The organism is Polaribacter staleyi (assembly GCF_038024045.1).
Taxonomy (GTDB): domain Bacteria; phylum Bacteroidota; class Bacteroidia; order Flavobacteriales; family Flavobacteriaceae; genus Polaribacter; species Polaribacter butkevichii.
Genome location: NZ_CP150665.1, coordinates 865,073 through 980,415, shown reverse-complemented (window position 1 = coordinate 980,415; position 115,343 = coordinate 865,073). Strand labels below are relative to the sequence as shown.

General features: G+C 29.9%; 104 protein-coding genes, 2 tRNA genes and 3 rRNA genes (2 of these 109 running past the window's edge). 70 read left to right on the top strand and 39 right to left on the bottom strand.

The genetic code is table 11. From position 1 onward, the window contains the following. On the top strand, positions 1-476 hold the end of the coding sequence (locus WHD07_RS04140) for an alpha-L-fucosidase (protein WP_343330180.1). The gene continues 1,054 nt to the left of window position 1, outside the view; the window shows 476 of its 1,530 coding nt (coding positions 1,055-1,530); its start codon lies off the left edge, out of view; it ends in the stop codon at positions 474-476. A gap of 74 nt (positions 477-550) precedes the next feature. On the opposite strand, the gene secA is transcribed toward WHD07_RS04140, so the two are convergent. The 4 genes from secA to WHD07_RS04120 all read right to left on the bottom strand — a co-directional run bounded on the left by secA (position 551) and on the right by WHD07_RS04120 (position 5,885). Then, the gene (gene secA / locus WHD07_RS04135; RefSeq protein ID WP_343330179.1) at positions 551-3,889 is read right to left on the bottom strand and encodes a preprotein translocase subunit SecA; all 3,339 of its coding nucleotides are present in this window, start codon (positions 3,887-3,889) and stop codon (positions 551-553) included. A 143-nt stretch (positions 3,890-4,032) separates the two neighbouring features. Next, a complete protein-coding gene (locus WHD07_RS04130) occupies positions 4,033-4,254 on the bottom strand; it encodes a DUF2795 domain-containing protein (RefSeq protein WP_065318236.1) in 222 nt (73 codons plus the stop codon). A 170-nt stretch (positions 4,255-4,424) separates the two neighbouring features. Then, positions 4,425-4,997: a cob(I)yrinic acid a,c-diamide adenosyltransferase gene (locus tag WHD07_RS04125; protein WP_105049069.1), complete on the bottom strand. Its 573-nt coding sequence runs from the start codon at positions 4,995-4,997 to the stop codon at positions 4,425-4,427. A gap of 111 nt (positions 4,998-5,108) precedes the next feature. Beyond that, positions 5,109-5,885: a class I SAM-dependent methyltransferase gene (locus WHD07_RS04120; RefSeq protein WP_343330178.1), complete on the bottom strand. Its 777-nt coding sequence runs from the start codon at positions 5,883-5,885 to the stop codon at positions 5,109-5,111. A gap of 87 nt (positions 5,886-5,972) precedes the next feature. Here WHD07_RS04120 and WHD07_RS04115 point away from each other — a divergent pair, with 87 nt between their 5' ends. The 3 genes from WHD07_RS04115 to WHD07_RS04105 all read left to right on the top strand — a co-directional run bounded on the left by WHD07_RS04115 (position 5,973) and on the right by WHD07_RS04105 (position 9,809). Then, entirely contained in the window at positions 5,973-6,752 is a 780-nt protein-coding gene (locus tag WHD07_RS04115) for a polysaccharide biosynthesis/export family protein (protein ID WP_343330177.1), read from the top strand. 6 nt (positions 6,753-6,758) lie between these two features. Further along, complete coding sequence (locus WHD07_RS04110; protein ID WP_343330176.1) at positions 6,759-9,233, top strand: polysaccharide biosynthesis tyrosine autokinase; 2,475 nt, start codon at positions 6,759-6,761, stop codon at positions 9,231-9,233. Between the two features lie 63 nt (positions 9,234-9,296). Next, a complete protein-coding gene (locus WHD07_RS04105) occupies positions 9,297-9,809 on the top strand; it encodes a DinB family protein (RefSeq protein ID WP_343330175.1) in 513 nt (170 codons plus the stop codon). A 39-nt stretch (positions 9,810-9,848) separates the two neighbouring features. On the opposite strand, the gene WHD07_RS04100 is transcribed toward WHD07_RS04105, so the two are convergent. Both WHD07_RS04100 and fumC read right to left on the bottom strand, forming a co-directional pair. Then, positions 9,849-10,322, bottom strand: a complete 474-nt coding sequence (locus WHD07_RS04100) for a nucleoside deaminase (RefSeq protein WP_343330174.1) — start codon at positions 10,320-10,322, stop codon at positions 9,849-9,851. 91 nt (positions 10,323-10,413) lie between these two features. Continuing rightward, positions 10,414-11,811, bottom strand: coding sequence for a class II fumarate hydratase (fumC, locus tag WHD07_RS04095; RefSeq protein ID WP_105049065.1), 1,398 nt, complete (start codon positions 11,809-11,811; stop codon positions 10,414-10,416). 161 nt (positions 11,812-11,972) lie between these two features. Between fumC and WHD07_RS04090 the strand changes: the two genes are divergently transcribed. Next, positions 11,973-12,146, top strand: a complete 174-nt coding sequence (locus WHD07_RS04090) for a hypothetical protein (RefSeq protein WP_170062895.1) — start codon at positions 11,973-11,975, stop codon at positions 12,144-12,146. 298 nt (positions 12,147-12,444) lie between these two features. Here WHD07_RS04090 and WHD07_RS04085 read toward each other — a convergent pair whose 3' ends face one another. The 4 genes from WHD07_RS04085 to WHD07_RS04070 form a co-directional block, all read right to left on the bottom strand. Next, positions 12,445-14,904, bottom strand: coding sequence for a TonB-dependent receptor domain-containing protein (locus WHD07_RS04085; RefSeq protein WP_343330173.1), 2,460 nt, complete (start codon positions 14,902-14,904; stop codon positions 12,445-12,447). A 207-nt stretch (positions 14,905-15,111) separates the two neighbouring features. After that, on the bottom strand, positions 15,112-15,453 hold the full coding sequence (gene arsC / locus WHD07_RS04080) for an arsenate reductase (glutaredoxin) (RefSeq protein WP_343330172.1): 342 nt from the start codon (positions 15,451-15,453) through the stop codon (positions 15,112-15,114). Positions 15,454-15,583: 130 nt separating this feature from the next. Next, positions 15,584-16,678: a peptide chain release factor 2 gene (gene prfB, locus WHD07_RS04075; RefSeq protein ID WP_343330171.1), complete on the bottom strand. Its 1,095-nt coding sequence runs from the start codon at positions 16,676-16,678 to the stop codon at positions 15,584-15,586. 68 nt (positions 16,679-16,746) lie between these two features. Further along, positions 16,747-19,209: a hypothetical protein gene (locus WHD07_RS04070; RefSeq protein WP_343330170.1), complete on the bottom strand. Its 2,463-nt coding sequence runs from the start codon at positions 19,207-19,209 to the stop codon at positions 16,747-16,749. Between the two features lie 84 nt (positions 19,210-19,293). Between WHD07_RS04070 and WHD07_RS04065 the strand changes: the two genes are divergently transcribed. Then, complete coding sequence (locus tag WHD07_RS04065) at positions 19,294-20,313, top strand: GntG family PLP-dependent aldolase (protein WP_343330169.1); 1,020 nt, start codon at positions 19,294-19,296, stop codon at positions 20,311-20,313. Here the strand turns inward: WHD07_RS04065 and WHD07_RS04060 are convergent. Genes WHD07_RS04060 through WHD07_RS04050 form a run of 3 tightly spaced genes read right to left on the bottom strand, consistent with a single transcriptional unit; the run spans position 20,310 to position 21,917 of the window. After that, the gene (locus WHD07_RS04060; RefSeq protein ID WP_146105269.1) at positions 20,310-20,795 is read right to left on the bottom strand and encodes a hypothetical protein; all 486 of its coding nucleotides are present in this window, start codon (positions 20,793-20,795) and stop codon (positions 20,310-20,312) included. The two genes, WHD07_RS04065 and WHD07_RS04060, sit on opposite strands and share 4 nt — an antisense overlap. An 8-nt stretch (positions 20,796-20,803) precedes the next feature. Next, entirely contained in the window at positions 20,804-21,418 is a 615-nt protein-coding gene (locus tag WHD07_RS04055; RefSeq protein WP_343330168.1) for a hypothetical protein, read from the bottom strand. A gap of 4 nt (positions 21,419-21,422) precedes the next feature. Beyond that, entirely contained in the window at positions 21,423-21,917 is a 495-nt protein-coding gene (locus WHD07_RS04050) for an RNA polymerase sigma factor (RefSeq protein ID WP_343330167.1), read from the bottom strand. Positions 21,918-22,036: 119 nt separating this feature from the next. On the opposite strand from WHD07_RS04050, the gene WHD07_RS04045 reads away from it, so the two are divergent. The 5 genes from WHD07_RS04045 to WHD07_RS04025 all read left to right on the top strand — a co-directional run bounded on the left by WHD07_RS04045 (position 22,037) and on the right by WHD07_RS04025 (position 26,527). Beyond that, positions 22,037-22,930: a MerR family transcriptional regulator gene (locus WHD07_RS04045; RefSeq protein WP_343330166.1), complete on the top strand. Its 894-nt coding sequence runs from the start codon at positions 22,037-22,039 to the stop codon at positions 22,928-22,930. A gap of 61 nt (positions 22,931-22,991) precedes the next feature. Further along, a complete protein-coding gene (locus WHD07_RS04040) occupies positions 22,992-24,458 on the top strand; it encodes a phytoene desaturase family protein (RefSeq protein ID WP_343330165.1) in 1,467 nt (488 codons plus the stop codon). Positions 24,459-24,460: 2 nt separating this feature from the next. Further along, positions 24,461-25,303, top strand: a complete 843-nt coding sequence (locus WHD07_RS04035) for a phytoene/squalene synthase family protein (protein ID WP_343330164.1) — start codon at positions 24,461-24,463, stop codon at positions 25,301-25,303. Positions 25,304-25,397: 94 nt separating this feature from the next. Continuing rightward, entirely contained in the window at positions 25,398-25,847 is a 450-nt protein-coding gene (locus WHD07_RS04030) for a sterol desaturase family protein (protein ID WP_105049053.1), read from the top strand. Further along, positions 25,847-26,527 (top strand): lycopene cyclase domain-containing protein, encoded by a 681-nt coding sequence (locus WHD07_RS04025; protein ID WP_343330163.1) that lies wholly within the window; start codon positions 25,847-25,849, stop codon positions 26,525-26,527. The genes WHD07_RS04030 and WHD07_RS04025 overlap by 1 nt, the downstream gene beginning before the upstream one ends. Positions 26,528-26,542: 15 nt before the next feature. Here WHD07_RS04025 and WHD07_RS04020 read toward each other — a convergent pair whose 3' ends face one another. From WHD07_RS04020 to WHD07_RS04005, 4 genes are all read right to left on the bottom strand, one after another. Next, positions 26,543-27,511 carry a D-2-hydroxyacid dehydrogenase gene (locus WHD07_RS04020; protein ID WP_343330162.1) on the bottom strand — a complete coding sequence of 323 codons (969 nt, stop codon included), beginning with the start codon at positions 27,509-27,511 and terminating at the stop codon, positions 26,543-26,545. A 9-nt stretch (positions 27,512-27,520) separates the two neighbouring features. Further along, positions 27,521-28,876, bottom strand: a complete 1,356-nt coding sequence (gene mqo, locus WHD07_RS04015) for a malate dehydrogenase (quinone) (RefSeq protein WP_343330161.1) — start codon at positions 28,874-28,876, stop codon at positions 27,521-27,523. A gap of 176 nt (positions 28,877-29,052) precedes the next feature. Next, positions 29,053-29,781 (bottom strand): esterase family protein, encoded by a 729-nt coding sequence (locus WHD07_RS04010; protein WP_343330160.1) that lies wholly within the window; start codon positions 29,779-29,781, stop codon positions 29,053-29,055. A gap of 33 nt (positions 29,782-29,814) precedes the next feature. Then, positions 29,815-30,432: a GDSL-type esterase/lipase family protein gene (locus tag WHD07_RS04005; RefSeq protein ID WP_343330159.1), complete on the bottom strand. Its 618-nt coding sequence runs from the start codon at positions 30,430-30,432 to the stop codon at positions 29,815-29,817. Positions 30,433-30,780: 348 nt separating this feature from the next. On the opposite strand from WHD07_RS04005, the gene WHD07_RS04000 reads away from it, so the two are divergent. Next, entirely contained in the window at positions 30,781-31,566 is a 786-nt protein-coding gene (locus WHD07_RS04000) for a metallophosphoesterase (RefSeq protein WP_343330158.1), read from the top strand. 5 nt (positions 31,567-31,571) lie between these two features. Further along, a complete protein-coding gene (locus tag WHD07_RS03995; protein ID WP_343330157.1) occupies positions 31,572-32,168 on the top strand; it encodes a hypothetical protein in 597 nt (198 codons plus the stop codon). Between the two features lie 79 nt (positions 32,169-32,247). On the opposite strand, the gene WHD07_RS03990 is transcribed toward WHD07_RS03995, so the two are convergent. The 12 genes from WHD07_RS03990 to WHD07_RS03935 all read right to left on the bottom strand — a co-directional run bounded on the left by WHD07_RS03990 (position 32,248) and on the right by WHD07_RS03935 (position 44,781). Continuing rightward, entirely contained in the window at positions 32,248-33,192 is a 945-nt protein-coding gene (locus WHD07_RS03990; RefSeq protein ID WP_343330156.1) for an alpha/beta hydrolase, read from the bottom strand. A gap of 6 nt (positions 33,193-33,198) precedes the next feature. Beyond that, on the bottom strand, positions 33,199-34,476 hold the full coding sequence (gene argH, locus WHD07_RS03985; protein WP_343330155.1) for an argininosuccinate lyase: 1,278 nt from the start codon (positions 34,474-34,476) through the stop codon (positions 33,199-33,201). A 185-nt stretch (positions 34,477-34,661) separates the two neighbouring features. Further along, the gene (locus WHD07_RS03980; protein ID WP_343330154.1) at positions 34,662-35,729 is read right to left on the bottom strand and encodes a M20 family metallo-hydrolase; all 1,068 of its coding nucleotides are present in this window, start codon (positions 35,727-35,729) and stop codon (positions 34,662-34,664) included. Between the two features lies 1 nt (position 35,730). Further along, the gene (argB, locus tag WHD07_RS03975; protein ID WP_343330153.1) at positions 35,731-36,507 is read right to left on the bottom strand and encodes an acetylglutamate kinase; all 777 of its coding nucleotides are present in this window, start codon (positions 36,505-36,507) and stop codon (positions 35,731-35,733) included. Between the two features lie 81 nt (positions 36,508-36,588). Then, positions 36,589-37,527 (bottom strand): acetylornithine carbamoyltransferase, encoded by a 939-nt coding sequence (locus WHD07_RS03970; RefSeq protein ID WP_343330152.1) that lies wholly within the window; start codon positions 37,525-37,527, stop codon positions 36,589-36,591. A gap of 85 nt (positions 37,528-37,612) precedes the next feature. Next, on the bottom strand, positions 37,613-38,377 hold the full coding sequence (gene proB / locus WHD07_RS03965) for a glutamate 5-kinase (protein WP_105049042.1): 765 nt from the start codon (positions 38,375-38,377) through the stop codon (positions 37,613-37,615). Positions 38,378-38,469: 92 nt separating this feature from the next. After that, the gene (locus tag WHD07_RS03960; RefSeq protein WP_343330151.1) at positions 38,470-39,666 is read right to left on the bottom strand and encodes a glutamate-5-semialdehyde dehydrogenase; all 1,197 of its coding nucleotides are present in this window, start codon (positions 39,664-39,666) and stop codon (positions 38,470-38,472) included. Between the two features lie 75 nt (positions 39,667-39,741). Further along, positions 39,742-40,872 (bottom strand): aspartate aminotransferase family protein, encoded by a 1,131-nt coding sequence (locus WHD07_RS03955; protein WP_343330150.1) that lies wholly within the window; start codon positions 40,870-40,872, stop codon positions 39,742-39,744. A gap of 4 nt (positions 40,873-40,876) precedes the next feature. Beyond that, positions 40,877-41,668 (bottom strand): pyrroline-5-carboxylate reductase, encoded by a 792-nt coding sequence (gene proC / locus WHD07_RS03950; protein WP_343330149.1) that lies wholly within the window; start codon positions 41,666-41,668, stop codon positions 40,877-40,879. A gap of 241 nt (positions 41,669-41,909) precedes the next feature. Then, on the bottom strand, positions 41,910-42,893 hold the full coding sequence (argC, locus tag WHD07_RS03945) for an N-acetyl-gamma-glutamyl-phosphate reductase (protein WP_105049038.1): 984 nt from the start codon (positions 42,891-42,893) through the stop codon (positions 41,910-41,912). 98 nt (positions 42,894-42,991) lie between these two features. Beyond that, entirely contained in the window at positions 42,992-44,167 is a 1,176-nt protein-coding gene (locus WHD07_RS03940) for an argininosuccinate synthase (protein WP_343330148.1), read from the bottom strand. Beyond that, positions 44,164-44,781: a GNAT family N-acetyltransferase gene (locus WHD07_RS03935; protein ID WP_105049036.1), complete on the bottom strand. Its 618-nt coding sequence runs from the start codon at positions 44,779-44,781 to the stop codon at positions 44,164-44,166. Before WHD07_RS03935 ends, WHD07_RS03940 begins: the two co-directional genes overlap by 4 nt. A gap of 617 nt (positions 44,782-45,398) precedes the next feature. Between WHD07_RS03935 and WHD07_RS03930 the strand changes: the two genes are divergently transcribed. The 15 genes from WHD07_RS03930 (at position 45,399) to WHD07_RS03860 (ending at position 59,625) form a co-directional block, all read left to right on the top strand. After that, positions 45,399-45,812, top strand: a complete 414-nt coding sequence (locus tag WHD07_RS03930; RefSeq protein ID WP_343330147.1) for a DUF2141 domain-containing protein — start codon at positions 45,399-45,401, stop codon at positions 45,810-45,812. Positions 45,813-45,843: 31 nt separating this feature from the next. Further along, a complete protein-coding gene (locus WHD07_RS03925) occupies positions 45,844-47,205 on the top strand; it encodes a 2TM domain-containing protein (protein ID WP_343330146.1) in 1,362 nt (453 codons plus the stop codon). After that, on the top strand, positions 47,205-47,528 hold the full coding sequence (locus tag WHD07_RS03920; protein ID WP_343330145.1) for a 2TM domain-containing protein: 324 nt from the start codon (positions 47,205-47,207) through the stop codon (positions 47,526-47,528). Before WHD07_RS03925 ends, WHD07_RS03920 begins: the two co-directional genes overlap by 1 nt. Positions 47,529-47,530: 2 nt before the next feature. Beyond that, complete coding sequence (locus WHD07_RS03915; RefSeq protein WP_068449696.1) at positions 47,531-47,818, top strand: 2TM domain-containing protein; 288 nt, start codon at positions 47,531-47,533, stop codon at positions 47,816-47,818. A gap of 4 nt (positions 47,819-47,822) precedes the next feature. Continuing rightward, positions 47,823-48,134: a 2TM domain-containing protein gene (locus WHD07_RS03910; protein WP_105049031.1), complete on the top strand. Its 312-nt coding sequence runs from the start codon at positions 47,823-47,825 to the stop codon at positions 48,132-48,134. Between the two features lie 174 nt (positions 48,135-48,308). Further along, entirely contained in the window at positions 48,309-49,064 is a 756-nt protein-coding gene (locus WHD07_RS03905; RefSeq protein ID WP_343330144.1) for a LytTR family DNA-binding domain-containing protein, read from the top strand. A 154-nt stretch (positions 49,065-49,218) separates the two neighbouring features. Next, positions 49,219-49,683 (top strand): nuclear transport factor 2 family protein, encoded by a 465-nt coding sequence (locus tag WHD07_RS03900; RefSeq protein WP_343330143.1) that lies wholly within the window; start codon positions 49,219-49,221, stop codon positions 49,681-49,683. A gap of 227 nt (positions 49,684-49,910) precedes the next feature. After that, positions 49,911-50,819 (top strand): hypothetical protein, encoded by a 909-nt coding sequence (locus tag WHD07_RS03895; RefSeq protein ID WP_343330142.1) that lies wholly within the window; start codon positions 49,911-49,913, stop codon positions 50,817-50,819. Continuing rightward, positions 50,812-51,735: a leucine-rich repeat domain-containing protein gene (locus WHD07_RS03890; RefSeq protein ID WP_343330141.1), complete on the top strand. Its 924-nt coding sequence runs from the start codon at positions 50,812-50,814 to the stop codon at positions 51,733-51,735. Before WHD07_RS03895 ends, WHD07_RS03890 begins: the two co-directional genes overlap by 8 nt. A 137-nt stretch (positions 51,736-51,872) precedes the next feature. Beyond that, on the top strand, positions 51,873-52,874 hold the full coding sequence (locus WHD07_RS03885) for a bifunctional oligoribonuclease/PAP phosphatase NrnA (protein WP_343330140.1): 1,002 nt from the start codon (positions 51,873-51,875) through the stop codon (positions 52,872-52,874). Between the two features lie 145 nt (positions 52,875-53,019). Continuing rightward, positions 53,020-55,104 (top strand): hypothetical protein, encoded by a 2,085-nt coding sequence (locus WHD07_RS03880; RefSeq protein ID WP_343330139.1) that lies wholly within the window; start codon positions 53,020-53,022, stop codon positions 55,102-55,104. A 70-nt stretch (positions 55,105-55,174) separates the two neighbouring features. Continuing rightward, positions 55,175-56,746 carry a helicase HerA-like domain-containing protein gene (locus WHD07_RS03875; protein WP_343330138.1) on the top strand — a complete coding sequence of 524 codons (1,572 nt, stop codon included), beginning with the start codon at positions 55,175-55,177 and terminating at the stop codon, positions 56,744-56,746. A gap of 45 nt (positions 56,747-56,791) precedes the next feature. Then, entirely contained in the window at positions 56,792-57,358 is a 567-nt protein-coding gene (locus WHD07_RS03870) for a hypothetical protein (protein ID WP_343330137.1), read from the top strand. Positions 57,359-57,535: 177 nt separating this feature from the next. Beyond that, positions 57,536-58,978, top strand: coding sequence for a glyceraldehyde-3-phosphate dehydrogenase (locus tag WHD07_RS03865; protein ID WP_343330136.1), 1,443 nt, complete (start codon positions 57,536-57,538; stop codon positions 58,976-58,978). 299 nt (positions 58,979-59,277) lie between these two features. After that, positions 59,278-59,625, top strand: coding sequence for a hypothetical protein (locus tag WHD07_RS03860; protein WP_343330135.1), 348 nt, complete (start codon positions 59,278-59,280; stop codon positions 59,623-59,625). Between the two features lie 114 nt (positions 59,626-59,739). On the opposite strand, the gene WHD07_RS03855 is transcribed toward WHD07_RS03860, so the two are convergent. Then, the gene (locus tag WHD07_RS03855) at positions 59,740-60,402 is read right to left on the bottom strand and encodes a hypothetical protein (protein ID WP_343330134.1); all 663 of its coding nucleotides are present in this window, start codon (positions 60,400-60,402) and stop codon (positions 59,740-59,742) included. A gap of 251 nt (positions 60,403-60,653) precedes the next feature. Here WHD07_RS03855 and WHD07_RS03850 point away from each other — a divergent pair, with 251 nt between their 5' ends. The 8 genes from WHD07_RS03850 to rrf all read left to right on the top strand — a co-directional run bounded on the left by WHD07_RS03850 (position 60,654) and on the right by rrf (position 70,392). Further along, positions 60,654-61,169 (top strand): hypothetical protein, encoded by a 516-nt coding sequence (locus tag WHD07_RS03850; RefSeq protein WP_105049020.1) that lies wholly within the window; start codon positions 60,654-60,656, stop codon positions 61,167-61,169. Between the two features lie 14 nt (positions 61,170-61,183). Further along, positions 61,184-63,181: an NAD-dependent DNA ligase LigA gene (gene ligA / locus WHD07_RS03845; RefSeq protein WP_343330133.1), complete on the top strand. Its 1,998-nt coding sequence runs from the start codon at positions 61,184-61,186 to the stop codon at positions 63,179-63,181. Positions 63,182-63,269: 88 nt separating this feature from the next. Beyond that, positions 63,270-64,007: a DUF4294 domain-containing protein gene (locus WHD07_RS03840; protein ID WP_343330132.1), complete on the top strand. Its 738-nt coding sequence runs from the start codon at positions 63,270-63,272 to the stop codon at positions 64,005-64,007. A gap of 1,197 nt (positions 64,008-65,204) precedes the next feature. Then, positions 65,205-66,722: ribosomal RNA gene (locus tag WHD07_RS03835) — 16S ribosomal RNA — on the top strand. Positions 66,723-66,807: 85 nt separating this feature from the next. Next, positions 66,808-66,881 (top strand) — tRNA-Ile (locus WHD07_RS03830). A gap of 83 nt (positions 66,882-66,964) precedes the next feature. Next, positions 66,965-67,038, top strand: a tRNA-Ala gene (locus tag WHD07_RS03825). A 184-nt stretch (positions 67,039-67,222) separates the two neighbouring features. Further along, positions 67,223-70,108, top strand: a 23S ribosomal RNA gene (locus tag WHD07_RS03820). Positions 70,109-70,282: 174 nt separating this feature from the next. After that, positions 70,283-70,392 (top strand): 5S ribosomal RNA (gene rrf / locus WHD07_RS03815). Together the 16S, 23S and 5S rRNA genes with 2 tRNA genes alongside form the textbook arrangement of a ribosomal RNA operon. An 899-nt stretch (positions 70,393-71,291) precedes the next feature. On the opposite strand, the gene WHD07_RS18255 is transcribed toward rrf, so the two are convergent. From WHD07_RS18255 to WHD07_RS03780, 8 genes are all read right to left on the bottom strand, one after another. Continuing rightward, on the bottom strand, positions 71,292-71,561 hold the full coding sequence (locus WHD07_RS18255) for a transposase (RefSeq protein ID WP_422897656.1): 270 nt from the start codon (positions 71,559-71,561) through the stop codon (positions 71,292-71,294). 325 nt (positions 71,562-71,886) lie between these two features. Next, positions 71,887-72,078 (bottom strand): DUF4269 domain-containing protein, encoded by a 192-nt coding sequence (locus tag WHD07_RS03810; RefSeq protein WP_343330978.1) that lies wholly within the window; start codon positions 72,076-72,078, stop codon positions 71,887-71,889. A 35-nt stretch (positions 72,079-72,113) separates the two neighbouring features. Next, positions 72,114-73,001, bottom strand: a complete 888-nt coding sequence (locus tag WHD07_RS03805) for an IS3 family transposase (RefSeq protein WP_343330977.1) — start codon at positions 72,999-73,001, stop codon at positions 72,114-72,116. An 8-nt stretch (positions 73,002-73,009) separates the two neighbouring features. Next, entirely contained in the window at positions 73,010-73,321 is a 312-nt protein-coding gene (locus tag WHD07_RS03800) for a transposase (protein ID WP_343328339.1), read from the bottom strand. Positions 73,322-73,367: 46 nt separating this feature from the next. Continuing rightward, positions 73,368-73,739 carry a DUF4269 domain-containing protein gene (locus WHD07_RS03795; protein WP_343330131.1) on the bottom strand — a complete coding sequence of 124 codons (372 nt, stop codon included), beginning with the start codon at positions 73,737-73,739 and terminating at the stop codon, positions 73,368-73,370. A gap of 352 nt (positions 73,740-74,091) precedes the next feature. Continuing rightward, a complete protein-coding gene (locus WHD07_RS03790; protein WP_343330130.1) occupies positions 74,092-75,867 on the bottom strand; it encodes an AMP-dependent synthetase/ligase in 1,776 nt (591 codons plus the stop codon). Positions 75,868-76,462: 595 nt separating this feature from the next. Next, positions 76,463-77,257 (bottom strand): pentapeptide repeat-containing protein, encoded by a 795-nt coding sequence (locus WHD07_RS03785; protein ID WP_343330129.1) that lies wholly within the window; start codon positions 77,255-77,257, stop codon positions 76,463-76,465. Between the two features lie 251 nt (positions 77,258-77,508). Continuing rightward, positions 77,509-78,318: a helix-turn-helix domain-containing protein gene (locus WHD07_RS03780; protein ID WP_343330128.1), complete on the bottom strand. Its 810-nt coding sequence runs from the start codon at positions 78,316-78,318 to the stop codon at positions 77,509-77,511. A 271-nt stretch (positions 78,319-78,589) separates the two neighbouring features. On the opposite strand from WHD07_RS03780, the gene WHD07_RS03775 reads away from it, so the two are divergent. From WHD07_RS03775 to WHD07_RS03755, 5 genes are all read left to right on the top strand, one after another. Then, positions 78,590-79,336: a head GIN domain-containing protein gene (locus WHD07_RS03775; protein ID WP_343330127.1), complete on the top strand. Its 747-nt coding sequence runs from the start codon at positions 78,590-78,592 to the stop codon at positions 79,334-79,336. A gap of 237 nt (positions 79,337-79,573) precedes the next feature. Further along, a complete protein-coding gene (locus WHD07_RS03770) occupies positions 79,574-82,735 on the top strand; it encodes a SusC/RagA family TonB-linked outer membrane protein (RefSeq protein ID WP_343330126.1) in 3,162 nt (1,053 codons plus the stop codon). 5 nt (positions 82,736-82,740) lie between these two features. Further along, a complete protein-coding gene (locus tag WHD07_RS03765) occupies positions 82,741-84,219 on the top strand; it encodes a SusD/RagB family nutrient-binding outer membrane lipoprotein (protein ID WP_343330125.1) in 1,479 nt (492 codons plus the stop codon). A 57-nt stretch (positions 84,220-84,276) separates the two neighbouring features. Then, entirely contained in the window at positions 84,277-85,863 is a 1,587-nt protein-coding gene (locus WHD07_RS03760) for a metallophosphoesterase family protein (RefSeq protein WP_343330124.1), read from the top strand. After that, positions 85,863-86,969: an alkaline phosphatase family protein gene (locus tag WHD07_RS03755; RefSeq protein WP_343330123.1), complete on the top strand. Its 1,107-nt coding sequence runs from the start codon at positions 85,863-85,865 to the stop codon at positions 86,967-86,969. Before WHD07_RS03760 ends, WHD07_RS03755 begins: the two co-directional genes overlap by 1 nt. 60 nt (positions 86,970-87,029) lie before the next feature. Here WHD07_RS03755 and xerD read toward each other — a convergent pair whose 3' ends face one another. After that, positions 87,030-87,926 (bottom strand): site-specific tyrosine recombinase XerD, encoded by an 897-nt coding sequence (xerD, locus tag WHD07_RS03750; protein WP_343330122.1) that lies wholly within the window; start codon positions 87,924-87,926, stop codon positions 87,030-87,032. 166 nt (positions 87,927-88,092) lie between these two features. Between xerD and WHD07_RS03745 the strand changes: the two genes are divergently transcribed. The 29 genes from WHD07_RS03745 to WHD07_RS03605 all read left to right on the top strand — a co-directional run. Then, complete coding sequence (locus WHD07_RS03745) at positions 88,093-88,557, top strand: hypothetical protein (protein ID WP_343330121.1); 465 nt, start codon at positions 88,093-88,095, stop codon at positions 88,555-88,557. 171 nt (positions 88,558-88,728) lie between these two features. Further along, positions 88,729-89,232 (top strand): hypothetical protein, encoded by a 504-nt coding sequence (locus WHD07_RS03740; protein ID WP_343330120.1) that lies wholly within the window; start codon positions 88,729-88,731, stop codon positions 89,230-89,232. A 78-nt stretch (positions 89,233-89,310) separates the two neighbouring features. Next, entirely contained in the window at positions 89,311-89,724 is a 414-nt protein-coding gene (gene aroQ, locus WHD07_RS03735) for a type II 3-dehydroquinate dehydratase (protein ID WP_343330119.1), read from the top strand. A 411-nt stretch (positions 89,725-90,135) separates the two neighbouring features. Continuing rightward, complete coding sequence (locus tag WHD07_RS03730) at positions 90,136-91,008, top strand: ABC transporter permease (protein WP_343330118.1); 873 nt, start codon at positions 90,136-90,138, stop codon at positions 91,006-91,008. 169 nt (positions 91,009-91,177) lie between these two features. Further along, positions 91,178-92,464 (top strand): ABC transporter ATP-binding protein, encoded by a 1,287-nt coding sequence (locus WHD07_RS03725; RefSeq protein ID WP_343330117.1) that lies wholly within the window; start codon positions 91,178-91,180, stop codon positions 92,462-92,464. Further along, on the top strand, positions 92,461-93,252 hold the full coding sequence (locus WHD07_RS03720; protein ID WP_343330116.1) for a hypothetical protein: 792 nt from the start codon (positions 92,461-92,463) through the stop codon (positions 93,250-93,252). The genes WHD07_RS03725 and WHD07_RS03720 overlap by 4 nt, the downstream gene beginning before the upstream one ends. Positions 93,253-93,261: 9 nt before the next feature. Continuing rightward, entirely contained in the window at positions 93,262-93,906 is a 645-nt protein-coding gene (locus WHD07_RS03715; protein ID WP_343330115.1) for a CatB-related O-acetyltransferase, read from the top strand. Then, the gene (locus tag WHD07_RS03710; RefSeq protein WP_343330114.1) at positions 93,899-94,717 is read left to right on the top strand and encodes a glycosyltransferase family 2 protein; all 819 of its coding nucleotides are present in this window, start codon (positions 93,899-93,901) and stop codon (positions 94,715-94,717) included. The genes WHD07_RS03715 and WHD07_RS03710 overlap by 8 nt, the downstream gene beginning before the upstream one ends. Positions 94,718-94,755: 38 nt before the next feature. After that, positions 94,756-95,922, top strand: coding sequence for a glycosyltransferase (locus WHD07_RS03705; protein WP_343330113.1), 1,167 nt, complete (start codon positions 94,756-94,758; stop codon positions 95,920-95,922). 167 nt (positions 95,923-96,089) lie between these two features. Further along, entirely contained in the window at positions 96,090-97,064 is a 975-nt protein-coding gene (locus WHD07_RS03700) for a glycosyltransferase (RefSeq protein ID WP_343330112.1), read from the top strand. 16 nt (positions 97,065-97,080) lie between these two features. Then, positions 97,081-97,956, top strand: coding sequence for a hypothetical protein (locus WHD07_RS03695; RefSeq protein WP_343330111.1), 876 nt, complete (start codon positions 97,081-97,083; stop codon positions 97,954-97,956). After that, positions 97,956-98,879, top strand: a complete 924-nt coding sequence (locus WHD07_RS03690) for a glycosyltransferase family 2 protein (protein WP_343330110.1) — start codon at positions 97,956-97,958, stop codon at positions 98,877-98,879. The genes WHD07_RS03695 and WHD07_RS03690 overlap by 1 nt, the downstream gene beginning before the upstream one ends. Next, the gene (locus tag WHD07_RS03685) at positions 98,879-99,820 is read left to right on the top strand and encodes a glycosyltransferase family 2 protein (protein ID WP_343330109.1); all 942 of its coding nucleotides are present in this window, start codon (positions 98,879-98,881) and stop codon (positions 99,818-99,820) included. Before WHD07_RS03690 ends, WHD07_RS03685 begins: the two co-directional genes overlap by 1 nt. Further along, complete coding sequence (locus WHD07_RS03680; RefSeq protein ID WP_343330108.1) at positions 99,817-100,725, top strand: PIG-L deacetylase family protein; 909 nt, start codon at positions 99,817-99,819, stop codon at positions 100,723-100,725. The genes WHD07_RS03685 and WHD07_RS03680 overlap by 4 nt, the downstream gene beginning before the upstream one ends. A 127-nt stretch (positions 100,726-100,852) precedes the next feature. Then, positions 100,853-101,164, top strand: coding sequence for a transposase (locus WHD07_RS03675; protein WP_343328339.1), 312 nt, complete (start codon positions 100,853-100,855; stop codon positions 101,162-101,164). Positions 101,165-101,172: 8 nt separating this feature from the next. After that, a complete protein-coding gene (locus WHD07_RS03670; RefSeq protein WP_343330977.1) occupies positions 101,173-102,060 on the top strand; it encodes an IS3 family transposase in 888 nt (295 codons plus the stop codon). A 103-nt stretch (positions 102,061-102,163) separates the two neighbouring features. Continuing rightward, entirely contained in the window at positions 102,164-103,207 is a 1,044-nt protein-coding gene (locus WHD07_RS03665) for an N-acetylneuraminate synthase family protein (protein ID WP_343330107.1), read from the top strand. Then, positions 103,200-104,333 (top strand): UDP-N-acetylglucosamine 2-epimerase, encoded by a 1,134-nt coding sequence (gene neuC, locus WHD07_RS03660; protein ID WP_343330106.1) that lies wholly within the window; start codon positions 103,200-103,202, stop codon positions 104,331-104,333. Before WHD07_RS03665 ends, neuC begins: the two co-directional genes overlap by 8 nt. Beyond that, positions 104,334-104,990, top strand: coding sequence for an acylneuraminate cytidylyltransferase family protein (locus tag WHD07_RS03655; RefSeq protein ID WP_343330105.1), 657 nt, complete (start codon positions 104,334-104,336; stop codon positions 104,988-104,990). Position 104,991: 1 nt separating this feature from the next. Beyond that, the gene (locus WHD07_RS03650; RefSeq protein WP_343330104.1) at positions 104,992-106,401 is read left to right on the top strand and encodes a hypothetical protein; all 1,410 of its coding nucleotides are present in this window, start codon (positions 104,992-104,994) and stop codon (positions 106,399-106,401) included. Next, on the top strand, positions 106,383-107,522 hold the full coding sequence (locus WHD07_RS03645) for a glycosyltransferase family 4 protein (RefSeq protein ID WP_343330103.1): 1,140 nt from the start codon (positions 106,383-106,385) through the stop codon (positions 107,520-107,522). The genes WHD07_RS03650 and WHD07_RS03645 overlap by 19 nt, the downstream gene beginning before the upstream one ends. 55 nt (positions 107,523-107,577) lie before the next feature. After that, complete coding sequence (locus tag WHD07_RS03640; protein ID WP_343330102.1) at positions 107,578-108,693, top strand: glycosyltransferase; 1,116 nt, start codon at positions 107,578-107,580, stop codon at positions 108,691-108,693. Beyond that, positions 108,690-109,772: a glycosyltransferase gene (locus WHD07_RS03635; protein WP_343330101.1), complete on the top strand. Its 1,083-nt coding sequence runs from the start codon at positions 108,690-108,692 to the stop codon at positions 109,770-109,772. Before WHD07_RS03640 ends, WHD07_RS03635 begins: the two co-directional genes overlap by 4 nt. A gap of 1 nt (position 109,773) precedes the next feature. Continuing rightward, positions 109,774-111,117, top strand: a complete 1,344-nt coding sequence (locus tag WHD07_RS03630) for an O-antigen ligase family protein (protein WP_343330100.1) — start codon at positions 109,774-109,776, stop codon at positions 111,115-111,117. After that, positions 111,107-112,120, top strand: coding sequence for a glycosyltransferase family 4 protein (locus WHD07_RS03625; RefSeq protein ID WP_343330099.1), 1,014 nt, complete (start codon positions 111,107-111,109; stop codon positions 112,118-112,120). Before WHD07_RS03630 ends, WHD07_RS03625 begins: the two co-directional genes overlap by 11 nt. After that, complete coding sequence (locus WHD07_RS03620; protein ID WP_343330098.1) at positions 112,120-113,409, top strand: phenylacetate--CoA ligase family protein; 1,290 nt, start codon at positions 112,120-112,122, stop codon at positions 113,407-113,409. The genes WHD07_RS03625 and WHD07_RS03620 overlap by 1 nt, the downstream gene beginning before the upstream one ends. After that, entirely contained in the window at positions 113,406-114,155 is a 750-nt protein-coding gene (locus tag WHD07_RS03615; RefSeq protein ID WP_343330097.1) for a glycosyltransferase family 2 protein, read from the top strand. The genes WHD07_RS03620 and WHD07_RS03615 overlap by 4 nt, the downstream gene beginning before the upstream one ends. Positions 114,156-114,171: 16 nt before the next feature. Next, complete coding sequence (locus WHD07_RS03610; protein WP_343330096.1) at positions 114,172-114,414, top strand: hypothetical protein; 243 nt, start codon at positions 114,172-114,174, stop codon at positions 114,412-114,414. 216 nt (positions 114,415-114,630) lie between these two features. Continuing rightward, positions 114,631-115,343, top strand: the 5' portion of a protein-coding gene (locus WHD07_RS03605; RefSeq protein WP_343330095.1) for an exopolysaccharide biosynthesis polyprenyl glycosylphosphotransferase. The gene runs 670 nt beyond the window's last position; 713 of the gene's 1,383 nt are visible here — the first part of the coding sequence; it begins with the start codon at positions 114,631-114,633; its stop codon lies off the right edge, out of view.

Genomic DNA, 115,343 nt, shown 5'->3' with positions numbered 1-115,343 from the left:
GGGTTGTACTTTTAAACGTGTCTCCAAAAGCAGATGGTACAATACCAGATGAACAGAAAAAAGTTTTATTAGAAATGGGAGATTGGTTTTCTAAGTTTGGAGAAGCAATTTATAATACCAAACCTTATACTCTTTTTGGTTTTGGTAATGCGGTTGTTGAAGAAGGACATTTTGGAGGGCAATCTGCAAGTATAAAGTATACAGAAAATGATATTCGTTTTACGCAATCTAAAGACGAAAAACAATTATACATGTTCTTTTTAGGTGAACCAATAAAAGGAAAAACTATTTCTTATAGACTATTAGCGAAACATAGATATGGACCAGGACCTGATGTGAAAATTAAAAGTATTACACTTTTAGACTCAGGTAAAAAATTAGATTACAGTTATTCTACAGATGTTCTGAATATAACGATTCCAGAAGATGTTGAGTTAAATAGCATTGCTAATGTTATAAAATTCGATTTAGAATAAATGATCTTATAAAGTAAAAAACCGTTTAGAAAATTTCTAAACGGTTTTTTAAATACTGTGGAAGTATTGGTTTTTTAATTTACCAATACCCATTCTCCTTTAGCTATTAAAGGAATTGCCTGTTTGTATTTTACTCCTTTTTCTTCTCCACTCATTACGTTTTTAATGGTAACATGTTCGTTTCTTCCTATTTTAGGTTGATCTCGAATAATGGTTTCAACAGGTTCTGATTGTTGAGGTTTAGAGTTTTGTATGGCTTGTTCTGTAGAGTTTTGAACATCTTCTTTAGAAGTGTTTAAACGCTCTCTTTTTTGTTGACGCGCCTCTGATATTTGATTTACATTTTGCTCTGGTAATTCTCCTTTAAACAAGAAAGATAATACTTCTTTGTTAATATCATCAACGGTTGTTTTAAATAATTCAAAAGCTTCAAACTTGTAAATTAATAAAGGATCTTTTTGTTCATAAGACGCATTTTGTACAGATTGTTTTAAATCGTCCATTTTACGTAAATGATCTTTCCAATTTTCGTCAATAATTGCTAAAGTGATGTTTTTCTCGAAATCTGTAATTAAACTTTTTCCTTCAGTTTCATAAGCTTCTTTTAGGTTGGTTACAACTTGTAAAGATTTAATTCCATCTGTAAAAGGCACCACAATACGCTCGTATCTATCGCCTTCGTTTTCAAAAACATCTTTAATAACAGGATATGCTAAAACGGCATTTCTTTCAATTTTGTTTTTGTAATGTGCTGCAACTATTTCGTATAATTTATCTGCCAATTCACTTTCAGAAAGTTTTTCAAATTCTTCTTCTGTAAAAGGAGAGGTCATTGAAGAGAATTTGATCAATTCAAATTCGAAATTCTGAAAATCTTTTGCAGCTTTATTGTTGTTGATAATAGATTCGCATGTATCAAAAATCATGTTTGCAATATCTACTTGTAAACGTTTACCATCTAATGCATGACGTCTTCTTTTGTAAACAAACTCACGTTGAGCGTTCATAATATCATCATACTCTAACAAACGTTTACGAATACCAAAGTTGTTTTCTTCTACTTTCTTTTGAGCTCTTTCAATAGATTTGCTAATCATAGAATGCTGAATTACTTCACCTTCTTTTAAGCCCATTCTATCCATCATTTTTGCAATTCTGTCTGAACCAAAAAGACGCATTAAATTATCATCTAAGGCAACGTAAAATTGAGTTGACCCAACATCACCTTGTCTACCAGCACGTCCACGTAACTGTCTGTCTACACGTCTAGAATCGTGTCTTTCTGTACCAATAATAGCTAAACCACCAGCTTTTTTAACTTCGTCTGTTAATTTAATGTCTGTACCACGTCCTGCCATGTTGGTTGCAATGGTAACTACACCAGGTTTCCCTGCTTCTGCTACTACATCTGCTTCTCTTTTATGCAATTTTGCATTTAAAATATTATGAGGAATTTTACGCATTTGTAACATTCTACCTAATAATTCAGAAATTTCTACAGAAGTTGTACCTACTAAAACCGGTCTGTTTTGTTCAACTAGTTTTACAATATCTTCAATAACTGCATTGTATTTTTCACGTGCAGTTTTGTATATTAAATCTTCTTTATCATCTCTTTGAATTGGTTTGTTTGTAGGAATTTCTACAACATCTAATTTGTAGATTTCCCATAACTCACCAGCTTCTGTGATTGCTGTACCTGTCATACCAGACAGTTTTCTGTACATTCTAAAGTAGTTTTGTAATGTTACGGTAGCAAATGTTTGTGTAGCATCTTCAATTTTTACATTTTCTTTTGCTTCAATTGCTTGGTGTAATCCGTCTGAATAACGACGACCGTCCATAATACGACCTGTTTGTTCATCGACAATCATTACTTTATTGTCCATTACTACATACTCTACATCTTTTTCAAAAACAGTGTATGCTTTTAAAAGTTGATTCATGGTATGGATACGCTCACTTTTGATGCTAAAGTCTTTGTATAACTCTTCTTTTTGAGCCGCTTTTTCTTCTTTACTAAGGTCAGAATTGTCAATTTCACCAATTTTCACCCCAATATCTGGTAAAACAAAGAAACTATCGTTATCTGTTTTATTTGATAAATGTGCAATCCCTTTATCAGTTAAATCAATTTGATTATTTTTTTCTTCAACAACAAACCAAAGATCTTCATCTACTTGTGGCATTAATTTATTGTTATCTTGCATGTAGTAGTTTTCTGTTTTCTGCAAGATTTGTTTATTACCTTCTTGTGATAAAAATTTAATTAAGGCTTTGTTTTTAGGCAAACCTCTGTAAACTCTTAATAATAAGAATCCGCCATCTTTATCATTTCCTTCTGCTATTAATTTTTTGGCTTCAGCAAAAACCCCCACTAAATGTTGTTTTTGTAAAGTAACTAAATCAGATACTAAAGGTTTTAAATCGTTAAATTCATGTCTGTCTCCTTGTGGTACAGGTCCAGAGATAATTAAAGGAGTTCTAGCGTCATCAATTAAAACAGAATCTACTTCATCAATAATAGCATAATTTGGTGCACGTTGTACTAAATCATCTTTAGAACTCGCCATATTATCACGTAAATAATCGAAACCAAATTCGTTATTTGTACCATAGGTAATGTCTGCATTGTAGGCTTTTCTACGTGCATCAGAATTTGGTTGGTGATAATCGATACAATCTGTGGTAAAACCATGAAACTCAAAAAGAGGTCCCATCCACGCTTTATCACGTTTTGCTAAATAATCATTTACGGTAACTAAATGTACTCCATTACCTGTTAATGCATTTAAGTATACTGGTAAGGTAGAAACTAATGTTTTTCCTTCACCAGTCATCATTTCTGCAACTTTACCTTGGTGTAAAACAGAACCACCAATTAATTGTACATCGTAATGAACCATATCCCAAGTAACAGGTTTTCCTGCTGCGTCCCAAGAATTTGCCCATAACGCCTTGTCATTATCTAAAGTAACATTATCTCTTTCTGCAGATAATTCTCTGTCATAAGGAGTTGCTGTTACTTCTATTTCTTTATTTTCTACAAAACGTTTTGCTGTTTCTTTAACAACGGCAAAAGCTTCTGGCATTATTGTAAGTAAAGTTTCTTCAGAAACTTTGTACGCTTCATCTTTTAGAGCATCTATTTCTGTATAAATATCTTCTTGACGATCTATGTTTGCTGTTTTAGCTTCTGTTTCTAACTCAGTAATTTTATCATCAAACTGTTTAGTAGCTGTTTTTATTCTTTCTTTAAATTCTATAGTTTTTGCCCTTAAACCATCATTAGAAAGTTTAGAGAATTCTATTTCGAATTTTTTTACGTTTTCAACAACAGGTTGTAAAATTTTTAAATCTTTTTGTTGTTTATCACCAACAAAAAGTTTGATTACTGAATTTAAAATATTCATTATTATGTTATTTTTAGTTAAATTAATAACTATATTATAGTTCTGTATTAGGTTTTTTTTAAAACCCTGAAAAACAGTTTTCTAGTTTAGGAGAAAACAAAAAAAAAGCCTCCATAGAGACTTTTTAAATTTTATTATTATGTTTAGTATTCATCCTCATTCCAAAGATAATCATCTTCGGTAGGATAATCTGGCCAAATTTCAACAATTGAATCATACGCATCACCTTCATCTTCTATATCTTGTAGGTTTTCTACTACTTCTAAAGGAGATCCAGTTCTAATAGCGTAATCTATTAACTCGTCTTTGGTTGCTGGCCAAGGCGCATCTGCTAAATAAGATGCTAATTCTAATGTCCAATACATTTCTTAATGTTTAATTTTGTGCAAAAATAATTTTTTTACTGAATTATACAAGTCTTTTTTAAGAAATATATAGAGAAGTTATTTTAATATTTTGTTAATATCTTAAAACGAATGCTTTAAGCGTTAAATAAAATTTAAAATTTCTTTCTATCGATAAAAAAAAGAACGTATTATTTTTTTGTAGGAATCCACTTGATTTCCTCTACTGATAAGTCTTTAGACAACTTTCGTGCCAACGTAAAAAGGTAGTCAGAAAGTCGGTTTAAGTATTTTAGTATGTCATCATTAATGTTTTCTTGATCATTAAGTTCTACCACTAAGCGTTCTGCTCGTCTGCAAATACATCTAGCGATATGACAAAATGACACAGATTGATGACCTCCAGGAAGAATAAAATGAGTCATTTGAGGGAGCTCTAAATCCATTTTATCAATTTCTTCTTCTAAAAAAAGGATAGAAGCTTCATCTATCTTAGGTATATTAAGTCTTTCTTTTCCGTTTTTTAATGTTTCTTTATCTGGCGGAGTAGCCAACATTGCCCCTAAAGTAAATAACTCATTTTGAATTTTTAATAAAGCTTCTTTAATTGAAAGACTAATTTCTTGATCTTTTATTAAACCAATGTATGAATTTAGTTCATCTACATTACCGTAGCTCTCTATTCGTAAATTGTATTTTTTTACTCTTGTTCCTCCAAAAAGGGCAGTTGTACCTGCATCGCCAGTTTTTGTATATATTTTCATTTTAAATGAGTTGCAAATTTTTTATAATAACAAAGTTACAAAGTTACAAAGTTTGTAAGCTGTAATATTTATAATTAACACGATTTAACAGTTGCATTATTAAACTACCTTTTAAACTCTTATTTTGAAATGTTCTTTTTCTTGTTCTTTTCTAAAAAAAACAATGCCCCAGTAAAAAACATCTACCGTAACTGTTACTTTATTGTGGTTTTTAATCTCTGACCAAGCTTCTTTCATTTCATTACTCCAATAAATATCATCAAAAATCCAAACGGAATTATTATGAGCTGTATTTAAACAAGTTTCGAAATAATGTAAAGTATCTTTTTTTGTATGATTTCCGTCAAAATAGATACAATCGAATTTTTGATTTTTAATAGCTAAGGGTAACGTTTCTTTAAAATCTCCTGTAATTATCTTTATGTCGTTAAAATTATTTGTAGAAAATAAATGATTAGCAACTTTACTTGTTTCAGAGCATCCTTCTAGAGTTGTAATTGTAGATTCTTTATTTCCTATTTTAATTGCAGATGTGCCTAAACCAAGAGATGTGCCAATTTCTAAAATAGTTTTAGGTTTAACATATTGAATTACACGAATTAATAATTTTGCTTTTTTGTTAGATAATCCTGCTATTTTAGCTATTTTAGAAACTTGACGATTATTGTCTTTAAAAATTTTAGATCCTGCACCAAAATCTGTGACTTTTATAAGACTTTTGTTGTCTAATAATTGTTGCTTTGTTTTAGAAAATAATTTAATGCAATCGGAGTCTGTTTTTTTGTAAAAACATTTGGTTACTAAATCATACACAAAAGGAGAGTGAACCCCATGTTGATTGGATGATTTTAAAAGAAATTTTAGGTATTCTGTGATTAAATGTGTCATTATTTATAAAAAAAACGAAAGTAAAATAAAATTATAGTAAATCACTTTTAAAAAGTATATTTGTAGCTATTTATGATTAAAATTACAATGAAAAAACACCTTTTATTACTATTATCTATCTCTTTCTTTTTTTCGTGTGTACCAAGTAAAGATATTATCTATTTACAAGGAGAACCCGTGGCTAGAAAGGAAATTAAAAGAATAAATAATATACCTTATAAATTACAGGTAGATGATATTTTAAATATAGATATTAAATCTAATGACGAATCTTTGGTATCTGTGTTTAAAAAACAATCAAATACAAATGGAGGTGCTATTCGGGTAGGAGATGATTATTTTTCTGGCTATAGTATAGATGCTTATGGAAACATAAGGATGCCTACTTTAGGTGAGATTAATGTTTTAGGTTATACAGAACTTGAGGTTAGAAAAAAAATTGAAAATGAATTAAAAAAGTATGTTAAAACTCAAGAGGAAGTTTTTGTTTCTGTAAAACTATCAGGCCTTAGGTATACGATTATTGGTGAAATAGCTAACCCTGGACCTAAAGTTATATTTCAAAATAAAGTTTCTATTATTGATGCCATTTCTAACTCGGGCGACATTACAGCAGTAGGTAATAGAAAAAAAGTTGAAATTATTAGAAATTCGATAACAGGAACAGAAAAATTTTTAATTGACTTAACTAAAATAGATGCTTTTGATTCTGAAGTGTTTTATATAAAACCGAATGATATTATAAATATTATTCCATTGAAACAAAAAACTTGGGGTACTGGTACTACCGGCCTTGGTGCACTTACAACAATAGTTTCAATATTCACCTTAATAAGTACTACATTTATTTTAGCAAGAAACCTATAGCGCTTTATGGATAATTTAAACAAACTGAATAGTAGCAAAATTCAAGCTAATGTTGATGTTAAAGGTTATATTTTTAAAGTTTTATCTTATTGGAAACTTTTTTTTGTAACCATTATTATAGCATTAATTGTAGCTAAATTTATGAATGACTATAAGCCTAAAATTTATAGTTTAAACACAGTAATTTCTGTTAAAGAAGAGAATAATCCATTATTTTCAACAGGAACAAATATTGCTTTTAATTGGGGAGGAGCAAGTGATGCCGTAGAAACTATTAAAGTTGTTTTAACTTCTAGAACGCATAATGAAAAGGTAGTTAAAAAATTAAATTTTTTTATTGATTATCTTAAAGAAGGTAGATATCGATTGGAGGATGTATATGGGTATACGCCTTTTGTTGTAAATTTAAATACTAGTAAACCACAATTATATGGAAAGCTTTTACAGATTGAGATTACTGGTGAGAATACATATAAATTATCTTTTGATTTTAATGAATCTCATTTTAATTCATTAATTACTTATGATACAAACAAAATAAGTAAATACAACTCTTTAGAAACTTCTTTTTCTAAAGAATTTAAGGTAAATGAAGAAATAAGTACTCCTTTTCTAAATTTGTTACTTAAACAAACTAAAAAATTTAACATTGGAGAAAAATATTTTATTAGATTTAATAGTTTTGACGGTACCGTTGGAGGGAATAGATTTATAGCTGTTACTGGCATTTCAAATGGAGCTTCTATGCTTATGTTATCTAAGAATGGAACAAATAAAAATAGAATTGTAGATTATTTAAATGCTACTGTTTTAATTTTAGATAAAGATAAACAAGAACAGAAAATTCTATATGCTAAAAGAACAAAAGATTACATAGATAAATTTTTTGAAAAAGAACAAGAAAGTTTAAAAAAAATTGAGAAGGAATTAGGAGCATATAAAGAGAAGAATAATATTTATAATTTAACAACAGAAGGAGATGTTGTTTTTAATGAAACGATTGAAATAGAAAAGGAAAAAAAAGAAATTCTAGAGTTTAATCAATATTTAAGTAATTTAAGAACTTATATTACCTCTCACGATACCTTTGGAGAAAATGTACCTGTACCTGCACTTATTTCAATTCAAGATGAAAAAATATCCGGAGAGATTACTAATCTTATACAAAAATCTACTTTAAGAGAAAAATTAAGAGGTTCGGTAACAGATAATCATCCGGATGTAATAAAATTAAGTAATAGTATTAGCCTTTCTAAAAATAATTTATTAGAAAATATCTCTACCTTAAAAATTGTAAATCAGAATAAACTTAAGAAACTAAATTCTGAGTTATCTATCTCTAAAAGGAAGCTTAAAAGGTTACCAAAAACAGAACAAGGTTTATTACAGTTTCAAAAAAACTATGAGATTTCTGAAGCTAATTATAATTATTTAAAACAAAAAAGTTATGAAGCAGGTACTGCAATTGCAGCAAATGTATCTGATGTTAAAATAATAGATTCAGCTAAAGATTTAGGAAATGGTCCCATATATCCGAAACCTAGTTTTAATTATTTAGTAGGATTGATGTTAGGAATTGTTTTTCCGCTATTTTATATAATCACTAAAGAAGTTTTAGATAATAAAATTCACACTGCAGAAGAGATTCAAAATAATTATGCCATTCCCGTTTTAGGCGTTGTAGGTAAAAATCATGGTAACAATAATTTAGCTGTTTTTAACAAGCCTAAATCGTCAGTAGCAGAATCTTTTAGAGCGCTTAGATCAAATATTCAATTTTTGTTTAAAAATGCTCAAAAAGATGAATCAAAAACTTTAATATTAACTTCTTCTGTAAGTGGAGAAGGTAAAACAATGGTTTCTATAAATATGGCAACCGTTTTTGCCCTTAGTGGTAAGAAGACGGTGTTAGTGGGTTTAGATTTAAGAAAACCCAAAATTTATGATGATTTTGATTTAACAAATGATGTTGGTGTTGTAAATCATTTAATTAATCAAAAAACATTAGATGAAATAATTATTAATAGTCAAGTACCAAACCTAGATCTTATTTTATCTGGACCTATACCTCCAAATCCTTCTGAGTTGTTGTTAAATGAAACAGCAGATAAGATGATTAAAAGTCTTCAAGAAAGATACGATTATGTTATTATTGATACACCTCCTGTAGGCTTAGTTTCTGATGCTTTAGAGTTGTTTAAATATGGAGATGCGATTATTTATGTTATTCGTCAGAATTACTCAGAAAAAGGAATGATGAGAATGATAGATGATAAATATAAAAATAAAGAAGTATCTAATATTAGTTATGTATTAAACGACTTTTCTATTAAAAACAACTATGGCTATGGCTACGGTTACGGTTATGGTTACGGCTATGGTTATGGTTATGGAAAATACGGAAATGGCTATCATGAAAATGAAGAAAACAAAGGTTTCATCTCTAGAATTTCTAGTTTGTTTAAAAGAAATAATTCATAAATAAAAAAGCATCGTTAACGCGATGTTTTTTTATTTTACTATCTCTAAAAAGATTTATTTATAATGAAAATTCCACAAGAAGAATATGCACCCTATTTCTCTGGGTATATTAATTTAATAGATACAGAAAAAAAATCAATTATTGAAAGTCTCAAAGAATCACAAAATATATTTGAAAGTGTATTAAGTAATTTACCAAAAGAGAAACAAAATTTTGCGTATGCAGAGGGTAAATGGACAATTAAAGAATTGATACAGCATATTATTGATACAGAACGTGTTTTCTGCTACAGAGCCTTGTGTTTTGCAAGAAATGATAAAACTGCTTTACCTGGTTTTGACCAAGATTTATTTGTAAATAATGATTCTGCAAACGATAGAGATTATCAAGATTTGTTAGACGAAATGGCCGTTTTAAGAAAATCTACCATTCAGTTATATAAAAGTTTTTCTGATGAAGCTTTGTTAAGAATAGGCGTGGCATCAGAAAATAAAATGTCTGTTAGGGCTTTAGGATATTTATTTTCCGGACATCAAATTCATCATTTGAATGTTGTAAAAGAAAGATATTTATAATTAAAAAACCGAAGTTTTAACTTCGGTTTTTTAATAAATTTAATAATCAGTTTTATCTTGCTTTTCTGCCCACTTGTTAAAAGGTTCTAATGCAATTTCTCTTCCTATTTGCTCAAAAGGAATACTTCTTTTCTCGTAAGGTAACGGAATTTCTTTATAGATAAATTCATCATCAAAGCCAATATTTGCTGCATCTTGTTGGTTACTACCGTAAAAAACTTTGTCTGGTCTAGCCCAATAAATGGCACCTAAACACATAGGACAAGGCTCGCAAGAAGTATAAATAATACAACCATCTAACTGAAAAGAGCCTACGTTTTTACAAGCATCTCTAATTGCAGTTACTTCTGCATGTGCCGTTGGGTCGTTTGTAGAAGTTACTTTATTATTTCCTTTACCAATAATTTTTCCGTCCTTAACAACAATACAACCAAAAGGGCCGCCTTCATTATTATTCATTCCTTTTAAAGCTGCTTTTACAGCTTCACTCATAAATTCTTCGTGTGTATTCATCTTCATTATCTGTTATTATGATTTTATTTTTTTTAGCCAAAAAAAAGCTGCATAATGTATGCAGCTTTTAGAGAGTGTAAAATTAATATTTTTATTTTAAACTACCCGTCATTTCTTCTGGTTTTACCCATTCGTCATATTGTTCTGGTGTTACGTAGCCTAAACGTACCGCTTCTTCTTTTAAAGTTGTTCCGTTTGCATGCGCAGTATTTGCAATTTCTGCAGATTTATAATACCCAATTTTAGTATTTAAAGCAGTAACTAACATTAAAGAATTATTAACCAATTCATTAATTCTTTCGTGGTTAGGTTCTATACCAGCTGCACAATTTACATCAAAAGATTTACAAACATCACCAATTAATTGAGCAGATTGTAAAACGTTTGCAGCCATAACAGGTTTAAAAACATTTAATTCATAATGCCCTTGAGCACCACCAATAGTTACAGCAACATCATTACCCATAACTTGTGCAGCAACCATTGTCATAGCTTCACACTGTGTAGGATTTACTTTACCTGGCATAATAGAAGATCCTGGTTCGTTTGCAGGAATAATAATTTCTCCAATACCAGATCTTGGTCCAGATGCCATCATTCTAATATCGTTTGCAATTTTATTTAAAGAAACTGCAATTTGTTTTAAAGCACCATGAGTTTCTACTAAAGCATCGTGTGCTGCTAAAGCTTCGTATTTATTTTCTGCAGTAATAAAAGGCATTTCTGTAAAATCTGCAATATATTTTGCAACCAATACATCGTAACCTGCTGGAGTGTTCATTCCTGTACCCACTGCAGTACCTCCTAAAGCTAATTGAGATAAATGCTCTAAAGTATTATTTAAAGCTTTTAAACCAAAGTTTAATTGAGCAACATAACCAGAAAATTCCTGACCTAAAGTAAGTGGAGTAGCATCCATTAAATGCGTTCTACCAATTTTTACAACATCTTTAAAAGCTTCAGATTTTGCTTTTAAAGTATCTCTTAATTGTGTAATACCAGGTATGGTAGTTTCTACAATTTTTTTGTAAGCTGCAATGTGCATTCCTGTAGGAAACGTATCGTTAGATGATTGCGATTTGTTTACATCATCATTTGGTTGAATCACTTTTTCTCCTTCGCCAATTACTCTTCCTGCAATTTCTTGCGCTCTGTTAGCAATAACTTCGTTCACATTCATGTTAGATTGTGTACCAGAACCTGTTTGCCAAATTACTAAAGGAAATTGATCGTCTAATTTACCTTCTAAAATTTCATCACAAACTTGTGCAATTAAATCTCTTTTTTCTGTTGTTAAAACACCTAATTCTTCATTTGTGTAGGCAGCTGCTTTTTTTAAATATGCAAAACCATAAACAATTTCTAGTGGCATAGAACCAGAAACACCAATTTTAAAGTTGTTTCTAGAGCGTTCTGTTTGTGCACCCCAATATTTGTCTGCAGGAACATTTACTTGTCCCATAGTGTCTTTTTCAATTCTATATTTCATAATTATGATGTATATTTTAGATCAAACAAATTTACAAAAAAGTATGATTACATAAACTTGATAAATGTCATTTTTAGATAAGTAAAAAAAATATTTTTTTGATGAGGGTTTTTTCAAAATAAGTATTATTTTTGCAATAATAATTTTACAAACAGATACAAATGTTAGATTTTTCAGAATTTTCAGGATTGGTTTTATTCATGTTTATTTTTACAGCTGGTTTTTGGTTGTTAATATTCTTATTAACATTTGTGGTTCCTTATTGGATTGGTGGAACCATCTGGGAAAATTTGAAGTTAAAAAAAGAAGCAAGAAAGGCTGCAGAAGGAAAGTAGTCTTATAAAACATATAATTTAAAAAACTCGTTCAGTTAATTGAACGAGTTTTTTTGTGCGTTACCACGAGGGTCGGGCTTTTCGCACTCGCTTTTTTTAAGAAAAATAAAAAAGAGCTCAAACAAACGCTACAATCCCTAACGCGAGCCTATTTGTACATCATTTGTAAGTTGTTACCAAACGATTGCACATGGTTGCGTTAGGGATTGAAATGGCATCCTTTTTTATAAAAAAGATATAATATTTAGATTTCTCTCAATATAAATTCTAAGCCTGTTAAAACGTCCAAAAGATGAATTTAAAATTCTTCTCCGCCGTCATCTTCTCTGTTTCCACCAGATTTTCTATCTCTTTGATTTTTATTTTGGTTAAATCTGTACGTAAAGTTTAAAGATACTTGACGCATTCTTCGTTGAAAAGTTTGATCTGTAATATTTGTTGGGTTTTCTCTGCTTGGAGCATAACCTGTAACTTGGTACTTTCTAGTATTAAAAAGGTCGCTAACATTAAGTACCAACGTTGCTTTATCTTTTAAGATGTCTTTACTAAAAGCTAAATTGGCAGATAAAATTCCTTTAACATCACTTTGTGCATCATCTTTAGGGCCTCGGTAAAATACTCTTGTTTGCGATTGAATATCCCAAGGAAGTGTAATTTTAGCATCGAAACGTGTAAACCAAGAATTGTTTTTGGTATCGAAATTTTGTGTAACTGGAGTAACAGCATTGGTGTTTAAATCTGTTACATTATAAGTGTATTCTCCTTCTGTTTCAAACTGATAAAAGTTAAAACTACCAGAAAAACGTACTTTTTTACTTGCGTTGTAATTTGCTGTAAACTCAAAACCAGCTCTTTCTTCTGACGCTAAATTAATAGGTTGTCTTACCAAAACATTGGTTTCTTTACCATTTACAAATCTAGTTTCTTGGCTGTTAACACGTGCAATATTGTTGGTAGAGTGTTGGTAATAGATAGATGAATTTAGGGTTACTTTACCAAATTTATTTAAATATCCTAAATCAAAAGAGTTTGTATAGGTTGGGTCTAAGTTTACGTTTCCTTTAGAGAAAATTACTTCACTTTCTCTACTTTCAAAAGGGTTTAAATATCTAGAATGTGGTCTTCTAAGTCTTTTACTGTATCCTAAAGTAAAGCTTTGGTTTTCTGTTAATTCGTAACCAAAATTTACTGTTGGAAAAAAGTCGGTATACTTTTTATTGTAATTTTCATTGGTATTAAGAAGTTTAATATCAATGTTTGTAATTTCTGTACGTATACCTAATAAGTAAGAAAATTTATTTATTTTACTACCAAATTGTGTGTAAAAAGCATTTACGTTTTGTGTAAATTCTAAGTTGTTAGACGGGTTGTACACTGGGTCTAAATTGGGAGCTACCACTAAATAGTCTGATGTTAAATCTTGAAAACTACCTCGATAACCTGCTTCAAATTGAGCGTTTTTACCTATTGGTAGTACATAATCTGCTTGTACTAAATTGTCTATAGATAGCTCATTGGTAGCATTGGTTTCTGGGTTTATATCTGTAATAATTGCAGATTCGTTTTCTTTATTGGCACTGTGTTGCAAGTCTAACGTTAATTTATGTCCGTTTTCATTAAAGTTATTTACATAGTTTAAAGAGAATTGCAATGTTTCATCGGTTTCTCCTTCATCTTGTATACGTGTAGAGTTGTATAAATTTGTATTGGCATTATCAAAAGAACTAATATTATTGTAAGAAATATTTTTACCATCAGAATCTCTTACAAATATAGTACCTGTAATAGAACTTTTTTTGTTCAAATAATATTCTAAACCAAAATTAGCATTAAAGCCTTTTCTACTTCTATCGTTGTCTCTGTTTTCTATTCTAACACTATCTATAGCGCCGTTAGATAAATACGTAACATCAGAGTCATATACACCAGGGCTTCCATTATCACTATAGCCTAAATTTGTAAATAGATTTATTTTTTCTGTACGTAAATTTAAGTTTACTGCTGTTTGATAGTTTTTTGGATCACCCACAGTAACATTTACAGAACCATTAAAGCCAGAAGCTTTACCTTTTCTTAAAATAATGTTTAAAATACCTGCAGTTCCTTCAGAGTCATATCTTGCAGAAGGAGAGGTAATAACTTCTACTCTTTCTATAGCATCTGATGGTAGTTGTTTTAAAGCATCGGCACCAGATAAACCAACTAAAGCAGAGGGTTTTCCATCTATTAAAATACGTACGTTTTCGCTACCTCTTAAACTAACAACTCCTTCTGGATCTACATCTACAGAGGGTACATTGTCTAAAACATCAGATGCTGTACCACCTTTAACAGTCATGTCTTTACCAACATTGTATATTTTTTTATCTAATCGGATGTCTACAGTAGATTTTTCTGCAATTACAACTACTTCATCTAAACTACTTGCGTCTTCCTTTAGTTTAATGATTCCTAATTTTTTATTTGCTAAAATTTCTTGAACAGGAAAATTTATTGTTTTAAAAGAAATAAATTCTACACTTATTTGGTAGGTTCCTTTGGATGTTTGCACTTTAAAAAGACCTTTATCATCTGTAATTCCTCCAGTAATTTTTTGTGTTTTTGTGTTTTTTAAAACAACTGTTGCATATTCTAAAGGTTGGTTAGAATTAGCATCAACCACTTTACCTGTAATGGTAATTCCTTTTAGAGGTGGAGATTGGGCTAATAAAAATGTTGATGTGAATAAGCAAAGTAATAAGAGTGTAGTTTTTTTCATTTGGGTCTTTAAATCGTTATTTATTTAAGACGGCAAAGGTCTTTTTAAGTTTAACTAGATGTAGTTAAAAAAACGTTAAAAGCTTTTTTTGAATTCCCAATTTTTAGGCTCTTATATTTTGACTAGAGAGGTGTTAAAAAAAAACTGCAAGGTTGAAAATAAACAAGTCTTGCAGAATTTTAAAATAGATTAAATAGGATGTGAATTTTAAATAATATCTAAAATTGTTTCTGTAGGTCGTCCTATAACAGCTTTATTGCCATTGATAACAATTGGGCGTTCTATTAATTTAGGATTTTCTATCATTGCTTTAATAATATCAGTGTCAGATAATTCTTTTCCTTTAAATTCTTCTTTCCATATTTTTTCTGTTTTACGAACTAATTGAATAGGGGCAATGCCTAATAATTTAATGATTTCTGTAAGTTCTTTTTCTGATGGAATTTCTTCTAGGTATTTAACAACTTCGAATTCTTTTTTTGAGTTTTCTAGAATTTCTATACCTTGTCTAGATTTAGAGCAACGTGGGTTGTGGTATATTTTTATCATACTGAATGTTTTTAGTTTTGCTATTTGTTGGCAAATAGGTTTAGCCCTGATTGAAATGACATCCTTTTTGTTTTTACAAAAAGATATAATGGAAAGCAGGAAATAGCTTCTTATTTAATTTATAAAAAAATTACTCACTTTTTTGTCCATTTAGCATTAAATACGCTTTTAAAAATGGGTTTATATCTCCATTCATTACATTGTCTACGTTACCGGTTTCATGAGCGGTTCTTACATCTTTTACCAATTTATATGGATGCATTACGTAGTTTCTAATTTGGCTTCCCCATTCGTTTTTTAATTTTCCCGACTCAATTTCATCCCTTGCAGCTTGTTGTTTTTGCAATTCGATTTCATATAATTGAGATTTTAGCATTTTCATTGCAGTTGCTCTATTGTCGTGCTGAGAACGTGAGTTAGAACAAGAAATTTGAATTCCGGTTGGTTTGTGTGTTAACTGAACTTTTGTTTCTACTTTATTTACATTTTGTCCACCAGCACCACTAGAACGCGCAGTTACAATTTCTATATCTGCAGGGTTTACCTCAATTTCTATAGAATCATCTGCCACCGGAAAAACATAAACAGAACCAAAGGTTGTGTGGCGTTTTCCGTTAGAATCGAAAGGTGAAATACGTACCAATCTGTGTACGCCATTTTCTCCTTTTAGCCATCCAAAAGCATAATCTCCTTCAATTTCTATGGTAATGGTTTTAATACCTACAACATCGCCTGCTTGGTAGTTGAGTGTTTTTAGTTTAAAGCCTTGCTTTTCTGCCCACATGGTGTACATTCTAGACAGCATTTCTACCCAATCGCAACTTTCTGTTCCGCCGGCTCCAGCATTAATTTGTATGGTTGCAGAAAGAGCATCTCCTTCGTCTGAAAGCATATTTCTAAACTCTAGGTCTTCTAAAAAAGTACTTGTTTTTTCAAATTGATCTTCAACTTCATCTTCTGCAACTTCTCCTTCTTTATAGAATTCGTATAAGACATTTAAATCTTCATTTAAGGTGATGGTTTTATGATAATCGTCTACCCATTTTTTTTTGAAACGCAGCTCTTTCATTAAAATTTCTGCTTCTTTAGGATTGTTCCAAAAATCTGGATTTGCCGTTTTTTCTTCTTCGTTGGCAATTTCAATTAGTTTTTTATCAATCTCTAAATAAGACTTTAATTTTTCTATTCTTGTAGCAATATCTTTAAGTTGTTCTTGTGTAATCATAGGTTGAACAAAAATAAACGAAATTTTAAGACTTTTTGTTTTAAAAACTCACTGATTTTTATGATTTTTTATTCTACAATAATTTTACTTGTTCCGTAAACAGGGGTTCCGTTTTCTGTAATTCCTTCTACCTGAATTAAATAATTACTTTTGGAGTCTGATGTAAAAAACTTGATAGAAACGTCTTCGGTTGTTTTCGTTTTTATTTTTGGGACCCAATGTAAAGTTGTTCTAATATCGGCTTTGGTTTGTTCTTCAATTCCGTTGATGTGGTCTGGGGCATAAAATTCTTTAGCAGTATAAAAACCAACAGCTTTAAAATCTATAATTCCTGGTTTTCTTTTTATATTCTTACTTAAATTGAAACCATTTCCAGATTTAGAATAGATAGAAACTACTGCGCCACTACTTGTAAACATGGACGCTTCTATACCTACAAGTAAATCTATAAAAGAAATGTTGCTTGCAGGTATTGCACTTAAATCTGTAACTTCTATAGGCATTTCATCAAGCAAAATTAAAGGAATTGTAGTGTTTCCAAAGTTTCTTACGTAAACAGAGTCTTGTTGGATAGTAACTCCTTGCAGATTATATAATAATTCTAGGGCAGTAGTGCCAAAAGCATTTTCTGTAGCATCAAATCTTCTAAAAGAACCTCCGTAAGAAGTTCTAGCATCCATTTCTGCATTTCTTTTACTTTCTTCATCTTTAAGTGTTGTACTTATTACAATTTCATCTAAAACATATTGCTGTTGTTTAAAAGCATCATCTAGTTCTTTTAAATATTTTTCGTAATTTAAAAAAGAAGTAACGTCTGCACCTTTATTTAGATTTTTAGAAAGAGTATCTCTTAAAACTTTAGGGCTTTTTTTATCTTTATCTTGAATAATTAATACTTTTCTATCTCTTGTTTCTTGCGATTTAAAATCGGTTAATCTAGCTTCTAAAAGAACTGGGATACTATCAAAAAAGATATAAGGTCCGTAACTAAATTCTCCTTTTATGTTAGATTTTTGAATTGGTTCTTGTACAACTTGTTTACCGAAAAAAGTAAATCTTGTTGGTACAGATTTTATGCCATAAGGAGATTTCATAGCTAGTGTTTTTCCAGAAATTGTGATTCCTTTTTCTATTTCAAACTCAGGTTTAGTTTTTGCCTCGTATAATAACTTTTGCCATGTAAAACGTCTCCAACCATTTGTTCTCATTACTAAATCTAGTAAATAGGTACGTTCTCTATCGTTTTCTTTTTCAAAGAAATATCCTGGGTTTTTTATTTTTCCTCTTAAATCAGAATTTAATAATAGCCATGTTTTAATGTTTTCTTCTTTAGTGTTTTCTGGATAGGCGTTTAAGTCTAAAACACTCATAGATAAATTACTAACTAAATTTTGTTGGTCTTTATCTTTTACATTTAAGTTTAACGTAACTTCTTTTCGACTACCATAATAATCTTTTGGTTTAGTTATGTTAATCGTTGCATTGTTGTTAGGATTGTTAATATATACCAACCTTTCACAAACAGGTTTTTTATCAGGGTTAAAAAGGGTGATGTGTAGAACTCCGTTTTTTAGATCATCATTTTTAATCTTTAGGTTTTGATTTAGTTTTTCTGCAGTCTGAGTAGCATTATAAATTAATTTACCTCTTTGATGAATAACTAATGAAGTGCCAAAAAGGCCTTGTTTTAAGTTTGATTGTAAATTAATTAGCAAGTCTTTTCCGTTGTTTAGGGTATTTAAAGTATACCCTTTTTCTAAAGATTTAGGTAGTTGGTATTTGTATTCATTCCCTTCTATGTTTACAAGTGCATAATAGGTTTTGTCTTGTTCTGGTTGAAGATAAAAGAGGCCTAAACCGAATTTGGTACTGGTAAAATCTGTAATAAATTGATTTTTATTATCTAAGATTGAAATTCTTATAGGCACATCATCAAAAAAAGGTTCTTTTAATTTTATGCTAACTACATTTTTTAAGTTGTTAATTAAATAACCTCCTTCAGGATAAAAATTTAAAGTAGGTTTAAAAGGCTTTGTTTTATTTTCTGTTGTAAGTACTTGACTTGTTTTAACAATCGGTTTTTTAGCATCAAGCGATAAAATAGAAATTTCTTTCTGAAAAAAATATTCAGGATTTTCATTTCTCATATAATTCGTATATGCTCTAATTAGATATTTTCCTGGTGCTAAATTTTTTGATATTTTAAAATTTCCGGCAGTATTTACATCATTCATAAAAAGCTTTTCCTGAATTAGTATACTGTCTTTATCGTTTATGAATTCTGCATATAATAAATTACTTTTTTTAGATTTTGTATGCGTAACGCCATTTACTAAATATGCAGAAAACCAAATATTATCACCTAGCGTATAATAAGGTTTGTCTGTATGTACATATACTTTTTCTGGATAATTAACCAAAGCATAATTTTCTGCTTTTTCTTTCACTAATTGTGTAAAGTATTTTTCTTGTATACCAATAAAAGAAGCAAAAACAAGAAGTGCAAAAACAAGAAAAAAATATTTTTTCATCAATTTGAATTTAAAAACCTAAAATACTTCATTTTTCATTATAATTTTAAAAATTAAAGTATTTTTATACCATAGATATAAAAGATGATAATAGACTTAATTTCAGATACAGTTACCAAGCCAACAAAAGGAATGTTGGCAGCAATGATGAATGCTAACGTTGGTGATGATGTTTTTAAAATGGACCCAACAACTAATGAGTTGCAAGAAAAAATGGCAGAATTGTTTGGAATGGAAGATGCATTATTTTTTCCATCAGGAACCATGGCAAATCAGGCAGCTATAAAACTACATACACAACCCGGAGATAAGTTAATTTGTGATAAATATGCACACGTATATAATTATGAAGGAGGTGGAGCAGCATTTAACTCTGGTGTTACTTGCAAGTTAATTGATGGAAATAGAGGAATGTTTACAGCAGAACAACTACAAGAAGCTGTTTTAGAAGGATTTGGTATTCATACTCCATTTGCTAGTTTAGTCTGTATAGAAAACACTACAAATAAAGGAGGAGGAGCTTGTTGGGATTTTTCTGAATTAGAAAAGTTACAGAAAGTTTCTAAAGAAAATAATTTAGCTTTTCATTTAGACGGTGCACGTTTGTTTAATGCAATGGTGGTTAAAAATGAAAACCCGAAACAATACGGAGCATTATTTGATACCATTTCTATTTGTTTATCTAAAGGATTAGGTGCGCCAATTGGTTCTGTTTTATTGGGGTCTAAAGCACATATTGCAAAAGCTTTGCGAATTAGAAAGCTATTTGGAGGCGCAATGAGACAAGTTGGTTTTTTAGCTGCAGCAGGAATTTATGCACTAGACAATCATGTAGATAGATTAGCAGAAGATCATAAAAAGGCACAAGAAATAGGTGCTGTTTTAGAAGCAGCTTCGTATGTAACAAAAGTAGAAAACATAGAAACCAATATTGTTATCTTTTATGTTGATGAAAAAATAGGGGATGAAAATTTTATAAATACATTAAAAGAAAAAAACATACTTTTAACCCCAATGGGGCAAGGAAAAATAAGAATTGTAACGCATTTAGATTATACAGATAAAATGCATGAAGTTCTTTTAAAGGAGTTGAAAAACTTCTAAAAATAAAAACGAACAATTGGTGATACGGCAGAAGAATAAACGCTTCTGTCATCATACAAAACATCATATCTTATACCAACAGCAAACCTACCATTGTTGTAGGCAACTCCAAGATATAAAGCAGGGAAATTTGTGCTTATAGTACCTAAATTAGATGTTTGTTTGGCAAAAGAGTGTTCGTATTCTCCAGAAAGTTGAATATTTATGTTTGGTATTTGATATAAAGAAATAATACTAGCACCATAAACATTTGTTTTAGTATCATCAAACTTGCTATAAACGTAGGTTAAACCTGTACCTAAAGCAAAACCATTGTCAAAATTATAAATAGCACTTGGAGAAACACCAATGGTGGTTTGAGATCCAAAACTCATACTTAAACCACCACCAAATTGTACATGATCCCAGAAATCAACTTTTTTTTCTTGAGAAAACATGGTAAAAGAGCAGCTTAAAAATAAAATAAGGAAATACTTTTTCATAATTTAAATTAATTAGTCTCATCTAATTTAGCCAATTCTTTATAATTTCTTTTCAATTTTTTTAATAATATTCCATAAAGTAATTGATAGAACAAATATAAAGTACCTAAAAAGACTAAAATAACAACTAATGATAGAAGAATTATTTGAATTATTTGTTTGGTATTTAACTCTTCTATTTTAAAGTTTATTTCTGCTACCATTATAATCATCATCATTAAAGCGATGAAAATAAGGTTAAATAGTACATAATATCTTACAGTTTTTCTAGTTCTAATAATCTTTTTCATCAACTTTTTCGTAGAATCTGTGGTAGAAATATTCTTGTAATTTTTATAGAATAGTACTAAAAAGTAGAACAGTATTAAATAGAACAAAACTTGAGAATAATAAACAAAACCCATTAATCCGATTTTTTCGTATTCGGCGTAGGCTTCTTCTGGGTCTATAAAAAAGTATAAAGAATTTAATACAACAAACTCTAGTATACCAATTATAAAGATCCATTTTACAATAGAAGACGACTTCGATTGTGCCATTTTGTAAATCTCAACAGAAGAAAATTTATTTCCTTCTTCTGGTTGATTTTTCCAAGTATTTTTATATTTTTCTAATAAATCCATGTTATTATGGGTTTAAAATGTTTTTTAATTTTTCTTTTGCTCTGTTCATTTTCACTCTTGCATTTACAGAAGATATTCCTAGTGTTTCAGAGATTTCCTTGTAAGGTTTGTCTTCAAGGTATAAGAATATCAATGCTTTGTCAATATCATTTAATTGATGAATCGCTTTATACAAAGCCTTTAATTGTACTTCTTCTGTATCATCATAATCCGTTGCTTTAATTTTATAAGCAAAATCAGTTATATCTTGGGTTTTAACGGTTCTTGTTGATTTTCTATACAGCGAAATTGCTGTGTTTAAAGCTACTCTATACATCCAAGTACTAAACTTAGAATCTCCTCTAAACTTTGGATAATTTTTCCAAAGTTGAATTGTTATCTCTTGAAACAAATCATTATGTGCACTTTGATTTGTAGTATAAACTCTACAAATTTTATGTGCTATATTTTGATTTTTTTCAAAGACCTCTAAAAAAATCTTTTCTAAATCTTTTTGCACCTGTGTAAGCTAGTTAGTTATTTATTAGTAGTGTAAAAGTATCATTTGTTACATTTTTAATAAAATAAATTTTATTCTTTATTTTTTCTTTAAATTTGTTGAACTAAAAATCAAATGTATTGAACAATATTAAGCAAGATTTTACAATTAAAGACCTTGAGAATATTTCAGGAATTAAAGCACATACCATTCGTATTTGGGAAAAGAGGTATAATCTTTTACAGCCAAAAAGAACCGAAACCAACATTCGTTTATATTCTAATGAAAACTTACAGAAACTTTTAAATATTGTTTTATTAAACAATCATAATTTTAAGATTTCTAAGATTGCTAAAATGTCTGATGAAGAACTCATTTTGCAATCTAGAGAATTGGCTCTTACTATTTCTGTTAATGATGAGGCAATTAATGCTTTAAAGTTATCCATGTTTCAGTTTGATAAACAGTTATTTAACAATACTTATAATAAGCTATTACAAAAAAAGACCTTTAGAGAAATTTTTAAAGAGGTGTTTATACCTTTTTTAAATCAAATAGGTCTATTATGGCAAACTGATACTTTAAATCCTGCCAATGAGCATTTTATTTCTAATTTAATTTCTCAAAAAATTCTTCTTAAGATAGAAGAAATTCAATTTAATATTTCTAATACGTCTAGAACGTATGTATTGTTTTTGCCAGAAAATGAAATTCATGAATTAGGGCTTTTATATTTAAATTATGAGTTAGTTTTAAGAGGGTTTCATACTATTTATTTAGGGCAAAGTTTACCATTAAATAATTTAAACTATTTCTTAGAGAGTAAAAGTGAAATTTCTTTTATAACATCTTTAACAATAAAACCGTATGATGATAAAATTGAAGAATATTTTAAAGAAATTAATGATTTAATTACACCAACAAATCATACATTTATTGCAACAGGTAATAAAGTAGAAAAAGTAAAACACCTTACGTTAAATTCAAGAATTCAATTACATGATTCTATAATTGATTTGTTAAAAGTCTTGTAAATTTTATTCTTTTTTAATTTTGTGTTTAATAATTTTGTACTTTTGTTAAACAAAATAAAGAATGAAAAAGAAAATTTATATAATTGGTTCTGGGTTCTCTGCTTTATCAGCTTCTTGCTATTTAGCAAAAGCAGGATATGAAGTTACTGTTTTAGAAAAAAATGATACGTTAGGAGGTAGAGCTAGACAATATAAAAAAGACGGTTTTACTTTTGATTTGGGACCTTCTTGGTACTGGATGCCAGATGTTTTTGAACGTTTTTTTGGGGATTTTGATAAAAAACCTTCTGATTACTACATTCTAGATAAGTTAAACCCTGGTTATGAAGTTTATTTTGGTGAAAAATCATCCGTTAAAATTTCTAGTGAATTAAAAGAAATTTATGACCTTTTTGAAAGCGAAGAAAAAGGAAGTGCCAAACATTTAAAAACCTTTTTAGATTCTGCAAAATCTAATTATGATACTGCTATAAAAGATTTGGTGTATCAACCTGGTGTTTCTCCTTTAGAGTTGGTAAATACTACAACGATTGCAAGGGTTACTCAGTTTTTTTCAACCATAAGAAAACAGGTGCGTAAAAACATAAAGAGTACCAAACTAATTAAAATATTAGAATTTCCTGTGTTGTTTTTAGGGGCAAAACCAAGCAATACACCTGCATTTTACAATTTTATGAATTATGCCGATTTTGGACTTGGTACATGGCATCCAAGAGGTGGAATGTATAAAGTGATTGAAGGAATGGTTTCTTTAGCAGAAAGTTTAGGTGTTACATTTATTACCAATGCAAATGTTGATAAAATTATAACCGATACCTCTAAAAATGTAACCGGTTTGTTAGTTAATGGAAAAGAAATAAAAACAGATTTGGTTTTAAGTGGTGCAGATTATCATCATACAGAAACGTTGTTAGATGCATCTGTTAGGCAATATTCGGAAGGGTATTGGGACAAAAAAACATTTGCTCCGTCTTCTTTATTATTTTATGTTGGTTTTGATAAAAAAATTGAAAACGTAAGTCATCATACGTTGTTTTTTGATACAGATTTTGATGCGCATGCAAAAGAAATTTATGATGATCCGCAATGGCCATCAGATCCACTTTTTTATGCAAACTTTACATCCATTACAGATACAACTTCTGCACCAGCAGGAAAAGAAGCTGGTTTTTTCTTGATTCCTTTAGCTCCTGGCATTAAAGATACAGAGGTTTTAAGAGAAGCGTATTTTCATAAAATTATGGATCGTTTTGAGAAATTAACAAATCAAGAAGTAAAAAAGCACGTGTTGTTTAAAAGGTCATTTTGTGTAAATGATTTTAAAAGTGAATACAATTCTTATAAAGGAAATGCATACGGAATGGCAAACACTCTTTTACAAACTGCTTTTCTAAGACCAAAAATAAAAAGCAGTAAAATAAATAATTTGTATTTTACTGGTCAATTAACAGTTCCCGGACCAGGTGTACCTCCGGCTTTAATATCAGGTAAAATTGCATCAGAATTAATTTTTAAAAATCAGCAATAATTATGAAAGAGTTATTTGACAGTGTTTCTAATGATTGTAGCAAGTTGGTTACAAAAAAATACAGTACTTCTTTTTCGTTGGCAGTAAATATGTTGTCTCCAAAAATTAGAACTGATATTTATAATATTTATGGGTTTGTTCGTTTTGCTGATGAAATTGTAGATACTTTTCATGACTATGATAAGGAAGTATTAATGGCTCATTTTGAAAGAGATTATTATCTTGCAAAAGAACATGGTATAAGTTTAAATCCTATTTTAAACTCCTTTCAGCATACCGTAAATAAATATAAAATTCCGGATGAAATGGTGCAAGCTTTTTTAAAAAGTATGAAAGCCGATTTATTTAAAACAGAGTATGAAACCAAAGAAGAATACGATGCCTATATTTATGGATCTGCAGATGTTGTTGGTTTAATGTGCTTAAAAGTTTTTGTGGATGGTGATGATAAAAGGTTTGAAGAATTAAAAGATGCGGCAATGCGATTAGGTTCTGCTTTTCAAAAAGTGAACTTTTTACGTGATTTAAAAGATGATTTTGAAGTATTAAATCGTTCTTATTTTCCGAATATCAATTTAGGAGAATTAGATGCAACTTCTAAAGCACTTATTATTGATGAAATTGAAGCTGATTTTGATTTTGCTTACCAAAACGGTATTCTTAAATTGCCTGTGGAAGCAAAGTTTGGGGTATATATGGCTTATAGATATTACAAAAGGTTGTTAAAAAAACTAAAGAAAGTTCCATCAGAAAAAATTATGGATACTCGAATTAGAATTTCTGATCCAATGAAAATTAACTTATTGGCAAGGAGTTATGTAAAATATAAATTAAATATTATATAGTTAAATATCCCCTCGAGCGCAGTTGAGAGGTTATTTAGAAAAGAGGATATTATTAATTAGGTCTCGACTGCGATCGACCAGACATTAAAATATAATGATATACATATTAATAACATTGGCTGTTTTTTTACTAATGGAATGTGTAACTTGGTGTACGCATAAATTTGTAATGCATGGCTTTGGGTGGTATTTACACGAAGATCATCATCAACCAAAATACAACGGAATTTTTGAAAAAAACGATGCTTTTTTTGTTGTTTTTGCCATACCAAGTATTTTACTTTTTTATTTTGGTACCTACACAGAATACACTTTCTTATTTTTTATTGGACTAGGAATTCTGTTTTATGGTATTGCCTATTTTTTAGTGCATGATGTATTAATTCATCAGCGTTTTAAATGGTTTAAACAGACCAATAATCGGTATTTAAAAGGATTACGTAAGGCACACAAAATTCATCACAAACATTTGGGTAAAGAAGAAGGGGAGTGTTTCGGAATGTTGTTTGTTCCGTTTAAATATTTTAAAAAACCAAAAATTTAGTGTATCTATATCTGCTTTTAAATCTCGGTTCTATTAGTATTCCGCTTTTATATTCTTTCGAGAAAAAAATGCGATTTATAAAACATTGGAAAGCAGTTTTTCTTTCGTTAACACTTGTTTCAATTGTTTTTTTAATTTGGGATGCAATTTTTACAGCTAATGGAGTTTGGGGGTTTAACCCAGATTATCATTTAAATTTCTTGCTTTTTGGAATGCCTATTGATGAGTGGATGTTTTTTATATGCATTCCGTATGCAAGTATATTTATTCATTATTCTTTAGAATATTTTAAACCTAATTTGGTTATTTCAGAAAAGATTACAAAGTTGATTACAATATTTTTTATGGTGATATTGCTTCCTGTAATTTTTATGAATACAGATAAAGCCTATACTTTTGTAAATTACACTTTTCTGGTTTTAGTACTCTTAATTGGTTTTTTCTTCGGAATTAAAGACTTACAACGGTTTTATATCTCATTCCTTATTATTTTAATTCCGTTTTTTATGGTAAACGGAGTTTTAACGGGAACAGGAATTGCAGAGCCAATCGTTTGGTATAACGATGCAGAAAACTTAGGGATCCGCTTATTAACAATACCTATTGAAGATGTAGGCTATGCTTTTACGATGATTTTTGGTAATGTTTTATTGATTGAAAAATTCAAGAAAAAAGTTTAAGAAAAAAGAATTCTTCTAAGCGTTTATTACATTGATAGGATTTCCATTAATAAAAGCATCTAAATTATTAACCGCAGTTTGCATTAAGCGAGTACGCGCTTCTTTTGGAGCCCAAGCAATATGAGGTGTTATAATGCAGTTCTTTGCATTTAATAAAGGATTATTAGCTAACATAGGTTCTGTAGAAATTACGTCTACCGCTGCACTTGCTACTTTACCTGAATTCAGAGCATCTCTAAGATCTTCTTCTATAATTAATCCTCCTCTAGAAGTATTAATTATAAATACACCATCTTTCATTTTATCAATAGTTGTTTTATTGATAATTCCTGTGGTACTTTCTGTAAGCGGACAATGTAAACTGATAATATCTGCTTTTTTAAACAAAGTCTCTAAAGAGACATATTGGCAAGTTTCAGTTTCTAATTCTGGATATTTAGTTCTACTATGTACCAAAATATTTAATCCAAAGGCTGCTGCTAATTTAGCGGTTGCTTGTCCTATTTCTCCAAAACCAATAATACCAATTGTTTTTCCAACTAATTCTATTAACGGAGATTTGCTAAATGTAAAATCAAGACTAGTTAACCACTCTCCATTTTGAACAGCAGCATTATGTTTTCCAATATTATGGCACATTTCTAGCAATAAGCCTATTGTAAATTGAGCTACTGAGCGGGTGCTATACGCAGGGATATTTGTTACTGTAATTCCCTGTTCTTTTGCGTATTCAACATCAACTACATTATAACCAGTTGCTAAAACACCAATATATTTAAGAGTAGGTATTTTTTCTAGTACACTTTTTGTTAACGGAGTTTTATTAGTAAATACAACGGTTGCATTACCTATATATTTAACTATTGTTTCGGTATCAAAAGCTGTTCTATCATAAACTTTTAAATCTCCAAACTGTTTTAATCCGTCCCAACTTAAGTCGCCTGGGTTTAGTGTAAATCCATCTAAAACTACTAAATTCATCATACTTTAATTTTAAAAACACTTTTCAAAAACTTCTTTCATCACAGAATACGAGGTAGAAGCACCAGGAGACGCGCCTAAAAGAGCTGCTATGGTTTTATCTTCAGAGACAATAATTTCTGTACCGAATTCTAGTTTTCCAAACCCTTTTTTGTTACGTTTAATAATTTGAACACGCTGACCTGCAACCACTACTTTCCAATCGTCATTATCTGCTTCTGGATAGAACTCTCTTAACTCATTCATTCTATCTTTAAAAGATAAACGTACTTGTTTAATTAGATATTTTACAAGCGGTAAGTTTTGGTAACCGGCACCTAAAAGACTCATAATATTATCAAATTCTACAGATTTAGGTAAATCGAACATAGAACCATGTTTTAAGAATTTGGTAGTAAAACCAGCAAAAGGACCAAATAATAATTCTTTACGTCCGTTTATCATTCTAGAATCCATGTGAGGTACAGACATTGGTGGTGCACCACGACCAGCTTTACCATAAGCTTTAGCGTTGTGTCTTTCTATAATTTCTGGATTGGTACAGCGTAACCAAAGACCACTAATAGGGAAACCTCCATAACCTTTAGATTCCTTTATGTTTGCTTTTTCTAGTAAAGGTAATGTTCCGCCTCCTGCACCTATAAAAAGGTAATTAGAAGCCAACATCCAATGTTTACCAACATTTTGTCCTTTTATACTTACAACCCAATTGTTTCTTTTTGATTTTTGAATATTGTAAACATTGCTATGATTTAATAATGCAACATTGGTTTGTTTTTTTAAGAAACGAAATAGTTGTTCTGCTATTTCACCAAAATTTACATCATATCCTTTTTCAATATAAGTGGCAGCAACTTCTTCTTTGTTAGAACGCCCTTCCATCATTAAAGGAAGCCATTCTTTTACTTGTTCGTTATCTTTAGAAAAAAGCATGCCCTTAAAATGAGGTTCTTTACTCATTATGTTATAGCGCTTTTCTAAAAAGGCAACATCTTTTTTTCCTCTCACAAAACTAAGATGCGGTACTTCACTAATACATTTTGATAAATTTCTAATGTACCCTTTTTCTGCACAATCTTTCCAAAAGTTGTAGGTTTCTGTAAATTGTTCAGAGATACTAATTGCTTTATCAATATTTATAATTCCTTTCTTTTCAGGTGTATAGTTTAGTTCACAATTTCCAGCATGTCCTGTACCTGCATTGTTCCAAGCTTCAGAACTTTCTTCTGCCATTGTAGGTAACTTTTCTATAATGGTTATTTTTTTTCCGGGAAATTTTTCATACAACATTATGGCTAATGTAGCAGTCATTATTCCTCCTCCGATAAGCACAAATTCTGAATGTTTTACAGATACAATTTTGGGCATTTTTTTATTTTTTAAGAGCACAAAGGTAGCCGTTTATGAATTTATTTTAAACGGATTTGGTATGCTATTTTAGCAATTTTTGTATATGTAAATTAGTAAATACGCAAAGAAATATAAACCGTTTTTTAGTATTGATAAGTTTTTTTTATTTACAATTTTAAAAAATAAGTTTTTTTTTAAAAATAGATATCTACCATTTTTCTCCAATACCTAGCTCTGTGTGCTTCTTCATACCATTCAAATAATTGATGAGGTATTTCTTTTTCCTTTAAAATATTAGATAATTTTAAGTTGCTTTCTAAAAAAGAGTCTTTTTTTCCGATTGCTAAAATAATATCCATTTTACTTAATTGTTCAATTAAAAAAGAATCTTTTAAGTTTTTTAAATATTGATTAGGCATATTAAAATAAACAAAATCATTATGAAAACCGTTAAACAAATCGTTAAAGTAACCGCTAGATTTTGTTAAATCATAACGCCCACTCATTCCAACAACTTTGGTAAATAAATTAGGGTGACGCATGGCAATGTTAACAGCATGATAGGCTCCTAAACTACAACCTGCAGAAGTAACATTTTTACTAGGGTTAATTGAATTGGCAAGTGGTAAGACTTCATCAATAACATAATTTTCGTATTGGATATGTCTATATATACGATATCCTGGGTCTTTAAAACTATTATAAAAAGATTCTAAATCTACACTATCTACACAAAAAACTTGTAATTTTCCGTTGTTGATTTTTTGTTCTAAAGCGGCAATAATTTTCCAGTTTTCATAATCAAAAAAGCGTCCCATTCTTGGAGGGAAAAATAACACTTTTGTACCTGAATCTCCAAATACAAGAAGTTCCATTTCTTTTTCAAGATTAGGACTATACCATTTATGATATTCTCTTTTCATGAAAAATAATTTTTCTATTAAAGTAAGCTTTTCTTATCCTTTTTGGAGAATTTTTATAGGAAATATTTTTGGATTTCTAAGAAGTGATTTTGTTAGTATTTGATAGCCTTGGGAGTTAAAATGTAATCCATCTTCTTTAAAGTATTTACCATTAGCTTTTCCATTTCTATCTAATAGGTCATCATAAATATTTACAAAATGAAAATTATCATCTTTAGACATTAATCTTTCGGTATTTTTATTGGTAAAATGAATACTTTCTAATAAATGATTACGAGCAACACTCGGTTTTATAGAAATGCATGTGCATTTAACGTTTCCGTATTTTGTTCTAATTTTTAATAATAAGTTTTCTAAGTAGAGCAGTACCTCTTCTGGATGTCTGCCTTCTCCTAAATCATTATCTCCTGCATAAATTATAATAGCATCTATTTCTTCTATGTTTTTAAAAATACGATCAAAAAACCAGGTGCATGCAGCTAAAGTTGCTCCTCCAAAACCTAAGTTTACAGGATGATGTTCCTTAAAAATTGTGGTTAATTCGTTCCATAAGGTAATTGTAGAACTACCATAAAAAATCATTCTAGGTTTATAGTCTAAATTCTGAATTTGATTTTCTAATCGCTCTAAATCTGAATGAAACCAAAACATAAATACATTATTTTTAAGGGGTTAATTGCTCAATATAAAAGATATATATTAAATACTAGGTAAAATGATGAAAAATAATAAGGATGGAAGTAGTCTTTTTCTAACTTTTAACGAGATAATTGATTTGATTTTATTATTAAAAATAGAAATATTTTATGAAGATAAATTTCATTTTTTTTATTTTGATATAGAGCTCGTAAAGCTTTTAAAAACAGTATGTAAGCCGTTTTTTATTTTAGGATGAAAAGGTTAAAAACTAGTTTTAAAATTCTTTTTTTTTATTATTGTAAGTACCTATTTTTTTATCGTCTATACAATGAATAAATTTGTATAAACATATAGAAAAAAATGAAATATTTAAGAATAGCAATACTGAGTTTTGTATTGTTTTTTACAACTTGTGACCATCCTTTTGAATTTAGTGTTTATGAAGCGAATGTAAAATCTGATCAAAAAAACACGACTGAAAAAAACTTAAAATTACTTAAAAATGTTACTGTAAATTCTGCAGAATTTAAATTTGCATTTATTTCTGATGTACATTATTATTACGATCAACTTGCTACAGTAATTGATGACATCAACAAAAGAGATGATGTTTTATTTGTAGTTTTTGGAGGAGATATTGCAGATCAAGCATTATTAAGAGAATACGAGATTTTTCATGATATTATGTCGAAATTAAAGAAACCTTATGTAACAGTTATTGGAAATCATGATTATAATAATAACGGAGAAGTTATCTATAAACAAATGTTTGGGGATTATAATTATTCTTTTGAATTTAATAATAACAAATTTGTCCTTTTTGATGATACCGTTTGGGAAAATCATAAGGAGTTAGATTTTGAGTGGCTTACATCAGAATTAAAAGATAACACCAGTTTTAATCAGGTATTTGTTATTGCTCATATTCCACCTTACGGAGATCAATTTGATGATGAGTTAGAAGAAAAGTACAGATCTTTAATGGAAGAATACAAAGTTCCGCTATCTATACATGGCCATACACACACTTATCTGTATGAAGAAGGAGAAGTAAGTTATTTAACTGCGCCAACTGTTAAAAAGAAAGCATACAGTATAGTAACTGCAAAGGAAAAAGATTTTAGTGTAGAATTGATAGAATTATAAAATAAATGAAAATTAAAAATATATTAGTAATAGCAATAACTTTGTTATTGTTTAGCAATATTTATGCTCAAGAAGAAAGTATCGTTAAAGAAAAATCTTGGTATGTACCAGATTATGTAAAAGCACAATTTGCTGGAAACATTGGTCTTTTTTCTGTGGGAGCTGGTTATCAATTATTTGATAAAGTTTTATATACTGAATTGTTGTACGGTTTTGTACCAAAATCTGCCTCTAAAGCAGATGACATACATTTAATTACAATTAAAAATACGTTTCCTCTTTTTAGAAAAAAAATTGGTGATAACTTAACGTTAACTCCAATAGCTGGTATTGCTACAACTTTAGATATTGGTACTACGTCATTTACAACGCTTCCTAAAAAATATCCTGAAGGATATTATGTTCCTACTGCGATTCATTTTACCTTGTTTGGAGGTGTTATGCTTCATAAAGATTTTAAGAAGTCAAAATTATTTAAAGGAGTAGATTTTTATGCAGAACTAGGTACAGTAGAAACGTATCTTTGGTATGCACTAGCAACTAAAGAAGTTGATTTGGTAGACGTTTTTAGTACGTCTATTGGAGTCAATTTTTATTTTTAATAGATAGAATAAAAGACGTTCATAAAATAAAAAGGCCAAATTCATTATGAATTTGGCCTTTTTAAATATATATTTAAATCTATTTCTTAGGTTGTCTTTCTTCCGTTTTATCTAAAGATAAATTGTCTAACCAATCATATAAGCGATCTGGCCATTTTTGTAAATATCCTTTATTAAGAGCTAAAGAATAGCCATGTTTTCCATACGGATAAAGATGCATTTCTACATTAATATTGTTATCCTTAAGTGCTTTATACAAGTTTAAACTATTTTCTACAGGTACAGCAGAATCATCAACTGAATGTACTAAAAATGTAGGTGGTGTATTTTTGGTTACATTTAATTCATTGGAATATGTATCCTTTAATAGAATAGTAGGGTTTTTGCCTAATAATTTATTTCTAGAACCCTTGTGCGTATAATTATCTTGCATAGTAACTACAGGATAAATCAAAGCCATAAAATTTGGCCTTGCAGAAATGGTGTCTAAAGCCTGTTCTTTAAAATTATTTGGAGTATTAAATTGAGTTCCTAAGGTAGAGGCTAAATGTCCGCCTGCAGAAAAACCAATTATACCAATTTTATTAGGACTAATATTCCATTTTTTAGCATTTATTCGTACCCATCTTATTGCTCTTTGTGCATCTTGTAAAGGCGCATTGTGTTGTGTTATTTGCAATTCTGGATTTGGTAATCTGTATTTTAATATAAATGCTGTTATTCCTTTACTATTAAACCATTTGGCAATATCAGACCCTTCCCAATCATATGCTAAAGAACTATAACCACCTCCAGGAAAAATGATGACAGATTTGTCTTGCCTGTTTCTTTTTGATGGTAAGTATATTTCTAAAGTAGGTGTTTTTACTAAAGATATTTTTTTGATAGGGTCTAAGGTAATCACCTCTTGTTCTTCGGTCGTTTTACTATTGGGAACAACATCCCAAATTTCTACAATTTCACTTTGTGAAAAAGAATTATAGATAGCAAATAGGACTAAAAAAAATAAGAGGTGCTTTTTCATTTATAGTTATTGTTTAGGGTATTTTTCGGCAATTTTATCCAAAGATAAATTATGTATACTTCCAACATGAGTATGTTGTTTTCCTAAATCAGGTTTGTAAGTTCCTGCTTGTACTTGTCCACCAATTTTTTGATATGCTTCTCTAAAAGACATGCCTTCTACCACTAAATTATTAATGCTATCAACCGTAAATAAATATTGATATTTTTCATCATCTAAATCGATATCTTTTACAATTACTTGCTGAATAGAGTAATTAAAGATGTCTAAAATATCTTTAACATCTTCAAAAGCATTGATAATATTTTCTTTTAATAATTGATAATCTCTGTGATAACCCGTTGGTAAATTGTTGGTAATTAAAATCATTTCTGTTTGTAATGCCTGTATTTTATTACATTTTCCACGAATCAATTCAAACACATCTGGGTTTTTCTTGTGTGGCATAATGCTACTTCCTGTAGTTAATTCATCAGGAAAAGATATAAAACTAAAATTCTGACTCATAAACAAACAAACATCCATTGCAAAACGAGACATAGTGTTACATAAACCACCTAAAGCAGAAGCTATAGAACGTTCGCTTTTTCCTCTACTTAATTGTGCTGCCACAACATTGTATTTTAAGGTTGCAAATTCTAATTCTTTTGTAGTTAGTTCTCTGTCTATAGGAAAAGAACTTCCGTAACCTGCAGCAGAACCTAAAGGATTTTGATCTACAACTTTAGAAACAGCATTTAGCATATACACATCATCAATTAACAATTCTGCATAAGCAGAAAACCATAACCCAAAAGATGATGGCATTGCAACTTGTAAATGTGTATAACCAGGTAATAAGCTTTCTTTGTGTGTTTCTGCAAGGTTTAAAAGTGTATCAAAAAGTGTTTTAGTTTTATCATTTATAATTGATAAATTCTCTTTATAATATAATTGTAAAGCAACTAAAACTTGATCGTTTCTAGAACGTGCAGTATGAATTTTCTTACCGACTTCTCCTAATTTATTGGTTAATTCCCATTCAATCTTAGAGTGTACATCTTCAAAAGAAGCTTCTATTATGAAAGTGCCGTTTTCAATATCAGCTGCTAATTCTTCTAATCCTCTCTTTAAATCTTTTAGTTCATCCGCAGTAATAATACCAATTGATTCTAGCATTATGGCATGAGCTAAAGAAGCCTGAACATCATATTTGGCAATATGCATGTCAATTTCTCTATCATTACCTACCGTAAATTTTTCTATTTGTTGATCTATTGAAAATCCTTTATCCCACAACTTCATAATTTCTATATTTTGTTGTCATTGCGAGGAACGAAGCAATCTCATTATTAATAAAGAGATAACTTAATTATGACTCGTTTTGACTTTTATTTAATTCCTTTTTTATCATTCCTAGCTAGGCAGGAATCTATTTTTAGTTCTTATTGCTCTATGGATTCCTGCCTTCGCAGGAATGACAGAATTGTTTAAACTATTACACGATTTAACAATTCTACATATATTTTAATTCCTTCTTCAATTTCAGACAAATATATAAATTCATCGGCAGAATGAGAACGTGTACTGTCTCCCGGGCCTAATTTTAAAGATTGGCAACTTAAAACAGATTGATCAGATAAAGTAGGAGAACCATAAGTTGCTCTTCCCATGGCAATACCTGCTTTTACTAGATCGTGATTGGTAGAAATAGAAGAGGAGTTTAAGCGTAAACTTCTAGGTGTAATTTTTGTACAAGGCGATTTTTCTTGTAAAATATCAGCAATTTCTTTATTAGAATATGCATCGTTTACACGAACATCAACAACTAAATCTACATGAGCAGGAACAACATTGTGTTGTTTTCCTGCATTAATTTGAGTAACCGTCATTTTTACATCGCCTAAAGCAACTGAAGGTTTCTCAAATTTAAAATCTTTAAACCATTGTAATACTTCAATTGTATTATAAATAGCATTGTTGTTATTTGGGTGCGCAGCATGACTTGGAGTTCCTTCTACAACGGCATCAAAAACTACTAATCCTTTTTCTGCAACTGCTAAATTCATTAATGTAGGTTCGCCAACAATGGCTACATCAATATCCGGAATGATGGCTAACATACTATTTAATCCATCTGGTCCGCTGTTTTCTTCTTCTGCAGAAGCTACAATAACCAAGTTGTATTTTAAGTTTTCTTGTGCGTAAAAATTAGTAAAAGTTGCTATTAAGGAAACCAAACATCCACCGGCATCATTAGAACCTAAACCGTATAATTTTCCGTCTTCTACAATCGCTTTTAAAGGATCTTTTGTATACGCAGAGTTTGGGTGAACTGTATCATGATGAGAGTTTAGCAATAAGGTTGGTTTGCTTTCATCAAAATGTTTGTTGGTTGCCCAAATATTATTTTTTGTTCTTTTAAACGGAATTTCATTTTCTATAAACCATCCTTCTATAAGTTTGGCTGTATTGTGCTCTTCTGTAGAAAAAGATTGGGTTTCAATCAAATTCTTTAAAAGAGAAATTGCGTTTTCTGTTAATTTTTCGATCCTCATTTTATAATGTAATGGTTGTAAAATTATCGTTTTCTTTTGTCAACATAGATGTGTTTCCTATATGTACTCTAGCTACTCCGTTGTTTAAAGCATCAAAGCAATTATCTATTTTAGGAATCATTCCGTCGGTAATAATTTCATCTTTTAACAACTCTTTATAGGTGTTTGTGTTGATGTATTTGACTACCGAATTTTTATCATTAAAATCTTTTAAAACACCATTCAATTCAAAACAATAATAAATGGATGTTTCATAGATTTTACTCATTCCTACTGCAATGGTACTTGCAATTGTATCTGCATTTGTATTTAGTAACTGACCGCTACCATCGTGCGTAATAGCGCAAAATACAGGTGTAAAATTGGCTTTTATTAATTTATCAATAGCATTAGAAGCTACTTTTTTTACATCACCCACAAAACCAAAATCTACTTCTTTTATAGGTCGTTTTTCTGATTGTATGCTGTTAATATCTGCACCTGTTAAACCAATGGCATCTATTTGTAAAGCCTGTAATTTAGCAACTATATTTTTGTTAACCAAACCACCATAAACCATGGTAATTACTTCTAAAGTTTCTGCATCAGTAATACGTCTACCATTTACCATTTTAGACTCGATGCCTAATTTAGAAGCAACATGAGTAGCGCGTTTTCCGCCTCCATGAACTAAAATTTTGTTCCCTTCTAAATTAGAAAATAATTTTAGAAAAGCATGTAAAGAAGTTTCATCTTCTATAATGTTTCCTCCAATTTTTATGATTGATAGTTTTTCCATTTTTTGTTTTTCTGTCATTGCGAGGAAGAATGACGAAGCAATCTCTTAATTAGGTAGATTGCTTCTTACCTCGCAATGACGTTAGTTATTTTCTAATATCTTTTTTAATACCAATTGAGCTGCATAAGTTCTATTATTTGCTTGCTCAATAACTAAAGAGTTGTCAGAATCTAAAACGGCATCTTCTACCACAACATTTCTTCTAACCGGCAAGCAGTGCATAAACTTAGCATCACCAATTTTGTCTTTGGTAATCATCCAATCTAAATCTGTCTTTAAAACTTTTCCGTAGTCATCATAAGAGCTCCAGTTTTTAGTATACACAAAATCGGCATCTTTTAAAGCTTCTTCTTGATTGTGATAAATAGGTGTGTCTTTTGTAATTTCTGGATTCAAATTATATCCTTCCGGATTTGCAATTACAAATTCAACATCCATTTTTTGCATAGCTTGTACAAAACTATTTCCAACCGCATGTGGTAAAGCCTTTACATGTGGCGCCCAACTTAAAACCACTTTTGGTTTCTTTTTGGTTGTATTTTCAGAAATAGTAATAGCATCTGTTAACCCTTGTAATGGGTGACCTGTTGCACTCTCCATACTTACAACGGGTACAGAAGCAAATTGAACAAATGAATTTAAAATCTGTTCTGATTCGTCTAGTTCTTTATCCGTTAAGGTAGGAAAAGCTCTTACAGCAATAATATCGCAATATTGAGATACTACAGCGGCAGCTTCTTTAATATGTTCTGCAGTGTTTCCATTCATTACAGTTCCATCTCCAAATTCAATTCCCCAAGCATCACCCGAAACATTCATCACAATAGGATCCATACCTAAATTTAACGCAGCTTTTTGGGTACTTAAACGCGTACGTAAGCTCGAATTAAAGAATAACAATCCTAATGTTTTGTTTTTTCCTAAGTGATTATTACTTAGAGGTTTTCTTTTTATTTCTTTCGCTTCTAGAATCCAATTGTCAATATGTTCTATGTCGCTTATAGAGATGTAATTTTTCATTTTTATTGTTTAATCGTTTAAATCGTTAAATTATTTAAAAGTACTTAGACTACTAAATAATTACACTTTTAAAGAGTTACACTTTTTATTTTATTTTTGTAAACGCAACCTTATTATCAAAAGCATTGGTTATAAAATTGTCTTCTAAACCATTTACAATCCAAGTTTCTATGTTTGCGTTTTTTGCAAGTTCTGCAGCTTCAATTTTAGAAGCCATTCCACCACTTCCGTGGGATGATTTAGAATTTACAACTTCGTCTTTTAAATGGTCAAAATCTTCAACCACCAAAATAGTTTCTGGCGCGTTGTTTTTAAAAGACTCTTTGGTGTAAATTCCGTTGGTGTTTGTGGCAATAATTAGCAAATCTACATTTAATAAAGTAGCCGTTAAAGCGGCTAGTTTATCATTATCACCAAACTGAATTTCATCGGTTGCAACCGTATCATTTTCGTTAATAATAGGAATGTAATTATTGTTTACCAACACATTAATAGTGTTTACAATATTGGTTTTACTTTGTTGTTTTTCAAAATCTGAATAGGAGAGAAGGCATTGAGAACTCAACAAACCGTATTCTCTAAAAATTTCTTGATAGATTCTAATTAAATGTGGCTGACCAATAGAAGCCAAAGCCTGTTTTACAAAAACTTCTTCGTGTTTGCTTTCTAATTTTACAAACTGTTTTGCAACAGCAATAGCGCCAGAACTCACAATAATAAACTCGCAAGTATCTTGTAGTTTTGCAATTTGGTTTGCAATATCTTCAATTTTACCTCTAGAAATATTATCTGTTTCTTTGGTAAGTGTGTTAGAACCTATTTTTAGTAAAATTCGTTTCTTTTTTTGCATTGTATTTGTTTTTTCAACTGCTTACTGTGATTGTAACCTGTGACTGTAGTTTTGACTGCCAACTGCGACTGAAAAACTGCCAACTAAAATTGTTAACTTCTCACTTGTCCGTTTCCATGAACGTACCATTTGTTGGTAACCAAGTGTTGCAAACCAATTGGCCCACGTTGGTGTAATTTGTCTGTACTAATCGCTAATTCGCCACCCAAACCTAATTGACCACCATCTGTAAAACGAGTAGAAGCATTATGATAAACCACTGCAGTATCTACGTTTTCCATAAACACTTTAGCAACTTTAATTTCTTTGGTAATAATGGCAGCAGAATGTCCGCCAGCATATTTGTTAATCATGGCAATAGCGTCAGCATTAGAAGCTATTTCACCTATTACAATTTTATAATCTAAAAACTCTTCGTACCAAACTTCATTTGATGAAATCTCTTCTAATTTATGGTTTTTAGCAACAGTTGCATCCCCTAAAACTTGAATTTTAGCAGTATTTAATTTAGCAATTAGTTTATTGATAAACGCTTCTTTATTTGGTAAGTTTTTATCAATTAAAACTTTATCAACCGCGTTACAAGCAGATATTTTAGATTTTCCGTTGATAATTACATCAACAGCAATATCTAAATCGGCTTCTTTTTCTACATACACAAAGTTGTTTCCTCGTCCGCTAATAATAACGGGGCAAGTAGCATGTTCTTTCACAAAAGCAATCAAACGTTCTCCACCTCTTGGTACAATTAAATCTACTTTCTGAGTTGGTTTTTCTAAAAATGCTTGTGTTTCTGTTCTGTTAAATTGTAAATATTCTACCCAATCTGTAGAAGCATTGTGCATTTTTAAAGCCTGGTGCCATAATTCTACAATTTTTAAATTAGATTGTAAAGATTCTTTACCACCTTTTAATAATATTTTATTTCCAGATTTAAATGCAATACCGGCTGCTTCTACAGTAACATCTGGTCTCGATTCATAAATAATAAGAATCGTACCAAAAGAAGCTGTTTTGTTATACACTTGCATTCCGTTATCATGCTTAAAGCTAAAACGCTCTACACCTACAGGGTCATCTTGCGAAGCTAAATGTTTGGCAGCAGCAATCATTTCATCAACCTTCTTATCATCTGCTTTTAAGCGATCAAACATAGAAATGTCTTCACCTTTATACGCTTCTAAATCTTTTTTGTTGATGCTAATAATAGATTTTCTTTCTTTTTCAAGAAGTTCTGCCATTGTAAGTAGTACGGCGTTTCTAGTTTCTATGGATAATAACGTGTTCATATTCTTTTAGTATTCAGTTTACAGTTCTCAGTATCAATTCTAAAAAATCTTATCGAATTCTGTGTTTATAATTATTTACTCTTCTAAGGCTTCAACCAAAGCTTCAAAAAATTGATTGATGTGCCCTTTATTAATGGTTAGTGGAGGTAAAATTCTTAACAAATTTTTATTCATTGCGCCACCAGTAAATATCTGATAATCGTAAATTAATTTCTTGCGTAATTCTCCAACTTCAAAGTCGAACTCTAAACCAAGCATTAATCCTTTTCCTTTAATATTTTTTATCTGCGGAATTGTCTTTGCAATTTTTAAGAAATAGCAAGACATTTCATTTACGTTGTCTATTAAGTTTTCTTCTTCAATAACATTTAAAACAGCTAAACCTGCAGCACAAGCCAAGTGATTTCCTCCAAAAGTAGTTCCTAACATTCCAAATTTAGATTCGATACTTGGGTGAATTAAAATTCCTCCAATAGGAAAACCATTTCCCATTCCTTTAGCAATAGAAATAACATCTGGAGTTACATTATAATGCTGAAAAGCAAAAAACTTACCAGATCTACCATAACCAGACTGTACTTCATCCGCAATAAAAAAAGTATTGTTTGCTTTACAAAGTACATCTACTTGTTCAAAAAATGCTGCAGTTGCTTGGTCTAAACCACCAACTCCTTGTATAAACTCTACAATAACGGCACAAACATCTCCTTTTTCAAGTTCTGTTTTTACGCTATCAATATCATTTAAATCTAAAATAGTAACTTTTTGTTGCGCGTTAATTGGTGCAATAATATTTTTATTATCAGTTGCAGCAACGGCAGCAGAAGTTCTACCATGAAAACCATTTTTAAAAGCAATAACTCTAGACTTGTTCGTTTTAAAAGAAGCTAGTTTTAATGCGTTTTCGTTTGCTTCTGCACCAGAATTACATAAAAATAATTCGTAGTCTTTACAACCAGAAAGTGCTTCTAATTTATTAGCTAATTGAACTTGTAAAGGATTCTGAATAGCATTCGAATAAAAACCTAATTTAGAAACCTGCTTAGAAACAGCTTCTACATATTTAGGATGCGAATGACCAATAGAAATTACGGCATGACCTCCGTACAAGTCTAAATATTCTGTTTTATTATCATCATAAACATAAACTCCTTTTGCTTTTACTGGAGTTACATTATATAAAGGGTAAACGTTAAATAATGGCATGATTTTAGTTTTTTATTTGGTTGATTTTCTCAAAAGATTTATTGATTCCTGTAATTAAAGACGAGCTTAAACCTTGGTGTTCCATTTCGTTTAAACCTTCAATTGTACAACCACCAGGAGTGGTTACTCTGTCTATTTCTGCTTCTGGGTGTCTGCCAGATTCTTTTAATAAAGTAGCTGCTCCAAAACAAGTTTGCATTGCTAATTCATGTGCCACATCGGCTTCAAAACCTAATTGAATAGCACCTTGTGTTGTTGCACGGATTAAGCGCATCCAAAAAGCAATTCCGCTTGCACAAATAACAGTAGCAGCTTGTAATTGTTCTTCCGGAATTACCATAGAAAGCCCTAAACTATTAAAAATAGTTTTTGCCAATTCCACTTTTTCTTTTCCTTTTGTATTCGGAGAAAGACAGGTCATAGATTGCCCAACAGAAGCAGCTGTGTTTGGCATAGAACGAATAATATATTTGTCGGCTCCAACAATGGCTTCAATTTTATCTAGAGAAAATCCTGTAATTACAGAAATTAAAACATGATTTTCTTTTAACAACGGTTTTACAGTGTTTAAGATATTTTCTAAATGGCGTGGTTGTACCGCAAAAATTAAAATATCAGAATTTTTAATAGCTTCTTCGTTGTTAGAAGTTAAAATAACTTCGTTATAGTCATCAAAACCTTTAATAGAGTGGGTGTTTCTTTTTGTTAAATACAAAGAACTCACCACCTTATTTTTTAATAAACCCTTGGCTATAGATTGTCCTAAACTTCCTGCTCCAATAATTGCTACTTTCATAATAAAATATATTTCAAAGTTAAAAACCTTGTTCTTTAATTTGTCTTTCCTGTAAAATCAGGAATCTATTTTGGGCGTTCCCTAAAGGTCGCGCTTTACACTATATCTTTTTTATCGTACCTCTAAAAAAGGATGCCGTTTCAATCGCTAACGCGGGCTAGCAAATAATTAACAACCTATTTTACTATTATAATTACGAGGCAATCCTTTGTCAAATAAATTCTTGGTTATCGACCTGGGATTAAAAATAATTCGCTTTTAAATTTAAACCTAACGATTCTTCAAAACCATACATTAGATTAAGATTCTGAATTGCTGCTCCAGAAGCTCCTTTTAAAAGGTTATCTATAGTACTTGTAATTAGTAATTTATTACCGTGTTTTTCTAAACCAATAATACACTTGTTTGTGTTTACAACCTGTTTCATGTGTACATCCGTATCAGAAACAAATGTAAAAGCAGCATCTTTATAATACTCTTTGTACATTTTTGTAGCTTCTTCTATAGAACCTTCAAACTTTGTGTAAGTGGTTGCAAAAATTCCTCTAGAAAAATTACCTCTATTTGGCATAAAGTTAATTTCCGAATTAAAATCGCTTTGTAAACGCTTTACAGACTGATTAATTTCTCCTAAATGCTGATGATTAAATGCTTTGTAATGAGAAAAATTATTATCTCTATAAGTAAAATGTGTTGTTGCAGAAAGCGAAGTTCCTGCACCAGTTGCACCTGTTACTGCATTAATATGAATATCGTTTTGTAACAACCCGTTTGCAGCCAAAGGCAAAATTGCCAATTGTAAAGCAGTAGCAAAACAACCAGGGTTTGCAATGTATTTTGCTGTTTTTATACTTTCTTTATCCAATTCTGGCAAACCGTACACAAATTCTTTTCCTTCAAAGTTTTTATCTGCAAGTAATCTAAAGTCATTACTTAAATCGATGATTTTTGTCTTGTCAGAAAAAGTAGTTTTCTCTAAAAAAGCAGTTGAATTTCCATGTCCTAAACATAAAAATAAAACATCAACATCTGTATTTATCTTGCTTGTAAAATCTATTTCTGTATCACCAATTAAATCTTGATGTACTTTGTACAATTTATTGCCAGCATTAGAAGTACTGTACACAAAATTGATATTTGTTTCTGGGTGATTCAATAATAATCTGATTAATTCACCAGCTGTATAACCTGCGCCACCTATAATTCCTACTTCTAATTTTTTCATTTCTTAAAAATGTTTAACCGTGTAATTGTTTAATCGTGTAATTGTTTGGTTGCGTAATAAACAGTTAAACAATTACGCGATTACACCTATTTTCAACACTATTGATTTACTTGTCTATATATTTTATTCTGATTTCCTAAGATTTTAATAAATCCTTTTGCATCATCAGCTGTCCAAGCTTTATTTTCTTCACCATACGTACTAAATGCACTAGACATTAAATCGTGGTCAGAAATAATTCCGTCTAAAGAAAAATGATAAGGTTTTAAAGAAACCACTACATTCCCAGAAACCATTTTTTGAGAACTTTGTAAAAAAGCTTCCGTATCTCTCATTACAGGATCTAAATATTGACCTTCATGTAAATGCATTCCGTAGAAACTAGATAAATATTCTTTGTGTTGTAATTGCCATTTTGTTAAGGTATGTTTCTCTAACAAGTGGTGTGCTTTTACGGTGATTAAAGCAGCAGCAGCTTCGAAACCAACTCTACCTTTTGTACCCACAATAGTATCTCCAACATGAATATCTCTACCAATTGCAAATTTTGATGCAATATTATTTAGGTTTTCAATATTTACTTCTGGTTTATTTTCTTGTCCGTTTAAGGCAACAAACTCTCCATTCTTAAAAGTCAAGGTAACCTTTTCTTCACCTTCTTTTTCTAACTGAGAAGGGTATGCTTCACTAGGTAAAGGAAGTTCAGATTTTAATGTTTCAACTCCACCAACACTAGTTCCCCAAAGCCCTTTATTTACCGAATATTTAGATTTTTCCCAAGGCATGTCAATACCTTCAGACTTTAAATAATCTATTTCTTCTTGTCTTGTTAATTTTTGGTCTCTAATTGGCGTAATAATTTTGATTCCTGGAGCTAAGGTTTGAAAAATCATATCAAAACGTACTTGATCGTTTCCTGCACCTGTACTTCCGTGTGCAATATATTCTGCACCAATACTTTTTGCATATTCTACAATTTCAATTGCCTGAATAATTCTTTCTGCACTTACCGAAAGCGGATAAGTAGCATTTTTTAGAACGTTACCAAAAATTAAATACTTTACTACTTTATTGTAAAAAGTAGCAACGGCATCAATATTTTTATAAGTAGTAACTCCCATTTTGTAGGCGTTACTTTCTATATGTTTAATTTCTTCTGTTGTAAATCCACCGGTGTTAACACTTACGGCATGCACATCATATTCTTTTGATAAACTAACGGCACAATAAGAAGTATCTAAACCACCACTATACGCAATAACTAATTTTTTCATTTTTTATCTTTTTTTAGAAACAAGTTCTGTTTAATATTTTTTAATTTTTGAAAAACGTTCTCTTTTACTTCTTTAGACGCTTCTTTATTATTATTTTTTGGGTCAAACAACATCCCTGTACACAAACACATTTTTCTATCTGTTCTTGTTAAAACATCATAGTTTCTACACGTTTGGCAACCATCCCAAAAGCTTTGGTCGTCTGTAAGTTCAGAAAAAGTTACCGGTTTGTACCCTAAATCGCTATTTAGTTTCATTACTGCTAAACCAGTAGTAATACTAAAAACTTTTGCATCTGGAAACTTAGTTCTAGAATGCTTAAAGATTACTTGTTTAATAGATTTAGCAAGTCCTATATTTCTATAATCAGGATGTACAATTAAACCAGAGTTGGCAACAAATTTACCGTGTCCCCATTGCTCTATATAGCAAAACCCTGCAAATTTACCATTGTCTAAGGCAATTACTGCATTACCGTTTTCCATTTTTGTGGCAACGTATTCTGGTTTTCTTTTTGCGATACCTGTTCCTCTAACCTGAGCAGCATCTTCTATTGTTTTGCAAATAATATCTGCGTAAACAGTATGTGATTTGTTAGCAATTACAATTTCCATTGCATTGTGTTTTTAATTTTATTAAAGTTGTTGTTTGTATTTGTTTGAATGCAGAATCGGACTCACCTAAATTCCATAATAGTCTAAACACCCAAAGGGCGAATAGAGAAACTACGTCGTACATTAATATTGTTATTGGTTAAAATAACGAAAAATTGAAAGTAAGTTTTGTAAGAAATGTTCACGATAAAAAAATAAATGGATAAATACTGTAATAAGTTGATTTGTTGCTAGTGTAGAATATTAGCGACGGCGGTTGCGCAAGCGCAAGCTGGGACTTATTGTAGTACATAAATTATTTTCTCTTGTAGTAATCATACGGCTAAAGTATATATTTTTTTAAAAGTATTATCAAAAATGCAGCGGTTTTTTGTGAGTTTTATTAAATTTAAACAAATTTGAAGTTTGCGTTAAAAATAAATCAACAGATACCTTAAATAATCTTTTTTTCATAATTTTTTTTGTTAAAAATAGAAGTGTATTTTATAATTACAACCTCATTTAATGTGAAAACTACAATTCAGCCTTAAAAAGTTACAACTCGGTATTCTTTAATTTAAAAAACAAGACTTCAGTTGCATCTTTGTATCATAATTAACCATTAAAAACAATTTATTATGAAATTTATCTTCGCAATTTTAGGAACCGCAATGTTATTTATAACAAACAAAGTAACAGCTCAAAACAACACAATAATAGCAACCGTTGTAAATATTACTTCAGATACTGGTAAAGTAGCTTTTGCTTTGTATGACAAAACTAATTTTAGAATGAAACCATTACAGTCTAATAATGTGATGATTAACAACGGTAAAAGTACAGTAACTTTTAAAAATGTAGAACCTGGCGAATATGCCATTATTTGTTTTCATGATAAAAATGAGAATCATAAAATGGATTTTAAAACAAATGGTATGCCTTTAGAAGATTATGGAGCTTCTAATAATGTAATGAGTTTTGGTCCACCTAAATTTGACGATGCAAAATTTAGTGTTACTGATAAAAATGTATCTTTAGAAATTAAATTTTAGTATGTTTATTTTACTAAATTAACTCCCAAAAATGAAGAAATTAGACACAAATATCTATAAAAAAATTAAACACGATTTTATAGTTTGTACAAAGCTTACTTTAATTATAGGAAGTATTTTTGTGATTATAAATCAGCAATTTAACTTAAAGGGGGTTGGTTTTACTTTTTTAATTTCTGGTATGTATTCTTTTACGTTAGGTTTAGGAAATGGAATAATTAATGAATACTTAAATACAAAATGGGATTGGGTTAAAGAAACCAATAAAAGGGTTTGGTCTGGAATTATTTTGACCGTAATATATACTGTTATTGCTGTTTTAATCATTCATTATATTCAATATATAGTTCTTTTTGGGAATCCGGTTGAAGATTTTTTTAAAGGATATTTAGTTTGGGTACACTTATTTGCTATTATATTCTCATTAGGAGTAGCCGCTTTTTTGCATGCCAAAGGCTTTATGGTCAATTGGAAATCTGCCATGACACAAGAAAGTACGCAGCAACAGATTGTAGCAAAAACAGAAACCGCAAAATTTGAATCTTTAAAAAATCAACTAGATCCGCATTTTTTATTTAATAGTTTAAATGTGTTAACCAGTTTGATTGGCGAGAATCCTGCGCAAGCAGAAAAATTTACCACAAAATTATCTAAAGTATATAGATATGTTTTAGAACAAAGAAATAAAGATTTAGTACCCATTGATGAAGAATTGAAATTTGCAAAAACATATATGCAACTCTTAGAGATGCGTTTTGAAGATGCTGTGAAATTTAATATTCCGGATACTATAAGTACTAATGAGTTAAAAATTGTGCCACTTTCTTTACAACTATTGTTAGAAAATGCAGTAAAACACAATGTAGTTTCTTCTTCTAAACCTTTAACAATATCAATTTACGAAGAAGACGGTTATTTAATTATAGAAAACAACGTAAATCCAAAAGAAGCAATAGGGAAAAGCACCAAAGTTGGGTTGCAAAATATTGCAGATCGATATGGATTGATCACTCAAAAAGGAGTGAAAATAGAAAACAACAACAAAACTTTTAAGGTGAGTTTACCTCTCTTATATAAAATGAACGATATTATGTACACAGACGATTTAGAAAATAGCAAATATGTAAAAGCAGTAGAAAGAGTAGAGAAATTAAAGGAATTTTATCAGAATTTAGCCTCTTACTGTATTGTAATTCCTTTTTTAATTTTTATCAATTTAAGGTTCTCTCCAGGGTTTCATTGGTTTTGGTTTCCAATTTTTGGATGGGGAATGGGGTTAGCGTTTCACTTTTTAGAAGTAAATAATTATAATATTTTCTTAGGGAGTAACTGGGAAGATAGAAAGATTAAAGAAATGATGGATAAAGAAAACCAACATAAAAACAGAAGGTAATGGAACGAGAATTTACACAAGAACAGAAATATATATTAGCTAAAAATAGAGTTGAAAAAATTGCTAAGTTTTATAAACACATGGCAACGTATGTGGTTGTAAATGTTTTTTTAAGTGCAATTTTTATTGTTGGTGATGTAAATGACGGAGAGACTTTTAACGAGGCGTTGTTTAATTATCATAATTATAAAATTTGGTTTTATTGGGGAATAGGGATTGTTTTTCAGGCTTTAAATACTTTTGGATTGTCGTTGTTTCTAGACAAAGATTGGGAACAAAAGAAGATTGCAAAATATATGAACGAACAACATAAAAGAAGATAGAAATGGAATCTAATTTTACAGAACAACAGCGTTTTTATAAAGCTCAAAAAAGGGTAAAAAAGATAAAAGGATTTTATACACATTTAAGTGTTTACTGTATTATAATTCCTGTAATCATTTTTACAAACTTAAAATTCGAACCTCATTTTCATTGGTTTTGGTTTTCTGTTTGTGGTTGGGGAACAGGACTTTTCTTTCACTGGTTATCCGTTTTTGGATTTAACTTATTAGGGTTAGGAAAAGATTGGGAAGAAAAGAAGATTCAAGAATTTATGAACGATAAAAATTAAGGTTATGCAACAAGATTTTACGCAAGAAGCGAGTTACATAAGAGCAAAAAAGAGAGTAAAAGCTATTAAGGGGTTTTACGTGCATTTAATAGTGTATGTGTTGGTAAACATTTTTATAAGCGGAGTTATTATTTTTGGCTTAACACAAAGTGGATACAATTTTATAGATACATTTTCTAATTTTGGAGTATATTCTACGTGGCTTTTCTGGGGAATCGGAATGTTTTTTCATTGGATGGGAGTTTTCGGGTTTCAATCTTTAGGTTTTGGTAAAGATTGGGAAGAAAAGAAAATAAAAGAATTGATGGAAAAGTAGGGTTTTACACAGAGATTAACGGAGAAAAAGCTGAGATTCACAGAGTTTTTTGCACAAATTAGAATAAAGGAACAGTTTTATATTTTTTTCTTTGCGCTCTTAGCGAAAACTCTTTGCGAACTTTGCGTTTAATTTTAATTTTTTTATTTTTCACAAACCACAAACCTATAACACATGAACGTATTAATAATTGAAGATGAAAAACCGGCAGCAAGAAGGTTAAACCGAATGTTAGCAGCATTAAATTTAGAAGTTCAGCAGATGTTACATTCTGTAGAAGAGTCTTTAAATTGGTTGCAAAACAATGAACATCCAGATTTAATATTTTTAGACATTCAGCTTTCTGATGGTTTGTCTTTTGAGATTTTTGAAGAAATTGAAGTAAAATCTGCCATTATTTTTACAACTGCTTATGATGAATATGCACTAAAAGCTTTTAAGCTAAATAGCATCGATTATTTATTAAAACCTTTAGATGAAGACGAACTAAAAGTTGCGGTAGATAAGTTTAAAGAGCATCAACCAAAAAAAACAGATGTTCAAGTAAACTTAGATGATATTCGTAAGCTATTGGTCAATCCGGTAGATAGAAAATTTAAGAAAAGACTGACAATTAAAGTCGGACAGCATATAAAAATTATAAATATAGATGAGGTGGAGTGTTTTTACAGCGAAAATAAATCGACCTATATTCATACCAAAGAAAATAGAAATCACCTGTTAGATAATTCTTTAGAGTATTGGCAAGAACAATTAAACCCTGAACATTTTTTTAGAGTAAACCGTACTTTTATTATACACATAAATGCGATAAAAGACATTGTTGCTTTTTCTAATTCTCGTTTAAAATTGATTTTAGATTCGTATACCGAAACAGAAATTATTGTAAGTAGAGAACGTGTAAAAGATTTTAAAAATTGGATTGACTGAAACCGTTAATTTACTCTTAAAGGAAGCTCTAGGTTTGTAGTTAGATTTGTTTGCATGCGTATTTTCTTATAACTTCGCTAACCTCTGATAATTGGACTTTGAAACGATGTGATATCATCGTTAATATTAAACTCAATTAAAAAACAGCAACTAAATGGATAATAAGGAAGTAATAAAGAAGTTTTACACGTCATTTTCTAATGGAAATGTAACAGGAATGCTAGAATGTTATCATAAAGATATTGTCTTTAAAGATGCTGTATTTGGTAGGTTAGAAGGAGATAGAGCTTTTAAAATGTGGGAAATGCTACTTTCTCAGAAAAAACAAGATACTATTATTAACTTTAGTAATATAGAAGCAACTGCAGAAAGCGGAAAAGCAAATTGGGTTGCAGAATATCTTTATGGAGACAAGAAAAGAAAAGTGGTTAATAGAGTTTCTGCGGATTTTAAATTTAAAGATGGTAAAATTATACAACATTTAGACACTTTTGATTTATGGTCTTGGACAAAGCAAGCAATGGGACTTCCTGGTTACTTAATAGGATGGACTTCTTTTATGAGAAATAAAATTCAGCAAACTACTAACAATCGATTAGATATTTTTATAAAAAAATAAGAATACCTAATCAACTGCATAAAAAATAGCTTTATCAAAATTAAGTAATTATTAAGTTGTCGATTTATTGTATTAAAAAATTGAAAATTATAATAAAAACTTGTGTTATAAGTTAATGAATACCTTAAATTTGATTACCAATTAAACCCGTTATTATCTTAAATATTCTCACTTTTTTCAATTTTAAAACAGCAATTATAAAAACCTTTGTTTTTGTAATTTTAATGATGAATGCAACTAATTTTTATTCGCAATCATTTAAAGTAAATTTAGGGTTCTTATTAAAAGCACAAATACAACTCGGAAATCAAAACCAAGGAATTAAATTGGGTGCTTATGGCTTAGGGACAGCGCAATTTAATGACTTATCTATGGAAACAGGTGTTGCGTTGTATAGTGGTCATTTATTGAAAAAACATACGGTTAAAACTTCTGGTTTAAATTTTGGGTATGATTTTTTTACTTTATTAGGTATAGGAAACAATAACAATTTTTTAGGCTCTTCCTTTTTTGAGGATGGTCCTTTATTGGCTACAATAGAAAATAAGCAAAGCTTTTACGGAATAGGATTTGGGTTTGAAAAGGAATTTTTACCAAAAGAATTAAGTACTTTTAATCAAAGGTTAGGTAAGTTTCTGTTGCGTTTTAGCGATGAAGGCAGTTCTATAAATATTCAGTTAAAGAACGATTTTAGAGCAGGAAAACTTTTTTATGGTGAAGGAACAGATTTTGGAAAAACAGGAATGCTAAAACTGAGCTACAGTAGGGTTGTTAATCCTAAAGAAATAGTTCATGTTGGTATGGCTGTTTCGTTGTTTACTCCATTGCAAGATTATAGCAAAACGCCAAATAATTTGATGAATTCAGATGATGAAAGCAAAAATGTTTGGTACACAAAAGCTCCTTATAAAAACCTTTTTTATGCCAATTTGTATGTTTTTGGCGGTTATCAAAATGATTCTTTTTCAGGATTTTTGAAAGCAGGGATAAATTCACAAAAACTGGGTGCCTTTGTTCAAAACACATTGCATGATAGTTTTGGCTTAAACCCTCGTTTTCCTTGGAATGTAAGTGAAAAAGATAAGCTGTTTTTAGAATTTAATAGTAGTATTAATACCCAAAACACAAATGAATAAGGTTTTAATATATATTGTATTCGCCGTTTTATTACAAAGTTGTAATACGTACAAACGTTCTTTCGGAACGACTTTTACAACCATAGAAACAGAAAATTATAAAACTTTATATCGTTTAGATCTAAGCAATCAGTTTTTAAAAGTTGCACCAGAAAAACTAAATAAACTTACAGAGTTAAGAATGCTAAATCTTGCAGGAAACATTTCGTTAAACTTAAAAGAAACTTTTAGTGAAATTCCGAATCCAGAAAAATTAGAAGTCCTTATTTTAGATAGTTTAGATTTAAAAAGTATACCAAAATCAATTGTACGATTTAAGAATTTAAAACATTTATCATTAAATAAGAATCCGAATATTAATTTGGAAGAAACGTTGGAATTATTAGGTTCTTTACCAATTGAATTTTTGAATTTACAACACAATAATTTAGAAAAGTTACCAATTAATATGGCTAGGATCAAGACGATTTCTAGTCTTAATTTATCTTACAATCAACTAGGGACTTCAACTACGTTTACAGCTTTATCAAAATTACCAAAACTGCGTTCTTTGTGGTTAACCGAGAATAATATCAAAAAATTATCCAATGAAATTGGAACAATAACATCTTTAAATAATTTGTATTTAGAGCACAATCATTTAATAGCATTGCCTAAAACAATGGAAAACCTAAAAAAAATAAGGGTACTTCATGCAGGTTATAATAAATTTAAGGAGTTGCCCAAAGAGCTTATTAAAATGCCTAGTTTAATGCTTTTACATATTAATAATTGCGAAATTTCTACTATTTCAGAAGTTTTTTCTACTGCCAAATATTCTTTAAATAGTATCATTTTAGACAATAATTCACTTTCAAATTCTGATAAAATAAAGTGGAGAAAAGTTTTTAAAGGTTTTTTTATTGCTTCTTTTTAGTATTTATTTGTTTATTAAATAATCTACGAATAATTAAACTTCAATTAGTTTTTTGGCTAGACAATAATAAACCTAACTTCGCATCCTCATAAAAAAAAATACAATTGCTGGGTATTTGCAATTGAAAAACATACTACATGAATATTTACCAACAAATAGAAGCAGAAATTAAAGCTGCATCAAACATCGTTATTACAGCACACAAATCTGCAGATGGAGACTCTATAGGTTCTTCTTTAGGTTTGCTTTATTTTATAGAAAAGTTAGGAAAGAAAGCGGTTGTTTGTCACCCAGATAAAGCTCCCGATTTTTTAGATTGGTTAGATACTTCGTCGATTCTTTTAATGGAAGAAAATCCGGAGGAAGTTACAACACAAATGCAAAAAGCAGATTTAATTTTCTGTTTAGATTACAATGCAACCAATAGAGTAGGACCAGAAATGCAAGTTTTGTTAGAAGCAGCAACTTGTAAGAAAATAATGATAGATCATCATTTAAATCCAGAAGAATTTCCTACAATCACGGTTTCTGAAACAACAGCATCTTCAACATCACAATTAATTGTAGATTTAATAGAAGAGTCTGGTCATTTAGAGTTGTTAGACGAAAAAATAGGAACCCCTTTATATTTAGGGATTTTAACAGATACAGGTAGTTTTAGATTCAATTCTGTAAAACCAAGAACACACGAGGTTTTAGCTAAAATATTAGCAGCAGGAGTAGAACATCACTTAATTCACGAAAAATTAAGTGATAATAATACCGAAACTCGTTTGCGTTTGCAAGGATATGCAATGAGTGAGAAATTAGAAATTTTATACGATTATAATGTGGCCATCATTTCTTTATCTAAAGAGGAATTGGCAAAATATCAATATAAAAAAGGAGATACAGATAGTTTGGCAAACTTGGTTTTATCCATAAAAGGAATGAAAGCTGCTATTGTATTTACAGAAAGAGATGGAATAATGAAAATTTCTTTTCGATCTAAGGGTGCTGAAAACCCGGTAAATATGTTAGCAAAAGAGCATTTTAATGGAGGTGGACATGCAAATGCTTCTGGAGGTATGAGTGATTTAACTGTAGATGAAACTTTAGAAAAATTAAAAGGATTGATTCCTGAATATTTTAAGAAATAAGAATAATTTTCAAAGAAATTTATAATATTAGAAAGAGGTTTAACTATAAAGTTAATCCTCTTTTTTTATATGTATTTTTAACAAAACCTAAAAAACAAATCACATTTCTTCAACTTTGTTTATTTTTAACAAAAATATGTTAGAAATGATTAAGAAATTTATCTCTTTAGAACGTTTTATATTGAGGAACAAAACGAAAATAATTTTCAACTTTTTAATATTAGTATTATTAACGTTAACTATTTCTTGTAGTAGTGAGGATGATTCTCTTTCTGAAGAAGATGAAATACAAATTGATGCTAAAAAAGAAGATCTTGCAGGAATTTGGTCTATTTATAGCGTAGAAGGTAATGGTGTTAATGCTAGCGTACCTGTAACTACAGAAGAATGTGGTAGAGATTTTTTTATTTATAATGAAAGTGGTTTTTATGAAGAATTTGTTTTTCAAGAATCGAATACATGTTTACCAACAAAATCAAAATCTAGGTGGACTTTAAATGAAGGTATCATTAAGGTAAGTACTTTAGATAATAGTGAATCTGAAACGATAAAAATAAAAAGCATAAATAACAATACTTTTATTTTTATAGTTTATTTAGACTTAGATGGAGATAGTGTTAAAGAGAAATATACTTTTACAGCTCTTAAATATGTACCATCAAATGAAATGGATATTTATACATATACTTTTCAAAGAAAAAATAATGAACCTTTTGATGATCACATAGAATTTGGTTGGGATAAGTACAAAGGCTACAATACATTTGTAAAATATGAGATTTATAGAAGTGGTGAAAATTGTAATTTAAATTCAGCAGAATTAATTAAAACAATTACAAATGCTGATGAAAATTATTTTATAGACGAAACCCCTTTAAACGGTAATGAATCGTGTTATTTTTTAAAAATTTATACAAACAAAGGTCTTTTAGGAGAAAGCGAAGGAAGGTATGTGAATTCAGAATTTATTTATCCGGACAATGTGGATTTTAAAAATGCATCAGTAGCAGATAATAAGATAACGCTATCTTGGGAAAAGTATGATGGTTATTATTTTTCTCATTACGAGATTAGAGTTCAAGATCAAAATGAAAATTCTAGCCCTAATATAGAAAGTGTAAAAATAATTACAGATATAAATATAACTTCGTTTATAGATGAGCATCCTCCTTATATAAATAATCCTATTTATACGATTTATGTCCATAATATATTTGGTAACATTAGTAATTTATATGATGCTAGGTCTATGATAGAAACTAACTTTATTAGACCAGAAATATTAGATTTAAGAGATATACGGTTTTTAAGTTTTGATGTAAAAGAACAATCATTCTTTTTCTATGGAAAAACAGAAAATAACGGTTATCGATTATTGAAATATAATTACATAACAAATAAAGTTAGTGCAGAGGCCTTTAAACTTCCAACAACGTCTACTGATGTAGAGATGAGGTTGGTTGATTCTGGTTATGGAAAAGAGCTTATTTTTCAACAATCTGGAGATTTATGGGTGTATGATGCTGAAACTTTAAATTTTAAATATTCTTTAAAGCCAGATTATGTATCAATAAATAGTTTTAATTATTTAGAGAATGATATCTGGATTTTATCAGATAACGATGATGTTTTTACCTACAAAAGAAATGGAGAAGAATTTGTAAAAATTGATGAGAAACCACATTTTTCAGAACATCAAGGAAGTTGGAATTATGAAATTTCAAAACTAGATAAGAACAACATCCTTTTAAGTCATAATAATGAAGGTAGAGCCATCCATTATTCAATAACTGCCAATGGAGAAATTACAAATAATGGGATCAAAGAAATCCCTTTAAAATTTGATTATAATAGTGATGTTACCGTAAACAATAATTCAATTCTTAATAAAAAGAGAAATACAATGTATTCTTCTGTTAATTTTTCTCAGGTTTTAAATTATTCAACACCAAAAACAACCTTAAATTTTAATTTATCAGGAACAGAAATTTATGGAACAAATAATGTTGTTAGCCTAACAGGGCAAGGTGAAGATTATAAAAAAGAATTGATTATTTATAATATTCAAGATAAAACGACTACGACTTTAACTACAAAAGGATATCCAAATTTTGTAATGGAAGATGAATTTGGTAATATAATTAGTTTATCTACTAGTTTTCCTAATAGAAGTTCTTATGGCTTTTCTATCTATGATTCACCAGGTATTTTTGTAGAAGTTATTAAATAAGTAAAACAAAATCTTTAAATAATTTCCTAACAATTAAACTTTGATTATTTTTATCAAAATTTAGTATTAAATGAGTCAGAAGGAAGAATTTTTTGAGTACATCAATAACGGTTATAAAACCAAAGGCGATTTTATTGCATTAGGTGCCGCAATGTTAGGAGAAGAAACCATCACAGATGCATTGGTGAAAATACCGCTTAAAACATTGAATAGGCATGGTTTAATAGCAGGTGCAACCGGAACAGGAAAAACGAAAACACTACAAGTTTTAGCAGAAAACTTATCAGAAAAAGGAATTCCTGTGTTGTTAATGGATATTAAAGGAGATCTTTCTGGTTTAGCACAACCAAGTCCAGGACATGCAAAAATAGACGAACGTCATGCAAAAATTGGCTTTCCGTTTACAGCACAGAAATTTCCAATAGAAGTGCTTACCATTTCTGAACAAGACGGAACAAGAATGCGTGCAACGGTATCAGAATTCGGGCCTGTTTTATTATCAAGAATTTTAGATTTAACAGAAACACAAAGCGGAATTGTAGCCATCATTTTTAAATATTGTGATGACAATAAATATGCACTTTTAGATATTAAAGATTTTAAAAAAGTATTACAATACGTTACCAATGAAGGTAAAGAAGAAATTCAAGCTGAATATGGGCGAATTTCATCTTCTTCAACAGGAGCAATACTGCGTAAAATTGTAGAAATAGAGCAACAAGGTGGCGATTTATTCTTCGGAGAAAAATCTTTTGAAGTAGAAGATTTAACACGAGTAGACGAAGACGGAAAAGGAATTATCTCTGTGTTGCGTTTAACAGATATACAAGACAAACCAAAGTTGTTTTCTACCTTTATGTTGCAATTATTAGCTGAGGTTTATGAAACTTTCCCGGAACAAGGAGATAGCGGAAGACCAGAGTTGGTAATCTTTATTGACGAAGCACATTTGGTATTCGAAGAAGCGTCTAAAGCTTTGTTAAATCAAATAGAAAGTATTGTAAAATTAATTCGATCTAAAGGAATCGGACTTTATTTTGTAACTCAAAACCCTAAAGATGTGCCAGAAGATATTTTAGCACAATTGGGTTTAAAAATTCAGCATGCCTTAAGAGCTTTTACTGCAAAAGATAGAAAAGCAATTAAGTTGGCAGCAGAGAATTACCCAAGTTCAGAATATTACGATACCAAAGAGGTATTAACACAATTAGGTATTGGAGAAGCATTTGTATCCGTTTTAAACGAAAAAGGAATTCCAACTCCGTTGGCAAGAACCATGTTGCGTGCTCCAATGAGTAGAATGGATGTTTTAACAGACAAAGAGTTAAAAAATGTAATTAACAATTCGCGTCTTTTTTATAAGTATAACGAAAACTTAGATAGAGAAAGTGCTTACGAATTATTAAACAAAAAGATAGAAAAAGTAAATCTTGCAGAAGCTAAAGCCATACAAGCAGAGGCAGATGAAAAAGAAAGAGAAAAAATAGCGAAAGAAAAAGAAAAGGAAAGACAAAGAGAAGAAAGAGCCAGTAGAAGCTCTTCTAGAAGACGAAGCACTGCACAGAACCCATTGATAAAAGTATTAACAAGTGCTACTTTTATTAGAGCTGCATTCGGAATCTTAAAAAAAGTAATGAAATAACAAAACAGTAGAATTAACGTTTAAACAAAATATAAAAATAAAAAAATGATTAAAAAAAATATCTTACCAATTATAGTAATCGCATTCTCATTATTTATAATTAGTTGTAGTAACAATAATAAGTTTAAAATAGAAAAAGGTAAAGTAGGTGAGATTACTACAACTACCACAATGAAAGATTTAAGAACTATTTTTAAGAATGATTCTATTGTAAAAAATTTAAGTGAAGGTGCACAAGGAGATAACTATTTTCAAGAAGATGATGAATATTTTATTTTTGAAAAAGGAGGAAAGTTATTGTTAACTATTTTACCTAAAGAACAATTAGATTCTACATCAACTATAAAAAGTATTGAAATTCATGATGCACGTTTTAAAACAGCTTCGGGCATCAATATCAACTCTAGTTTTTCAGAAATAAATGCAAACAATAATATTAATAGAATAGAGTCTACATTTTCTTCTGCAACCTTATTTATAGACGATTTAAATGCTACAATTGCAATAGATAAAGAAGAATTAGGGTTAAAAGAATTTAATACTCAAAAAGTTACAAAAGAACAAATACCAGATTTAGCAAAAATGAAATCATTTATCGTTTGGTTTAATTAGTTGCTATTGTAATAATACACATACTGTTACCGTAATTTATAAACTGTAACAAATAAAAAACTCAAGGTTGATGCTATTAATCTTGAGTTTTTTTTTATTTACGAAAACTTTACGAAATCGATTTCGTATTCTGTAAAAAAGAAATACTTTTGCTCGAAATTTATATTTAGATATACAATGTCAACAATTTTAAATTACGAAGAAGAAGTTATAGAGCAAGCTCAAAATAGAAGAGCTACGGTAGAGTTTATAACTATTGTAAACGATTTATGGTACGATAAAGCGATAGAGTTAGTTCTTTTTAGAAATCCTTTGGTAGATAAAAGAGCAAGCGAAGTTTTAAAACTAATAAACTATGCAAAAGAGTTTGTAAGCAAACCCATTTCTATTTACGATGCGTTAGATATTGCAAAAGCAATACAACAATTAGACCTGCCATCGTCTAAATTAGATATTGGTAAATTAGCGTACGAATGTCATTTAAGCCCTAAAAAGTGTGAGGACAAAGTTGCCTTTGTAAGTAACAAATTAAAAGGAGCCACAGAGTCAGAAGATATTCAACCCAAAGATGTAGTTTTATATGGGTTTGGTAGAATTGGTCGTTTATTGGCAAGAGAACTCATGTCTAAAATGGGTAAGGGTTCTCAATTACGATTAAGAGCCATTGTTACTCGTGGCGCGATTAATAAAGAAGTTTTAGAAAAAAGAGCCTCATTATTAAGGATAGATTCTGTACACGGAGATTTTTTAGGAACCGTAGAAATAGATGTAGAACACAATGCATTAATTATAAATGGTACAACGGTTCACTTAATTTCTGCAAATAGTCCAGAAGATATCGATTATACTAAATACGGAATTAAAGATGCCTTAATTATAGATAATACAGGTGCTTTTAGAGATGATGTTGCTTTGGCAAGACATTTAAAAGCTAAAGGAGCAAGCAAAGTTTTGTTAACTGCTCCCGGAAAAGGAATTCCTAATATTGTACACGGTGTAAATCACAAACAGCACAATCCAGATACTGTAGATATTTTTTCTGCAGCATCTTGTACCACCAATGCAATTACGCCAATTTTAAAGGTTTTAGAAGACAATTTCGGAATCTTAAAAGGGCATTTAGAAACCATTCATGCATACACAAACGACCAAAATTTGGTAGACAATATGCATCGTAAAAATAGAAGGGGTAGAGCTGCTGCCTTAAACATGGTTATTACAGAAACCGGTGCAGGTGCAGCAGTTGCAAAGGCAATTCCTGCTTTAAAAGGCAAACTAACATCTAACGCAATTAGAGTTCCGGTTCCAAACGGATCTTTGGCTATTTTAAACCTACAATTAAATACTATGGTTTCTACAGAGCGTGTAAATGCCATTATAAAAAAATATGCTTTAGAAGGCGATTTGGTAGAGCAAATTAAATATTCTTTAGATAACGAGTTGGTTTCCTCAGACATAATTGGTACTACGGCACCAGCAATTTTCGATAGTAAATCTACTATTACAGACAAAGAAACCATTGTAATTTATGTTTGGTACGATAATGAATATGGATATTCTCATCAAGTAATGCGTTTGGCAAAACACATTGCCAAAGTAAGGCGGTTTACCTATTATTAAAAGTCTCTTAGTGCAAGTTCGTTCAATAAAAATTGAATGTAAAAACCCGAAGCAATGTTGTTTCGGGTTTTGTTTTTTTAGAAGCTATTTCCTGCTTTCATTACTCGCTTTTTTTATCCCCAAAAAAGGGGGTAAAAAAGAGCTCAAACATGCCATTCAATCAGGGCTAAAACTATTTGCCTGCTGCAGTAATCAAGTAGAAACGATATCTTTTACTTGCCTACTTGTAGCAAAAATAAGCTGAGGTCTATTTAAAACTGCATCCGTTTTCTTTTTCTTATTTTTGGAAAAAATCCATAATGAAAAACATTCTTTTCTTATTTCTCTTTTTACCCAGTCTTATACTAGCGCAGAGTTTAGATGTGCCAAAAAATCCAAAACCAGGTAAGTGTTATGTAAGGCATTCATCACAAGACTTTAATTATAATAAAGCCGTTAATAAAAAAAAACTATGGACAGAAATGGACTGTTACAAAGCAAGAAACTTAACAATTGATGCAGAAAAAGACCGTGTTTTTTTAGAGTATCAAAAACTATTAAAAAAAGAAGGTTTGGATATAGAAATTACTGGTGTCTTAGATTTAAAAACAGCAAAAGCACATAATAAATACTTAAGAAAATCAAAAAAGAAACGAAGAAAAGAGTGATACATAATTAGAAAACAAAAAACCAAAACAGTATTCTATGTTTTGGTTTTTTGTTTTCCAGTATCTTTTTGTTAATTTAGCCTATATAGTATAAACCATAAATTGATATTCAACTTAATCTTCTTCAAAAAATTTAATATTAGCATCAAATTCTTCATTTATAAATTCTTCTCTACTCATAAAATAATCAGAAGTAGTCAATCTATAAGTAGTATCCTTTTTTTCTAAATACCAAATAATGTCATTGGCTTCAACAAAAGCTTCTTCCGCATTTAGTTGTTGTCCAAATAATCGAATAATTACATTATGACTATCTAAATTTTGAGCAAAACACTTCAAAACAATTTCTTTTGTAATTGTAGTTTCTGCATTTCTAGAAGGAGTTATTTCAAAATCTACAATGGTTGCTTTTGTGTTAGGAAACTTTCCATTAAAAGCCTTATACAAAAGTTGATTAATTATAAAAAGAGTCTTATGCAATTCTATTTTAGGGTATTCTTCAGAAATTTTATCAACCAACATTTCATAAGAAAGAGAGTCAATCTGACCTTCGTTTAAAACATTGCCTAATTTATAATCTAGCACAATTGCGGCAGCTTCATTTGGTTCTTTGTCTGCAATTGCCATAAAAAGTAATTCTCTTAACTCTTTAATCTCGTTTACGTCATCATTTGCAAAATCAAAACGTACTAAAAGTTCTTTGTAATCTTCAATACTCCAAGAGTTTTCTAAGTCATCAACCGTAGAAATTTTGTGTATTTTTATAGCGTATTTCATTTTTCTATTCATTTTTTGAATGCCTATACAAATTACAGCTTCTTCCTTTTAAACACAAGTATTTTTATATAAAGTTATGTTATTTTTTGTTGTAACAGTAACCACAATTAGTTGGCTTTAATCTTTATAGAAACCTAAGTTTTCTAATGTATTTACAAGGTTTGCATTTGTTTTTTTTTTTGATAAAACAAACCTTTGTTTCAAGGTCTCTTTTCACTATTTTTACCAGTCTAATTTAGCACTTTTACAAAATGATATTTAAAGAAAAACTACCATATTATCAAATACCAGAACCAGCGTTAGAATATACAGCTGGTACATCAGTAAGTAGAATGGTAGATGGGTTAGGTTTTAGATATTATTGGGCAACAGAAAATTTATCAGTAGCAGATTTGGGGTTTAAACCAAATTCAGAAGCAAGAACAACAGAAGAAACAATAGATCATATTTATCATCTATCAATTAGAATTTTAAATGCTACTTTAATAAAAGTAAATGGAGATATAGAACCAAGCATGACTTTTACCGAAAAAAGGAAAAAAACCTTAGAAAATTTTTTACAAGCAAGTACTATTCTTAGAGAAAGTAAAGATGTTTCTCAATTTAAAATATTGTTTCCTAATAAAGAGCTTTCTTTTTGGTGTGTTATAAACGGACCAATTGCAGATGCTATTTGGCATGTAGGTCAAATAGTTTCATTTAGAAGGTCTTCCGGTAATCCTTTTCCAAGCGGAGTAAGTGTTTTAACAGGTAAAAAGCAAAATTAATTTTTTATTAAAGAATGACAAATCAACAAAAAATACAAGTACTTCGTGATGAATTAAATGCACATAATTATAATTATTACGTGTTAGATAATGCAACAATTTCAGATTACGATTTCGATATCAAACTAAAAGAATTAGAAAAGTTAGAAGCAGAAAATCCTGAATTTTTCGATGCAAATTCGCCAACGCAAAGAGTAGGAGGTACCATTACAAAAAACTTTAATGCGGTTACCCATAAAAACAGAATGTATTCTTTAAGTAATTCGTATTCTAAAGAAGATTTGTTAGACTGGGAAGAAAGAATTCAAAAAGTTCTTGGAACAACAGATGTAGAATATACATGTGAATTAAAATTCGATGGAGCTTCTATTAATTTAACCTACGAAAACGGACAATTTGTAAAAGCCGTAACTCGTGGCGATGGTTTTCAAGGTGATGAAGTAACGCCTAATATTAAAACAATTCGGTCCATTCCTTTAAGTATAAAAAAAGATTTTGTTCGTAATTTCGAAATGCGAGGAGAAATCATTTTGCCAATAGATGGTTTTAATAAAATGAATGAAGAACGTGTAGAAAATGGGGAAGAAGAATATAGAAACCCTAGAAATACTGCAAGTGGAAGTTTAAAATTACAAGACAGTACAGAAGTTGCAAAAAGACCATTAGATTGTTTATTATATCAGGTTGTAACGGAAGAACGCAAATATAAAACGCATTTTGAGAGTTTAGAAAATGCAAGAAAAGTTGGTTTTAAAGTACCAGAAACCATCACTTTGGTAAAATCGATAGATCAAGTTTTCGATTTCATCACTAATTGGGATGCCAAACGTCATAATTTACCGTATGAAACAGATGGAGTTGTAATAAAAGTAAATAATCTGCATCAGCAAGACGAGTTAGGCTATACCGCAAAAGCACCAAGATGGGCAATTGCATATAAGTTTAAAGCAGAACAAGTTTCTACAATTTTAAATGAAATAACCTATCAAGTAGGTAGAACAGGCGCAATAACTCCGGTGGCAAATTTAGAACCCGTACAATTAGCAGGTACAACGGTTAAAAGGGCTTCGTTGCACAATGCCGATCAAATAGAAAAATTAGATATTAGAGTAGGAGACACCGTTTTTGTAGAAAAAGGAGGAGAAATTATTCCTAAAATTATTGCAGTAGACTTAACAAAACGTCCAGCAGATTCAGTACCAACCATATATGCAACTCATTGTCCGGAATGTAATACCGAGTTGGTAAGAACAGAAGGCGATGCAAAACATTATTGCCCTAATGAGTTTGGTTGTGCTCCACAAATTACAGGAAGAATTCAGCATTTCATTTCTAGAAAAGCCATGGATATTGATGGTTTAGGAGGCGAAACGGTAGACTTGTTACGTAAAGAAGGCTTAATTCAAAACTATGCAGATTTATATGATTTAACAGTAGAACAAGTAATTCCGTTAGAAAGAATGGCAGAAAAATCTGCTCAGAATATGATAGCCGGAATTATAAAATCAAAAGAAATTCCGTTCGAAAAAGTATTATTTGCACTTGGTATACGTTTTGTAGGAGAAACAGTAGCTAAAAAGTTAGCAAAACATTTTAAATCCATAGATAATTTAATGTCTGCAGATTTAGAAACATTAATTGCTGTAGATGAAATTGGCGATAGAATTGCACAAAGCATTATAGATTTTTCTAAAAACGAAGGAAATATCGATTTAATAAACAGGTTAAAAGCATCAGGAGTACAATTAGAAGTTTCTGCAGAAAGTTTAGAAAATCAAACAGAACTATTACAGGGACAAATATTTGTAGTTTCAGGCGTTTTTCATCAAATGAGCAGAACCGAACTTAAAAAAGCAATTGAAGATAATGGCGGAAAAGTAAGTTCATCAATCTCTAAAAAAACAAATTTTATTGTTGCCGGCGATAATATGGGACCTTCAAAACTAACCAAAGCAGAAAGTTTAGGAATAGCAATTATCTCAGAACAAGATTTTATAGACAAAATAAGTTAAATTCTAATTTTAGAGGCTAATTTCTGGTAATTAAAAACACGTTCCACTATTTTTATGTACAAAGTCTTTATAATAAAGTAATACAAATTTGAAAAAACTCCTATACATATACATCGTACTAATTACGGCAGCATCTTTTTCTCAAATAAAAGAAACAGATTCGCTGCCTATAAATGTAGACGATTATGTTTTTGTAAAACCAGGAGATACATTGGTGGTAAACCTCAATGAGTTTTCACTACTGCCAAAGCACAAATTCAAATCAAGAGAAGATGTTCGCTATTATTTGTGGTTCCGAAAAAAAGTATTTAAAGCATACCCTTATGCACAATTAGCATCACAAAGGTTAGACTCTTTAAACCAAAGATTAGAAAAAATTGTATCTAAAAGTAAAAGAAGAAAGTACACACGATTAGTTCAAAAATATATAGAAGGCGAGTTCACAGACCAAATAAAAAAGATGACTACCACAGAAGGTAGAATTCTTATCAAACTAATTCATCGTCAAACCGGTAAAACCGCATTTCAAAACATCAAGGTCTTAAGAAGCGGATGGAAAGCTTTCTGGTACAACACAACGGCAAATGTTTTTAGTTTATCTCTTAAAACCGAATACCATCCAGAAACAGAGAACGAAGATTTTTTAATAGAAGATGTACTGCAACGTGCTTTTCAAGACGGAAAACTCCAACCTCAAAAAACTAAGTTAAATTTCGATTTCCCTCAAATTATAATAGAAAGAAAGGCAGAAATCAATGTAGAAGAATACAAATTGTTTTTTGCTAAAATGCGTAAAAAAGGAAAGGTTAGAAAACCGAAGAAGTAATATTTTCCTTTGGGTGTTCCCTTTTTTTTGTTGAAATATAAAAAAAGTTGGGTTTATATATAGGTACACTTTTGCAATTTCCATCCACTTTAGGATAAAAAAAAGGTCGGGCTTTCCACTATATCTTTTTGCGAAGAGCAAAAAGGATGCCGTTTCAATCCCTAACACAAAGCCTGTAATTGTAAGTAGCAAGAAGGAAACAAGCCTACAAAGAACAATTTTAACAAATAGCCCCTTATTTGTTCTTCATATAAAAAAAAACGTCATTGCGAGGCACGAAGCAATCCCTTTATTCTAGTAAATTAAGCTTCTTAGTAAATCGAAGCTTTGTATAAAACCGTTTTTTTTAGGTTTAATTCCATTTAAATAAAAAAAAAAGAATCATTTACAGGTTTTATTTGAAATCTAAAAAACAAATCCAAGTAACCAAGTAAAGCTATTTCAAACCTATTAAGACAAAAAATCAGCGCACACTCTTTCCCGTTTTTAATACTATTATGTTGTAAAAAGCAGCAATTATCCCCAAACCCCAGCTAAAACCCAAGATCCTTAAAAAAATAACCAAAAAAACATTTCATGTAACTCACTAGAAACAAAACAATTAGGATAAGTATGTAAAATAAACAAAAAAAAAGGGTTAAAAAATAGTTGTTAGATTAAAAATGAGTTGTAAGTTTGCACCCGCTAACAGCAATATTGCTTCGTTAGTTTCGTTCATTGAGAAGTTGTAAAGGGATTAAAAATTAAGGAGTTAAGCTGATAAAGTTATAAGGATTTTATCAAAAAAAACTTTGATTTTTATGAGGTTTCTTTGTAAAAAACGTTGTATGTTTGCAGTCCGAAATTTTCGGCAAAAAATTCAGCATTTTTCACAAGCAAATTAAAATAAAAAAAACTTTATTTTTTTTATTGTCAGATTAGAAATAGTTTGTATGTTTGCAGCCGCTAAGAAATACAGCAAAACGATCAGAGAAAATTTGGAATGATTTAAAAAAAAATCAGTTAGTTCGATTCTAACGTTTCTACAAAGTTCGAGATTAAAAGGGGATTGATAGAGTGTTAAAACTTGTCATTTCCGACTCGGCAAAGTTCATTGAAAATATTGAAATTGACAGCGTAATTAAAGAGTAGAATGACCACATTATTAGATTAATGTAAAATTCTTTTGAAACTTATTCATTAAAATATTTAAAATATACAATGAAGAGTTTGATCCTGGCTCAGGATGAACGCTAGCGGCAGGCTTAACACATGCAAGTCGAGGGGTAACATTGTGCTTGCACAGATGACGACCGGCGCACGGGTGCGTAACGCGTATAGAACCTACCTTTTACTGGAGAATAGCCTTTAGAAATGAAGATTAATGCTCCATAGTATTGATTAATCGCATGATTAATTAATTAAAGATTTATTGGTAAAAGATGGCTATGCGTCCTATTAGTTAGATGGTAAGGTAACGGCTTACCATGACTGTGATAGGTAGGGGTCCTGAGAGGGAGATCCCCCACACTGGTACTGAGACACGGACCAGACTCCTACGGGAGGCAGCAGTGAGGAATATTGGGCAATGGAGGCAACTCTGACCCAGCCATGCCGCGTGCAGGAAGACTGCCCTATGGGTTGTAAACTGCTTTTATACAGGAAGAAACACTGGTATGTATACCAGCTTGACGGTACTGTAAGAATAAGGACCGGCTAACTCCGTGCCAGCAGCCGCGGTAATACGGAGGGTCCGAGCGTTATCCGGAATCATTGGGTTTAAAGGGTCCGCAGGCGGTCGATTAAGTCAGAGGTGAAATCCCATAGCTCAACTATGGAACTGCCTTTGATACTGGTTGACTTGAGTCATATGGAAGTAGATAGAATGTGTAGTGTAGCGGTGAAATGCATAGATATTACACAGAATACCGATTGCGAAGGCAGTCTACTACGTATGTACTGACGCTGAGGGACGAAAGCGTGGGGAGCGAACAGGATTAGATACCCTGGTAGTCCACGCCGTAAACGATGGATACTAGTTGTTGGGCATTAGCTCAGTGACTAAGCGAAAGTGATAAGTATCCCACCTGGGGAGTACGGTCGCAAGACTGAAACTCAAAGGAATTGACGGGGGCCCGCACAAGCGGTGGAGCATGTGGTTTAATTCGATGATACGCGAGGAACCTTACCAGGGCTTAAATGTAGTATGACAGGACTAGAGATAGTTTTTTCTTCGGACATATTACAAGGTGCTGCATGGTTGTCGTCAGCTCGTGCCGTGAGGTGTCAGGTTAAGTCCTATAACGAGCGCAACCCCTGTCGTTAGTTGCCAGCATGTTATGATGGGGACTCTAACGAGACTGCCTACGCAAGTAGTGAGGAAGGTGGGGATGACGTCAAATCATCACGGCCCTTACGTCCTGGGCCACACACGTGCTACAATGGTATGGACAATGAGCAGCCATCTGGCAACAGAGAGCGAATCTATAAACCATATCACAGTTCGGATCGGAGTCTGCAACTCGACTCCGTGAAGCTGGAATCGCTAGTAATCGGATATCAGCCATGATCCGGTGAATACGTTCCCGGGCCTTGTACACACCGCCCGTCAAGCCATGGAAGCTGGGAGTGCCTGAAGTCGGTCACCGTGAGGAGCCGCCTAGGGTAAAACTGGTAACTAGGGCTAAGTCGTAACAAGGTAGCCGTACCGGAAGGTGCGGCTGGAACACCTCCTTTCTAGAGAAAGATGGTGAGTTACAAAAAAAGGTTTTTTTTACTCTTTGCTGTTAATTTTAAAATAAAAAAGTATTTAAGCTATTCTAGTCTCGTAGCTCAGCTGGTTAGAGCGCTACACTGATAATGTAGAGGTCGGCAGTTCGAGTCTGCCCGGGACTACAAATAAGCAAGATACTTAAGGAAATTCTGGAAGTAAGGGGATTCTACATTCATAATTTAGGATTTATTCTGAATTTCATAATGGGGGATTAGCTCAGCTGGCTAGAGCGCTTGCCTTGCACGCAAGAGGTCATCGGTTCGACTCCGATATTCTCCACAACGGCTTATAGTTGTTGCTGATTTAATTATCAGTGGCGATTCGCCACAAGTTCATTGACATATTGGTAAAATGATATCGTAAGAATCAAATAGATAGAGAACGATTAGATTTATCTAATCAAAAATTTTTTTATAAAAATATAAAAGAGTTCATTGTAGAAGCAATTCTACAGCAAAAAGTACAATAAGTTAAGTAAGGGCGTATGGCGGATGCCTAGGCTCTCAGAGACGACGAAGGACGTGATAAGCTGCGAAAAGCTACGGGGAGGGGCACATACCTTTTGATCCGTAGATATCCGAATGGGGCAACCCGTCATGTTGAAGACATGTCACCACGTAAGTGGGGTAAACCCGGTGAACTGAAACATCTAAGTAACCGGAGGAAGAGAAAACAATAGTGATTCCGTTAGTAGTGGCGAGCGAACGCGGATTAGCCCAAACCAAAGTTGTTACGGCAATTTTGGGGTTGTAGGGCCACGATATTCGAAGATAAGTGAATTAGAACTGTTTGGAAAGACAGACCATAGAGGGTGATAGTCCCGTAAAAGTAAGCGAATTTAAGATAGTGGTACCCTGAGTAGTGCGGGACACGAGTAATCCTGTATGAATCCACCGGGACCATCCGGTAAGGCTAAATACTCCTGAGAGACCGATAGTGAACTAGTACCGTGAGGGAAAGGTGAAAAGAACCCTAAGTAAGGGAGTGAAATAGAACCTGAAACCGTACGCCTACAAGCGGTCGGAGCAACTTCGAGTTGTGACGGCGTGCCTTTTGCATAATGAGCCTACGAGTTACTGTTTCTAGCAAGGTTAATTGATTAAGTCAAGGAGCCGTAGCGAAAGCGAGTCTGAATAGGGCGCTTTAGTTAGTAGTAGTAGACGCGAAACCGAGTGATCTACCCATGGGCAGGTTGAAGCTGTGGTAACACACAGTGGAGGACCGAACCAGTTGACGTTGAAAAGTCTTTGGATGACCTGTGGGTAGGGGTGAAAGGCCAATCAAACTCGGAAATAGCTCGTACTCCCCGAAATGCATTTAGGTGCAGCGTTGAGTAAAAGTTTTATAGAGGTAGAGCTACTGATTGGATGCGGGGGCTTCACCGCCTACCAATTCCTGACAAACTCCGAATGCTATAAAATGTTTCTCAGCAGTGAGGGCATGGGTGCTAAGGTCCATGTCCGAGAGGGAAAGAACCCAGACCATCAGCTAAGGTCCCCAAATATATGTTAAGTTGAAAAAACGAGGTGAAATTGCTTAGACAGCTAGGATGTTGGCTTGGAAGCAGCCATTCATTTAAAGAGTGCGTAACAGCTCACTAGTCGAGCGATTTCGCATGGATAATAATCGGGCATAAACATATTACCGAAGCTATGGATTAACGTTGAAAGACACGTTAGTGGTAGGGGAGCATTGTAACCTGGGTAGAAGGTGTACTGTGAGGTATGCTGGACTGGTTACAAAAGAAAATGTAGGCATAAGTAACGATAATGGGGGCGAGAAACCCCCACACCGAAAGACTAAGGTTTCCTCAGCGATGCTAATCAGCTGAGGGTTAGTCGGGTCCTAAGGCGAATCCGAAGGGAGTAGTCGATGGATAACAGGTTAATATTCCTGTACTTCTTATAATTGCGATGGGGTGACGGAGTAATGAAAGCACCGCGAACTGACGGAATAGTTCGTTGAAACATGTAGCTATTAGTTTTGTAGGTAAATCCGCAGAATTAGGTGAAGTGTGATAGTACCAAGCGTCTTCGGACAATTGGATAGTGTGTCTAAGGGCTTCCAAGAAAAACCTCTAAGCTTCAGATTATAAGAACCCGTACCGTAAACCGACACAGGTAGTTGGGATGAGAATTCTAAGGTGCTCGAGAGATTCATGGCTAAGGAACTAGGCAAAATAGACCCGTAACTTCGGGAGAAGGGTCGCCCTGTAGCAATACAGGGCCGCAGTGAAAAGGTCCAGGCGACTGTTTATCAAAAACACAGGGCTTTGCTAAATTGAAAGATGATGTATAAGGCCTGACACCTGCCCGGTGCTGGAAGGTTAAGTGGAGGGTTTAGCTTCGGCGAAGATCTGAAATGAAGCCCCAGTAAACGGCGGCCGTAACTATAACGGTCCTAAGGTAGCGAAATTCCTTGTCGGGTAAGTTCCGACCTGCACGAATGGTGCAACGATCTGGACACTGTCTCAGCCATGAGCTCGGTGAAATTGTAGTATCGGTGAAGATGCCGATTACCCGCAGCGGGACGAAAAGACCCCGTGAACCTTTACTATAGCTTAGTATTGGCTTTGGATAAGTAATGTGTAGGATAGGTGGGAGACATTGAAGCGGCGTCGCTAGGCGTTGTGGAGTCGTCCTTGAAATACCACCCTTTGCTTATCTAGAGTCTAACTCAGAGATGAGGACAGTGCTTGGTGGGTAGTTTGACTGGGGTGGTCGCCTCCAAAAGAGTAACGGAGGCTTCTAAAGGTACCCTCAGTACGCTTGGTAACCGTACGTAGAGTGCAATGGCATAAGGGTGCTTGACTGAGAGACATACAGGTCGATCAGGTTGGAAACAAGAGCATAGTGATCCGGTGGTTCCGCATGGAAGGGCCATCGCTCAAAGGATAAAAGGTACTCCGGGGATAACAGGCTGATCTCCCCCAAGAGCTCATATCGACGGGGGGGTTTGGCACCTCGATGTCGGCTCGTCACATCCTGGGGCTGGAGAAGGTCCCAAGGGTTGGGCTGTTCGCCCATTAAAGTGGCACGCGAGCTGGGTTCAGAACGTCGTGAGACAGTTCGGTCTCTATCTGCTGTGGGCGTTAGAAATTTGCGTGGATCTGACTCTAGTACGAGAGGACCGAGTTGGACTGACCTCTAGTGTACCTGTTGTTTCGCCAGAAGCATAGCAGGGTAGCTACGTCGGGAAGGGATAAGCGCTGAAAGCATATAAGCGCGAAACCCACCACAAGATGAGATTTCTTTAAAGGGTCGTTGGAGATTACAACGTTGATAGGTCATAGGTGTAAAGGCAGTAATGTCATAGCCAAGTGATACTAATAACCCATAGACTTATGTACGCTTCCCGCCGAAAGGCGGGAGCACAGACTCTTTATTTATAAGACGATTTAGATATTATTTTACCATATGTTAACTTATACTTTAGCAATAGCTAAAGAGTTATGAGTTATAAGTGTTGAGTTATGAGTTGAAAAACTTTAAAACTTAGAACTTTAAACTTAGAACTAAAATCTTAGGGTGGTTATAGCATTGGGGCTCACCTCTTCCCATCTCGAACAGAGAAGTTAAGCCCAATAGCGCCGATGGTACTGCATTTATGTGGGAGAGTAGGTCGCCGCCTTTCTTTAATCTTGAGTAATCAAGACAAATTAAACCTCAATTCTTAACGAATTGAGGTTTTTTTTATGCGATAAATTTAACGACATTGTTGTAATTATTGGAAATTAAAGAGTGTTGGGTTTAGGTTTTTGTAGTTTAGACTTGGTTCTTGCTTTATTATTTAGTTTACCACGGTGTTTACATGTGTTTTAGGTTTTTTTTTATGAGAATAGATTTATATGCTTATAAATGGATGTATTTAGGTTAGAGGGGATACTTCTTTATTTGTAGAAAACTAGTTTTATTAGCTTTTTTAAGTAAGTAAGCTAGAACTAGCCATTAATTATACACGTCTTAAGTTAGCTTTTTATAATAAAAGACTAATTTTAAGTATATAAATCAGAAAGAATAAAAGAGAGAATTAAGGTTACTATATACGTTGAAGCCCAGACTTCGGCAACATTGATAATCCTCTCTCTTTTCTACTAGAAATCACGTTCAGTTCTGTGAGACCTAGATATTGATTTCAAGTTGTTGTGAGTAAAAGTAGGTTATTCTTTCATAAATCAGTTCTTATGAATAAATATAAGGGGATTTTTGGAGATGACATCAGTAAAGACCTTTTTGATGTTTAAGGAAGTACAAGTGGTCATGATCAATTTAAAGATGATGAATCAGGGGGGTAAAACCTTTTTAAAAAGTTTACCTAAAAACTCAATTATATTGTCCTGAAATATGGCTACAGGTTAAAATTGAATTAAGCTGATAATTGATATACCATATTAGTTGTTTTGCAACCTAAAGATAAGTGTAATCTTATTTCGTTGTATAAATTAATTGCATTCTTTGAGGCGCTCTTAGTGTGAGCCATGTTATCAAAGGTTTGGTCGAGATAAATTCATCTTTCAAAATACCATTTACACGTTAAGCCATTGCGTTTTCGTAACAATCATTTTCTTCAGTCATACTAATATCTATTTTCTCTCTTTTTAATATTTGAGTGTATACATTACTGCAATATTGTATTCCTCTGTCTGAATGATTAATAAGCCTATTAATTTTTTTAGCTTTATAAATCGCCTTATTTAGTGCTCTCACAGTTCCTTTTAGTTCCAAGCTATGACTAAGGTTGTAACCCACAATTTTTCTAGAGTACATATCTGTTATTAAAGCCAAGTAACAAAAGCCTTTAATAAGTTATATCACTTACCCAAACCTGATTAGTTTTTGTAATTTCTAAGTCTTTTATAATATTATTATACTTATAAAATCGATGATATGAGTTTGTTGTTCTGGCACTACTTATCCTTCTAAGTGTTAGCATTTGGTGTTTTCTAAGGACATTAAATAAAGTATCTCTACCAACTTTATTATTTAATTTATCAAAATCTATATCTTAAAATTTAGTAAGTTTACAGACACCTTTTCTAGGAAGAGATTTGCGTCTTTTTTAACAATATTTATAATCTGCTGTTCTAGTATTAAACGTTTATCAGGTTTAGATTTGTATTTATAATGTTTATTTTTCTAACTTTAATAATTCAGTATATGGATTTCCCTCCAGTCCTAATAATTTTGCAAATGCAGGTTCTGTTTTTGTTCCGTTAGATTTTAATTTTTTTATACTCTGTTTAAATTCAAAACCTTTTTCTTTTAAAATTTTATTTTCAACAATCATATGTCGATAAGCGTTTTGTGTTTTGACCCCTATAAAACAAGAGTAATCTTTTAAATTTCGATTATTAATTAAGCTGTTAAATTTTTCATCATAATTAGATGTTTATCTGTATTCCATTTTTCCATTGGGGTTATACGTCCCAACAATCCGTGAAGTCTTCTATTGTTATAAAATTTCACGTATCGTTTTAATATTTGCTCTATTTCACCAAAATATTGATAGTCGAACCTTTTAAAAACTTCTTTTTTTAATATTCCGTGATACGCTTCTATATGTGCATTTTCCTCAGGTGTTGCAATGTGTGTAAATTCTTGTTGTACTCCGATTAAACCTAAGTATTCACGTACTCTTTTAGCTATAAATTGGCTTCCATTATCACTTCTAATAACTACATTATTGGGGTAATCATAATCTTGAAACAACTCAGATAGTAATGTAATAACGTGATGCTGTTTAATGGTAAAAGAAAAATAGTCTTTTAGTATTCTACGAGTATGAACGTCTATGACCGAGAGTAAATAAGCATTCTTTCCTACACTTGGTATCCAAACCATTTTTATATCCATTTCCAGGCATTCTAAGGGCTTAGAAGTGTGAACTTTTCTGAACTTTACAAACTTGCGTCCTGAACCACTTCTATCTATCCTATTATCTAGTTTGAGTAAGCCTTCTTCTTTCATAATTCTATATAGTTTTTTATGATTTATAGTGTACCCCTCTCTTTTTAAATAGCTGGTCATTAATCGATAACCACAATCTATAAACTCATGCTGTAAAATTTCTTTTATAGCTGCAACTACATCGTTTTGTAATACAAAGCCTTTGGTCTTATGAAAAGTTTCTTTAGTTGGCTTATTTCCTTTTTTACCACCACTAGGTTCTCTGTAGTAACTACTCTCTACAATACCTACCATTTTTAGGATTTTTGTTTTGCTACACTTATATTTTTTATAAATTGCATTGACTAAATCTTTCTTGGATCGGACGTTCCAAACTTTTTTTTTAAAAGTTCTCGTTGTACTTCAAGCTCAATTTCTCTATCACTTAATAATTTTCTTAAAACTCGATTCTCTTCTTCTGCCTCTTTAAGTTCTTTACTCTTGGTATCATAAGTTACCTTCAAACCTGCTTCTCCTTTGTGCTCAAACTTCTTTCGCCAACTGTAAAATGTTCCAGTGCTTACACTGTATTTTCGGCAGGCTTCTACAATACCTATTTCTTCTGAAACTGATAGAATTTCTAACTTCTGTTCTAATGTCCATTTCTTGTATTTCATATCTCAAATATATTAGTTTTGAAATTTAAAATATCACTCCGAACTATTAAGGGGCTAAACTATTTTGCTTTTCCGTTGGAATATTTTGTCCAAAAACCTCAAACAAAAATTTATCCGTTTTAAATTCCGCAATAGTTGATTCAATTCCATTTTGTTTTATAGAATAAACTTTAAAGTCTTTTTTGTCAGAAAATTGATTTAGTAAATAAGCTCTAAATTCAGAATGATTTTGACATTCACAAATAATGTCTAAATCACTTTCGGGTATATCTACTTCGATTGGAATAGTACCTGTCAAAATTGGATTATATTTTTCAAGTTTCTCTAAAATTTTATGTTTTTTGATTTCAGAAAAAGCAAGTTTTTGTCTTTCGTTTCCATATTTTAAATATTCAATATTTCTAAAATTTTCAATCAATTTTGTTTTTTTTTATATTGTGAGCAACTGGTTTTAGCCTTATTTATATAACTTTAGTTTTCGTTTTATGATGAATTAAATGGGATGTTTTAGTACTTAGAGATTTTCTACTTAATTTTTTTGCGTGAAGGATAGAAATGAAAAGCCCACAGTGAGGTACGAACGAGGACTTATAATGGATAGCCTGACCATTTTTATTATCAATCCTTATTTCGCTAAATTCCATTTATTTAAAAATGGGCACGCCCAGATAATCATACTTTTATTTTAAAAACAAGTAATGTTATAGGATAAAAAAAAGCCAGATTTTTAATTTAAATCTAGGCTTTTCTTATGTTCTAATTGATATACTTTATGCTCTATAAATTTTATCAAATAAATCCTTATAGATTTCTTTGATAACTTTTCGCTTCATTTTCATTGTTGGAGTTAAATGTCCTTCTTCAATAGACCAAACTTCTGGAGTGAGTTCAAAACGCTTTATTTGTTCCCATTTACCAAAATTTTTATTGCATTTATCAACTTCCTTTTGAATACGTTTTATAACTAAATCTGAAGCTACGATTTCTTTATTTGTAGCACCAATATTTAAGTTTTTATGATGAATCCATTCCCTGATAAAATCAAAATTTGGTTGAATAAAAGCTGCAGGCATTTTTTCACCTTCACCTATAACCATTACCTGTTCTATAAATAAAGACTGCTTAAGTTCTCCTTCTAATAATGGGGGAACGACATACTTACCACCAGAGGTTTTAAACATTTCTTTCGTTCTTCCTGTTATCTTTAAAAAGCCGTCTTGATCAAACTCACCTTTATCTCCAGTATAAAAATATCCATTTTTTATAACGTTAGCAGTCCTCTCATCATCTTTATAGTAACCTAGCATTACATTTGGCCCTTTTACTAGAATTTCACCGGTTTCAGCAATTTTCACTTCAATACCATCAATAATTTTACCAACAGTAGCAACTTTAAATCCACCATTTCTTTCGTCATTAACAGAAATTACAGGAGATGTCTCAGAAAGTCCATAACCTTCCATAATAGGCATGTCGGCTGCAGCAAAAACCCTTGTTAACCTTGGTTGTAATGCTGCGCTTCCAGAAACCATTAGTTTTAGTTCTCCTCCTAAAACAGCTTGCCATTTAGAGAAAATTAATTTTCTAGCTAATTTTAATTGCATTTCATACCACCAACCGTTCACTCCATATGGCTCATACTTTAAACCCAAGTTTACTGCCCAAAAGAATAAGCCCTTTTTAAATCCTGTTAAGGTTTCTCCTTTTAAAATTATTTTGTCATAAATTTTCTCATATAAGCGAGGTACTGCAGTCATTACGTGGGGTTTTACCTCTTGCGCATTTTCGGCAAGTTTTTCTATAGATTCTGCAAAATATATAGAAACACCACAATATTGATATAAATATAAAATCATGCGTTCAAAAATGTGGCAAATAGGTAAAAAACTTAAACCTATAGATTTTCCATAATCAAAAGGAACTCGTTTTTCTGAACTTAGAACATTGCTTACAATGTTTCTATGAGAAAGCATTACTCCTTTAGGTTTACCTGTTGTTCCTGATGTATAAATTAAAGTAGCTAAATCATCAGTTTTTACGTTGTCTTTTCTTTCGTTAAGAATATGTTGATTGCTTTCGTCTTTTCCAGATTCTATAATTTCATTCCAACTTTTTTCACCTTTTATGTCATCAAAAGTATAAACAGCTATTAAATTTGTTTCTTTTTTTATTTTATTTACTTTTTTTAAAACTTCTTTATCTGAAACAAAACAATAAATGGATTCAGAATGATTTAATATATAAGCATAATCTTCTTTTGATATTGTAGGATATATAGGTACGTTTTGTGCGCCTGTTTGTAAAATTCCGATGTCTAATATGTTCCATTCTGTTCTATTTGTAGATGAAATTACAGCAATTTTATCATTAGGTTTTATACCTAAGTTAATTAATCCTCGGCTAATTCGGTTGGCTTGATCTACATATTCTTGTGTTGTAATAGATTTCCAGCTACCATTTATTTTAGATGTAAACGCTTTTTCTAAATTATAGGTTTCTAATTGATAATAAGGAAAATCGAATAATCTTGTAATTTCTACTGCCATAGTTTATCATTTGAATAGGCAAATTAGGAATTTTTGATTGATTTAACAAATACTTATTATAAGAGTTCTTTATTGTGAATAATTTAATATTTATATAACATTATTTATTTATTAATAATGTTATATAAAATTACTTAAATTGTTGTTTTATAGGACTATTTCTGTTTATATAGTATTTTTTGTTAAAGGAATGTTTTTGCTTAAAAAAAAGTTAAATATTAAAAACTAGCTTTTTTATAAAAAAAAAGCTAGTTAGTTTTGGTTTTAGTTAGCCCCCTAATTCTAACTAATCCATTGTAGGTGCAATGTATAATTTATTTGAAGATAAGATATAGGTATAAATACCTGTTTTGTAAAAATTATATTTTTCAGGAAATTATCTAAAAAAAGAATAGTTTTTTAGAAGCTATGAATGGTTGTTTTTATGCTATAATTAAGTTGAGAATTAATTAAAAGTTCTCTAAAAATAAAAACTAGCTTTTTTATAAAAAAAAAAGCTAGCTAATTTTGGTTTTTGTTAGCCCCTTAATTCTAACTATCTCCATTATGGGTGCAATTTATAATTTAAATTGCAATAAAAAACAGGTAGAAATACCTATTTTTTATCTACTGAATGTTTAATGAATCTTTTTCCATTAATTTTAGTATACTTTGAGTCTATTTCATAAGCTACTTTCATATTGGTAATGTTAAATTCCCCCGATACTTTCATGTATTTAATATTTAAATCCTCGTTAAAGGTTGTGTTATTAAAAGAGACACCATTAGAAAAGTTAGTGTATTTAAAGGTTGCGGAGTCTTTAAATAAAGCATTATAAAAACTTACTTTATTATTAAATTTTGCATATTTGAAAGTTGCAATTTCATCAAAAGTGGTGTTAGCAAAGCTAATGTTTTTATCAAATTGAGCATATTTAAAAGTACTATCATTATTAAAATTGCTTCCAGAAAAATCAGTATCCTTTTCAAAACGAGAATATTTAAACATTGCTTTTTGTTTAAAAATGCAGTTTTTAAAAATAGTTTCTTCTTCAAAATTGGCTGTATATGTAAGCCCAGTATTTTCATCGGGGATGTAGGCTAAAACATCATTATTAAAAGTACAGTTGATAAAAGATATCTTAACATCTATTATTTTTTTTATTTCGTTGGTAGAAGTACTAGATTTCCAATTAAACCAACTGCTTTTCTTTTTACTTGGCATTTTTTTTATAGCTTCATCCATATAGGTAAAATCTAAAACCCCAATGATAGTTGCATTTTTAAAAGAAATTGCTTTTCCTGCTTTTATATCTTTCATAATATCAACTGCTTTTACTTTTTTTTGAGCAAGAGTAACTGTAGTTATAAAAAGGAAAGAGAATGCAAGTAATATAATTTTATTTTTCATTTTTTAGGTATTAAATGGTTTACATTGTAATGACCTATTTTTTTTTAATGTGTGACATTATTTAATGATTTTTAAATAATATTTTTTATTAAACGTAAAAAAGACCAAATAATTAAATTTGATCTTTTTAGACTCATAGCAATCTATTAATAATAATTCATATAAACATTTCCCCCAAAACATTTAATATGTTATTAATAATACCGCAAAAGTAATAAGACTTATCTCTAAAATGTTGTAAAAAATCGTAATTATAAATCTTTTGAATATAATTTTATAAGAGGGTATTCATTTTTAAAGTAAGATTTAGGAGATTCTGACATAAATAGCTTAAAGTCTTTTATAAAATGTGAATGATCATAATAATTATATTTATGAATGAGTTCTTTTAAGCTTAATTTTTTGTCTTCGTATTTGCGCATTAACTTTGTAAAACGAGAGAGTTTAATAAATTTACCAGGAGTTACTCCAATGATTTTTTTAAATTTTGTTTCTAGTGTTTTTTGTGAATAGGGAAGTATCTTGAGTAAATCTAATACATTAACCATGCCTTCATTTTTATCAATATAAGCAATTGCTTTGTCTATATGTATTACATCTTTATCTTCAATTAATTCTAAGTTTTCTATAAAATCGATGATATCAGTTATAAAAGTAGTGGGATCTTTTTTATAATTTAAAAAAAATGGATTCATTTTTTTAAATAGTGCTTTATCAATTTCTTTTAAAGGAACAAATTTATTGGTTAGGGTAGAAATATCTATTTGTAATATTTTGTACAAGGCGGTTGGATGTAAATTGATACCGATATTTAAACTTTCATCATTTACATGATAATCATACGTAGTTGAAAATTGCGCACTAATGGTTAGCCCTTTTAAAGGGATTATTTCTTTATTAAAAATAACTGTTTGGTTTTTACTAAAAATATAAACAATGGAAGGTAAGCCAATAGGTATAATAATTGTTTTAAAAGGTAAATCTTCTTTTACAAAAGAGATACTAAACAGATTATTTATGATACCTCTAGAGTCTTTTTCATCTAGAAATTTAAAATTCATTCTTTTTTAAGGTGGTTTTTATTTAAGAAACTTTATTTCTTTGTATAAGATGGGTAGTTAACTTTTTTAATAATGTTTATATTGGTATGCCGTTTGCAGTTGGTCTGTACACAATCCATTTTTTAAGACTTAAAAAATTAATTAACATTTAAAGTTTTGGTAAATATAAAAGAAATCGTCACAATTTAAAATAGGTTAAGTCTTTTACGTAGTAATAGCGTAGTTATAAAATTAGAATTAACAACAATAAACGAATTATAAAATAGAAATTATGAAAATAAAAATTATCACTCTTGTAATCTCCTTACTATTTATAAATACTCATGTAAGTGCACAAAAAACAATAAAGTTAGAGAATGATTTTGATAAAGTTATTGTAAGTCCACATATAGAAGCAATCTTTAAGAAAGGAGCTGTACCAAGTATTATAATTGAAGATATTTCAGTACCAATAGAAAAATTTAAATATGAATTAAATAAAGGAACACTGCAAGTGTATTTAGAAGGAGCTAAAACATACACTAAAAACAAAAAGGTAGTTACTGATAATTATGAAAAGAAGGTACCTTTATATAATAATAGAGTTGTAAAAGTTATTATTACTTATGTAGACGTAAAAATATTTTCTTTAAGAGGTGAAGAGAAAATCACATTTCAAACGCCTCTAGTTCAAGATGAATGTAAATTACGTATATACGGTAAATCCGAAGTTACAATAAAGAACATGGATGTAGATAAATTAGATGTTTCTATTTATGGTGATAGTTTTTTAAATATAGAAAAAGGTGCGATTAATAAGCAAAAAGTATCAGCTTATGGAGCAAGTAAAATTATGGCTGTAGATGTGGTTTCAAAAGAAACTAAAATATCGGCTTATGGAGATGGAACTTTTCAATTTAACGTGTCCGAAAAAATAAAAGTAAATTCTTACGGAGAATCTACAGTACTTTATAAAGGAGGTGCACAATTAAAAAAAGGAATTGTTATAGGAGAATCTACGATACGTAAACTACTTTAGTCTAAAATTTTATTATAAAATAGTATAAAAAAAAACCTTGAATTTAAACTCAAGGTTTTTTTATGCTTTCTAATTCTTAATTTAAATGTTAATTATAGTTAAAAAAAGACCTTCTAGATAACATAATCTTACCATGCTTTAGCTTTTTAGAAGCAATATACTAACGTTCAAAACACGTTATTTTAACTTAATATTTTTTGCTTTGTAGCCAATTGTAATACTAAACATAACTACAAAATGAAACACAAATTTTTAAGTGATTTTTTAATTTTAATCTTACTATTTCTGGGGACAGCAGTTTTTTCTCAGCAAGTTTTAAAGGGAAAGGTAATAGATGAAACTGGAGCTTTATTACCGGAAGCAAGTGTTCGTGTATTAAAAGAAAATAAATGGACAACCACTGATTTTGATGGAAATTTTAAGATAGAGTATAAAGATGAAAAAAGTATCATTAGAATAGAATTTTTAGGATATCAGAGTAAAGATATTGTTATTGGAAATAGAAATAATATTACCATAACTATGTTGCCAGAAGTAAATGCTTTAAGTGAGGTAGTTGTAACTGCTTTAGGTATTAAAAGAGCACAAAAAAAAGTAGGTTATGCTACGCAAAATGTAGATGCTTCTTCTGTTAAAGAAATAGTAGCTCCAAATGCAGCCGGTTTAATAACTGGTAAAGTGGCCGGTTTAACAGTGAGTAACCCAACAGGTTTGTTTCAAGCCCCTTCTTTTACTTTAAGAGGTAAATCTCCCTTAATTGTTGTTGATGGAATTCCGGTAAGTACAGATTTTTATGATATTTCTCCAGATGATATAGTAGATATTACGGTTTTAAAAGGAACTTCAGCCTCTGCGTTATATGGTTACAGAGGAGGAAATGGTGCCATACAAATAACAACATCTAAGGGGCAGAAATCAGACGGATTAGAAGTAACGGTTTCACACAACACAATGGTAAGTGCTGGTTTTACAGTTTTTCCGGAAACACAAACGAGTTACGGAAATGGATCTAACGGGCAATATGAGTTTTGGGACGGACAAGATGGTGGTATTTCTGATGGAGATATGATTTGGGGACCAAAGTTTGAACCTGGTGTTAAAATAGCTCAATGGAATAGCCCAATTGTAGATAATGTTTCAGGAGAGGTTACTCCTTGGTGGGGAGATGTAAGTGGTACAAAATACGATGATAAATCGCGGTACTCTAGAATGCCAATTGCATGGGAATATCATAATAACTTAAAAGATTTTTTAAGAACAGGTATTATAAATACAACGTCTTTTTCTGTAACAAATTCTACAAATAAAGGTTCTTATAGATTGTCTGGTAATTACAAGTCTCATACAGGTAGAGTGCCAAATACTAGTTTAAAAACAGCAGGATTAACTTTTAATTCATCAACAAAATTATCAGATAAATTAACCTTAGATAGTAAGTTGGCATATAATAAAGTTTACTCGCCAAACTACCCAAGACATGGCTACGGACCTAAAAATCATATGTACACTATTTTAATTTGGATGGGAGATGATGTAAACGGAAAAGAGTTAAATGAACACAGATATATACCTGGGCAAGAAGGATACAGACAAGCAAACTTTAATTACGCTTGGTACAATAATGTATACTTTGCTGCAAATGAATTAAATCAAGAATATGATGCTAATGTTTTAAACGGACAGTTAAAATTAAATTATCAGGTTACTGATGATTTTACTGTGCAAGCAATGGGTTCTGCAGTAATGAAAAATAGATTTGAAGATAGAGAGAGCCCTAAATCTTATTTAAATTATGGAGATCCAAGAGCTGGAGATTATAAAACATGGAACACAAGTTCTGTAGATGTAGATTACAATGTGTTGATGACGTATAATAAAGAAATATCTGATAAGTTTTCTTTCAATGTAAACGCAGGAGCTTCATCCGAATATCATAAATATCAACAAGAATATAACGCTACAGACGGTATTATAGTTCCGGAATTGTACAGTTTAAACAATACACAAGGAAATATAAAAGGGAGTACAGATTTTTCTGAACGATCTGTAAATAGTTTATACGGAATGTTAGAATTAGATTTTGATAACAAATTATTTTTAACATTTACAGGAAGAACAGACAAACATTCTACGTTGCCAACAGATAATAATTCTTTGTTTTATCCTTCTGTATCTTTAAGTAGTATGGTTACAGAGTGGTTTAAGTTACCAGAAGCTATTAATTATTTAAAAGTATTTGGTTCTTGGGCACAAGTAAAAAGATCTTTAAGTGCTTATCAAATTAATTCTTATTATGACAATGCAGGTACTTTTGATGGTAGCCCAGAATTGTCGTATTCTGGTAGTTTGGTTAATCCAGATATTGAAGGTTCTTTAACTACCAATGTAGAATTAGGTTTTAGTGCTGGGTTTTTAAATAATAAAATAGGTTTAGATTTTGCGTATTATAATGCTGTAGATGAAAATTCAATTATAAACTTACCGATTTCTTTAGGTTCTGGTTTTTCATCAAGAAAAGAAAATGCGCACCAATTTACAACCAATGGATATGAAGTTTCTTTAAGAGCAACACCTATAAAAAATGAAAATTTTAGATGGGATATTTTAACCAATTGGAGTAAAAAAGTACAGCGTTTAACAAGGTTAGATGAAGGGGCAGAACAATACAACAACTTAAGGCTAAATGACAGAACAGATGCCTATTATGCAACTGTTTGGGAAAAATCTGCAGACGGAGAATTAATTTTAGACGCCACTACAGGAATGCCAACTAAAAACCCGTATCAACAAAATATAGGTAATAAAAATCCGGACTTTAGATTGGGGTTAGAAAATACCTTTAAATACAAAGGATTTTCTTTAAAAGTTGGAATTGATGGTGTTTGGGGTGGTTTAATGAGATCTAAAACTGTAGAAAAAATGTGGTGGGGTGGTAAACACCCAAACTCTACGCTTTACAGAGATGCCGAATATGAAAACGGTATTGGAACTGTTTATGTACCTAAAGGTGTAAATGTAATAAGCGGAAGTGTACAAAGAGATTTAAACGGTAATGTAACTTCAGACACTAGAACGTATGCAGCACACACATCACCTGTTAGTTGGCAAGCTTGGTCGCAAAATTATCCTTATAGAGCACAAGTAACACAAAAAGAAAGTAAAATTTTTGCCAATGTTTTTGATAGAACTTTCTTTAAATTAAGAACAGTAGCTTTAAGTTATGATTTAACAAACGTGGTTAAGTTTAAAGGAATTAAACAAATTAATGCGAGTATAAACGGATATAACTTATTCATTTGGAAAAAAGCAGATATTATAGATCCAGATTTTGGTAATGATGATGATTTACAAGACCCTTCTACAAGATACCTAGGCTTAGGTTTAACTTTTAAATTTTAATAAAAATGAACAATTTTAAAATAATATTATTTTTAATGATGGCTGTTGTTTTGTCTTCTTGTGAAGATTTAGAAATTAACGACAACCCCAATAAAGTAAGCGAAACGCACCCAGATTTATTACTTACTAATATTGCAACATCTGCTTTTCAAGTAAAAGGAACCGGAGCAATGTATGCTTCTAGAATGATTGTACAAACAGACGGAGAAAGTGCATCGCAGTTTTATAAATGGGATAGAGCCAGTTTTGATGGTTACAATAGCTTAAGACAGGTAACAAAAATGATGGAAGAAGCAGATAGAATTGCTGATGATTCTTATAAAGGTATTGGGTATTTTTTTAGAGCATATTATTTTTATGATTTAGCTTTAACTTTTGGAGATGTACCTTATACAGAAGCTCTAAAAGGAGAAACAGAAGAGTTGTATCAACCAAAATATAGCACGCAAGAAGAAGTTTTTATAGGGGTTTTAAATGAGTTAGAAAAAGCAAATAACTTGTTAGACGGAACGGATATTATAACTGGAGATCCTATTTTTAATGGAGATATTAGCAAATGGAAAAAGTTGGTAAATTCTTTTCGTTTAAAAGTTTTACTAACACTTTCTAAAAAAACAAGTATTGCTACATTAGATGTAAAAAATCAGTTTGCAGCAATTTATAATTCAGAAGCTATTATTGCTACTCCGTCAGAAAGTGCTCGTTTAGAGTTTGTAGATGTAGTAGATTCTAGATATACGGAGTTTAATTCTAGTGGTTACGGTTCTGGTTTATATATGGCTTCTACTTTTGTAGAAATGCTAAAAGAAAGAGCAGATAAAAGATTATTTGCCATTGCAGGACAAACTAAAAATGCCAAAGAAGCAGGTTTAGCCATCGATGATTTTAATGCTTATGCTGGCGGAAACCCAATTGCCGCTTATAACGATGTAAACTTATTGGCAGCAGCTGGTAAAGTATCTAAAGTTAATGATAGGTATACTAAAGACCCAACAGCAGAAGCACACAATCTTTTAAGTTTTTCTGAAGTTCAATTTATTTTAGCAGAAGCTGCAGTTAGAGGATGGATTTCTTCAACAAGTGCTCAAATTTATTATGAAAACGGAATTAAATCAAACTTTCAATTCTATAATACGTATGCAAAAGGTTATGAAGAGTATTATACGCAAGCTGAAGCGGTAAATTATATTGCAGGAACAAAAGTGAACTTTTTAAATGCAACTACAGATGAAGAAAAATTAGAATTAATTTTAACTCAAAAGTATTTAACGTCTTTTTTACAAGGAGGATGGAAAATGTACTTTGATCATTTAAGAACAGGATATCCTGATTTTCCTTATTTAGGTTCAGACACACCACCAACAAGATGGATTTATCCTTTAGACGAATACAATAACAATTCAGCAAATGTAACTGAAGCTATTGAAAGACAATTTGGAGGTTCTAACGACGGGATTAGAGAAATTACTTGGTGGTTAAAATAAAAGAATAAAAATAGAGAAGGTCGTAATTTTTACGGCCTTCTTTTAATTTAAAAAAAGATGAAAAAAAATAGAATGTTAGCGCTTACTGTTGTTATGTTTACACAGTTTTTACTAGCTCAAAAAATAGAAATAAAACCTTATTTGCAAGATGCAGAACCAACTTCAATCAAAATTATGTGGCAAACTAATTCTGGTGAAGAGGCAATTGTGTATTGGGGTACTAAAAAGAACAAATTAAAAAACAAAACAAAAGGTATTTCTTTTGATGTTAATTTTACGGAAAAAAGAGTACATGAAGTTGCTTTGTCTGGTTTAGAAAGATTTACATCTTATTATTATAAAGTACAAACAGGTAAAGCAATATCAGAAATTTATCAATTTAAAACACCTCCTTTTGCAGGATCTACTAAAAAAATAAATTTGGTAGCTATGAGTGATATGCAAAACGATTGGCAACATCCAACAAAGTTTAAAGAAGTGGTAGAAGAAGGGGTTTTAACGTATTTTGATAAACATTATAAAGGCGATATCTCAGACAATTTAGCCATGGTAGTTATTCCTGGAGACCTGGTAGAAAGAGGAACTAATTTCAATCAATGGGAAGAAGATTTTTTTAAGCAATCAGAAAAATTATTTTCTAAAATACCTGTATATCCAGTTCCTGGAAATCATGAGCGAAATTCTGATTATTTCTTTAAATATTTTAGTCTTCCAAAAAATGGGAGTCCAGAATATGCCGAACATTGGTGGTTTAAAGATTATGCAAATACTAGAATTATTGGTTTAGACTCTAACGATGGTTATAGAGATATAAAACAACAATTGGTTTGGTTAAAAGAGTTGTTAGAAAAAACAGCTAAAAATGATGAGATAGATTTTGTTTTTGCACAATTACATCATCCACATAAATCAGAATTATGGATTCCGGGAGAAGAAGATTTTTCAGGAAAAGTAGTAAAGTTATTAGAGGAGTTTAGTGAGAAATCTAACAAGCCAAGTTTGCATTTTTTTGGACATACACATGGGTATTCTAGAGGGCAATCTAAAGAACACAAACACCTTTGGGTAAATGTGGCATCCGCCGGAGGCGCTATTGATAATTGGGGAGAATTTGAAGGTAGAGATTACGACGAATTTACCGTAACACAAGACGAGTATGGTTTTGTATTGGCAACGATAGACCCAAATAAAGAAAACCCTTCTTTTACCTTAAAAAGAATTAGTAGAGGGAATAACATCCAATTTAGAAATAATGAACTTAGAGATAGTATTACGGTTTTTAAGAAAACGATTCAACCCAATACGCCTCTTTTAAGTGATTTTGATACAGAAAAACAACCTATTTATAAAGTTGTTTTAAAAGCAAATTCTTTTAAAACAGATAAGGATAAAGCGTTTCATGCCGCTTCTAATTGGCAAGTTTCTACTACCAAAGATTTCTCTAAAATAGTGTACAATTCTTGGAAACAACATGAAAACTGGTACTACAGAGAGAACAGACAAAAAAACGATGATTTAACAGATGAAGTTGTAGATAGAAAACTAAATAATGATACTACCTATTATGTGCGTGTACGTTATAGAGACCAGTTTTTAAATTGGAGTAATTGGTCGGCAGTAAAAACATTTAAAACCATTAAGTAATGAAAAATATAAAATTGGTAGCTATATTATTTTTATTGATATTGGCCGCGTGTTCATCCGAAGAAAAAAAGAAAAAAGAAATAGAACAGGCGGCACCTAAAGTTTTTGTAATTACGTTAGATGGTTTGCGTTGGCAAGAACTGTTTTCTGGTGCAGATTCTTTATTAATTGCTAATAAAGAGTATGTGGATGATACCATTGCATTAAAAAAACAATTTTGGAAAGATAAAGTTACCGAAAGAAGAGAAGTATTATTTCCTTTTATTTGGAGCGAAGTTGCCGTAATGGGGCAAATTCACGGAAATCGTTGGCAAGGAAGTAAAATGAATTTAACCAACGGAATGCATTTTTCTTACCCTGGTTATAATGAAATTTTAACAGGTAAAGCAGATGATAAAAGAATTGATAGCAACCGTAAGATTCCGAATCCGAATACAACCATTTTAGAAATTGCAGAGAAAACATCCGCTTTTAAAGGTAAAGTTGCTGCTTTTGGTAGTTGGGATGTTTTTCCTTTTATTATTAATGAAGAAAGAAGCGGTTTGTATGTAAATGCAGGTTTTAGAGAGGCGAAAGGATTGGATTTATCTGAGAAAGAAAATTTTTTAAACGAGTTGCAAGCTGAAACTCCGAGTCCTTGGGGAGGAGTTCGTTTAGATGTTTTTACACATCATTACGCTATGGAAACCATTAAAAAGAAACACCCTAAATTGGTATATATTTCTTACGGAGAAACCGATGATTTTGCCCACAATGGTAAATATGATGCGTATTTAAAATCGGCAAACAGAACAGATCAATTTATTAAAAAGCTTTGGTATTTTGCACAACAAGATCCTTTTTACAAAGGAAAAACTACATTTATAATTACAACAGATCATGGTAGAGGTACCGAGCCTTTAGAAACGTGGAAACATCATGGTAGTTCAATAAAAAACACAGATCAGGTTTGGGTAATTGCATTTGGTAAAAATGTTGCAGCCAAAGGAGAAGTTGTAGTTAAAGAACAATTATATACCAATCAAGTAGCGGCTTCTGTAGCCAAACTTTTAAAGGTAGAAATACCAACAGATTCTATTGGGAAGCCGTTTTATTTTATAAAATAAATAAACAATTTATGGTATTTTAAAAGACTGTTTAAAAATTTACTTTTTAGACGGTCTTTTTTATTTTCTAGGATGATAGGTTTCTACAATTTCTTTTAAATAACTTTTATCTAAATGCACATATACCTCTGTGGTGGTAATACTTTCGTGTCCCAACATTTGTTGTATAGCTCTTAAATCTGCTCCGTTTTTTAATAAATGCGTGGCAAAAGAATGACGCAACGTATGCGGACTGATTTTCTTTTTTAAGTCTATTTCTATAGATAGATTTTTTAGAATGATAAAAATCATCTGTCTGGTTAATCCTTTACCGCGTCTGTTTAAGAAAACAGTATCTTCAAAACCTTTTTGTGGGTTTATGTGTGCTCTAATAGCTTTAATGTAGCTTAAAATATATTTTTGAGCATTATAATGAATCGGCACAAAACGCTGTTTATTTCCTTTACCAATAACACGTATAAAACCTTCTTCAAAAAATAAATCAGAAATTTTTAGAGTGATAAGTTCGCTAACACGCAAACCACAACTGTACATGGTTTCTAAAATGGTTCGGTTTCTTTCTCCTTGCGGATGACTTAAATCGATGGCAGTAATTAATTGATTAATTTCGTCTTCAGACAAGGTATCTGGTAATTTTCTTCCAATTTTTGGCGCTTCAATTAAATCTGTGGGATTAACTTCTCTATAATCTTCAAAAATGAGATAATCGAAAAAACTTCGTAAACCCGAAATAATTCGTGCCTGACTTCTAGGGTTTACTTTTTTAGCAATCACATAAATAAATTGCTGAATGGAATCTTCATTTATAGTAATAGGAGAGTGGAGGATTTCGTTTTCTTCTAAAAACAAAATCAATTTCTCTAAATCTCGTGTATAACTATCAATTGTATTTTGAGATAAGCCTCTTTCTATTTTTAAAAATAGTTGAAAATCTCTAATTGCATTTTGCCATTTCATAAGATAAAGATATTAAAACTTAATTATCAAATTGATAGAAACTGAAAATTGTGAAATATATTATTATAAGGTGTTTGAGTTGTAGAATTCTTTCTTTTTTTCTTAAAATTAATTTGATTATGCTTTTTTTTATTATTTTTGATTATAATTTAAAACAAAAAATATTATGAAAAAAGTATTATTTATTGCCGCTTTAGCTTTATTAGGATTCAGTAATGTGAATGCACAAGAAAAGGGAGATTTTTCTGGTTTTGCAGGATTGACATATCCATTAACTTCAGGGGCTGATCTTGGTATCAATGTAGGGGTTGAGTATCTATTTACAGATGTAATTGCAGTCGCACCTAGTTTTTCGTATTACTTTACGGAAGATGTAACTTCTACAGTTATTAATATTGATGGACGTTATTATCTTGGCGGAGACGAAAGTTTAAAATATTTTGGTTTAGCTGGTATTTCTTTTTCATCAGTAAAATTTGAAGGTTTCTCAGTAAGTGATACAGGTATTAATGTTGGTGGTGGATTAATTTATGGATTAAGTGAAAATTTAGGTTTAATAGCACAGTTAAAATATGGTTCTGTAGGAGCCGGAGCTTTAGAGCCAATGGTTGGAGTTAATTTTAATTTCTAATCTGAAATACAATTTTGTGTTTTATAAAACGGAAGCAATTTGCTTCCGTTTTTTTATACCCAAAATTTAACAGAACTCATTTGAGTCAATTTTTAAATCTTTACCGTTCATGTAAAAAGTAGTATCGACTTAGTTTTGTAGAGAACTTAAAAATTTAAAAATTTAAAAATTATGAAGAAATTAATGGTAGTTGCTTTTTTAGCAATCATGAGTGTAAGTAGTGTAAATGCACAAGAAGGTGTTTTAAATGGAGGTTTAAATATAGGGATACCTACAGGTGATGCCAATGATTTTTATGGATTAACTTTAGGAGCAGAGTTAAATTATATGTTTCCTGTTGCAGAAGGCTTTACTTTAGGTCCGTCTGTACAATATTCTCATTTTTTTGGAAAAGATATTGATGTATTCGGAGGTGAATCTATAGAGGTTTCTGATGCTTCTTTTTTACCAATATCTGGTGCAGCAAGATTTAATGTTTCAGAGAAATTTATTTTGGGCGCAAACTTAGGCTATGCCATAGGTTTAAGTGATGGTTTAGATGGTGGCTTTTATTACAGACCAGTTGTTGGTTATAAGATAGGAGATACTACACAGTTAAATCTTTCATATTCTGGAATTACAAATGACGGAATAGATGTTAATAATATTAGTTTGGGCGTAATGTTCGGAATCTAAAATAGAAATATTGATTATATTTACGAGCGGAAGCTGAAAAGCTTCCGTTTTTTTGTTTAAAAAATGTATTTTTGATGTATGAAGCTACTTATACTAAACGGACCTAATTTAAATTTATTAGGAAAAAGAGAACCAGAAATTTATGGTTCAGAAACTTTTGAAGATTATTTTAGAACTCTTCAATTAAAGTTTAATGATGTAGAGTTGTCTTATTTTCAGTCGAATAATGAAGGAGCTATCATCGATAAATTGCACGAAGTTGGTTTTAGTTTTGATGGCATTGTGCTTAATGCAGGTGCTTACACACATACTTCAGTGGCTATTGCAGATGCCATAAGTGGTATTACAACACCAGTTGTAGAGGTGCATATTTCTAATGTACATAATAGAGAATCTTTTAGACATCATTCTTATTTATCTCCGGTTTGTAAAGGAGTTGTTTTAGGTTTTGGGCTAAAGAGTTATGATTTAGGGATTGAGAGTTTTTTGTAATAAATGAGCATTTTTTGTTATAGATTAAAAATGTGATTTTTCAATTAAAGAAACTTTCTTAATATAACTTTGATAGTTGTATTTTGTTATTTTTTAGAAGTGATTTTAATTAGAAAAAGGGTAACTTTAAATTACGGTTTTTACTTAACTAACAAATTAAGAATAGTTTTATTTATTATTTTAAATGAATCTATGTTCAAAAGCTTTTTGCGTTAATAGTTTTTATTATTTTTGCAATGGTGTTAATTTGTTAATATCATTTCCCTCATTAATATTTTGTATCACATTTTATAGTTTGTTTTTAGGTTAATAAAATTTATTTACTTAAGTTTTTAAAACACATAATTATACTTGATATTAAATGTTAAACACATAAAATAAATTATATTTGTTTTTTAGAAAATTTAATTAATGGAGAAAGAAAAGTGGCTTTTTGAAATAACCCCAAAAAACAATCTGTTTGACCTGAATTTAAAAGAAGTTTGGAGATACAGAGATTTGCTATTTCTTTTTGTCAAAAGAGATGTTGTTACCTTATATAAGCAAACTGTTTTAGGTCCGCTTTGGTATTTAATTCAGCCTTTATTTACTTCCATAATTTTTACATTAGTATTTAATAATATTGCAGGAATCTCAACAGGTTCAGTGCCGCCTTTTTTATTCAATTTAGCGGGAGTTACAGTTTGGAATTATTTTAAAGAATGCTTAACGGCAACTTCTGATACTTTTAAAAAGAACGAAGCAATTTTTGGGAAAGTCTATTTTCCGAGGGTAATAATGCCAATGTCTATAGTGGTTTCTAATTTATTGAAATTCGGAATTCAGATTTTTATATTTATATGTTTTTATTTATACTATTATTTTAACGGATATCAAATAACTCCGAATAAATACATTTTATTTTTTCCATTACTGATTATCGCCATGGGAATGATTGGTTTAGGTTTAGGGATGATTATTTCTTCGATGGTTACAAAATATAGAGATTTAACTTTTTTAGTATCTTTTGGAGTACAACTTTTGATGTATTTGTCAGCAGTAATGTATCCATTAGATTTAATGAGAGAAAAATTGATTAATATTGAAGCCGGAACAGATTATTCTTGGATTGTTGATATTAACCCAATAGCTCACTTGGTAGAATTTAGTAGATTTATTCTTTTGAATGATGGAACTTATTCAAGTTTTGGATTGATATATACAGGGATATTTACGGTTATAGTTTTCTTTTTAGGATTATTGATTTTTAATAAAACTGAAAAAACGTTTATAGATACTATATAGTGAGAGGTGAAGGGTATTTAGTGAATTGTATATACGTTTAATGGTTTCGAAATAAGATTATGGATTATAAAAAAATATTGTTAGGTTTTAGAAATTATTTAGTAAAAAAATAAGATATTATGAAGAGCGAATTATTTACTATTCACCAAATACTGTTGACTATTTTACTATGAATGATGTAATTTTAAAGGTTGAAAATTTATCTAAACAATATCGTTTAGGTACTGTAGGTACAGGAACAATTAGTCATGATTTTAATCGTTTTTTAGCGAGAATTCGTGGTAAAGAAGATCCGTATTTAAAAATAGGTGAATCTAATGACAGAGCATCAAAAGGTGAATCTGAATATGTTTGGGCTTTAAAAGATATTAATTTTGAAGTAAAAAGAGGTGAGGTTTTAGGGATTATTGGGAAAAATGGAGCAGGAAAATCGACACTTTTAAAAATACTTTCTAAAGTAACTGGTCCAACTACTGGATCCATAAAATCTAATGGAAGAATCGCTTCTTTATTGGAGGTTGGTACTGGTTTCCATCCAGAAATGACAGGTAAAGAAAATGTTTTTTTAAATGGAGCCATTTTAGGAATGACTAAAAAAGAAATTTTTGATAAACTAGATGAAATTGTTGCCTTTTCTGGTTGTGAACGTTATATTGATACTCCTGTAAAGCGTTATTCTAGTGGAATGAAAGTCCGTTTAGCTTTTGCAGTTGCTGCACATCTTGACCCAGATATTTTAATTGTTGATGAAGTTTTGGCAGTTGGTGATGCAGAGTTTCAAAAGAAAGCAATTGGAAAAATGCAAGATATTTCTAACGAAGGAGGAAGGACAGTATTGTTTGTTAGCCACAATATGGCTGCTGTAAAAAATTTGTGTAACACTGGTATTGTCTTAGAGGATGGGAAAATTATTTATAAAGGAAATTCTGTTAATACAGTTCAGTATTACTTAAATATAGAAAGTAAAAAGGCAAATCAGAATTTATTAAAAAGAAAATACAGACAAGGAACTGGAGAATTACACTTTTCTAAAGTAGAAATGTTAAATGAATTTAATAATTCTGTTTTAGAAATTATATCAGGATCTTATGTGAAGTTTCGTTTGCATTTAGTGTTTCATAAAAAAATAAATGTAAAAGATTTAATTTTTGGATTGGTTGTTTATGATAAAAATGAAGTGAAGGTAGCTGATTTTTATTCAGATGAAATGGGAATAAAATTTGAGAATATTAATGATTTTGTAGATTTAGAAATTCCAAAACTTTTATTAAGAGGAGGGGAATATTCATTAGTAATAGTTGCTCAAACAGCAATTAGAGTTGTACAACAAATAGATGTACTGCATAATGTGTTTAATTTTAGAGTTTTTCCTGGAGATTATTGGCAAATAGGAAGGATTAATAGAGCCACAAATGTTGCGATTATTAATGGTAAGTTTTTAAATGATAAATTATGATGTTAAGAAAACTTATAAATAAAATCATTTTTTTTATTAAAAAACCAAAACAATTTCCAGAAAATGAGGTGCTTATAGAACTTTTTTCTTCATTTTCTAAATGTTATATTTTAGGTTCTTCACCTACAATAAATCAATTTGATTTAACTAAGCTAGAAGAAGACTCGATGAAAATATCAATGGGTAATTTTTATGAACACCCAGATATAGAAATAATCAAACCGACTATACATTTATTTGCAGCATCTCATCCTCCTATAACAGAAAAAGTTTTAACAGATTGGTGGGTACGTTGCAATGAAATTTTACCTAAAAACACTTTACTATTAATTGAAAGACGAGACAGAGAGGTTGCTAAAAAAGTTTTTGTTGATAGAAAAGTTTATTATTACTCTTATGGGGGTGGGCTTCCTATTGATTTTACTAAAAAAATTATCTCCCCCTGGAGTGTAACTATTGTAGCATTACAATTGGCTATTTATTCTAAAGTAAAAGAAATAAATTTGTTAGGGATTAATCATGATTGGCAATGTGTTAAACCTTACGGTCATTTTTATGACCACAGTAAACCTTGTTTAGAATATTATTTAAAAAAAGAAAATATTACTATTAATTACGAAGTACAAAAACAACCTTTTCCTAAAGAAAGATTATATAGGGAATATGAGTTGTATCAACAATATGAAACTCTATTATTAGAAGCTAAAAAAAATAATGCTAATATTTATAATAGTGATAAATATTCTGATTTCGATGTTTTTCCTTTTAAGAATGCGTTTAGTAATTAATTGAATTATATGAATATAATAAAAAAAATATTTTATAAATTCTTTAAAGAATTAAGTCCATTCTATTATAAAGATATTAACCTTACGGAAAATATTTTGAAGAATGTTAAAATGGGGGATTTAACAAAAGTATATAAGCCGTATAGAATATTAAGTGTTGAAATAGGTAAAGGCACATACATTTCTGAAAATTCTAAAATCACAATAACAAAAATAGGAAAGTTCTGTTCTATTGGGCCAAATTTAGTTTGTGGTTGGGGAATTCATCCAACAAATGGAATTTCTACAAATCCTTATTTTTATAGCAATAGGAAACAAAATGGTTCCACTATATCTGATTCTAATTTATTGGAAGAAAGGAAAAAAATTGTAATTGGGAATGATGTTTTTATTGGTGCCAATGTTACTATATTAGATGGTATAAGAATTGGTGATGGGGCAATTATTGGTGCAGGTTCAGTTGTTTCTAAGAATATTCCAGATTATGCAATAGCATATGGTGTGCCAATAGAAGTTAAAAAGTTTAGGTTTAATAAAGAAGAAAGAAAAAAAATTAAACAGACTAATTGGTGGGACGGAAATGAAGAAAAATTGAATAAAGTAAAAGAAAATTTTTATGATATTGATAATTTTTTAAATGAGTATAATGGTTAATTTATCAATAATTACAATAAATTATAATAACGCTGTAGGTTTAAAAAAGACAATAGATAGTGTTATAAATCAAAATTATAAAAATTTTGAATATATCATTGTTGATGGCAACTCTACAGATAATAGTGTAGAGGTTATAAAGTCAATTAATTTACCGAATTTTAATTGGGTTAGTGAAGAGGATAGTGGTATTTATAATGCAATGAATAAAGGAATAAAAATGGCTGAAGGAGATTATTTATTATTCTTGAATAGTGGAGATTTTTTAAAGAATAATAAAGTGTTGGATGAAGTCTTTTTTAATATTAAAAAAGGTGTTTCGTTTATTGGTTGTAATTTATTTTTAAATTATAAGAATGAAAAAAAAATAAAAAAACATCCTGAAAAAATTTCATTTAGCTATCTTTTAACTTCTACAATATTACACCCTTCAACATTTATAAAAAAAGAAATGTTTGACAAATATGGTTTTTATAATGAAGAAAATAAAATTGTATCTGATTGGGAATTTTTTTTTAAGGCTATAGCCTTAAATGGAGAGTCTTTTCAAAAAATAGATAAAGAACTTACTATTTTTGATATGTATGGAATTTCTTCAAATTCAGAAAATTCAGATATTGTTAAATATGAAAAAGAACAAGTTTTTAATAAATATTTAAAAAGTATTTATGTAAATGATTTAGATAAATTTTTATTTAATCAATTGAAAAACCCAACAAAAAGAATCAAATACTTAATGAAAATTGAAAAAAATATTTTTTTAAGAAAAATAACTACATTCTGTTTAAGTGTTTTGAACAAATTCAGTTAATAGAAAAAGAAGTGTTCTGATAACCAATTTAATAAAAAATGTATAAAAAAAAAATATTAGTAATATCTCCTATTCAAGAGTTTGGAGGAAGAGAATTGGAAACGGGTTTTATATCATCAATATTAGGTGAAAAATACGATGTTAAAGTTCTTTCTACAGCCGGTTTTTATGTTAATTCTCAAGTAAAAACATTTGGAAATAATTTTTATTATACAAGCATAAATGAAGAGTTGTTTAAAGAAAAAAACATTATTAGGTTTGTTTTAAAATTTGTTTGTTTTTTTTTAAAAAAAATAAGTTTTTCTTCTAATAGTCTTAGTAATCCTTTTTTTAAAAAGAAATTTAATATAGAATCTAAAAAAGCTAAATATCTTGAAAAAGAAATACCGAAATATGATTTAATTATTATATGTGCTCAAATTTTTTCCAATTACTTAGAGAAAATAATAGATACTTCTTATACTAAGAATATTCCTGTTGTTTTTAGAACAACGGGTACTATATATGACGATATTAAAAAATTAAAATTTAAATGGATTTCTAAAGTAAATTTATTTATTCATAATTCAGAAAGAAATGCTAAACAATTATTTATATTTGAGAAAGTTGAATATAGAGTTATAGATCAATGTGCATTCATAGAAAAAGATTTGTTAGCATTACCAATAGAATATAAAGGAGGTAGTTTTTTTGTTCTTTCTAGGTTATCACCAGAAAAACAAGTAGATAAAGTAATTAAAGCCTTCAAAGAAATATGTGATGAATCAGATTTTTTATACATTTTTGGTTCTGGGTCAGAAATGAATGCTTTAAAAATGTTGGCAAAGGATAATAAAAACATCATTTTTAAAGGGCATATTTCTCACAAAGAGGTTGTAAAAGCTTTTTCAGATAATGATTGTTTAATTATTTCTTCATTGGAAGAAGCGGGGCCTTTAACTGGAGTAGAAGCTATGGCTGCAGCCAAATTGATTATATCGACAAAAGTAGGAGCTATGCCAGAAAGATTAATTGACTATCAATTTTGGTATGATGGTTCTCAAAAAGGACTTTCAGAAAGAATGAGGGAAGTAAAAGCTTTGCCACATAATGAAATTGTTAAAATAGAGAGAAAATTAAGAGAAAATTATTTAAAAAGTTATAGTGTAAAAAGTATTTCTCAACAATATTTAAATTGTTTCGAATCATTTCTAAAGAGTAAATAATCTATATAATAGGAAGAAATAGGAGATATAGATATTCAATCTAATTATAAATTAACTGAGAATATAGTATAGAATTGTAAAGGGGGTATTGAATTATTTTTTTGATTAAATAACGAAAAAATAGATACAAAGTATTATTAAATTTTTCTTAATAAAAATGAGTCAAAATGCGTATTGGAGTAAACCCAGAAAAAATAAAAAAAACAAAAATCTTATATAAAATCCATAGGGTTATTATTCCTGTTTTTATACCTGAAAAAGATTTGTATTTTGAAAATTCATTTGAGGTTTTAAAGAAATGTGTAAAATCATTATTGAAAACGATTGATGTAGATAAAACAAATATTACTATCATTAATAATAATTCAAAAGTAGAAGTAAAAGAATTTTTATTAGAGTTGATAAAACTAAAAAAAATTGATAAGTATGTTGAAACTTCTGTGAATTATGGTAAAGTGTATTCAATTTTAGCAGAAGCAAGAGCTTCATTTGAGCCATTTATTACTATTTCTGATTCTGATGTTTTCTTTTTTAATGATTGGCAAAATTCGGTTCATAAAGTATTTGAGACATTTACGGATGTTGGAGTTGTAGGTTTAACTCCGGATCCACATATGGCTTTTTATTGTAATAATTCTTTGATATTTGACAAGTGCTTTATAATCAAAAAAGGAAAAATTGTTAATGATTCTGATTTAGAACTTTTTGAAAAAGGAATAGGGAATAATAATTTTTTTATTAATAAAAATGATAATTGGAAAAAAAAACAATATTATTTAAAAAAAAATAAATTAAAAGTTGTAGTTGGTGCTAGTCATTTCGCATCTACATATAGGAAGGAATTGTTTAATAAAATTCCTTTTTCAAAACCAATCTATGTTTTTCCTGGAGGAGAGTTAAAGTTTTTAGATGCACCGATTGATAAATTAGGTTATTATAGAGTATCTTTAAATAAGGCTAAAGTATATCATATTGGAAATGTAGATAGAGGAGAGTTTAAGGACTATGAGTTTAATAGTGAGTTGATTACATGCGTAGGGGGCTCGGTAGACTTTATTAAACCTAAGTTTCCTTATATAGTAAAAGAATATTTCACAAGAATTGTTGTTTTTTTAAGGAGGCAATATGTAAACTCTATATAAATTTCAGAATTAGAAAATGGGAGTAATCAATAAAATAAAAAAAATATTAAGAAAAGGACATTTTATAGTATACAAAATAATAAAAAATGTTTTTTATGAAATGTTCATAGAAGATTTTTTAAATAGATATCATAATAATATAAAAATTGTAAGTTCTTTCGAAACGTTAAATAAAATTGAAGATTTAATTATAAGGAATGAAAGAGGTGTTTATTTAAGGTTTGGGGATGGAGATATATTTTTGTTAAAGAATATAGCAGATTCTTATCAAATAGTAAACAAAGAATTAAGTATAGAAATGGAAGAAGCATTTTCTCTGCAAGGCTCTAATGTTGTTAAATGTCTTGCTATACATTCAGAAATGTTTGGTTTTGATAAAGGTATGTTTAGTGGTAATCATTTAAATACAGATAGGTTATCAAAATTACTATTAAAAAATACAATGCAATACTTTATTGGGAATAAGATATATAGTCCCGTAGCTTTACATTTTGTATCTTCAGTAAACGCAGAACGAGCTAATCATTTTTTAAAAATATTAAAATTAAAAACAAAAATATTTATAGGGAATGAAAATGTTCCAAAAGATAAAGTGCAATTATTATTTGGAGATAGTATACATATAAAAACACCGAAAATAAATTCATATAATGAAATTGATAGAATTTTTCTAGAATCTAAAAATGCAATTAATAATTTAAATGAATTTTCTGTTATTTGTGTTGCTATGGGATGTTCAGGAAGACCATTAATAAAGAGAATCTCTTATGAGAATAAGAATGTTTTCTTATTTGATTTTGGTAGTTTATTAGATGGTTTAATAGGATTAGAGTCAAGAACATGGCTGAAAGTTGCGGATATAGATTATGAAACACTCATAAAAGGATTGTAATGGTTAATAAAAATAATATATTTATTATTATTGTGACTTATAACAGTATGAAATGGATAGAAAGATGTTTATCTAGTTGTTTTGGTTATCAGGTTGTTATTATTGATAACTGTTCTAGTGATAAAACAGTAGTATTTATTGAAGAAAATTTTCCTGAAATAATATTAATTAAAAAAAATAAAAACTTAGGTTTTGGACAAGCTAATAATCTTGGGATTTCTTATGCTTTTAATAATAATGGTAAAGGTGTTTTTTTATTAAATCAGGATGCATATTTAGAAAAAGATACTATCGAAAATATATTAAAAATTTACAATGAAAATCAGGAGTATGGAATTTTAAGTCCAATTCATCTTAATGGACATGCTAATAAATTAGATAGAAAATTTTCATATTATATAGGATATGATAAAAATAATTTTTTTTATTTTGATTCAATAAAAAATCAGTTAAAATCAATATATGATGTTCCTTTTGTAAATGCAGCAGCATGGTTTTTACCTAAAAAAACTATAGATACAATTGGAGGATTTGATCCTATTTTTTTTCATTATGGAGAAGACGATAATTATTGTCAAAGAGTCTTATTTCATAATCTAAAAATAGGAGTTGTAACAAATAGTTTTATATACCACGATAGAGAAACTATAAAAAATAAAGAGAAATCTATTAAAAGAAATTATAAATTGATAGAAGCTGGATACAAATCTGATTGGGCAAATTTATTAAACCTTAATTATAAGGATGATATTATTAAACAAAAAAGAAAAATAATAAAGAATGGTATAATCTTTGTTTTTTTGCTAAAAATAAAGAAATTAAAAGAAGTTTTTTTTGAATTAAAAATGATTTCAATAATAAAAAAAGAAATTGAAATTAGTAGAAAGTTAAATGTAACTAAATATAAAAACTATCTTAATTAATGAAAAGCGAACCGTTAATTTCAATTATTATTCCAATTTTTAATAGAGATAAAACTATTGATAAATCTCTCAATTCTATAATAAACCAGACTTATACGAATTGGGAATGTATACTAGTTGATGATGGGTCAACTGATAAATCGGTTGCTATTTTAGAAGAATATTCGAATCGAGATAGTCGTTTTCGCTTTTATAAACGTCCAGGAAAAAGAGTTAAAGGAGCTAATTCTTGCCGTAATTATGGATTTGAATTAAGTAAAGGAGAATATGTAAAATGGTTTGATTCTGATGATTGGTTATTGAAAAACCATATAGAAGAGAAAATAACAGTTCTTAGAAAAAATCCTAATGTTGATGCTGTTCTTACAAAAACTATAATGGTAAATGAACATAAAGAAAAACTTAAAAATGAAAATAGGACAAAGTTATCGGATAATTTGATTGAGGATTTTATTACGTTGAAAATCTCTTGGTATATACATGATATCATGTGGAAAAAGACTTTTCTAAAAGGAAAAACACTATATAATGAAAAGCTTCTTAAATGGCAAGATAGGGATTTTCATATAAGAAGATTAATGGAAAGACCTAATATCCATCTACTTGATAAATATCTTTCTTTATATAGAGTTCATATGAATTCAACTTCCTTAAACTCTAATTACAAAGTTTTAGAAACTAGACATAATGCTGTTATTGATATTTTAGATTTATTAAAAGAAAAAAAAATTTTAAGTAAAAGAATTAAAATGTTTTTTTTTAAATTTCAAGTACAAAATCTTCTTATTCTATATAAAAGCCCAATTTTTTTTAAGATGTATTTTATTTTAATTAAAAAAACGATACATTTTAATTTTAAGTATTTTATTTGGGTAGGGAAATTAATAATTGGTTATATATCCTATAAATTAACAGGTAAAGGATTAAGGTTTATACAATGATAAGAAGACTTTTAAATAAAATAGAATCAATTTATTATTATAGATATTTTTCTAAGAAAAGCTCTGGAGCATATGATTTTCTGTTAAAGAAGGTTTATAAATCTACTGATATAGATTTTATTGAAAATATATGGAAATTAGATCATTTTAGAGAAATATTAGAACCTCAAGAAGTTAAAATAGAAAAATTAAAAAAGGTTTTAGTTTTAGCACCTCATCAAGATGATGAAGTTATTGGATGTGGAGGAACATTGTTAAAACTTAATCAGCAAGGAAGTGATATTTCAATCTGTTTTTTAACAAATGGAGCAGAGCTTTCTAACCCTATTAAATCTGTATTAATAAGAAAGGAAGAAGCAAAGAAAGTTGCAAAAAAGTTTAATGCTGATGTTTTAGAACTAGAGATAGACAATATTTCTATGACAATTGAACAAAAAAAAATAATTAAATTAAAAGAAATTTTAAATAATGATTGGGATACTATTTTTACCATTTGGCCTGTAGATCAGCCTCCAAAACATAGAATTTGTTCTTATATAGTAGGTAAAGCACTTGCAGAAGTTAATTTTACTGGGAATCTGTTTTTTTATGCTGTTCATACAGATTTAATACCTAATTTTTACATTGATATTACAAATGTAATTGATGAGAAAGAAGAATTATTACATTTGTATAAATCTCAAATAGATGTACAGAGATATGATCATTTATCAAGAGGGTTAGATGCTTGGAGGTCACGTTTTTTAGGTGTTTCAAATGAAAAAAGATTTGTAGAAATTTTTTTAAAAATACCAGTAAAAGCATATCAAGATTTTCAAAATGTTTTTGAAACAGCAGATACACGAAAGTTATTTAAAGGAAACGAAAATTGTATGAAATCATATAAAAAGATAAAAAACATGTAGTCATAATTTTTGTTATAATCTGTCCCAAATAATTATAAAAAAATGAATTTTAAGCCAATCAGACTTAGTTTAGCCCCTTAATAGTTCGGAGTGATATTTTAAATTTCAAAACTAATATATTTGAGATATGAAATACAAGAAATGGACATTAGAACAGAAGTTAGAAATTCTATCAGTTTCAGAAGAAATAGGTATTGTAGAAGCCTGCCGAAAATACAGTGTAAGCACTGGAACATTTTACAGTTGGCGAAAGAAGTTTGAGCACAAAGGAGAAGCAGGTTTGAAGGTAACTTATGATACCAAGAGTAAAGAACTTAAAGAGGCAGAAGAAGAGAATCGAGTTTTAAGAAAATTATTAAGTGATAGAGAAATTGAGCTTGAAGTACAACGAGAACTTTTAAAAAAAAAGTTTGGAACGTCCGATCCAAGAAAGATTTAGTCAATGCAATTTATAAAAAATATAAGTGTAGCAAAACAAAAATCCTAAAAATGGTAGGTATTGTAGAGAGTAGTTACTACAGAGAACCTAGTGGTGGTAAAAAAGGAAATAAGCCAACTAAAGAAACTTTTCATAAGACCAAAGGCTTTGTATTACAAAACGATGTAGTTGCAGCTATAAAAGAAATTTTACAGCATGAGTTTATAGATTGTGGTTATCGATTAATGACCAGCTATTTAAAAAGAGAGGGGTACACTATAAATCATAAAAAACTATATAGAATTATGAAAGAAGAAGGCTTACTCAAACTAGATAATAGGATAGATAGAAGTGGTTCAGGACGCAAGTTTGTAAAGTTCAGAAAAGTTCACACTTCTAAGCCCTTAGAATGCCTGGAAATGGATATAAAAATGGTTTGGATACCAAGTGTAGGAAAGAATGCTTATTTACTCTCGGTCATAGACGTTCATACTCGTAGAATACTAAAAGACTATTTTTCTTTTACCATTAAACAGCATCACGTTATTACATTACTATCTGAGTTGTTTCAAGATTATGATTACCCCAATAATGTAGTTATTAGAAGTGATAATGGAAGCCAATTTATAGCTAAAAGAGTACGTGAATACTTAGGTTTAATCGGAGTACAACAAGAATTTACACACATTGCAACACCTGAGGAAAATGCACATATAGAAGCGTATCACGGAATATTAAAAAAAGAAGTTTTTAAAAGGTTCGACTATCAATATTTTGGTGAAATAGAGCAAATATTAAAACGATACGTGAAATTTTATAACAATAGAAGACTTCACGGATTGTTGGGACGTATAACCCCAATGGAAAAATGGAATACAGATAAACATCTAATTATGATGAAAAATTTAACAGCTTAATTAATAATCGAAATTTAAAAGATTACTCTTGTTTTATAGGGGTCAAAACAAGACTAATATAAAAGATGACTTTGATTTAGAAAAAAAAATAAAAAAAAAGAAAATGAATAATCCATTTATAGAAATACAAGGCAGAAAAATAGGTAAAGATTATCCACCGTTTGTAATAGCAGAGATTGGCATTAACCATGAAGGTTCTTTAAAAGTAGCTAAAGAAATGGTTGACGCAGCTTATAGGGCAGGAGCAGAATGTGTAAAGCATCAGACTCATATTGTAGATGATGAAATGAGTGGAGTTGCTAAAAAAGTCATTCCGGGAAATGCAGATGTTTCTATTTATGAAATAATGAAACGTTGTGCTTTAAATGAAGAAGATGAAATTGAATTAAAAGAATATGTAGAAAGTAAAGAAATGATTTTTATTTCTACACCATTTTCTAGAGCAGCATCCGAAAGATTAGAAAAAATGAATGTTGCTGCATATAAAATTGGTTCTGGAGAGTGTAATAATTATCCTCTTTTAGAACACATTGCGACTTTTGGTAAACCTGTAATTTTGAGTACAGGTATGAACACGATTGAAAGTGTTGCTGTAGCCGTGAAAATATTTGAAAAAGCAAACGTCCCATTGGCATTATTGCATACAACCAACTTGTATCCAACTCCTGTGCATTTAGTTCGTTTTGGAGCAATGCAAGTATTATCGGAAGCATTTCCGAAAAATGTTTTTGGTTTATCTGATCATACATTAACAAATCATGCTTGTTTAGGGGCTGTTGCTTTAGGAGCATCAATTTTAGAACGTCACTTTACGGATCATAAACAAAGAACAGGTCCAGACATTGTATGTTCTATGGATGAAAATGATTGTAAAGAGTTGATTACTGGTAGTAATATGATTTGGCAAATGCGTGGTGGAACAAAAGAACCTGCGAAAGAAGAACAAGTAACTATTGATTTCGCATTTGCAACGGTAGTAACGATTAAGGCTATAAAAAAAGGTGAAATCTATACCAAAGAAAACTTATGGGTTAAAAGACCTGGTACAGGAGAGATTTTAGCAAAAGATTTTAACGGTATTTTAGGGAAAACTTCAGGTAAAGATATTGAAACTGATACACATTTAAATTGGTCGGATATTGATTAATCAAAAAAAAATAGTATTCCTTACAGGAACTCGTGCCGATTTTGGGAAATTAAAATCCTTAATAAAAATTACACAGGAGAACTCTAATTTTGATGTTCAAGTATTTGCAACAGGTATGCATTTGGATGAAAAATATGGTGCTACTGTCAATGAAATTTACAAAAGTGGATTTAAGAATATTCATACTTTTCAAAACCATGTTGGTGCTGAATATATGGATAGAACTTTAGCAAAAACGATAACGGGTTTTTCAGAATATATTGAAAATCAAAAACCAGATTTAATTGTTGTACATGGTGATCGTGTTGAGGCTTTGGCAGGAGCAATTGTAGGGAGTTTAAATAATATTTTGGTTTCACATATTGAGGGAGGTGAGATTTCTGGTACCATTGACGAATTGATTCGTCATTCTGTAAGCAAATTATCTCACTTACATTTAGTTTCTAATGAAGAAGCCAAAGGAAGATTAATACAAATGGGAGAATTAGAAAGTTCTATTTATGTGATTGGTTCACCTGATTTAGATTTAATGAATCCATCTAATCTTCCAAATCTAGAAAAGGTAAAAGAATATTACGAAATTCCTTTTGAAACGTATGCTATTGTTATGTTTCATCCTGTAACTACAGACTATAAAAACATAAAAGAAAGCGTTAAGGCTTTAGTAGATGCTTTATTAAAATCAGATGAGAATTATGTTGTTATTTATCCTAATAACGATTTAGGAACAGAAGAAATTCTAGAGGAATATAAACGTTTAAAAAATAACGCTAGATTTAAAATCTATCCATCTTTACGGTTTGAGTATTTTTTAAGATTATTAAAAGAAACTAAATTTATTATTGGAAACTCTAGTGCAGGTGTTCGAGAAGCACCTTATTATAAAGTACCTACAATAGATATAGGAACGAGACAACATAACAGAGGACAAGCAAATTCTATTATGAATGTAGCTTATAATTCTGAAGAAATTTTATCAGTAATAAATGATATTCAATCTGAAAAACAGGAAATTATTGATGTAACTGAATTTGGAGAAGGGAATAGTAATGAGCTTTTCTTACATTTGTTAATGTCAGATGTAATTTGGCAAGTAAACTGTCAAAAACAATTCCAAGATTTATAAATGAAAGTTATTGCAATTATACCAGCAAGAGGAGGTTCTAAAGGGATTCATAGAAAAAATTTAGTTAATTTTTCTGGAAAATCATTAATGCAATGGACTATCGAAGCGGCTTTAGAATCAAAATATATTACAGATGTCGTTGTTTCTTCAGATGATGATGAGATTTTAAATGAAGCTCAAAAAAACAAAGAAGTTCTAGCTTTAAAAAGACCTATAGAATTAGCGCAAGATACCTCTAAAACAGAACCCGTTTTAACACATGTTTTAGAAAGTTTAAATGGAATGAAATATGATTATTTAATTCTTTTACAACCAACATCGCCTTTAAGAACATCTGAAGATATAGACTTCGCTTTTGAAAAATTATTAAGCTCTGAAGCGACGTCATTAATAAGTGTTTGTGAATTAGAGCATCATCCATATAAAACATTTAAAGTAGATGAGAAAGGTTATTTACAAGGAATCATAAATAATAACTATCCATTTTATCCAAGACAAGAATTGCCTAAAACGTATAGAGCAAATGGTGCAATTTATATAATTGAAGTGGCAGCGTTTCTAAATAAAAACACTCTTTTAACTAATAAAACAACCCATTTTGAAATGTCTATTGAAAGTAGTTTAGATATAGATACTATAAATGATTTAAGGCAATAAAATGAAAATTCTAATTTTAGTTCCAGATGGTGTTGGTGTACGTAATTACTTGTATTCAAGTTTTACGAGTAATTTGATAAAAGCAGGCAATGAAGTTTTAATTTATCATAAACTATCAGAATCTGCGATACAGGAAATAAAAAAAAGTAAGCCAGAAATAACCAATTTTGAGGTTATTCCCGATTTTATAGAAAAACCTAAAGCTAGACTTTTAAGAGAAGCTCTAGCGTATGCTAGACTTTTAAGAAATGAAAAGACTTTAAAGAATGGAACAATTTTAAAATTTTGGAGCCCAAGTAAAAAAGGGATTAAAAAGAAAATTTTATACTTTTTAGCAGAATTTTCAGGCTTTATTTTATCAAAATCGTATTCATTAATTAGAAAAGGTGATCATTTATACGAGAAAGAACTTTCAAAAAGTAGCACTATAGAGATAATAAAAAATACACTTCTTGATTTTAAACCAGATTTTATTTTAAATTTACACCAAAGATCACCATTAACATCACCAATAATAAGTGCAGCAAAAAAATTACAGATAAGCACTGCAACGGTTATTTTTTCTTGGGATAATGTACCAAAAGCAAGATTAATTTCTCGATACGATTATTATTATGTTTGGTCTGATTTGATGAAAAATCAATTATTACAATTATATCCAGAAATATTAACATCACAAATACAAATTACGGGGACACCACAATTTGAGTTTTATGGAGATAAAAACCTATATGAAGAAAGAAACATATTTTTAAATAAATATGGTTTAGATATAGATAAAAAAACAATCTGTTTTTCTGGAAATGATTTATCTTCACCTTATGATGCCGTGTATTTAAATGATATATGTGAAGAGTTATTTAAATTAGACGAAAAGATAAGGCCTCAGATTCTTTTTAGAAGATGCCCCGTAGACATGTCTGATCGATTTGATATTATTCTAAATAAATACAAAGAATTTGTTTTTTCGATAGACCCAGATTGGAAAATAGCAAAAGAAGAAGGTGATTCTTTTACTTCTATTTACCCATCAACAAATGATAATAGATTACTAGTTAATACTGTAAAACATTCTGATATTGTTATCAATCTTGGAAGTACAATGGCTCATGATTTTGCGATTTTAGACAAACCTTGTTTGTATTTAAATTATGATCCTGTAGATCATTCTAAATTTAAAGTTGAAGATGTGTTTAATTTTGAACATTTTAGAAGTATGAATCATTTAGAAGCAGTTGGTTGGATTCATTCAAAGAATGAAATATCTAATAGAATTTCCGAGGTGCTTCAGAATCCTGAAAAAGTAGGAAAAGAAAGAAAAGAATGGTTAAAAAGAATTGTATTACATCCTATTGAAGGAAATTCAAATAAGTTAATTGAAAAAATTTTAGAATGCACATCTGTTTCTTAACAAATGAATACCCCAAACAAGAAGAATCTCATGGAGGAATTGGAACTTTTGTTAAATTTTTAGCTGAGAATCTAGTTTCTAAAGGTGTTATTGTATCTATTTTGGGTATTAATAATAGTTTGTTAGACGAAAATACTGTAGATAATAAGGTATCTATTTATAGGTTGGGTAAGTCTAATTGGAAATTTGGCAAGTTTTACCACCATAACAGAAAAATTCAAAAGAAATTAAAAGAAATTCATTTACAAAACCCAATAGATATTGTTGAAGGAAGTGAATTGAATTTTTCGTTTTTCCCAAATAGAACACCTTATAAAAAATTAATAAGATTACATGGAGGGCATCATTTTTTTGCAATTGAACAAGATGTAAAACCAGCTTTATGGAGAGGTTTTCAAGAAAAAAAATCTTTTAAAAATGCAGATCATTTTATAGCAGTAACAGATTATGTAGGTTATCAAACACAGAAATATTTAAATCTTAAATTTGAATATACAACTATACACAATGGTATCAATCTTAACAATTTTTATGAGAGTGATGTTACAAAAGAAACTTCATATAAACTGTTATTTGTAGGTACAGTTTGTGAAAAAAAAGGAATAAAGCAATTGATTGAAACATTGCCTTTCATTTTAAAAAAATACCCTAATACCACTTTAGAAATTATAGGTAGAGATTGGTTTTTTAAAGATGGTACTTCTTATATAGAATTTTTAAAAACAGCTGTAATTAAAGGGAAAGGTTTAGAGGGTAAAATTAAATTTACTGGAGGTTTGCCTTATCACGATCTACCGAAGCATATAGAAAGTGCCCATGTTTGTATTTATCCCTCTTTTGCAGAATCTTTTGGTTTGACATTGATTGAAGGTATGGTCATGGGAAAATTAGTTGCTGCAAGTACCATTGCACCTTTTAAAGAGATTGTTGGTAATAGCAATGTTGTTTCTTTGTTTGACCCCATTGATAGAAGTGATATGAGTGAGAAAATTGTAAATTTGTTATCTGTAGATAAAAATAACCTACAATTAAGACAAGATGCTAGAAAACATGTATTAACGATGTTTTCTACAGAAGCTATTATTGCTAAGAATATTCAATTTTATAAAAAAATAAAATAAAGTTATACTCATACAAAAAAAGTATGAATATCATATAAATAGCTGATCATAACTAATGAAATTTTCAATAATTACCCATGCAATTCATAAAAAAAAGGAAGATCAGATATTTGCTTATGAACCTTATGTGCGTGAAATGAATTTATGGTTAAAAAACGTAACGGAAACAAAAATTGTTTCTCCTATTATTGAAGAAGAAATTTCTGCTATTGAAACAAGTTATGTTGGAAATAAAATTGAACTTATTGGTATTCCGGAGTTTAATATCTTATCCGTTAAAGAAATAATCAATACGGTATTTAAAATTCCAATTATTCTAATTAGAATATACAAAGCAATGCAATGGGCAGATCATATACATTTAAGGTGTCCAGGAAACATAGGGATGTTAGGTGCTTTTGTACAGGTATTATTTCCATCAAAACCCAAAACGGTTAAATATGCTGGTAATTGGGATCCTAATAGTGCAAATCAGCCTTTGAGCTATCGTTTTCAAAAATGGTTGTTGTCGAATACTTTTTTTACTAAAAATTGCAAAGTTTTAGTGTATGGTGAATGGGAAAATCAAACAAAAAATATAGTTCCCTTTTTTACGGCATCTTATAGAGAAAAAGAAATTATTCAATTGCCCGTTAAAACATTTAAAGAAAAAATTAGGTTTATATATGTAGGTGCTTTTACTAAAGGGAAGCAACCTATAATAAGTGTTAAAACAGTTGAGGAGTTGTTTAAAAAAGGATATCAAGTAGAATTGTCAATGTTTGGAGATGGAACGGAGTTTTTAGAAGTAGAGACATATGTCAAAAAAAATAAGCTTACAGATATTGTACTTTTAAAAGGAAATCAACCCAAAGAAAAAGTAAAATTAGCATTTCAAGAAAGTCAATTTTTAATTTTTATTTCAAAATCTGAAGGCTGGCCAAAAGTTGTGGCAGAAGCTATGTTTTGGTCTTGTTTGACTATTTCTACAAAAGTATCCTGCATTCCATATATGTTAGATAACGGCAATAGAGGAAGTATTGTTAGTAATAATATTGAAGAAATAACAAAGACAATTCAAGAATATTTAGATAATTTTGAGAAATATACTGAGCATATAGAAAAAGCTAAAAACTGGTCTCAAAAATACACTTTGGATAAGTTTGAAAAAGAAATAACTAAATTGATATGAAAAAAATAAAAGTTTTACAACTTATAGATTCTCTAAATGTAGGTGGAGCAGAGGTGTTGACTATTAATATTGCGAATGCATTATCTAAAGAGAAGACAATAGAATCCTATTTATGTGCTACAAGGGAAGAAGGGCTTTTAAAAGAAAAGATTGATTTAGAATCTGTAAAATATTTCTTTTTAAAAAGAAAAAAAACATTAGATATAAAGGCTTTTTATAAATTGATTTCTTTTTGTAAACGTGAAAAAATTGAAATTATTCATGCACATACAAATTCATTTTTTATGGCATTTATTATTCGTTTGTTTTATACTAAAATAAAGGTTGTATGGCACAATCATACAGGAGATAATATAAATCTTAAAGGTTTAAAATTATATATTTTAAAAATTACTAGTTTTTATTTTGAAACTATTATAAATGTAAATAAACCTCTAAATGACTGGTCTGTAAGATGTTTGAATTCAATGAATTCGGTTTTTTTAAATAATTTTCCTTTTTTTAAAAAGGAAAAAAACAAAACTTTTTTAAAAGGAGAATATGGAAAAAGAATTGTTTGTTTGGCTGCATTTAGACCTGAAAAAGATCATTTAAATTTATTAAAAGCATTTCAAATATTAGTAAAAGAGAATAAAGATTGGACTTTACATTTAGTTGGTAATGTAAATAAAGATCTGTATTCTAATAAAATATTAGATTTAATAGAGGTTAAAGGTTTAAAAAAACATATTTTTGTGTATGGTTCTCAATTAGATATAGAGCATATTTTGGGCCAAGCTACAATAGGGGTTTTGTCTTCTAATTCAGAGGGATTACCTATAGCTCTTTTAGAATATGGCTTGGCTAAATTACCTGTGGTGGTTACCGATGTAGGTGAATGTAGTAAAGTTGTAGAAAATGGACAGTCTGGAATTGTTGTAGAAAAAGAAAATAGTAAAGAATTTTTAAAAGCACTAGAAATGTATATTTCTGATGAAGATAAAAGAAAATGTTTTGGAGAAATGCACTACAAAAATGTTCAAAAAAAATATTCTCAACAAGAATTTATAAGTCAATTAATAAAATTATATACTTCTTAATTTGATTCAATACATATTAAATAATAAATTAAAACTAATTATTATCCATATTCTTATTGGATTTTTAGGAACACTGCCAGTTTTTCCAAAAGTCTATGGGTTGGTATGTATTGTTCTCCCTATAATATTAATTGTTAGCGCCAATAATAGAAATGAAGAAGCATTTTTATTTGCTTCTTATATTGCAGGTGGAGAGATTTTTATAAGAATGATTCATGGAACTATTCTCTATGAAACAGGGAAATATGGTGTAGCACTTTTTTTATTGTTGGGCATATTTTTTGGGCCTTTTAAACAAAAATTTTCTGTCCATTATCTATTTTATATATTACTTCTATTATTAGGTATTGTTTTTACACAAGTGCCAGAAGGAGAGTCTTTACGTAAAAATATTATATTTAATTTAAGTGGTCCTATTATATTAGGGGTTTGTGCTATGTATTTTTATTATAGACCTATAAGCAAACAAAAGTTAATGGATGCGCTGTTTTTTACGCTATTACCTTTGTTTTCAATGGTGGCTTATCTGTATTTTAGAACCCCAGATTTAAAAGAAATTGTTTTTAATACTGCTGCAAATTTTTCAACTTCAGGTGGTTTTGGACCAAACCAAGTAGCTACAGCTATTGGCTTAGGTATGCTTATAATAGCTGTTTTTTTATTACTTAAAGAAAAATTATCTGGGTATATCTATTTAGATGCATTTTTTTTAATTTACTTTTCTTATAGAGGTTTATTAACATTTTCTAGAGGAGGTCTCTTAACAGCGGTTATATCCTTTGTGTTTTTTTCATTTTTTATTATTTTATATAAAAAAATAAACTTTCAAATACTTGTTAAATATGTTTTAGTTTTAAGTTTCTTTATTGTTTCAATTTGGCTGTACACTTCTGATATTACTGGAGGAATGTTGGACAATAGATACACAGGTAAAAATTCAGCAGGAAAACAAAAGGAAGATATTTCTTCTGGTAGAGGAGATTTACTATTGTTTCAGTTTACTAGTTTTTATGAAAACCCTTTGGGGATTGGAGTAGGGAATGGAAAATATGAAAGAATAAAATCTAATGAAAGAATTACAGCAGCATCACATAATGAGGTAGGGAGATTAGTAGAAGAACATGGTATAATTGGTTTTGTTTTGTTATTATTGTTATTATTAGTACCATTGCTTAATTTTTTTCAAGCAAATAATTTTCAAAAAGCATTTATAATAATGTTTTATATGATGTGGTTTTTAACGATTAATCATTCTGCAATGCGGGTTGCATTACCAGGCTTTATGTATGCTTTGAGTTTAATAAGAATTACAAATATTGAAAATGAGTTAATTGATGAGGGATAAGAAGATTCTTTATATTGGTAATAACTTAACTAAAAAGACTAAATATAACTCTACATTAATGGTTTTATCTAATTTATTAAGACAGGAAGGTTTTTTAGTTACCGTATCATCAGATAAAACAAATAAATTAGTAAGATTAATGGATATGTGTTTTTCTTTATTGAAAAATATTAGAAAGACCGATTATGTTTTAATAGATACTTTTAGTACTATAAACTTTTATTATGCATTAATTATTTCTCAATTATCAAGGCTTTTTAAATTAAAATACATTCCCATTTTACATGGAGGTAATTTACCGAATAGGCTAGATAAAAATCCATTATTTAGTGATTTGATCTTTAAAAATTCTTATAAAAATATTGCTCCTTCAAATTATTTAAAAAGGGCTTTTGAAGAAAAAGGTTACAAAACCGTGTTTATTCCTAATATAGTAGAAATCGAAAATTATAACTTTAAGTTAAGAGCTTCTTTAGCTCCTAAATTATTTTGGGTAAGAGCTTTTAAGGAAATTTACAACCCAACATTGGCTATAAAAGTTTTAGATGTATTAAAAAAAGAATATCCAAAAGCAAAACTTTGTATGGTAGGTCCTTTTGTAGATACTAGTTATGATGACTGTGTAAAGTTAGTGTCAGAATTGAATTTAGAAAGTTCTGTAGAATTTACGGGGGTTCTTTTAAAGGAAGATTGGCATAAAAAATCTGAAGAATTTGATGTTTTTATAAATACAACAAACTTTGATAATACACCTGTAAGTGTAATGGAAGCAATGGCTTTAGGGGTGCCTGTAGTTACTACTAATGTTGGAGGGATTCCTTTTTTAATAGACGATGAAATTGATGGATTATTAGTATCTAAATCTAATGCTGAGGAAATGGCAAATGCTGTTATTACTATTCTTAATAATACATTTCCAAATTTATCTATAAAAGCGAGAGAAAAGGTAACTCATTTTAGTTGGGAGAACAATAAAGAAAAATGGTTTCAAATTCTTAAATAATGATTCGAAAATTTATTTATAATTTAGGTCAAAAAATTAGAAACCCAGCTCTTAAGAAAAATTATAATTTTTTAAAAGAATCTGAAAAATGGTCGTTAGAGAAGTTAGAGGAGTATCAATTAAAAAAATTGAAAGAACTATTAAAAATTGCATATCATAATTCTGATTTTTATAGACAAAAATTTGATGAACAACAATTAGATATTAATGATGTAAAAAGATTAGAAGATTTAAAATCTTTTCCCATCATCAACAAAAAAGATTTAATAACATTTACGTCTCAAATACATACAAATTTAAATTTTAAGAAAACATTTTTAGCAACCACTTCTGGTACTTCTGGTGAATCACTAAAATTTGTTAGAGAAGAAAATGCAGATTCGTTTAATAGAGCAGCTATACAAAGAGGCTATTCTTGGTATAAAGTATATCCATGGGAACGAAATGGTTATTTTTGGGGCTTTAGTTTTTCTTTTATCAATCAACAAAAAAATAAAGTTTTAGATTTCTTACAAAATAGATTTAGAATCTTTAGTTATGAAGAAAAATCTTTAAAAAAATTTATTAAGAAGTCTGAAAAAGCGAAATATATTCATGGATATTCCTCTATGATCTATCAAACGGCAGTTTTAATTAATAAATTAGGTTTACCAAAACCCTTACATCTTAAAATGATTAAAGGAACTTCAGAAAAGATATTTGAAAGTTATAAACCTGCCATAAAAAAAGCATTTGGACTTGATATAATTAGTGAATATGGAGCAACAGAAACTGGAATTATTGCTTATGAATGCAAAGAAGGAAATTTGCATTTACACATGGAAGGTGTTTTAGTAGAGGAAGTGGATGATGAAATTATTATAACCAATTTACAAATGCAATCATTTCCAATAATTCGATATCGATTAGGTGATTATATTGCTTTAGCACCTAGAGATAAAAAGTGTACTTGTGGTATGAATCATTTAATTTTAGAGGAGGTTACAGGTAGAATAGGGGAAAATGTTTATGGTTTTTATAAAATTTATCCAAGCTTGTATTTTTATTATATTTTTAAGAATTTATCAAAAAGAGATCATCTCAATTTAAATTATCAAGTGATTCAAAATAAAAAGGGAGTATTAGAATTCAGAATAGAGCAAGAAATTAATGAGATAGAATTGTCTTTATTAAAACATGAAATTGAAGTTTATTTTAAGCAAGATGTTTTAATAAAAATTTTTACAAATGTAAAATTATTATCAGTGAAGGGAAAATTTAAAAGTTTCGTTTCTAATATAGAATTATGATAGAAAATTCACTAGTATCAATTATTACACCATGTTATAATTCTGAAAAATATATTTTGGATACGATAACGAGTGTATTAAATCAAACCCATCAAAATTGGGAATTATTAATTACAGATGATGGGTCAATAGATAAATCTGTTGAAATAATTGATCAATTTATAAAAAAAGATAATCGGATAAAATTATTTAAGATTGAAAATTCTGGACCGGCAATAGCAAGAAACTTTTCAATAAAAAAAGCAAATGGTGTTTATATGGCGTTTTTAGATAGTGATGATTTATGGTATCCTAACTTTCTAGAAAGATGTATAGAAGAATGTCAAAAAAGTGAAGGCTTTGTTTGTTCTTCTTATGAAATGAAAAATGATAGTATGGATGAAGTTTACCCCGTATTAAAAGTTCCAATTAAGGTTGATTATAATTCAATATTAAAAACGAATACCATTAGTTGTTTAACTGCATTTATAGATATTGAAAGGTTAGGAAAGGAGTATATGCCGAATATTAAGTATAGACAAGATATGGGGCTTTGGTTAGCTTATCTTAAAAAGGTTAAATTTTGTTATGGTATTGTAGAAACGTTAGCGATTTATAGAATTAGAGATAAATCACATTCTAGAAATAAGTTTAAATTATTATGGCCACAATTTCAATTTTATAGAAATATTAGCAAGTTATCTGTAATTAGTTCGTTTTATTATCTGTTAATTTGGTCTTATTATGGGATGAAAAAATATAGATAGATTAGGTAAGGTTTATATGCCTAATATTAGAAAAAGACAAGATTATGGTTTGTGGTTAAAAATTTTAAAAGTTAAAAAACACGCCTTTGGTATTTCAGAAGTTCTTGCTCAATATAGAGATCGTAGTCAATCAATTTCAAACAATAAAGTAGAAATGCTTATATGGAATTGGAATTTGTACAAAAATATAGAAAAACTGTCTTATCTTCAATCTAGTTATTACACAATTTGTAATGTTATTAATAAATTGGTTAAATGAATATTTAATCCATAATATTTTTAAATAGTTTAGTCGTAATTTAATATTGAATAGTTAAAAAAAACACATCAATTTTTATGAATAATTTTAAATTACTTTATCATTTATTAGTATTCTTTTTTATAGATTTGTAATGTTCCTCAATATCTTTTAATTAATTTTTGAATACTATTTGCGTACATAAATGTAACTATAAATTAAATAAAACATAAGCGTTTGGCAAAAAAGATATCCTATTTTAATTTATCAGAAAGAATAATTTTTTTAAGAATTATAGACTTATGTATTCTTATATCTAGTCTGTACTTAGCGTCATCATTTATAAATTTTAATTACATAAACTTTAAAAGTGGAGCTATTTTAAATTGGCTATTATTATTAGTTTTTTATTATTTAATTTTTGGGCAAATTTTTCAAATTTATAACTTAAATGTGTCAAACAATAAGTATCTAATTGTAAAAGCAACTGTTCTTACTGCTTTTGCAACAACAATTTTTTATGTTTTTACACCTTATTTTTCACCCGAATTACCAACTAATAGGCTTCAGATAGTTTATTTTTTCTTACTTACCTTTATTCCTATTTTACTTTGGCGGTTTGTTTATATGACTGTAATATTCTCTCCAAAGTACTTTAAATCTGTAGTTTTTGTAGGTAGTTCAGAAAGGATTAGAAAATTACTTACTCAAATACATCATGATTCTTTTCATAATGTTTCTGCTTACTTATCAGAATGTAAAATTGATGGTGTTAATGGTTTTAAGGATATTTCGAAAACAAAAATATCTTCAATAGTTTCCGATAACCATATTACAGAAGTTATTGTATCTAAAAGAGATCTTACATCAGATGTAGTTGAAGCTATAAATAAGGAACTCATTTTGTTGTTTGAACAAGGTGTAAACATAATTAGTTACGAAACTTTTTA

What these genes read in the sequence shown, in the direction of transcription:
- secA (WP_343330179.1), bottom strand. Translation starts at nt 3,889, where the DNA reads ATGAATATTTTAAATTCAGTAATCAAACTTTTTGTTGGTGATAAACAA.
- WHD07_RS04130 (WP_065318236.1), bottom strand. Translation starts at nt 4,254, where the DNA reads ATGTATTGGACATTAGAATTAGCATCTTATTTAGCAGATGCGCCTTGG.
- WHD07_RS04125 (WP_105049069.1), bottom strand. Translation starts at nt 4,997, where the DNA reads ATGAAAATATATACAAAAACTGGCGATGCAGGTACAACTGCCCTTTTT.
- WHD07_RS04120 (WP_343330178.1), bottom strand. Translation starts at nt 5,885, where the DNA reads ATGACACATTTAATCACAGAATACCTAAAATTTCTTTTAAAATCATCC.
- WHD07_RS04115 (WP_343330177.1), top strand. Translation starts at nt 5,973, where the DNA reads ATGAAAAAACACCTTTTATTACTATTATCTATCTCTTTCTTTTTTTCG.
- WHD07_RS04110 (WP_343330176.1), top strand. Translation starts at nt 6,759, where the DNA reads ATGGATAATTTAAACAAACTGAATAGTAGCAAAATTCAAGCTAATGTT.
- WHD07_RS04105 (WP_343330175.1), top strand. Translation starts at nt 9,297, where the DNA reads ATGAAAATTCCACAAGAAGAATATGCACCCTATTTCTCTGGGTATATT.
- WHD07_RS04100 (WP_343330174.1), bottom strand. Translation starts at nt 10,322, where the DNA reads ATGAATACACACGAAGAATTTATGAGTGAAGCTGTAAAAGCAGCTTTA.
- fumC (WP_105049065.1), bottom strand. Translation starts at nt 11,811, where the DNA reads ATGAAATATAGAATTGAAAAAGACACTATGGGACAAGTAAATGTTCCT.
- WHD07_RS04090 (WP_170062895.1), top strand. Translation starts at nt 11,973, where the DNA reads ATGTTAGATTTTTCAGAATTTTCAGGATTGGTTTTATTCATGTTTATT.
- WHD07_RS04085 (WP_343330173.1), bottom strand. Translation starts at nt 14,904, where the DNA reads ATGAAAAAAACTACACTCTTATTACTTTGCTTATTCACATCAACATTT.
- arsC (WP_343330172.1), bottom strand. Translation starts at nt 15,453, where the DNA reads ATGATAAAAATATACCACAACCCACGTTGCTCTAAATCTAGACAAGGT.
- prfB (WP_343330171.1), bottom strand. Translation starts at nt 16,678, where the DNA reads ATGATTACACAAGAACAACTTAAAGATATTGCTACAAGAATAGAAAAA.
- WHD07_RS04070 (WP_343330170.1), bottom strand. Translation starts at nt 19,209, where the DNA reads ATGAAAAAATATTTTTTTCTTGTTTTTGCACTTCTTGTTTTTGCTTCT.
- WHD07_RS04065 (WP_343330169.1), top strand. Translation starts at nt 19,294, where the DNA reads ATGATAATAGACTTAATTTCAGATACAGTTACCAAGCCAACAAAAGGA.
- WHD07_RS04060 (WP_146105269.1), bottom strand. Translation starts at nt 20,795, where the DNA reads ATGAAAAAGTATTTCCTTATTTTATTTTTAAGCTGCTCTTTTACCATG.
- WHD07_RS04055 (WP_343330168.1), bottom strand. Translation starts at nt 21,418, where the DNA reads ATGGATTTATTAGAAAAATATAAAAATACTTGGAAAAATCAACCAGAA.
- WHD07_RS04040 (WP_343330165.1), top strand. Translation starts at nt 22,992, where the DNA reads ATGAAAAAGAAAATTTATATAATTGGTTCTGGGTTCTCTGCTTTATCA.
- WHD07_RS04035 (WP_343330164.1), top strand. Translation starts at nt 24,461, where the DNA reads ATGAAAGAGTTATTTGACAGTGTTTCTAATGATTGTAGCAAGTTGGTT.
- WHD07_RS04030 (WP_105049053.1), top strand. Translation starts at nt 25,398, where the DNA reads ATGATATACATATTAATAACATTGGCTGTTTTTTTACTAATGGAATGT.
- WHD07_RS04020 (WP_343330162.1), bottom strand. Translation starts at nt 27,511, where the DNA reads ATGATGAATTTAGTAGTTTTAGATGGATTTACACTAAACCCAGGCGAC.
- mqo (WP_343330161.1), bottom strand. Translation starts at nt 28,876, where the DNA reads ATGCCCAAAATTGTATCTGTAAAACATTCAGAATTTGTGCTTATCGGA.
- WHD07_RS04010 (WP_343330160.1), bottom strand. Translation starts at nt 29,781, where the DNA reads ATGAAAAGAGAATATCATAAATGGTATAGTCCTAATCTTGAAAAAGAA.
- WHD07_RS04005 (WP_343330159.1), bottom strand. Translation starts at nt 30,432, where the DNA reads ATGTTTTGGTTTCATTCAGATTTAGAGCGATTAGAAAATCAAATTCAG.
- WHD07_RS04000 (WP_343330158.1), top strand. Translation starts at nt 30,781, where the DNA reads ATGAAATATTTAAGAATAGCAATACTGAGTTTTGTATTGTTTTTTACA.
- WHD07_RS03995 (WP_343330157.1), top strand. Translation starts at nt 31,572, where the DNA reads ATGAAAATTAAAAATATATTAGTAATAGCAATAACTTTGTTATTGTTT.
- WHD07_RS03990 (WP_343330156.1), bottom strand. Translation starts at nt 33,192, where the DNA reads ATGAAAAAGCACCTCTTATTTTTTTTAGTCCTATTTGCTATCTATAAT.
- argH (WP_343330155.1), bottom strand. Translation starts at nt 34,476, where the DNA reads ATGAAGTTGTGGGATAAAGGATTTTCAATAGATCAACAAATAGAAAAA.
- WHD07_RS03980 (WP_343330154.1), bottom strand. Translation starts at nt 35,729, where the DNA reads ATGAGGATCGAAAAATTAACAGAAAACGCAATTTCTCTTTTAAAGAAT.
- argB (WP_343330153.1), bottom strand. Translation starts at nt 36,507, where the DNA reads ATGGAAAAACTATCAATCATAAAAATTGGAGGAAACATTATAGAAGAT.
- WHD07_RS03970 (WP_343330152.1), bottom strand. Translation starts at nt 37,527, where the DNA reads ATGAAAAATTACATCTCTATAAGCGACATAGAACATATTGACAATTGG.
- proB (WP_105049042.1), bottom strand. Translation starts at nt 38,377, where the DNA reads ATGCAAAAAAAGAAACGAATTTTACTAAAAATAGGTTCTAACACACTT.
- WHD07_RS03960 (WP_343330151.1), bottom strand. Translation starts at nt 39,666, where the DNA reads ATGAACACGTTATTATCCATAGAAACTAGAAACGCCGTACTACTTACA.
- WHD07_RS03955 (WP_343330150.1), bottom strand. Translation starts at nt 40,872, where the DNA reads ATGCCATTATTTAACGTTTACCCTTTATATAATGTAACTCCAGTAAAA.
- proC (WP_343330149.1), bottom strand. Translation starts at nt 41,668, where the DNA reads ATGAAAGTAGCAATTATTGGAGCAGGAAGTTTAGGACAATCTATAGCC.
- argC (WP_105049038.1), bottom strand. Translation starts at nt 42,893, where the DNA reads ATGAAAAAATTAGAAGTAGGAATTATAGGTGGCGCAGGTTATACAGCT.
- WHD07_RS03940 (WP_343330148.1), bottom strand. Translation starts at nt 44,167, where the DNA reads ATGAAAAAATTAGTTATTGCGTATAGTGGTGGTTTAGATACTTCTTAT.
- WHD07_RS03935 (WP_105049036.1), bottom strand. Translation starts at nt 44,781, where the DNA reads ATGGAAATTGTAATTGCTAACAAATCACATACTGTTTACGCAGATATT.
- WHD07_RS03930 (WP_343330147.1), top strand. Translation starts at nt 45,399, where the DNA reads ATGAAATTTATCTTCGCAATTTTAGGAACCGCAATGTTATTTATAACA.
- WHD07_RS03925 (WP_343330146.1), top strand. Translation starts at nt 45,844, where the DNA reads ATGAAGAAATTAGACACAAATATCTATAAAAAAATTAAACACGATTTT.
- WHD07_RS03920 (WP_343330145.1), top strand. Translation starts at nt 47,205, where the DNA reads ATGGAACGAGAATTTACACAAGAACAGAAATATATATTAGCTAAAAAT.
- WHD07_RS03915 (WP_068449696.1), top strand. Translation starts at nt 47,531, where the DNA reads ATGGAATCTAATTTTACAGAACAACAGCGTTTTTATAAAGCTCAAAAA.
- WHD07_RS03910 (WP_105049031.1), top strand. Translation starts at nt 47,823, where the DNA reads ATGCAACAAGATTTTACGCAAGAAGCGAGTTACATAAGAGCAAAAAAG.
- WHD07_RS03905 (WP_343330144.1), top strand. Translation starts at nt 48,309, where the DNA reads ATGAACGTATTAATAATTGAAGATGAAAAACCGGCAGCAAGAAGGTTA.
- WHD07_RS03900 (WP_343330143.1), top strand. Translation starts at nt 49,219, where the DNA reads ATGGATAATAAGGAAGTAATAAAGAAGTTTTACACGTCATTTTCTAAT.
- WHD07_RS03895 (WP_343330142.1), top strand. Translation starts at nt 49,911, where the DNA reads ATGAATGCAACTAATTTTTATTCGCAATCATTTAAAGTAAATTTAGGG.
- WHD07_RS03890 (WP_343330141.1), top strand. Translation starts at nt 50,812, where the DNA reads ATGAATAAGGTTTTAATATATATTGTATTCGCCGTTTTATTACAAAGT.
- WHD07_RS03885 (WP_343330140.1), top strand. Translation starts at nt 51,873, where the DNA reads ATGAATATTTACCAACAAATAGAAGCAGAAATTAAAGCTGCATCAAAC.
- WHD07_RS03880 (WP_343330139.1), top strand. Translation starts at nt 53,020, where the DNA reads ATGATTAAGAAATTTATCTCTTTAGAACGTTTTATATTGAGGAACAAA.
- WHD07_RS03875 (WP_343330138.1), top strand. Translation starts at nt 55,175, where the DNA reads ATGAGTCAGAAGGAAGAATTTTTTGAGTACATCAATAACGGTTATAAA.
- WHD07_RS03870 (WP_343330137.1), top strand. Translation starts at nt 56,792, where the DNA reads ATGATTAAAAAAAATATCTTACCAATTATAGTAATCGCATTCTCATTA.
- WHD07_RS03865 (WP_343330136.1), top strand. Translation starts at nt 57,536, where the DNA reads ATGTCAACAATTTTAAATTACGAAGAAGAAGTTATAGAGCAAGCTCAA.
- WHD07_RS03860 (WP_343330135.1), top strand. Translation starts at nt 59,278, where the DNA reads ATGAAAAACATTCTTTTCTTATTTCTCTTTTTACCCAGTCTTATACTA.
- WHD07_RS03855 (WP_343330134.1), bottom strand. Translation starts at nt 60,402, where the DNA reads ATGAAATACGCTATAAAAATACACAAAATTTCTACGGTTGATGACTTA.
- WHD07_RS03850 (WP_105049020.1), top strand. Translation starts at nt 60,654, where the DNA reads ATGATATTTAAAGAAAAACTACCATATTATCAAATACCAGAACCAGCG.
- ligA (WP_343330133.1), top strand. Translation starts at nt 61,184, where the DNA reads ATGACAAATCAACAAAAAATACAAGTACTTCGTGATGAATTAAATGCA.
- WHD07_RS03800 (WP_343328339.1), bottom strand. Translation starts at nt 73,321, where the DNA reads ATGAAATACAAGAAATGGACATTAGAACAGAAGTTAGAAATTCTATCA.
- WHD07_RS03790 (WP_343330130.1), bottom strand. Translation starts at nt 75,867, where the DNA reads ATGGCAGTAGAAATTACAAGATTATTCGATTTTCCTTATTATCAATTA.
- WHD07_RS03785 (WP_343330129.1), bottom strand. Translation starts at nt 77,257, where the DNA reads ATGAAAAATAAAATTATATTACTTGCATTCTCTTTCCTTTTTATAACT.
- WHD07_RS03780 (WP_343330128.1), bottom strand. Translation starts at nt 78,318, where the DNA reads ATGAATTTTAAATTTCTAGATGAAAAAGACTCTAGAGGTATCATAAAT.
- WHD07_RS03775 (WP_343330127.1), top strand. Translation starts at nt 78,590, where the DNA reads ATGAAAATAAAAATTATCACTCTTGTAATCTCCTTACTATTTATAAAT.
- WHD07_RS03770 (WP_343330126.1), top strand. Translation starts at nt 79,574, where the DNA reads ATGAAACACAAATTTTTAAGTGATTTTTTAATTTTAATCTTACTATTT.
- WHD07_RS03765 (WP_343330125.1), top strand. Translation starts at nt 82,741, where the DNA reads ATGAACAATTTTAAAATAATATTATTTTTAATGATGGCTGTTGTTTTG.
- WHD07_RS03760 (WP_343330124.1), top strand. Translation starts at nt 84,277, where the DNA reads ATGAAAAAAAATAGAATGTTAGCGCTTACTGTTGTTATGTTTACACAG.
- WHD07_RS03755 (WP_343330123.1), top strand. Translation starts at nt 85,863, where the DNA reads ATGAAAAATATAAAATTGGTAGCTATATTATTTTTATTGATATTGGCC.
- xerD (WP_343330122.1), bottom strand. Translation starts at nt 87,926, where the DNA reads ATGAAATGGCAAAATGCAATTAGAGATTTTCAACTATTTTTAAAAATA.
- WHD07_RS03745 (WP_343330121.1), top strand. Translation starts at nt 88,093, where the DNA reads ATGAAAAAAGTATTATTTATTGCCGCTTTAGCTTTATTAGGATTCAGT.
- WHD07_RS03740 (WP_343330120.1), top strand. Translation starts at nt 88,729, where the DNA reads ATGAAGAAATTAATGGTAGTTGCTTTTTTAGCAATCATGAGTGTAAGT.
- aroQ (WP_343330119.1), top strand. Translation starts at nt 89,311, where the DNA reads ATGAAGCTACTTATACTAAACGGACCTAATTTAAATTTATTAGGAAAA.
- WHD07_RS03730 (WP_343330118.1), top strand. Translation starts at nt 90,136, where the DNA reads ATGGAGAAAGAAAAGTGGCTTTTTGAAATAACCCCAAAAAACAATCTG.
- WHD07_RS03725 (WP_343330117.1), top strand. Translation starts at nt 91,178, where the DNA reads ATGAATGATGTAATTTTAAAGGTTGAAAATTTATCTAAACAATATCGT.
- WHD07_RS03720 (WP_343330116.1), top strand. Translation starts at nt 92,461, where the DNA reads ATGATGTTAAGAAAACTTATAAATAAAATCATTTTTTTTATTAAAAAA.
- WHD07_RS03715 (WP_343330115.1), top strand. Translation starts at nt 93,262, where the DNA reads ATGAATATAATAAAAAAAATATTTTATAAATTCTTTAAAGAATTAAGT.
- WHD07_RS03710 (WP_343330114.1), top strand. Translation starts at nt 93,899, where the DNA reads ATGGTTAATTTATCAATAATTACAATAAATTATAATAACGCTGTAGGT.
- WHD07_RS03705 (WP_343330113.1), top strand. Translation starts at nt 94,756, where the DNA reads ATGTATAAAAAAAAAATATTAGTAATATCTCCTATTCAAGAGTTTGGA.
- WHD07_RS03700 (WP_343330112.1), top strand. Translation starts at nt 96,090, where the DNA reads ATGCGTATTGGAGTAAACCCAGAAAAAATAAAAAAAACAAAAATCTTA.
- WHD07_RS03695 (WP_343330111.1), top strand. Translation starts at nt 97,081, where the DNA reads ATGGGAGTAATCAATAAAATAAAAAAAATATTAAGAAAAGGACATTTT.
- WHD07_RS03690 (WP_343330110.1), top strand. Translation starts at nt 97,956, where the DNA reads ATGGTTAATAAAAATAATATATTTATTATTATTGTGACTTATAACAGT.
- WHD07_RS03685 (WP_343330109.1), top strand. Translation starts at nt 98,879, where the DNA reads ATGAAAAGCGAACCGTTAATTTCAATTATTATTCCAATTTTTAATAGA.
- WHD07_RS03680 (WP_343330108.1), top strand. Translation starts at nt 99,817, where the DNA reads ATGATAAGAAGACTTTTAAATAAAATAGAATCAATTTATTATTATAGA.
- WHD07_RS03675 (WP_343328339.1), top strand. Translation starts at nt 100,853, where the DNA reads ATGAAATACAAGAAATGGACATTAGAACAGAAGTTAGAAATTCTATCA.
- WHD07_RS03665 (WP_343330107.1), top strand. Translation starts at nt 102,164, where the DNA reads ATGAATAATCCATTTATAGAAATACAAGGCAGAAAAATAGGTAAAGAT.
- WHD07_RS03655 (WP_343330105.1), top strand. Translation starts at nt 104,334, where the DNA reads ATGAAAGTTATTGCAATTATACCAGCAAGAGGAGGTTCTAAAGGGATT.
- WHD07_RS03650 (WP_343330104.1), top strand. Translation starts at nt 104,992, where the DNA reads ATGAAAATTCTAATTTTAGTTCCAGATGGTGTTGGTGTACGTAATTAC.
- WHD07_RS03645 (WP_343330103.1), top strand. Translation starts at nt 106,383, where the DNA reads ATGCACATCTGTTTCTTAACAAATGAATACCCCAAACAAGAAGAATCT.
- WHD07_RS03640 (WP_343330102.1), top strand. Translation starts at nt 107,578, where the DNA reads ATGAAATTTTCAATAATTACCCATGCAATTCATAAAAAAAAGGAAGAT.
- WHD07_RS03635 (WP_343330101.1), top strand. Translation starts at nt 108,690, where the DNA reads ATGAAAAAAATAAAAGTTTTACAACTTATAGATTCTCTAAATGTAGGT.
- WHD07_RS03625 (WP_343330099.1), top strand. Translation starts at nt 111,107, where the DNA reads ATGAGGGATAAGAAGATTCTTTATATTGGTAATAACTTAACTAAAAAG.
- WHD07_RS03620 (WP_343330098.1), top strand. Translation starts at nt 112,120, where the DNA reads ATGATTCGAAAATTTATTTATAATTTAGGTCAAAAAATTAGAAACCCA.
- WHD07_RS03615 (WP_343330097.1), top strand. Translation starts at nt 113,406, where the DNA reads ATGATAGAAAATTCACTAGTATCAATTATTACACCATGTTATAATTCT.
- WHD07_RS03610 (WP_343330096.1), top strand. Translation starts at nt 114,172, where the DNA reads ATGCCTAATATTAGAAAAAGACAAGATTATGGTTTGTGGTTAAAAATT.